Origin of the sequence: Streptomyces sp. NBC_01669, from assembly GCF_026339735.1 — a bacterium.
Lineage (GTDB): Bacteria > Actinomycetota > Actinomycetes > Streptomycetales > Streptomycetaceae > Streptomyces > Streptomyces yanii.
Map to the genome: position 1 here is coordinate 4,534,808 of NZ_JAPEQG010000001.1, position 115,343 is coordinate 4,650,150.

Below are 115,343 nucleotides of genomic sequence, written 5' to 3' on the forward strand. Positions count from 1 at the left end.
CGGCACCCGGAGCCGGACCGTCACCCAGGGCCCGGCCTGTCCCGGCAGCGCCGTGTTCGGCCGCGTCGACCACGCCGTGCCGCCGCTCTCGACGATCTCCGGTTCGATGCCGGTCTCCAGCCGTACCGCGTCCGCAAGACCGCGCAGCGTCCCGCGCCGGCTGTGCCCGGACACCGCGCCCCGTACCGTCGCCCGGCGCTGTTCGAGCGGGCTGTCCTCGTGCGGTTCGACCGCCACCCACTGGGCCAGCCAGGCGAGGAAGTCGTCGGGGGCGCTGCGCGGGTCGAGGTGGGCGGGCAGGTTGTCGATGGTGAGCAGGACCGGCGCGAGTACGTCGTCGAGCGCCGCGAGGAAGCGCTGGAGGAAGTCCTGCTCCAGGTAGACCGCCGGCAGCTGTTCGATCAGCGGGTGCGGGGTGGGGAGGCCGGTCACGGCGGTGCGCATGGGGTCAGCCCTCCCGTACCCGGAGCTGGTGCTCGTAACTGAAGACCAGTGCGTGCCGGTCCAGCGTGATCTTCGTGGTGGCCGTCTCGCCGCGCTGCCCGCTGAACGGGTCGGCGGGGAAGAGCCGTACGTCCTCCACCAGGTCGAGCCCCGGCACCTGCTGGAGGACGGCGAACGCCTCGCCCGACTGGATCGGCCGGCCGAACGGCCAGCCCTGCCCGGAGGGTCCGCCGGTCAGCGGGTTGAAGTACCCGTACAGGGCGGCAAGAGCCTGTTCCCGTACCCGCTCGACGACCGCTCCCCTGCGCGCCTGGACCGAGGCGACGACGGTGACGCCCTGGTAGAAGGGCGGTTCGACGACGAGCCGGGCGCCGATCGGGCGCCGTTCGTCGAGATGGCGGGCGACCAGGGCGAGCGTGTGCGGGGGCGGGATCAGCTCGTTGAACCGGATGCGGCCCTGCTCGTCGCTGCGCCCGGCCGGCACGACGAGCAGCCGTACCCCGCCCGCCTCGGCGCCCGTGTCCTCCCCGGCGGGGATGCAGTGCACCCTGGCGGCGTCCGGTGAGACCTCTCGGGCGAGCAGTTCGTAGTCGTGCGGGACGACGGCCCGGTGAAGGGTGCGCAGGGTCATCGGGCCGCGTACCCGGGCGCTCTCCACGGTCTCGCCGTCGACGCCGCCGAGCGCCGGGTTCCGATTCTCCACGCGGGCCACGTACGGGATGGCGCTGCGCAGCACCCGGAGGGTGGAGCGGGCCACATTGCCGCGCAGTCCGCCGCCGGTGCGGTAGGAGCGGACCCGGACGGTGGCGCCCTTCGGGGGCACGGCCCCGTAGTAGCGGATGCTGCCGTCGCGTTCCCGTACGGCCGGACCGAACTCCACCCGACCGGAGTTGGGGTCCAGGGTGATGTGCCGGTCGTCGGGTCCGGAGTGCGCGAAGTCGTCGACGCGGGCCCAGTCCTGCGTGCCGTCGGAACCGTTCCCCGGGCTCCCGGCCGGGTCCACGACCTCCACCACGAAGTCGCCGGGGACGACCGGCGGACGGGACACGGTGAGAGCCTGCCCCGGCACGCCCTCCGCGGCCCCCAGCACTTCGTCGGTCACGGTCTCGGCGTGCTCGGCCTCGACGGTCGCGCCGATCGTGAAGGCCGTGATCCTGCGGACCACCGGCGGCGCCACATAGGTCGGTTGGTCTGCGGCGGCCTCCACCAGGCGGCAGCGCAGCCAGCCGCCGGTCCGCCGCACCACGACCGCCGGGGCGTGCGTCTTCGGCAGGTGGAGGATCAGCTCACCGGACTTGTTGAAGCCGCCGGTGTCGTCCTTCTCGATCTCGCAGGCCGTCCACGCGTTTCCGTCCCAGGCCTCCCAGACCAGCGGCGGCCGCAGCGGGTCGACACCGACACCCTCGACCTTGCAGTCCAGCCGGAGGACGACGACTCCGGCTGGGACGGCGGCGGACAGCCCGATGTACACGGCGTCCCCGGGCGCGGGGGTCGAATCGAAGCACGGTACGTCGCGGCCGAGCGCGAGCTCCTCGGTACGGTCGACGGCATCCCCGGACGTCGGCCAGGTGGCGAGGTACGCGAACGCGCACGGCACGATGGACAGGTCGCCCACCGTCGTGAAGACGACTGCGTCCTCGGTCTCGGTACGCACGGTGGCGACCTCCGTACCGGCGCGCACGGTCACCGGCTCGGGCCGCGGTGCGGAGAGCCGGAACGTCACATCGGTGCGGGCCGCCGTCGGCGGGTGGAGCCGGACCCCGATGAGGTCGAGAAAGGTCAGATAGCTCTTCTCCGGGACCCGGTTCACCCGGTAGACGAGCTGGTCGACCATGGTCGCGAACGCCTCGATGAGGGTCACCCCGGGGTCCGACACATTGTGGTCGGTCCACTCCGGGCAGCGCTGCTGGACGAGCCGCTTGGCCTCGTCCACCAGGCCCTGGAAGCGGCGGTCGTCCAGATGGGGGCTGGGCAGCGTCACGCGCCGTTCTCCTCCTCGTACCGATCAGGCCGGTCGTGCGGGTCGTCGTGCTGCGGGATCACATAGAACGGGAAGACAAGATTCCGGGGGTCGTTGGCGCCCCGCACCGTGTAACCGATGTCGATGTAGAGCACCCCCTCGTCCGCCTCGTCGAACCGGACGACGACCTCGGTCACCTCGATCCGGGGCTCCCAGCGGTCGAGCGCGAGGCGTACCTCGTACGCGAGCTGGCCCGCCGTTCCCGCGTCGGCCGGCGCGAACACGTAGTCGTTGACGGCACACCCGAACTCCGGCCGCATCGGCCGCTCCCCCGGCGAGGTCGCCAGGATCAGCCGGATCGACTCCTCCAGCTCGTGCTCGCCGCGCACCAGCGCGATGGAACCAGTGGCATCCGTGCGCGGCGGGAACGCCCACCCGGCGCCGATGAACTGCTGACCCATCTCCGCTCAGCCCCCGATCAGCACGGTCGCGCAGCCGGACACGACGGGCGAACCACAGCCGGCCAGGTCCCCGACCCGGGCGGCGGGCTTCCCGCCGATCAGCACGGAGGAGCTGCCCGGTGGCGCGATCGTGGACGGCGGATGGGCGGCCGGGGAGGTACAGGTGTGTGCGGTGCCGACCGTGGCGGCGGGCTTCCCGCCGATGAGAACGGACGCGACACCGGGCGGGCCGACCGTGCCGGGGTGACCGGTGGGGTCACCGACGCGGGCGGCCGCCGCTGCTGTTGCGGACACGTCGACCCACTCCTCTCAATTGATCCTGACCATCGGCGCGTTGATGGAGCACGAGCTGCCGCCCTTGATGTCGGTGCGCTGGGTTCCGTTGACCGCGACCTGGCCGCCCTGGACGTCGACGGTGCCGCCCGTGGCGAGCGTGACCCTGCCGTTGCCGCCGTCGACCGCGACTCCGGAGCGGGACGTCAGCGTGACGCTGTCGCCGGAGAGTTCGAGCGATCCCCGGCCGGCGTCCAGGGATACGCCCTCGGCCGCCTTGATGGAGACCTGCTCCTTCGCCTCGATGGTCACGCTGCCGTCGCTGTCGATCACGATCACGGTGCCCTTGCGGTCCAGATCGATCTTGAGCTTTCCGTCGCCGGTGAGCAGGCGCACGCCCTGCGGGCCGTTGGCGGCGTCGAGCAGCTCCAGCTGGTTCCCGCCCTTGGAGGCGAAGGCGCGGCGGTTGACCGCGCCGCTGGTCGGGTCGACGAGACCGCCGCCGCCCGTCCCGCCCGGATCACCGGTGCCGGAACCTCCGCCCTCGCCTCCGCCGCCGCCCTGCGACGGTCGGTCCTTCCCGTTGTACAGACCGGCCAGCACGTACGGCCGGTCCAGATGCCCGTGCTCGAAGCCCACCAGCACCTCGTCGCCGACCTCCGGGATGAACGCTTCGCCGCCGCTCGTCCCGTTGGACTGCGCGGTCCGCGCCCAGTCGCTCGCGTACTCGTCCGACAACCACGGGAACCGGACCTTCACCCGCCCCGACCCGTCGGGGTCGTGCGTGTCCGTGACCGTCCCGCTGACCAGCCCGTTGCACCGCGAACCAGCGCTGCCGCCCGGCCCCTGCGCACCGGAACCCCCGCCCGTCAGCCCGAACAACGACCGCTCCTGCTGCCCGGAGACCGTGATCCACGTCTCGTAGCCGCGCACGGCGTCGAAGACATGGCGCGACGACGTGACCGTGTACCGCCCCTCGAAGGGCTTGCCCACCGCGTTGAGCGCCACCGCGCTGCCCGCCCTGACCTCCGGGTTCCCGCGGATCACCGCCTCCAGCTCCGCGAAGGACCCGGCGATCCGCTCGGCGAGCGCCTTCGCCGCCCGGTCCACCTGCGCCTGCTCCCCGTACGCCGCGTCCGTGACCACGAACCGCGCCTCGCCGAACGGTGCGGTCACCTCGGCGGCCGTCACCCCGAGTTCCAGCGTCGACGACGTGCCTGCCGGGGCCTTTCCCACCAGCGGCTGCTTGGCCTTGACGTCCCAGCCACGCACCTCGACCTCCGAGACCTGCTCGGCGGACGACACCCCCGCCCGGCAGCGCAGCAGATTGCTGCCCATCTCCAGGACGAGCGGGTTGCGGTCGGCGCGCGCCGAACCGTCGGGCGCACCGCTCGCCTCGGCGGGCCGGGTGATGTGCAGCTCCCCGTCGAGTACGTAGGCCTGCGCCCCGGCCTCCTCCGCCAGGCCCCGGACGAACTCCCAGTCGGTGATGTTGGGCTGGGCGATGTGTTCGAGCACGGGCCCGGCGATGTCGACCTTTCCCGGCTTCAGCCCGGCGCGCTGGGCGACCTGGCCGCAGATGTCGGCGAGCGTCATGTTCTGGTAGCTCGCCACCCTGCGCCCCCGGAACAGCCGGTGCGACTCGTCGAGCCCCCGGACGACGGTGAACGTCCCGGTCTCGTCGAGCTCCACCTCCAGTGCGGTGACCACCCCGTTGAGCAGCGGCTTCGGGGCCGTGTCGCCGCCCGCACGGGCCAGCAGCCGGGCCTCACCGCCGATCTTCAGCCCGGTCTGTTCGAGGAGCACCCGGTCGGGGTCGCGGAAGCGGAGGAAGAAGAGGTCGGGGAGCGTGCGGCTGTCGTCGACGTACCCCTCGACCAGGGTGTTCACGAACTTCGGGGGCAGCGGTGTGCCATCGAACTCCACCACCAGCGCGGTGGCGACGCCCTGCTGCGCCATCAGCCCCGCCCCCGTACCGGATTCTCCGGCTCCGTGAGCCGGCTCAGCTCGTCGAGGGCGGGCAGCAGCAGCTGTGTGCCGGGCGCCAGCCGCATCGGGTCGTCGATCCCGTTCGCCTCGGCGATCACCCGCCACGCGGCCGGGTCCCCGTACTCGCGCTGGGCGAGCGACGGCAGCGAGTCCCCGGCGCCCACCCGGTGCACCCGCCGGGCCGCCAGCGCACCCGAGGTCGGGTTCTGCCCGGGGGTGTCCCCGCTGATCTCCTCCATCGTGACCTGGCAGACCGCCCGGATCGGCACACCGGACGTGGTGAACAGGGTGTATTTCGCCTGCACTTGGCTGACATAACCGGGGAACCCGGTCAGTCCGCCCCAGTGGAAGACCACCCACGGCGGGGATGACCGCTGCTGCTGCCGGGTCTCGTTCGTCGGGACGCAGCACGCGAACAGCTGCTCCACGGCGGTGACGACCCGAGTGTCCTGGGTGTCACTGGCGTCGAAGAACATCTCGACGGTGAGCTTGCTGGGCTGCGACCCCTGGTACTCCGGCGGCCCGGAACTCTTCGCCCCCTTGGCCGGACTCCGCTTCCACGACGCCGCCTTGGTGAGGCTGAGCTCCTTCGGATTGAACTGGAAGTCGATCCGGCCGCACGGACCGCCGGGCGTGAGACCGCCGCCGGTCGGCGGGGTCCGCAGCTCCAGATAGGCGTGCTCCAGCTTGGGCCGGGCCGAGCCCCCTTTCACGGCCGACGACGCACCGGACGTACCGGCGGCACTGAAGGCGATGGGTCCCGCACCGCTCACGTCGGTCAGCCCTCCATCACATAGCCGTGGTGGGCGATCTCGATCGTCTCCATCGCGACCTTGGGCGACTCCGGGGAGAAGGACGGCCCGGTCCACCGCACGGGCACCACCTCCAGCAGCCCCCACTGCGCCACCTTCTGCCCGTCGCCGGTCCGCGCCTCGATGTGGGCGGTCTTGCGGCTGAACCCGGTCGTCATGGTGGCGAACCAGCGGGCCACCTTCTCGGTCTCGCGGGTGAGCGGCCGGGACAGCTTCACGTTGGAGTACTTCAGCCGGGTCGGCAGCTGCCACAGGTGGCCGTTGTTGCCGCCCTCCTCCCGTGTTTCGAGCACCACTTCGCAGCCCAGGCCGTCGCAGGTGTTGAACGACCCGAGCTCGATGTCGTCGATCGTGACGACGAAGCAGACGCTGACGGCGGGGTCGTTGTCCGAGGGGGCGGTGGCCATGGCACGTACCTCTCAATTCCGGGGTGGGGCGGTTCGGTGCCTGGTGTGGATTCAGTGCCTGGTGCGGATGAGGAATCCGGCCCGTTCGCGTTCCAGCCGCAGATCCGCCTTGAGCAGCCGGCTCAGCGGGCCGTACAGGGCGCGTACGAGTTCGTCAGTGACGGGTGGCCCGCCCTGGCCGGTGTGGCCCACGGACCCCGGCACGGGCGATGAGCCGGCACCGGTGCCCTCACCCCCAGGCTCGGTAGCGGGCCCGGCTTCGGATTCCGGATCCGGATCCGGTTCCGGATCGGGCGGCGGGGGCGGCGGCTCGCTGGTCTCGGTCTCGCGCTGGACGACGGGCTGCGAGATGCCGGTCGGCGCAGTACCGAAGACCACACTCCCGTCGGCCATCCGCTGCGCCACGCCGGCGGCCACCGCGACCGAACCGGCCGACGGGATGGCCGGCACGACAGGGTTACGGGAACGAGGCGCCGGAGGCCCGCTTACGGACTGCCTCTGTACGGCGGGGGGTGGTGGAGGGAGCGGTGATGGTGCCGGTACCGGCACCGGGCCCAATGCCTCCCGCAGGGGGACCGCCGTGCGCTGCACCGTTCCCGTTCCCGTTCCGTTTCCGGTTGCTCGCGATGCGGCGGGCACCCAGCGGACCGGCACCACTACGGGGGACACCGCTTCCTCGGGCGAGCGCTGCACGGGGGCGGCGGTGGCTGTGGCGCCCCGGAGTCCGGTCTCCGTCCGCGCCGCCTGGATGGGCAGGGGCCGGTCGGCGAGCAGCGGGGCCACGGGCAGGGACGGCGTGGTCGGTACGTTCGCGGGGGCGGAGGCGGTGCGCTGTACGGGGGCGAGGGCGGTGCGCTGTACGGGCGCGGGGGTGGGCGTCACCGGCTCCGCACTGCTCCCCGCCTGTTCCTGAGGGGCAGCTGTCTCCGGCGGCGAGGCGACCAGCGGGTCGTCCCCGAGAAGCGGCGCGGTGCCCTCCTCCGGCCCACGCTTCACCTCCTCCGGACCCGTACCCTCCGCGCTCCGGGACACCGGAACCGGGTCGCTCCCCGTTCCCGCCGCCGCCGCGGCAGCCTCCCGCTGCGCTGTCGGCGGCAGGCCGGACATCGGCGCACCGAGCCCGGGGACACGCCGGGGCCGTTCGGCAGCCGGACGAGGTACGTCGGTCCGCTGAACAGCCGGCACGACGCCCGGCGCCGAAGCAGGACCATGCGCAGACCCAGGAGTGGACGCAGAGGCAGACACCGTCGCCGTGTCGGTTACGAGGGGCTGCTCGCCGATCAGTTGCCGTACCGGAAGGTCCGCCACCGCAGTTGCTCCCGCAGTGGTCAGGACGGGCCCCTCACCCCCGTAGGACGCCCGCTGCACGGCAACAGGAAGCGATCGCGACAGCGGGCCGGAGCGCGGCGGCATCTCCATCGCCCGCTGCACCGCTGATGGCCCTCCCACCGGGGCCGCACTCGTCGAGGTGATCCCGTGCACAAGGCCGGAGGGCGCCTCCGGGCTGATCAGGTGCCCGAGAGGGATGCCGAGGGCGGTGTCCCGCCGGGTGGTGAGCGCTCCCTGGAAACCACCCGGGTCGATGACGAGATCCTGTCCGGACACCGTCCGCTGCAGGGGTGGAAGTCGGGACGGGTCGAAGCGCTCCCGCTGCACTGCGCCGACGGGAAGACCGGCGTCACCGGCCTCCTCCGCACGACGGCCACGCAGCCAGGACATCAGACCCATGGCTCTCGTCCTCCCCTGCGTTACTGCCCGTTGAGGCGGGCGACCTGCGCGACGAACCTCAGGCGTTCCGGGTGTTCCAGGTCCAGCAGTTCATCGAGTGGCCAGTGGAAGTGATAGGCGAGGTACGCGACTTCCTCGTAGAGCTGGTCGGCCGCGTACGTCACGATTCCCCCAGGCGGCCACCGGCGAGATCCACCGCGAACTCCTCCTGGCAGGACGGACAGGTGACGGCTGCGCGGGTGTGTCCCTCGGCGTTGATCCGCCGGTAGAAGTCCTGCAAAAAAGCCAGGTCGGAGGCGAACAGGTCCTCGATGATGCCCGGGTGGATGTCGTCGAGCGTGCCGATCCGGGTGACGACGCGGGAGATCAGCACGACCGACAGATAGGCGGAGTTCTCGCGCACCCGGTCGTCCCGCAGCGGCACGAGCTCGTCGCGGGCGGTCGCGAGGCGCATGACGCCGGTGCGATGGACGGTGCCGGACTCGTCGACGTACCCGCGCGGCAGCTCGAAGGTGAACTCGGTGCGCAGGGTGTCCCGTTCGGAACGCTCCTCGAAGGCGGGAGCCGGAGCCGACGCCTGGGCCGTACGCCGCATCAGTCGAGTTCCATGCTCTCGTACGTGATCGCGAGCTTCTCCGTCAGAACCGAGGTGTCACCGGCCTTGAGCGTGCCGATTTCAAGGGACTTCGGCCAGGCGTTGATGAGCTTGTAGCGCTTGATGGCGATGCCTTCGTAGTCGTACACGATGACGGCGCCGTTGCGGCGGGCCGCGGTCATGCGGCCGAACCGGGAGTCCTTGATCCACCGTTCGAAGCTGTTGTCCTCGGTGAGACCACGCGTCACGGTGACCTCCCCCGCCTTCGGACGGCCGGGGAGCTTCTTGATGGCATAACGCCCGTCGGCGGTGTTCTGCTTCAGCTCGATGACGTCCTGCTCCATCTTCAGACCACTGACTTCGGTGATCTGCTTGATGACGACGCTGTCGAATTCAAGACCGAAGGAATGCCCGACGGAACTGTCGAGATCGGGAAGTGGCACAGCGAACTCCTCTACCTGTTACAGAACCCCGGAACCACGGAAACTCCGGAACCACGGAACTCTCGGCATCACGGGGCCCTCGGAACCCTCGGAACCTCGGAACCGAGAACGGCGGTCACTCATCGACCTCACCCGATCCGCTGGTCAGCTGGGAGAGCCGGAACACCACGAACTCGGCCGGCCTGACCGGTGCCACACCGATCTCACAGACCACCTGACCTGCCTCGATGGTCTCCGGCGGATTGGTCTCGCGGTCACACTTGACGTAGAACGCCTCGTCCGGCGTCAGCCCGAACAACGCACCCCTGCGCCACTCGTTGACCAGGAACGCCGAGACCGTACGCCGGATACGGGCCCACAGCGCATCGTCGTTCGGTTCGAACACGACCCACTGCGTACCGGCGAGAATCGACTCCTCCAGGTAATTGAAGAGCCGCCGGACATTCAGATAGCGCCAGGCCGGGTCCGACGCCAGAGTCCGCGCACCCCATACCCGGATTCCACGCCCGGGGAAGGAGCGAATGCAGTTCAGCCCGATCGGATTGAGCAGATCGTGCTCGCCCTTCGTCAGCTGCGTCTGCAACGCGACGGCTCCCCGTACGACCTCGTTCGCCGGCGCCTTGTGCACACCACGCGACTCGTCGTTGCGCGCCCAGACCCCGGCGATGTGTCCGCTGGGCGGTACGAGCTGCGCCCGCCCGGACGACGGGTCGGCGATCCGGATCCACGGGTAGTAGAGCGTCGCGTACTTCGAGTCGAAGTTGGCACGGTCGGTGCGCCAGGCCCTGATCTGCTGCGGAGAGAGCCCGGGCGGCGGGTCGAGGATGGCGACTCGGTCGCCCATCAGCTCGCAGTGGCTGATCAGCGCCTGTTGTACGGCGATGACGGACTCCAGGTCCAGCAGCCCGCGTTCGTACGCGCTCATGAGATCGGGAACGGCAACGGTCGTGATCTCCTCGACCGCTTCCAGACCGCCGAAGCCGGTCCGCTGGTCGGGATCGCCGACGTACGCCTCCGAGCCCAGCGCCCCAGGGGCCGAACCCAGAGCGGGTGCGGGCGCGAGCGTGACGGTCTGCGGCTCGGGCCTGGCCGGCGCGGCCCCGCGCCCGGACTCCCGGACCTCGATCAGTTCGGACTTGGCGTTGACGCGGGTGGCGACGTTCTCCTTGCTGCGCTTCGTCGTGACCGCCGGGTAGGTCTCGACGACTTGCCCGTCGCGCCTGACGAGCAGCTGGAACACGTCCTGCGGCGGGTCGTCGCCCTCGACGTCCGTCACCTCGACGGTGATCTCCCCACTCACACCGGGACGCGCCTTGAGTGCGTACGGGCCGAGCCGGGTCTCCGTACCGGCGGGCAGTTGCCCCGGCTCACCGCCGCCACCGATGCTCTCGGGCTCGGCGGCCTCGGTGCCGTCACCGATACGCACCACGTAGCAGATACCGCCGCCGTTGGCGAAGAAGCCGTAGACGGAGGAGGCGAGATAGGTTCCCTCGACGAAGTCACCGAAGCGGCTGACGAACTGGCTCCAGTTCGTGATCAGCGTCGGCTCGTCGAGCGGGCCCTTCTGGGCGAAGCCGACGAAAGCGGCGACCGAGGTGCCCACTCCTTCGATCGGCCGGGAACCGGAATCGACCTCTTCGACGTAGACGCCCGGGGACAGGTACGACGGCATGTAAGTCTCTCCTTGACCTCTCCTCGACCGGGGAACGCGGGCCATTCTCACCACCGGGCCCGTGCAGGGGGAACGGATACTCGGTCGCCCTGCAGTGCACCTGGGACTGCCCGAAGAGGCAACCCACCCGCTCCGCGCGGCCCTGCCGACTCTGCCCCCGCCCCCGCCCCCGCTCGCTGCGTACCTCTCGCCTCCACCCCGCACGCTGGCGAGGCTGGGGAAGCGGTGACCGGGAGGGCGGATGAAGGCGGTTCCGGAGAAGGACCCCGCCCCCGCCACCGGCCGCGCAAGTACCTCCCGGTCGGACAACGTGACACCGGCGGCCGATGTGTCACGTTCACAGGCACCCCCAACGGACCGCCGAGGGATCCAGCGCCTGCAACGCGCGGCGGGCAACGCCGCGGTGTCGCGTCTGGTCGCCCAGCGTTACACCGCCCCGGTGAAACCGTCCCCGGCCCAGGCGGCCGGCTTCCGCAAGGTCAAAGCGGATATAGCGGCGAAGCGGACGAAGGTCGCCGTCCACGCCCCCGCCGCGACCGAGTCCAAGTCCGCGCAGGACGCGGCGGTCGCTCCCCCGGACGACAAGGAAGCCCAGGGCAAGGCGGCGAACGCCGAGAAAATGAACGCCGCGAAGCCGGGCGAGTTCAACAAACAAGCCTTCATCGACGCCGTCAACAAGGCGATCGAGGCGCAGGCGCCGAAGAACCTCGACGACGCCGACAAGTTCTCCAAGTCCGGCAAGGCCGACAAGATCAAGTCCGAGGTGGACGGCAAGGTCACGGACGGCAAGGAGTCGTCGGCCAAGGACATCGAGACCACGACCAAGGCCGCCCCCGACACCTCGGCGGCCAAGGACAAACAGGTCACCCCGATGACCCCGGACCAGCCACCCGCCAACCCGGGCGCCCCCTCCGCGGCGGATGCAATCCCGGCCCAACAGCCCGCCGCGGTCACCAACTTCTCCGAGGGCCCCGCCCAGAACGACAAGGCAATGGCGGACGCCGAGGTCACCGAGGACCAGCTCGCCAAGGGCAATGAACCGGAGTTCAACGAAGCGCTCTCCGCGAAGAAGACAGCGGAAACAGACTCGGCAACGGCCCCCGCCAAGGGCAAGGCGGCCGAAGCCAAGCAACTTTCCTCGGCGAAGACGGCCGCCGCGGCCTCCGGCACCCAGGCGATGAACGCCCTGACCGCGACCCGCGCCGCAGCGGGCAAGGAGGTCGACGGCGGCAAGGGCGACACCAAGTCGAAGGACGAGAAGAAGCGCGCCGAGGTCACGGCAAAACTGCAGAAGGTCTACGACTCCACGAAGAAGGACGTCGAGGAGACCCTGTCCGACCTGGACAAGAAGGTCGACGACAAGTTCACCTCGGGAGAGAAGGCAGCCCGAGACGCGTTCACCGCGGACCACAAGCGCCGCATGAAGGCATACAAGGACAAGCGGTACTCGGGCTGGACGGGCAAGGCCCGCTGGGTCAAGGACAAGTTCGCCGGTCTGCCGCGGGAGGCCGACAACCTCTACCAGGAGGCCCGCAAGCTCTACGTCGCCCAGATGCAGACAGTCATCTCCTCGGTGGCCGACATCATCGGCACGGAGCTCGGCAAGGCGAAGGCACGCATAGCGAAGGGCCGCGCCGAGCTCAAGGCCGAGGTGGACAAACTCCCCGCCGACCTGCGCCAGTTCGGCGCGGACGCGGCCAAGGACTTCGCCGGCAAGTTCGACGACCTGGAAGCCACGGTCAACGAGAAGTCCGAACAGCTCGTCCAGGACCTGGCGACGAAGTACACCGCGGCCCTCAACAAGATCGACGAGGAGATCAAGAAGCTCCAGGAAGCCAACAAGGGTCTGATCGACAAGGCGAAGGACGCGATCGTCGGCGCGATCAAGACGATCAACGAACTGAAGAACCTGCTTCTCGGCATCCTCGCCAAGGCCGCCTCCGCGATCATGAAGATCATCAAGGACCCGATCGGCTTCCTGGGCAACCTGGTCAAGGCGGTGGGCGCAGGCCTCCAACTGTTCGTCACGAACATCGCCGACCACCTGAAGAAGGGCGTCGTCTCCTGGCTCCTGGGCACCGCGGTCAAGGCGGGCCTGGACCTTCCCCAGAAGTTCGACCTCAAGGGCATCATCCAGATCATCGGCTCTCTGCTCGGCCTGACCTGGGCGAACATCCGGGCCCGTGTCACCCGCAAGGGCGTCCCCGACCAGGCCATGAGCGCGGTCGAACAATCCGTCCCCGTCGCCCAGACCCTCGCCCGCGAGGGCCCGGCAGGCGCCGTCAAGGAAATCACCGAGGAGGCCGGCGACCTCAAGGCCACGATCCTGGAGAAACTGACCAGCTACCTGATCCCCACGGTCATCATCGCGGGCATCACCTGGATCATCTCCCTCCTCAACCCCGCCTCCGCCTTCGTCCGCGCGGTCAAGGGAATCATCGACATCGTCACGTTCATCGTGAACCAGGGCGCCCAGATAGTGGAGTTCGTCAACGCGGTCCTGGACGCGGTCATCGCCATCGCCAACGGCGGTTCGGCGGGGGTCCCGAAGATGGTCGAAGCGGCCCTGGCGGCCAGCGTCCCGCTCCTCATCGGCTTCCTGGCCTCACTGCTGGGCATCGGCGGCCTTGCCAACAAGGTCAAGAGCGTTTTCCACGCGGTGGCCCGTCCGGTCAACCGGGCGATCGACAAGATCGTGGGCTTCATCGTCAAGGCGGGCAAGAAGCTCTGGGCCAAACTCAAGGGTGGCACGGGAAAGAGTGGGAAGGACCAGGCCGCGAAGAAATCCGCGGCACTCAAAGCAGCCGATCGATTCTTGTCCACTGGCCCGACAAAAGAGTCGGCAGAAACACGAATTTCTACGATCGGCCGAAATTATCACACGCGCCTACATCTCACCACAGCAAAAGTGGAGGAAACCAAAGAACACGTTTATGTGCAGGCTGAACGCACTCCGGAACGCATAGTTCGCCGATCCGACAGCGCTACCTCCAGCACAGAACTGAAGGAACTCAAGGACGCCTACAGCAAGGTAAAGGTCTCAATTGCTGCCGTAAACGATACACGCAGGACTGCACTTGTCAGAGTCTCACTGTCACAGGATGACGAAAAGAAAAGGGAGGTCACCAATCGACTGAGCAGGCTCGGCTCGGTCATTGACCCAAAGAAGAGTCGAGTAAAGAAATATAACGACGCCTTGGCCGGAAGGGCTTCACAACAAGCGATTGCCGGATTGATAAAGGTATTTAATTCCGCTTCAAAAGACGCAGAAGAACTAGACAAGGAGCTTCATGAGCTAAAATCCAAAGCCGTATTGAAACCGGGTGACCTGGTGATGGCCAAGGGGGCTGACTGGGAAGCATGCAAGGTAACAACCGTTGCCGATGAGTCTTTCACCTGCAATGCCATTGCAGAATATCGCGACCCCAACGTCACCGGCCCGTCGTTGACGATCAGAACCGAAAGCAAACTCTGGCACCCCCTCGAACCAAACAGCTGGCATCGGCACTACATAAACAAGAAGGGGAAAGCATGGGAAGAAATAAGAGGGGCATCACAATGGGATAATTACCGGGACGCACGCCAGGCCCTTAACTACCGGGCAAATCTTTATCATGGAACCAACCCGGGGAACCCCTTCCAGAACCCCAGCAGGAAAGACTGGCATCACATACACGAGAACAGCGCAGGAGGTGCACACTCGGTAAGGAATCTGGCACTTACCGACTCGGATCTCAATCGAAAAACTTTCAATGACTGGTTCGGCAAGGCGATCGATGACCGAACAGGCGGCATCCCCCTTCGAGACTTCTTGAGCGGAATCGACGACCGGAACATACACGAAGAATGGGGCAGGGTATGCATTGAAGTGCACGGCCATATGATTGAGGTACGCAACACCAAATGGGGGCCATTTCAAGAAATAGTAGAAGACCCCGCAAAAAAGGCTGCTGCTGTGGCACAGTTCGTTGCCGCTCTCCGAGCAAGAATGAGATCCCTCTAGTATCGATTGCCTGGTGGACAAATGAGGACACAAGCAGTTCTGCGGTTCAAGTCCCCCCCAACCCTTGTTGAGGTATATGAACTTCTCAACGGACACCGCACCCGCCAAAGGGAGGGGTCTCTGGTTGCGTGGGAGTACCCGACTGAACTGGTACCGGAAGAGATGACGAATCTCTTGCGTTCCCACGGGATCGAATTCGACATTTCCTTCACTCTGCACCCGACTCCCGATGACCGACCAGGTGAGCTGGCAGCCTATCTGAGGCTGGACTACTTTGAAGATCACTACGCAATTGGCGAGGAGCTCTTCCTGGCGCGGCAGAAAGATACTCTCGTCTTCATCGGGAGCGAGGCACTCGTCACGGCTCTCGGCCCCTACACGGCGGATGTCGCATGGGAGGCACTCCGCGACTACAGCGGATTCTACGCTTTGACCGCCACCCCCCGGCTTCCTGACCCCGTAATAATCCCTCGCGCTGTCTGGATGACAGAGGCAAGGGAGGGAAAATGGGCAGTGCAGAGCGACGGCAGAGAGTTTCTGACACAAGCAAACACGGAAATGCTCCAACGCGCAGGCATTGCACAATCCGACTACTGCACCATTGACGGTCAGACGTTTCGATGGGATCGCCCTCCTATTTTCGGAGGAGCCGCCATCGCCCTTCTGTCGAATGAGGAAGTGATCGGAGTGTCTGGGCCTCCGATCTTTCTGGGAAGGACCGACCCGGCGTAACCGTCTCTGATGCCAGGCTCCGCCGAAATGTCCCATGTTTCGAACGGCGGGCGTCGCAGCAGCTTCAGGGCCTCGACCACAGTGGCTCCCACGTGCCCCGCGGATCTCCTCGGGTGGTGTTCCAGGGGGGGTTCGGTGCGGTACTTCGCCGTCAGACGTCGGCCAGCCGCACCGGGAGCGACTTCAGCCCGTTGATGAAGTTCGACACCAAGCGGCGCGGTGGGGCTGCGAGTTGGAGTGGTTCGGGTGGCAGGGAGCGGCAGGCCTCGTCGAACAAGGCGCGCAGTTGGAGCCGGGCGAAGTGGGCGCCCAGGCAGACGTGGGGGCCATCGCCGAAGGAGATGTGGGGGTTCGGGGAGCGGGAGAGGTCCAGGGCGTACGGGTCGGGGAAGACGCGTTCGTCGTGGTTGGCCGAGGCGTGGAAGACGACCACCTTGTCGCCGGTGCGGATCCGTGTGCCCGCCAGTTCCGTGTCCCGGGTGGCGGTGCGCCGAAAGGTCAGGACCGGTGGGTGGCGGCGGAGCAGTTCGTCTACAGCGGTGGCGAGCCCCACCTCGCCGATGCGCAGGCGGCGGTACGCGTCAGGGTGTTGGGCCAGCAGGTGCAGGCCTCCGGGGGCTGCGCTGCGTACCGTGTCGTTCCCTGCCACCACCAGCAGGAAGAAGAACATCTCCAGTTCGGGCTCGGTCAGTTCGGGGTCCGTGGCCAGGGCCGTCATCACGTCGTCGCCCGGGTGCTGCCGCTTGTGTGCCGCCAGTGCGTGCGCGTAGTCGAACATGTCGCGCAGTGCTGCCGGTGATCGTGGGTTGACCGGCTTGCCGTCCGGGCCCAGTACCGCAGTGCCCGCCTCGTCCGGGTCCTGGTAGCCGATGACGCGTTGGGTCCAGTGCAGGAGGAGGCCCCGGTCGCTGTCCGGTACGCCCAGCAGGTCGGTGAGATTGAGCAGCGCGTAATCGTCGGTGACGCGGGCGACGAGGTCGCAGGTGCCGTCGGTGGCCCGCGCCTCGGCGACCGCCTGGGTGAGCAGGGAGCGGGCTCGTTCGCGTACGACCGCGGCGAAACGATCCACGCGCTTGGGGGTGAACGCACGGCTGACGAGCACGCGCAGTCGCCGATGGTGCGGTGGGTCCTGGTTGAGCATCATGCGGCGGATGAACGGCAGGTCGGCGGGGCCCGGGTCGCGGATCTGGGTGGCGCCCAGGTACGAGGAGTACGTCGCGGAGTCCTTCAGTACGTGGACGACGTCCGCATGCCGGGTGACCGCCCAGAAGCCGGGGCCCGCCGGCCAGCCGAGGACCTCCGGCTCCTCCTGCCACGCCACGGGGTGGTGATCGCGCAGGTGGCGGTAGCGGTCGTGGGGGATGCCCTGCGCGTACTGCCTCGGGTCGAAGACGTCCGGTACGGGCGCTTGCTCCGGTGCTTCGGGGGCGGGCCCGCTCATGCCTTCGCCTCGCCGTCCTCCGTATCGGCTCGTAGGAAGTCCTCCACCACACGGATCAGGTCGAGAGGGGCCTCGTCCATCGCGTAGTGGCCGCACGAGGGCAGCTCCACCAGTTCGGCCCGCGTGAACCAGCGCATCCAGGTTGCGCGCTGCAACTCGGCCGACAGTGCCGGGTCCAGCGCGCCCACGACAGCCAGGGCCGGCACGGGCGAACCGTCGATCCGGTCGTGGAAGTCCTCGCCCGCCCAGGAATCCAGCCAGGCCCGGAACGCCTTCGCATCGCTGCGCTCCAGCGAACGCCGCACCATGCGGTCCAGCCAGCCCGCGGGGCGTCGGCCTCCGGTGGTGATGTCGAGGATGATCCGACGGTTCTCCGGGGTGTGCGCCGCAGCGGAGAAGAGTTCCCACTGCTCGGGCGGCAGGGGCAGGCCGGATGCGGGTACCGGCGACACACCGACGATCCTGCGCACCCGGTGCGGGGCGATGGCCAGGGTCCGCTGAGCAATGCAGCCGCCCATCGAGTGGCCGATCAGCGAGAACCGGTCCCAGCCGAGCCGGTCGGCCAGCGCGATCACATCCGCGGCGCCTTCGGCTGTGGTGTACGTACCACTCGTGTCCCTGGCCTCCCCGTACCCTCGCAGATCCACCACCGCGTATTGGAACGAACCGAGGTCGAGATCCGGAAGCACCGGGTCGTAGGCGGAGCGGTCGGCGAACCAGCCGTGCACCGCGATCACCTTGTGCGGGCCGTCGCCGTGCAGTCCATGGGGCAGAAGAGGCAATGAGGTCATGCTGACTCCCGTCACCGTACGGAGCAAGCCGGTCGGCAAACCGGCCCGACCTCGACCACGGTGGCGGTAACTCCCAGCCCGCGCAAGAGCCCACGCAGGGGTCCGCACCAGGGCCCACGAAGAGTGCTGCGTAAGGGCCCACGCCATCGAGCCGGCGGCGTCACGCCAGCAACCCCAGGTACGGCCCGAACTCCGACGCCAGCGTCAGCCGGCCCAGTTTCTGGTACTCGCGCTGAATCGCGTGGATCAGCGTCGGCATCGTCACCGGCTCCCCCGTGTCCGCCGCCAGGTACGCAGCCGTCACCGCGATCGAGCGGATGTTGCCACCCGCCAGCTCGAAGTTCTCGGCGCAGAAAGCCAGGTCCAGGTCCGCTGAGCGCGGGAGTTGGGGGCCCAGGCAGCGTTCCCAGAGGACCAGGCGTTGGTCGGGGTCGGGGACCGGGAAGTCGATGACCAGGTCCAGGCGACGGGTGAAGGCGTCGTCCAGGTTGGCGCGGAGGTTCGTGGCCAGGATGGCCAGGCCGTCGAAGGACTCCATGCGTTGGAGGAGATACGCGCTCTCCACGTTCGCGTAGCGGTCGTGGGCGTCCTTCACATCCGAGCGCTTACCGAAGATCGCGTCAGCCTCGTCGAAGAGGAGGACCCCGTTCACACCCGCTGCTTCGGAGAAGATCCGTTCCAGGTTCTTCTCCGTCTCGCCCACGTATTTGTCGATCACCGTGGCCAGGTCGACCGTGTAGAGGTCCAGGCCCAGGTCTGCGGCGATGACCTCCGCGGACATGGTCTTGCCGGTACCCGAGTCGCCTGCGAAGAGCGCCGATACGCCGCGGCCCCTGCCGCCTCCCGGGCGCATGCCCCACTCCCCCAGGACGCGGTCGCGGTGGCGGGCGCGGGCGGTGAGTTCGCGGAGTTGGGCGTGGGCGTCGGGGGGCAGGACCAGGTCGTTCCAGGTCACCGTGGGTTCGATGCGGCGGGCCAGGCGGTCCAGGCCTGCCGCGTTCTGGGCGCGGGCGCCTTGACGTACGTGGTCGGGGGTGAGGGTTCCGCCGTGCAGCCGGGCCGTCTGGGCAGCGCTGTGGGCTGCTCCGGTGACCTGTTCCGGGGTCAGGAGGAACGGGGAGAGCAGACGGTCCGCGTCGATGGAGGGCGGGATCGCGGCAGCGGCCAGTTGTTTGTACGCGTCGGTCCAGAGGGCGGCGCGGGCCTCCGGTTCTACCCTGAGGGCGTGCAGGAGCAGGGGTGGGACCGTGGACCAGGACGCGTCCCACGGCGCCCTTCCCACCAGGATCGTCGGGACCGGGGTGGCCGTGAGCAGGCGGAGGAGGGCCGGATGCTCCCGGGACACCGCGTCCAACGGGGCGCCGACCAGGCCCGCGTTCGTGAGGCGGGCCTCGCGGACCAGGGACCGTACCGCCTCCGCAGGTGTCGGGTCCTCGGCCAGCCTTGCCAGGTCCAGGCCCAGGACCTGCCGACCCGCGAGGGTGAGCGCGGAGGCGGCGAGCGCGGTGCCCGCACCGCCCTGGTCCTCGCGGAGGTAGGCGAGCCGGACGCCGTCGGACAGGACGGAGGCGAGAGGGGATGGGTCGCCGACTCCTGGTACCGCTCGCCAAGGAGCCAGGAGGTCCGCCAGCCGTGGGTCCGGTGTGTTGTCGCCGAGGAGGTGGGCGGTGACCCGGTCCGGGACGCGGAGAGCGCGGCTCAGGAACGGACGGTCCAGGTCCTCGACCATGAGGAGCCGGCCCTCGCGGAGAGGGGACCGGGCGGACAGTCGGGACCGCGCTGCCGGGTCGGCGGGGGTCAGACCACAGAGGCCCAGGGCCAGGCCGATGGACGGGCGGCGGCGGGTGACGTCGTCGTTGAGGTAGCCGTAGAACGCCTCGAAGCGGTCGTCCAGGTCCGGTACGAGGGCGGTCAGCAGGATCTCGATGTCGAGCGCGGTGAGCTGGAACTCCTTGGTCAGGGACGCCAGTCGGGAATCGGCCGGCGCGGCGTCCCCAGGGGACGGGACGGGAAACGCGCGTGCCGTCTCGTCGTTCAGCAGACGGGCGATGTTCTCGTCCGTCAGGTACAGGCCCCGGAACGCGTCGTCCGGGTTCGGGTCGGTGAGCTGCCGTGCCTCCACCGCGGCGCGGATGCGCTGTTCCACCGCGACCGCCCGGGCGAGGAGATGGCGCAGGTTCGGGTCGCCCGGGGTCGTCATGCGTCTGTTTCCTCCGGTGGGGTGCCATGCGTTTCGGTGATGCGGAGGGACATCGCGCGTCCGCGGTCCGTCATGCCGTTGCCGGAGGACTGCGGTGCCGGGTCCCGGGCCGGGCGGCCGGGACGGCTTCCGTACACCGGGAGTCCCTGGCGGCCCGGCTGCGGCTGTGTCTCGCCCTCGGATCGCGCGGGTACATCTCCGAACCGGGTCTGCAGGCCCTCGTCCTCCACCGGCGGGCCCGCCGGGTAGCTGGGCGAGGCGGTCACCGGGACGCTGATGACCAGATCCAACGACGGTTTCAGCTCGCCGCCGAGCGCGCTCCATACGTCGGCGAAGGAGCGGTCCTCCGGCGGCGGCAGCGCGATCGACATCGGGACCGACGCCCCGATGTCGGCGAGCGAACCGGTGAGTCGGTCCGGCGGGAGCGCCTCGTAGCGGAGGAGGCAGGCCAGGAGCGAGGACAGCAGGCGATGTTCGTCCTCCGGGCGCTTCGTCCACGCCGTGATCAAGTACGACAGCTTGAAGAAGCGGGGCGGGCGGCGGCGCGCGACGATCGTGCCGCGCTCGTCGTACTCGTTGTGCAGACCGCGTTCACGCCGCCGCATGTCCTCGCGGATGTCGTAGAGGTAGAGGTTGACCATGGGGGCGTTGACCTTCGCCGCCCACTCCCTGGTCGGGGCGTCGAAGACCACCGCGATCTGGCCGCCTTCGAGCACCTCCGCCCTGATCAGGGCGCGGAGTACGTCGTCGACCTCGTGGATCACCTGATCACTCCCGTATGAGCGCGAACGTTCCCGTGAGCTCGGATGTTCACGCGCGGCCCGCGAAGTCCGGTGGCTGCAGGTTGCGTTGGACGACGAGAACCGGCTTCTGCAGTCGGTCGATGTCCCTCGTGTCCGCCCGCAGCTTCCGCGGACCGAGCCGGTCCTTGCGCAGAACCGGGACCTGAACCTCGAAGGTGCCGTCGCGGCCCACAGTCACGCCGCCCTGATCCGCGGTGATCCCGATGTTCCACGTGAAACGTACGGTCTGACCAGGTGGGTAGTCCTTGCCGCGCGCCAGGACCACCTGGCCCGGCTTGACGACCGCGGGAGTGACCGTGAGCGACGGTTTCAGGACCCGCAGCCGGTCAGTGTTCTTGTTGTTGGCCGTGCGGCGGTCGGGCAGCGTGCCGCGCACCGTGGCCCGTACGTCACCGGTGATCGCCGCACGGTACGTCGCCGTCTGCGTCACCTCGATACGCCCGCCGGCCGGAATCGTGCACGGTTTCGCCGCGGTGCACCGGGGCAGCGCGGGCAGGCTGCGGTCCTTCGCGGCGGACGGCTTGGGCCAGCTGGAGCCGATGACGACACCCGTCGCCTTGTCGGGGCCCGCATTGGTGACGATGTAGCGGGCGCGGGCCGGACGCCCCGTGTACGTGCGGTCCGGCGTGACGCTGACCTTCATCGCCACGTCGGCCGAGGGCGGCACCGGCGCCTTGAGCACCACGATCTCCGCCGTGTCCGTACCGGTGTTGCCCGCAGAGTCGGTCGCCGAGCAGGTCACCGTCGTGCTGCCCAGCGGGAAGAAGGAGCCGGCGGGCGGGGTGCAGGTCACCGGGATCGGGCCGTCGTGGGCGTCCTCGGCGGTCGCGCTGTAGTCCACCCGGGCGCCGTTCTTGTCCTTGGTCCGCACGGTCAGATCGTCCACGGTGACAACAGGAGCGTCGATGTCGTTCACGTCGATGCCGATCTGTTCCTGGAAGTCCGGATCGGCCGCAGCGGCGGGTCCGAGCGTGTCCGCACCGGGGACCTGGGTGCCCAGCAGGAACTGGACGGTGCAGGTCAGCCGGGTTCCCTGGGGTGCGTCCGCGGAGACGTCGATGTTCTCGGCGAAGTGCGCAGTGTCGCCACTGGTGACCTGCTGGGTGGGCGGGTCGAGGCTGACGGACAGGTGCGGGTCGCAGTTGTCGAGGCGGTAGCCGACGCTGGTGGGCAGGTTGTGGAAGCCCTCGATGATCGCGTCCGACACCTGCTTCCCATTGATGCCTTCCAGCAGGCGGCCGTTGGTGGCGTTGACGATGCGCGTCGCCTGACCGGGCGTGGTGGGTGGGTTCTCCACGTAGTCGGGGTTGTCGGGATTGTGGGCGTCACCGTTGCCGTTCATCCCGTCGCCGATCCTGCTCTCCACGTCCACGCCGATCACCCGGACGTTCTTGTCCTGAAGGGCGAAGATCGTGTCGTCGATGGAGTGGCCGTTGCTGGGCGAGTGGCTGGAGGCGTCGCTGACCACCACGATGACGGGGCTGGCCCCTTCGCGGAACACGGTCTTCCCACCGGCGCCGTTGGCGATCTGCCACAGTCCGTTGATCCAGTCCTCGGACGGACCACGGCTCTGGCCGCCCAGGCCGGTGCCGAGCTTGTCGACGCCCTCCTGCACCTTGGTGTCGTCGTCCGTGAGCTCGGTCAGCACCTGGAATCCGGCGTTCACATCGCCTTCCTGGTCGCCGAAGGTGGCCACGGCGAACCGGGAGTCCGGCTGCTCGGCCCGGATCGCGGCGGTGATATCAGGCAGGTTCTCCCGCACACTCTTGATCGGCTCCGCCATGCTTGCCGTTCCGTCCACCAGCAGGATCACGTCCGGCCTCGGCGGGATGACCGGTGTACGCACCTGCTTGTCCACCCCCGTGGAGCCGCCGGGGTCGACCGCGTCCGTGAACTCGGCGGGCGTCACCCACGGTTCGGGCACCGCTACGGCCGGGGGGCGCGCACCGACGGCCGATCCGGGGGCCATGCCGGTGGCCACGAGGAGGAGAGCCAGAACCGGGATGCGGAGCGCGGTGACTGCGCGGCGGAAGGCCGGGGTCCTGGGCCCGTTCGAGCGGCCCCTCCGTGACCACGGCGCCCGCTCACGTCGCTGGAACCAGCGCACGGAAGTCCTCCCCCGCCCTCGGCCGGCCTACCGATCCGGCATACCGGCCCCACGGTCCCGTACACGCTGCGGGCGCGCAGCGGTGTACGAGTCACATCCTCGGGAAGCCGCAGCTGCCCCTTCGGGCAACGGTCACCGGGCGTACGGCGTGTCGGCTCAGATCAGCCCCTGCCGCATCGCGTACGCCACCGCGTGCGACCGGTTCCGGAGCTGAAGCCGCGTCATGACCGAATGCAGCACGTTCTTGATCGTGCGCTCGGAGTAGGCCAGCTTCGTCGCGATGTCGGCGGTGTCGTATCCCTCCGCCACCAGCCGCAGCACGTCCACCTCGCGGGCGGCGAGTCCGGTGAAGTGCAGACCCCGCGGTCCCAGTACCTGTCCCTGCAGCCGGCCGACTTCCTGAAGGAGGCGTCCCAGCAGATCGGAGGGGAGATGACCTTCGCCGCGCGCCACCGTCCCGATGACGTGCACCAGGTGTTCGGGCGTCGCCTCGGAGCGTCGCACGACCCCGGCCACGCCGCACTCCGCCGCGCTCACCAGCTTCTGTTCGTCGATGTCGGTCGTGACCAATACGGTGCGGGAGGTGCTGGTGCGCTGGATGTTGCGCAGCATCCGTAGCACCTCCTCGTCCACCGCGTCGACGACCACCACGGTGACCTGGGGCGGGAGATCCTCCGCACCCCATTCGGTCATGCTCACTTCGGGGCGGGCACGCAGCTGACTCGCTACGCCCGCCTGCGAGATCGGGTCCTGGGCACGTAAGGCGACGGTGGTGCGCTCCATGGCAAGGCTCCCCCTGGGAAACAGCCGGGTCGCGTCACAGCGGGCGCAACCGTCGCGGCTGCAGTCATGTGCCTCATGCGTCTTGAGGCGGTCAGAAGATTCCCGTGTTTACTGACAAGGAAACTAAAACGCCGTTGGGGGCACTGAATCTGCCCGAAAGTGTTCCTTCGCGGTCGATGTCGTGAAGCGGCGGCGATCCTACGGTGCGCGGTATGAGTCTCACGGCAAGCCTCGACGCGTCGTCCGTCACCGCCGTACCGGGCGAGGGGACGAGCCTTCCCCTGCAGATCCTCAACTCCGGCTCCACCGTGGAGGAGTACCGCTTCGAGGTGGTCGGCGCGTGCGCCGCCTGGACGACCGTGGAACCTCCGGTGCTGTCCCTCTATCCGGGCAGCTCGGAGGCCGTATCGGTCACGTTCGCCCCACCCCGCGACCCGTCCGTGCCCGCGGGTGAGACACACTTCGGGGTACGGGTGGTGCCGACGAGCGAGCAGGGCGACGCCGTGGTGCCCGAGGGCCGGGTGACCGTGCTGCCGTTCGCCGAGGTGACCGCCGAGCTGGTGCCGCGCAGTTCGCACGGTGCCCGGCGCGGCGCGCACCAGCTCGCCGTGGACAACCGGGGCAACGCACCGATCGCCGTCCGCCTCGACGCCCGGTCCGGCACCGAACGTGCTCGGATCTCGTTCACCGAACCTGAGCTGCGGATCGAACCGGGCCACGCCGGGTTCGGCAAGCTGCGGGTCCGGCCTGCCAAACGGCTGTGGCGCGGTACGGCGGTCACGCACCCGTTCCAGGCAGTCGCCACGCCCGCCGTGCCGGAGGGTGAGGAGCCGCTCGAACCGGTCGTCCTGGACGGCTCGTACCAGCAGGAAGCGATCCTGCCCCGCTGGCTGCCCCGGGCGCTCATCCTCGCCGCGGTACTGATCATCGCCCTGGTCGGGCTCTGGTACGGGCTGCTGCGGCCGGCTGTGAAGTCGGCGGCCCGGGAAGCGATCACGCCGGAGGCGGTGGCGTCGGCCGCCGCCGCGGAGAGCAAGTCGCCGAACGGCAAGGAGAGCGGCGGTGCCGCTTCGGGCGGCGGGTCCGGGGAGAACGGTTCCGACGCCGGAGCGTCCGGGCAGCCCAGCGCCTCGCCGAGCCCCTCCCCGTCCGCCGGGGCTGCCGGACCCGCCGAGCCGACGAGTGCCCATGTGCAGGTCAGGGACTCACTGGGCGGCGGCTCGAACACGGGGACCGCGCTCCAGGTGCCGTCCGGGCACACCTTCCGGCTGACCGACATCGTCGTCCAGAACCCGCAGGGCGACGCGGGGACGATCATCGTCTCCTCGGGTCAGGACTCCCCCATCCTCCGCCTCGCGCTGGAGAACTTCCGGGACTCCGACTACCACTTCGTCACCCCGATCCTGGTGCCCGCGGGCGGCAAGGTCACCATGACCGTCGACTGCCGCAAGGTCGGCAAGCCGGTGAACGCCCCTACGCCCTCCCGGTGCGCGGAGTCGCTGCTGCTCGGCGGCACGATGCAGGCCGACGGAAGCTGAACGGCGCCCCGCCGTACGGGTGGCGGCGGAAACGGCAGCAGCAAAGGAAGGGCCCCGCCGGATCGGCGGGGCCCTTCGCGTGCGCGTTCACGCCTGCGGCGCCTCTTCCTCCTCCTCCGCGCCTGCCTCCGCATCACGTTGGACGAAGGAGCCCTGCACGTCCGCCGGCTGCTCGTCCTCGTCCTCCGTCTCCGCACGCTGGACGGCGGGAGCGGACGTGTGTGTGAGGGCAGGCGCGGCCGCGGGGGCCTGGTCGGCGGCCGGGGAGGGAGCCGACAGCACCCGGTCCGCGTTGGCGACGGCCTCCCGTTCGAACCGGTCCGAGGGGTCGCTCACCCGGATCCCGCCCGGCGCCTCCGTGCCCTCCACCGGCCCGTTGCGCTGCTGGATCACGTGGGTCAGCTCATGGGCCAGGGTGGTGCGGCCCTGCGGCGAGGACGGGTCGTACGCGTCCCGCTGGAACACCACGTTGTTGCCGACGGTGTACGCGTGCGCGCCGACGCCCTTCGCCGACTCGTGCGCCGCGGAATCCGTGTGGATGCGTACGTCGGAGAAGTCCGCGCCCATCCGGCCTTCCATGTCGGAGCGGGTCTCGGTGTCGAGAGGGCTGCCACCACCCGACGAGACGACGTGGTGGACCGGGGATCGCACATCCTCCTCGGCGTGCTCCTCGGGTCCGCTCCCGGCCCGCTGCACCATCGCCCCCACGGCGCTGTTCCCCACCGTCCGCTGGAGCACACCCATGCCGGACGCCCCGACCACGTCGGCCCGGCCGGTGGCCCCGGCCCGGTAGAGGTGGGGCGTGCCGGAGGACGCCTCATGGGCGTCCGCCGTCCTCGAGGGGACGAACACCTCGTCGTACTCATGCCGCCCGTGGTCGTCATCGCGATCGTGGTCGTGTTCCCACTCGTACTGCTGCTCGTGTGCGTTCATCCGTCAACTCCCCTGACCGCACCGGTCGAAGACGTCGCTGCTACTGGCCTCGGACCTCCACCTTCACCGCACCGTCCCCGCCCCGTCCAGCCCGCACCCCGCCTGCGAAGGGCAACCGGCGCTGCCTCTTCGGGCACCCTCCCGGTACGTACGGCCCTCCACCTTCTGCGAGGCGCGCCGCGGCAGCCGATGTCACACTCCGACCGCCTGCACAGCTCCAGGAGTGCATGAACGAAAGGAGACACCTGATGTCCGAGCCATCGCGCGCCACGGCCCGCGAGGGTCTCGCGGTCAAGTACCGGCAGGTCAAAGGTGATCCCGCGGCGGTCCTGTTCAGCGACGACGCCCCGTTCGCCGTGATGGTCCTCGACCTGACACCGGATGGCGAGCAGGTACGCGACATCTACAACGTCACCAACCCCGACAAGCTGCCTCACCTCGACTGAGGCACCCGCAGGAAAGGGTCGCCACTCATGCTGTTCGCCTTCCACCTCACCGTCGCTCTCCTCACCGTCGCGCTCACCACCATGTCGGCGGTCCTGGACTTCGTCCGCTACGAACCGGTCCTCGCCAACATGGCGAAGGCCGGTGTGCCGGCTTCCTCCCTGACCATGCTCGGCGTCCTCAAGGCCGCCGGTGCGCTGGAGCTGCTCGTCGGCTTCGCCGTGCCAGTGATCGGCACGTCCGCCGCGATCGGACTCGCTCTGTTCTTCGTCGCCGCCCTCGGGATCCAGCAGGGTGTGTGCGGCGAGCCACTGCCTGCTCCAACGCTCCGGAAAGAACTCCCAGTTGTCGATGTCCACATCTCCGAGCCTGGTATGCGCCACCGACAGTCACCGAAGGGTCTCTCCCTGTGCGGGCCCGGGAAAGCAGGCACCTTCGCGTACTCCATCGGCGGCTCCTGGACTCGCCGTCCCCCGTCACTGTCGCGATGATCGGAGGCATGACACAGAACAAACCGAACGACAAGGGCGGGCCGATCGCCCTGCAGATCGCTCAGCAGCCGGAGGCGGACGAGCTGCTCGGCCGCAGTCCGCTCGCCGCCATGGTCGGCATGCTGCTCGACCAGCAGGTTCCTATGGAGTGGGCGTTCTCCGGCCCGTACACCCTGGCGCAGCGGATGGGCTCCGACGATCTGGACGCCCATGAGATCGCCGTCTACGACCCGGAGGCGTTCACCGAACTCTTCACCGCCAAACCCGCTCTGCACCGCTATCCCGGCTCCATGGCCAAACGGGTGCAGCAACTGTGCCAATACCTGGTCGCGGAGTACGACGGGGACGCGGGTGCCGTCTGGAGCGATGCCGGGACCGGTGCCGAACTGCTGAAACGGCTGAAGGCTCTGCCGGGCTTCGGCGTCCAGAAGGCGCAGATCTTCCTCGCGCTGCTGGGCAAGCAGCTGAATGTCCGGCCGACCGGCTGGCGCGCCGCGGCAGGTCCGTACGGGGAGGCGGGCTCGCACCGGTCGGTCGCCGACATCACCGGCCCCGATTCGCTCGCCCTCGTCCGCACGCACAAGCAGGAAGCGAAGGCGGCCGCGAAGGCAGCCGCGGCGAAGACGAGATGAGGGAGGGAGGGAGGGAGGGCGCACAGCTGTTCACGGACGTCACTGCGGTCGCTGGCTTTCCTGCACAACCGTTCGCACCGGAAGGACTCTTGTGCACGCAACCCGTCGCAGGACCACGGCTGTTGTGGCCGCCACCGTTCTGGCCACGCCCCTCCTCCTGGCCGCCTCCCCGAACCACGGACACCCGTCCGGGCACGACCCCGCGAAGGACGCGGCCAAGCTGTCGCGTCAGCTCGTGAGGGCGTCGTCCGGCAAGGACGCGTACCGCCATCTGCAGCAGTTCCAGGCGATAGCCGACTCCGCCGGCGGACATCGCGCGGCCGGTTCACCGGGCCACGACGCCTCCGCCGCGTACGTCTATCAGCAGCTCCGGCACGCCGGTTACCGGGTCGCGTACGACACCTTCGACTTCGTCTACACGGAGACCCTCGCCGAGAAGCTCTCCGTGGTCTCCCCGACGCCCCGCGACATCACGATCAGGGCGATGACGTACACCACGTCCACGAAGACGGGCGGGATCACGGCCGCGCTCGCCGCAGTGCCCGTCGACGCCGCCACCGGCTGCGAGGCATCCGACTACAACAACGACGACGGCGTCCTCTCCGGCACCCTCGGCAACGTCGCGTCCGGGTGGATCCCCACCGGCGGAGTCACCCAGGCCGACGGTGAACGGCTCGTCGCCGATCTGGCCAAGGTGGACGAGGTGACGGTCTCCTTCGAGATCCGGGAGTTCCAGGAGCCGCGCACCACGCGCAATGTGATCGCCGAGACCCGTGGCGGGAACGCCGCGAGAACCGTCATGCTCGGCGCGCACCTGGACTCGGTCACCGCCGGCCCCGGAATCAACGACAACGGCTCCGGCTCGGCCGGTCTCCTCGAAGTCGCCCTGGAGCTCGCCAAGACCCACCGCACCCCGGCCAACAAGGTCCGTTTCGCCTGGTGGTCGGCGGAGGAGAACGGGCTCAAGGGATCGGAGGCATACGTCGCGAAGCTCGACGCGGCCCAGCAGAAGCAGATCGCGCTCTACCTCAACTTCGACATGATCGCCTCGCCGAACGGCGTCCAGTTCGTCTTCGACGGTGACGACTCGGACGGGGTCGGCTCGGGCCCCGGCCCCGAGGGACCGCCCAACTGGAGCGCGACATAGCGGACTTCCTCGACCGGACGGGCACGCCGCACGAGGGCACGGACTTCACCGGCCGCTCCGACTACGGACCGTTCATCGACGTCGGCATCCCCGCCGGTGGTACGGACACCGGCGCCGAGGTCATCAAGTCGCCCGCCCGGGCGGAGAAGTTCGGCGGTGAGGCGGGGATCGCGTTCGACCCCTGCTACCACTCCGCGTGTGACACGCTGGCCAACATCGACATGGCGTTCTTCGACGCCAATATCGATGTGATCGCGAACGCGGTCGGCACGTACGCGTACGACCTGCGCTCCGACGCACCCGACAGGCTCTAAGGGTTGTCCCGTAGCCCTGCCGGGGGCGGGCACCCGACTGCGGTGCCCGCCCCCTCCCCCTTACCGCCCGCGGCGTGCCGTACCGAACAGTGATCGCGAGATCTCCCGCCCGAGCTGAGTCCCCACCGACCGTGCCAGCGACCGGAACACCCCGCTTCCCACCACCTGCTCCACCAGCGACTCGTCGTCCTTCGCCGCCTTCGGCCGCTTCCCGGCCTTCACCGCCGTATCCACCGCTGCCGCCTCCGCGGCGGCCCGCTGCTCGGCCTCGTGCTCGGCGGTGAGCTTCTCGTACGCCGACTCCCGGTCCACCGCGTGTGCGTAACGCCCGTACAACGAGGACCCCTTCACCGCCGCGTCCAGCTCCGCCTCGGGGAGCGGCCCCATCCGCGACTGCGGCGCCCGCAGTCGGGTCGCGGCGACCGGTGTCGGTGCGCCCTTCTCGCTCAGTACGGTGATGACCGCCTCGCCGGTGCCCAGCCGGGTCAGCAACTCCTCCAGGTCGTAGGGCGAGTTCGGGAACGTCTTCACCGTCGCCCGCAGCGCCTTCGCATCGTCCGGCGTGAACGCCCGCAGCGCGTGCTGCACCCGGTTGCCGAGCTGCCCGAGCACATCCTCCGGTACGTCACGCGGCGTCTGCGTCACAAAGAAGACGCCCACACCCTTGGAGCGGATCAGCCGCACGGTCTGCGTGATCGAGTCCAGGAACGCCTTCGACGCCCCGTTGAAGAGCAGATGGGCCTCGTCGAAGAAGAACACCAGCTTGGGCCGGTCGAGGTCGCCGACCTCCGGCAGATCGTGGAAGAGATCGGCGAGCAACCACATCAGGAATGTCGAGAAGAGCTGCGGCTTGTCCTGAACAGCCGCCAGTTCCAGTACGGAGACCAGCCCCCGCCCGTCCGGCGCCGACCGCAGGAATTCCGCCGTGTCGATCTCCGGCTCGCCGAAGAAGTCGCCCGCGCCCTGCTGCTCGAAGGCGGTGAGCGACCGCAGGATCACCCCTGCCGTGGCCGTGGACAGCCCACCGATCCCCTTCAGTTCGGATTTGCCGGTGTCCGAGACTAGAAACGCGACGACGGCCCGCAGATCCTTCAGATCCACCAGATCCAGGCCCTTGGCGTCCGCGTAGTGGAAGATCAGGCCGAGCGACTGCTCCTGTGTCCGGTTGAGCTGCAGCACCTTGGAGAGCAGGACCGGACCGAAGCCGGTGACCGTCGCCCGCAGCGGAATGCCGGGGCCGATGCCGCCGAGCGCGTAGAACTCGCACGGGAATCCCCTGGCCTCCCACTGCTGCCCGACCTGCCCGGCGCGTTCGGTGACCTTGTCACCCGGTGTGCCGGGGGCGGCGATGCCGGAGACATCGCCCTTGATGTCGGCGAGAAAGACGGGAACGCCGTTCGCCGACAGCTGTTCGGCAATCAGCTGCAGGGTCTTGGTCTTGCCGGTACCGGTGGCACCCGCGACGAGTCCGTGCCGGTTGAGCATCCCCAGCGGGATCCGGATCTGCGCGCCGGGCAGACATGCACCGTCCCAGAACAGCGCACCCAGATCGAGCGCGGCCCCGCCGACGGCGTACCCGTCGGCGATCTCCCGGGCCTGTTGCGGCAGTACACCGGCACCCTCGCCGGCGCCTGCTCCCGTGCCCGCTTCGGTACCCCCGCCCGTGCTGTCGCTGTCACTCATCACGGCCCCTATTCCGAAATGCCTGCATTCATGCCGTTTTGGTCAGCATCGCAGTACCGCTCCATGGCTGCGCCCGGAGGCTCTTGACCGGTAGGCTTTCCGTGTGATCTTCAAGCGCATCGGAAATGGGCGGCCATATCCCGACCACGGCCGGGAAAGCACCCGGCAGTGGGCGGATGTCGCGCCGCGCCCGGTCCGCCTCGACCAGCTGGTGACGACCAAGGGCCAGCTGGACCTCGAAACCCTCCTCGCCGAGGACTCGACGTTCTACGGCGATCTATTCGCCCACGTCGTGAAGTGGCAGGGCGACCTCTACCTGGAGGACGGGCTGCACCGCGCGGTCCGCGCGGCGCTCCAGCAGCGCCAGGTGCTGCACGCCCGCGTCCTCGAACTCGGCTGACAGCCCAGCGGCTCGGTGAGCCGACAGTCCTTGCACGTCGCCGCACCGGGTGCTTTCGGGTGCATTCACACCCGGACGGGTGCCATCCGTTGATCATTTAGTACGTATCTTCACCGGGTCGCACTACGCTGCGCCCATGAGCATGCTCACTCCCCCCGGCATGGGCGGAAAGTACCGCATCACGGGCGACAAGTACCCGCGCATGCGCCGCCCCCGGCACCGCCGCACACTGGTCCTCGCGTCCATTGCCTCCGTGGTGGCCCTAGGGCTGGCCGGTTGGGGCACGATGCAGCTCATCGACGTCTTCACGGGCGGCGACAAGCAGGCCAGCGCCGCGGACCGCAGGGCCGACTGCCCCACGCCCAAGCCGTCCACGCCCGCCAAGGCACTGCCGGCACCGGCGAAGATCACCGTCAACGTCTACAACGCGACGCCGCGCGGCGGACTGGCGAAGGCCGCCGCCGACGAGCTGAAGAAGCGCGGCTTCCGCATCGGCAAGGTGGGCAATGCCTCGGCCGCGTACGACAAGAAGGTCCCCGGGCCCGGGGTACTGCTGGGCGCGCCGACGGCCATGAACGGCACGTTCCCGGTCCTCGGTACGCAGCTGACGGGCGCCACGCCGAAGACCGACGCGCGCAGGACGGCGGACGTCGATCTGATCCTCGGTACGGCGTTCAAGAAGCTGAACACACCGAAGGACGCCGCCGCCGCCCTCGCCGCCCTCAACAAGCCGACCCCGGCGCCCTCCTCCTGCCGCTGAGAGCCTGTCGGGTGACCTTCGATCGGATAGCGGACGCGGTCCGGTGCGTGCGATTCCAAGACGGCGGGATGTCCTCGGATGGGGTCTCCCCTGCTCGAACGAAGCTGAGAGCTCGGGGAAAGGAGCTACGAGGACATTTCGGCAACGCGGGAAGCGTGCGTGCCAGGGCGTGGCCGCCCGATCAGAGGTCACCCGACAGGCTCTGAGGGCTGCCCCGTCGTCACGCGGCGCAGCAGACACCGGTTCGACGACAGGACCTCGGGGCGCAGGGGCCGAAGGCCCTGGTCGGAACCGGGACTCAGTCGACGGTTCCGTACATCCGGTCGCCCGCGTCGCCGAGCCCCGGCACGATGTAGCCGTTCTCGTTCAGCCGCTCGTCGACCGAGGCGGTCACCACGGTCACCGGCGTACCCGCCAGCTCGCGCTCCATCACCTCGACGCCCTCGGGCGCCGCGAGCAGCACGACGGCGGTGACATCGTCCGCACCGCGCTTGATCAGCTCCTGAATCGCCGCGACCAGCGTGCCGCCGGTGGCCAGCATCGGGTCCAGGACGTAGACCTGCCGGCCCGAGAGGTCCTCCGGCATGCGCGTCGCGTACGTGGACGCCTGGAGCGTCTCCTCGTCGCGGATCATGCCCAGGAAGCCCACCTCGGCGGTCGGCAGCAGCCGCACCATGCCGTCGAGCATGCCGAGACCGGCTCGCAGGATCGGCACGACCAGGGGCCGCGGGTGCGACAGCTTGACCCCGGTCGTCGGTGTGACCGGGGTCTCGATGTCGACCTGCTCGGTGCGCACGTCCCGGGTGGCCTCGTACGCGAGCAGGGTGACCAGCTCGTCGGCGAGCCGCCGGAAGGTCGGGGAGTCGGTGCGCTTGTCGCGCAGAGTGGTGAGTTTGTGCGCGACCAGCGGGTGGTCGACGACGTGGATCCGCATGGGTTCAACAGTAACCGGGCTCTCCCGCACCTGTGCGCTGGCATCAACCACACGTTCGGAGGGAAGGTGGGGGGCATACGGACCCAGCCTTGGGGTGATGTGCGGATGGCGGACGGGGAGCGGCAGAAGCGGGACCAGCCGGCCCCGCAGAACGCGTCGGGGACCGAGACCGAAGCGGAGCGCCGCAGACGGCGCGCCCACTTCCTCCGCGAGCTTCATGAGGCGAAGGCGCTGCGCGACCGGGTCCAGCCGCGCCGCGCCCGGGCCGCCCGAATGCGCCAAGCCATGCGGATGCGAACCTTCCGCTGGTAGCGCTCCGAGCAGGCGGGACGGCCCCCTCGGAGCGGTGTCCGCGACAACTGATCCACGACGCAACGGTCGAACTACTCTCGCAAACGCTCGTTTTCTGCCACGATTCCGATGGGCGGGACGCAGGACATCCGGATCACCGGATGCCCTCCCGCCGGACCGACACCCCTATGACCAGTGGGAGAGTCACGGTGTACTTCGCCGCACTGCTCGCGCGCACCGAAGACGGGTGGGAAGCGAGCGACACGGAGCTCGACGATGTGGAGACCCTGTCCGATCTGACGGATCTGGCCCGTGAGGCCTCGGTGGACGAGGACACGGTGCTCGTCTTCATCGAGCAGGAGGACGCCTGGTTCGGCGTCATCCGGGTGGACGGTGAGGAGGACCCCCGTATCTACATCTCGGACGCGTCCGCCGCCGCCCGCTCCTCCTACGGGGAGATCCTGCTCACCGATGAACTGCTCGGCCGCGAACCCGGGGCCGAGGACTCGATTGCCGCCCTCGAAGAGCTCGTCAGCCTCGACGGTACGGAGGACGGCGAGCCGGACCACGCCACCGACAATCAGACCGACCACGACGACAACGACGACGACGGGCTCGACGCCGACGCCGTACCGACGGGTCCGCTCGGAGACACCGGGATCCTGTCCGATCTCGGACTCCCCGAGAAGGAGCTGCTGATGCTGCGCGCGGAGGCCCTGGTGGAGATCGCGGACGCGCTGGGCGCGGCCGAGGTCCTGGAGACCGTCCGTTAGGGTCCGCGGGTGACCGCACCACCGGGCCCGCACGGACCGCACGAACCCCACGACCCGACGAACGATCCCGTACGGGACCCATGGCGGGCGGCCATGCGCCGCGCCCTGGACGAGGCCGCACGCGCGGCGCAGGCCGGTGATGTGCCGGTCGGCGCCGTCGTCCTCGGCCCGGACGGCACCCTGCTCGCCACGGGACACAACGAACGCGAGGCGACCGGCGACCCGACCGCGCACGCCGAGATCCTTGCCGTCCGCCGGGCCGCCGAGGCGCTCGGCGCATGGCGGCTGACCGGCTGCACGCTGGTGGTCACCCTGGAGCCGTGCACCATGTGCGCGGGCGCACTCGTGCAGTCCCGGGTGGCCCGGGTCGTCTACGGGGCACGGGACGAGAAGGCGGGCGCGGCCGGTTCGCTGTGGGACCTCGTACGGGACCGGCGGCTCAACCACCGCCCCGAAGTGATCCACGGAGTTCTGGAGGACGCCTGTTCCGCCCAGTTGACGGCCTTCTTCCGCGACCGCTGACCCGGCGGCGCGCCCAGCCTCCGCCCCGGCTTCCGCACACACGGGAGAATCGGATTTCAACCCGCGGCCTGGATGGTCTAAGCTCTCTCTCGGTAGCGTGTCCGAGCGGCCGAAGGAGCTCGCCTCGAAAGCGAGTGTGGGGAAACTCACCGAGGGTTCAAATCCCTCCGCTACCGCTTCGGAAGACCGCCTCTGATCCTGTGAAAGCAGGTCGGGGGCGGTTTTTCTGTGCCCTTGTGTGCAACACGCCGTGCCACATCCTGCCCGACGAGACGCTCGGCCAGTCGGGCCAGGAGCGCTCCGGGGCAGCGACACAGCGGATGCGGTCTGCGGCCCACGGCCGATCCGTGCGCCCCTGGGGTCGCCTTCCTTGACGATCTCCGTCGCCCTGTCGGGGTTCTCACGGAGGATCGCCGGCGTTCCCGACATCGAACCCCTCCCACCGACACGCCGTCCCGGTCATTCCCTCCGGCCGCGCCCCCGGCGGCCGGACAGAAATCGAGGGCGCCGGCGCAAGACACCTCATGTCGCGGGTGCGAGGTAGGAGTGGAAGACGTTGTCCGGGTCCCACGTGAGCTTGAGTTCCTGCAGGCGGTCCCAGTCGGCGGGGGCGTACGAGCGCCGGGCCCGGGCGGCATCGGCTTCCACGTCTGTTTCGGCGATGTAGTGGCCACCGCGCCCCGACGGGTCCGCCGCGGCCATCGTCTCGCGCAGCCACCCGCTGTTCGCTCCGTCCGCCGCCGGATCGTCCCAGATCGCATAACAGACGAGGTAGGACTCGCCGAGCGCCGAGAAAGCCATGTTCCGCAGCAACGCCGGGTCGGTGGAGACGGGCTGCACCGGCGCGAGCACCAGGGATCTGCCGGAGGGGGCCCGGGCGACGGCGTCGGCGATGCGGGTCATCAGAGTCTCGTAGCTCTCCGCCGACCACAGCGTGTCCGCCGCGTAGCGATGCGCTCGCGGCCACAGCTGACCGGCGCCGTCGTGCAGCGCGGCGAAGGACGTCGGCTCGGGTGGCTGCCGGGAGAGGGCCCGCTCGGCGAACGGGCAGGCATCCAGGGGTTCGAGAGCAGCGAGCGCCTCGTCCCGCGTCGCGGCGAAGGCAGTGGCGCCGACGGTGATCCGCGGCCCCGGCGGGACCGTGGCCGTCGCCTCGCCGGAGGCTGCCATGACGAGAGCCGTCTCGACGTTCGACGGCAGGTCACGCGCGGTCCGGACGGCCCATCCCGTCACGCGCTCGACGTCCGCCGGCGGGAAGGTGAGGCTGGTGGTCGTGATGGCCGCGGGGTGAGAGTGCAGACCGAGCCGGAAGCCGGTGACGACGGCGAAGAAACCCGGCCCCGCGCCGCGGGCGGCCCAGAAGAGGTCGGCGTTCTCGGTTTCGCTGCAGATGACCGTCCGGCCGTCGGCGGTGACAGCCCGGATCTCCAGGACATCGGCGCATGCCGGTCCCCACGCACGGGAGTTCCAGCCGAGTCCACCGCTCAGCAGGAAGCCGCCCACCGCGACGGAGGAGCAGTGCCCCACGGGGAAGGCCAGGTCATGCGGGGTGAGGGCCTCGACGAGGTCCCGCCCGGTGATGGCGGGCCCCACCTCGGCCGTCGCCGACGCCGGGTCGACGCGGCAGTGCCGTAGCCGCGACAGGTCGATCAGCAGGCCCCCGTCGCGGAGTTGGGAGCCGGACCAGTTGTGCCCGCCGGAGCGCGTGGAGACCTGCAGCCCCTGGGCGCGTGCCAAGGCCAGGGCCGGGGGGATGTCCCCTTCGGCGGCGGCCTGCAGGATGACCTCGGGAAAGCGTTCCGGCAGGAGCCCGTTCCACACCGCGTCGGTCCGGGCGCGGTCGTAGCCGGGGTCGCCCCGCCGGATCAGTGTCCCCTCGATGGGGCCTGCGGGCGTCCGTTCAGGCATCACGACCTCCTCGCGTGGCCCGGCTGGAGCCGGCTGGTGGGATCGGTCAGTGGGTGGTCAGGCCGAAGATGATGAGGAACAGTGCATAGCAGAGCACCACTGCCGCGGCACCGGCCAGGTGCACGCGGTAGGTGGTCGCGCGGCTGGGCACCAGCCAGAAGGCGAGTGCCTTGTTCACCAGAGGCATCAGCAGCCAGGTCAGTGCACTGACGCTCAGCATGTTCCCGATGAAGAGGCCGATGTATCCGGGGACGCCGAGCTTGTCCAGCCAGCGCCCCTCGGTCAGGTTCAGCACCATCACCGTGGGATAAAGGGCCAGGAGCACGGTCATGGCCTGCTTCCAGTTGGGCGGTGCGTTGTCCTGCTTGCCCTCGCCGAAGCGGAACCAACCGCTGAACGCCGAGCCGACCTTGCGTACGTCGTAGGAGGCGAAATAGGTGCGGCCCTCCTCCAACAGGGTCTGGCGGACATCGGAGGCGAGCCAGTCGTCGAGGTGCTCGCGGGAGTCGAACCGGAAGACGACGACCCAGTGCTCCTGCACGCCCTCCACGGGCTTGAACAGCTCGGACCCCATGAATCCGGGTGACTTCGCCTGTGCCTTGAAGGCCCTCTCCTGCCAGCGCAGAAAACCCTCTTCCCGCCCTGGCCTCACCTCGTGGGAGACGACGGCTGTGACCATCTCCGGCGCCTGTTCGGCAGGGGCGCCGCCACGAAGAACCTCCTGCGTCGGGGATTCCTCGAAGAATTCCCGCCCTTCGTCGAGCAATTCCCGCCGTCTGCCCGAATCCAGCCAGGCGGTCAAGTAATCCACGCCGGCGAAACGGAAGACCGCCACCCATTCATTCTCGTCGCCGGCTTCGGGCGGGTACACCTCGGCACCCTCGAACCCGTCGAATTCGCGGGCCGCTTCGTTCATCCTGCGCTGGTACTCGTCGGCGCGACCTGCGCACACCTTCTGCGAGGTCACAACGGTGGCGTTCTCGGCCGGCGGCTCACGGCTTGCGCGCAGACTCACGCACAGTAGTTTAGTGGATGCGTCATTTTATGGGCAAATCGGACAGTCGGCTACCCTTCCGCACACTTGTTTCGTCAAGGGCTGTCGATGTCGATCGGAGACGTAGTGATGGAACACAAGGAGCTCATCACCGAGGCGGTCCGACTGGCCACCGAGTCGGTGGAAAAGGGCTGGGGCGGCCCCTTCGGCGCGGTGATCACCCGCAATGGGGACATCATCGCCCGCGGACAGAACCGAGTGCTTCTCACCGGCGACCCCACGGCCCACGCCGAGGTCGAATCGATCCGCAAGGCCGTGCAGTGTCTCAACCCCGAGGCTCCGTCGATCGCCGAAGAGCACCAGAACGAGAGCACTCTGGAATACGTGCCCCGTGCTGACGGGTCACCGGATCCCGTGCCCGAGCGGGCCCGGATGCTCCAGGGCTGCTCGATCTACATCAGCGGCGCTCCCTGCCCGATGTGCATGAGCGCCATCTACTGGTCCCGGATCGATGCGGTGTACTTCAGCTGCGGCCTGGACGACACACGCCGGATCGGCTTCGACGACGTCTACCAGTACGAGGACTTCAAGAAGCCGCTCGACCAGCGAAGGATCAGGATCGAGCAGGTCCATCCCGAAATCGGCGCCCAAGCCTACGACTCGTGGACGAGCAAGCCGGACCGGCACGCGTACTGAGGACGCCAGGGTCGGAGATTCACGCGACGCCGCGACGGTGCACGGTGAAGCGGGGCCGGGAGGACGCTCCTCCCGGCAGAAGTGCTTCGACAGGGCGCTGCGGGTTCAGACTCGGGCGTGCGTGGTGATGTCGGCGGTGAACTCGGCGATGACGGCGGGGGTCACTGTCGGACGGCACTGGCGGAGCGCGGCGAGGTAGTCGTCGGTGTGTGCGCCTGCCTCGGCGACGTCGCGTTCGAAGGCAGCCTGGGCCGCGATCCGGGCCGCGTGCTCGATGTCGGCCGGGGTGAACAGCTCGCTGGCCGCGACGAGCGCGTCCAGGTCGACATCGTCGCGCCGGGCGGAGTGGCGCGACCAGATCGCCGCGCGGGCGGCCGGGTCCGGGGTGCCGATGGGAATCAGGTAGTCGAACCGTCCGGGACGCAGGAAGGCCGGGTCGAGGGAGCGGATGGAGTTGGTGGCGCAGACCAGGAGCCGCTCGTCGCGCTCGCGGAAGCCGGGGATGAGCTTGAGGAGTTCGTTGGTGACGCCATGCATCCCGGGCTCCGGGCGTGCGCCGCGTACAGGAGCGATCTCCTCGACCTCGTCGATGAAGACCAGCACCCGCTCCAGTTCCCCGATCCGGGCGAAGGCCGTGCGCAGAGCGGCGGCGAGATTCCCTTCGTCCGCCAGCCGGGACGGCAGCAGTTCGACGAAGGGCCAGCCGAGGCGGGAGGCAATGGCTCGGGCGAAGGTGGTCTTGCCCGTCCCGGGCGGACCGAACAGCGTGATGGCGCGCGGCGGTATGACCCCGTGCCGGGCGGCACGCTCGGGTTCGGCCAGCGGCAGCACGATGCGACGCTCGATCAGGTTCTTCTCCGCCTCCATGCCGGCGACCTTTCCCCACAGATCACCGGACAGCACCCGGCCACCCAGCTCCTCCAGGAGGTTCGCCGCGGCGCCGATGGCCGATTCGGTCTTCTCGAAGTAGGCGACGGCCGGCCTCCGCGTGTAACCGGCTTTCTGCAGGCCCTCGCCGAGCAGTTCCTCCTCCGGCAGGACGTAGGCGATGCGACGCACCCGGGCCGCGATCAGCCGGCGTTCCAGCTCCATCAGCAGCGCGCTGGCCAGGCCCCGGCCGCGCCAGGTCGGTGAAATGGCGATCCGCATCACCCAGGCCCGGCCCTCGGACACCTGGGCGAGGGCCGCGCCGATGGGCTCGCCGCGGTGGACGGCGACCACCGCGGGCTGGCGGGACGTCAGGGCGCTGATGCACTCGGCCAAAGAGAAGACGGACTCCTGGCCGAGATCCGCGGTCGTGTCGATGAGATGAACGACCGCCGCCAGGTCGTCCTCACGGTAGTCATGGATGAGCCAGTTCACATGCCGCTCCTCGCCTCGGGTGGTTCGGGAGACGCTAGAGCGTCGGCCGGCGGACGGTCGCGCTCCATTGCGGACAACGGAGCAGCCGCAACCGTACGAACAGGAAGCGGTGCGAACGGCGGACTCCGGCTACGCCCGGCAGGCCGGCCAGGAGGTGTGGCCGCCCCTCGGGGATGGCCACATCCTGTTCATCGGTACGGCGCTCACAGGGTGGTCGCGTCCGCCGGCAGCACCCTTCTTCGGCCGGGGCCACACCCACCGAGGCATCGGGCCGGGGGTGTGATCACAAACCCCATCGGAAACCCCCATCGGATACGGCCATTCGTGCGGATAGAATCGCCCGACTGCACAGGGGATCGAAGGGGAGGCAGGGGCTGATGGTGCAAGCGAAGAAGATCGCGCTCTACATGGTTGTCGTCTTCGTGCTGTACACGATCATCACGTCCCCCGCCCGGGCCGCGGATCTTGTCCAGGTAGGGTTCGAAGGCGTTTCGAGTGCCGCACAGGGCGTCGGCGATTTCATGTCCGAGCTCGTGAAGTAGGAGTACCCCATGATCCGCCATCTGGTCCTGTTCAAGCTGAACGACGGCGTGAAGCGTGACGATCCGCGCGTCGTCGCCGGGGCGAAGGCGTTCCAGGAGCTCGGAGGGAAGATCCCGGAGCTGGAGTTCTGGGAGTGCGCCTGGAACATCACCGACCGGCCGATCGCGTACGACTTCGCCATCAACTCCGCGGTCGCCGACGAGGACGCCCTGGGGCGCTACGTCGCACACCCGGCCCATCAGGCAGCCGCCGGACAGTGGCGGGCTTTCGCCACCTGGGTGATTGCCGACTACCCGTTCTGACCTCCGCGGTCCCGGAACCCACGAGCCCCTCGCCATTTCGGTGAGGGGCTTTTCCATGCGTTTAAACCAGCATGACCTCAACACGACACTGTGCGGTGCTTGCACACAGTGGACATGTCTTGTGATGCTATGACCGCTTTTGACGGATGAGTTGACCGAAGTTGACCGCAAAGGGGTGGCCTCACCGTGCCGGCCAGTACAGCGCCTCAAGTGCCTCCCCAGATCGTCCAGAACGACGATGCCCAAACCGCCCAAACAGCCCAGTCCGATCAGTCCACTCAGTCCGATCAGTCCACCCAGTCCGCCTCGGCGACCCGGGCCGCCCCGGCGGCCGAGAGCGTCCAGACCGAGACGCCCGACGGCACGACGCCCGCCAGGACCCGGGGTGCGGACACCAGGGCGCTCACCCAGGTCCTCTTCGGCCAGCTCAAGGAGCTGGAACCGGGGAGTGCGGAGCACGGCAGGGTGCGGGCCGCGCTGATCGAGGCGAACCTCCCCCTCGTGCGGTACGCCGCGGCGCGCTTCCGGAGCCGTAACGAACCCATGGAGGACGTCGTCCAGGTCGGCACCATCGGGCTGATCAACGCCATCGACCGGTTCGACCCCGAACGCGGCGTCCAGTTCCCGACCTTCGCGATGCCCACCGTCGTCGGCGAGATCAAGCGGTACTTCCGGGACAACGTGCGGACCGTCCACGTGCCGCGGCGGCTGCACGAGCTCTGGGTGCAGGTCACCGGCGCCACCGAGGACCTGACGACCGCGCACGGCCGCTCGCCCACCACCGCGGAGATCGCCGAGCGGCTGAAGATCTCCGAGGAGGAGGTGCTGGCCTGCATCGAGGCGGGGCGCTCCTACCACGCAACCTCGCTGGAAGCCGCCCAGGAGGGCGACGGGCTGCCCGGACTGCTCGACCGGCTCGGCTACGAGGACCCCGCTCTCGCCGGGGTCGAGCACCGTGACCTGGTCCGTCATCTGCTCGTCCAGCTGCCCGAGCGCGAGCAGCGCATCCTGCTGCTGCGCTATTACAGCAACCTGACGCAATCACAGATCAGCGCCGAATTGGGCGTTTCCCAGATGCATGTGTCAAGACTGCTGGCCAGAAGCTTCGCGCGACTTCGATCCGCAAACAGGATCGAGGCGTAACCGGATCGGGTAAACCGATCAACGTCCCTCTCAGGCAGCCCGAATGCCGCACACCCCCCGTTAACTGCGCATACGTCACCTGGACTTGTCGACATGTCACTACAGCGTGTTGCCGACATGTGACATTCTGCGTGAACCGCGTTTGCCGCAGCCCCGCCTCCGGTATTCAGGTGGAGGCTGCGTTCCTCCGATGGTCGTGGCTACCGCGACCGTCCGCGACCTCAAGGGGGTGGCATGTCCGCAGAACAGGGCAGCTCGAAGGTGCTCACGCTCACGAAGAGCGCACCCGCACCCGTTGTGCTCACCAGCTCGTCGGAAGCCATCGACACCCGCACTCTGTCCCGCTCCCTGTTCCTGCGGCTCGCCGCCCTGGGTCCCGCACCGGGTCCCGACGGACCGGACAGCCCGGAGCGTGCCTACGTGCGGGACACACTCATCGAGCTCAACCTCCCGCTGGTGCGGTACGCCGCGGCGCGGTTCCGGAGCCGTAACGAACCGATGGAGGACATCGTCCAGGTCGGCACGATCGGCCTGATCAAGGCGATCGACCGGTTCGACTGCGAACGGGGCGTGGAGTTTCCGACGTTCGCGATGCCCACCGTCGTCGGCGAGATCAAGCGCTTCTTCCGCGACACCTCCTGGTCGGTGCGGGTGCCGCGTCGGCTCCAGGAGCTGCGGCTCGCGCTGACGAAGACCAGCGACGAGCTGGCTCAGAAGCTCGACCGTTCGCCGACCGTGCCGGAGCTCGCTGCGGCGCTCGGGGTCTCCGAGGAGGACGTGGTCGACGGCCTGGCCGTCGGCAACGCATACACCGCCTCCTCACTGGACTCGCCCTCCCCGGAGGACGACGGCGGCGAGGGCTCGCTCGCGGACCGGCTCGGCTACGAGGACTCCGCGCTGGAAGGCGTCGAGTACCGCGAATCGCTGAAGCCGCTGCTGGCCAAACTCCCGCCCCGGGAGCGGCAGATCATCATGCTGCGGTTCTTCGCCAACATGACCCAGTCGCAGATCGGCGAGGAGGTCGGCATCTCGCAGATGCACGTCTCACGCCTGCTGACCCGGACCCTCGCCCAGCTCAGGGAGGGGCTCATCGCCGACTGACCCACGCGCAGTCGCGCGAGGGTTCCGAATTGACGGACCGTCAGCCACACTGGCGCGATGCGACGTCAGACATTCGGCTCGACCGGCCGCCGGGGCACCGTGATCGTCGCCTCGGCGGCCGTGCTGTGCCTGGGCGGAGCACTCGCCGCCTGCGGCGCCGGGGCGGGCGAAAAAGACGGCTATGCGGCAGTCGGCGCGGCGGGCACCGGCCCGGAGAAGGCACCCAAGGGCGCGGTCGCGCCTTCGGGCAGGGTGACGCTGATTCCGCTGGACGGGGAGGGCGGCGACGGCGGAGGCGAGGAGCCGAAGCCTGGCTCCTCCGCGGCGAGCGGTGACACCGGCGGTAAGGGGGGCACCGGCAGTGGTGCGGGCGGTGGCGCGGCCGACCGCACGAGCGGCGGTGCGCAGTCCTCCAGCGGATCCGGCGACACCACCGCCGACACCACCGGGGGCGCTGCGGGCTCCAGGGGTGGTACGGGCTCCGCCGGCAGTGCAGGTGGCGGCGGTACCGGTGGCACGGCCTCGGGCGGCGCGGGGGGCGGCTCCGCGACTCCGACCACCCCGTCCGCACCGGGGTCCACCGCACCTGCGGCACCTGCCGTCCTGACCCTGGGCGCACCCGAGCGGGCGGCGGGCGATCACCGCTGGTGCGAGAAGGTGACTGTCGAGTTCCGCAACACCGGCGGCTCACCGGCCCGGTCGGGAACGGTCACCTTCGCCACGCACATCATCGGCGGGCTCGGGATCGACTGGGCGACCGTGGAAACGACCGCGCCACTGCCCGCGCCGATCGACGCGGGAGCGGCGCGGGAGAAGACGTACACCGTCTGCGTGGACGCCTGGCGGGTGCCCCTGGGCATGCATGTCGAGACCCGGGACGTCACCGCCGTCTGGAAGTGACGGATGGGAAGGGCGGGGTCGGGTCAGCCGAGCGCGAGCCAGGCGACCGCGCCGAGGATGACGATCACCGCGACGACGGCGACGATCACTCCGGTCTTCGGTCCGGACGACGCGGCCGGCTGCTGCCGGCGCTGCGGCTCGCCCTCGTCGACGAAGGCGCGGAACATCTGGGTGCTGCCCGCGGGGTCGTAATTGCCCTCGGGGCCCTGGGGGTTGCCATTTACCGGCGGCTGATTACGCATGAATGCATTCCCACTCGATCGGGTGAAGTGCTCGTCGGATACTGCGATATGAAGCCTGTGGAACTGTAGCGTCGTCACGTGGGAGAGGGTCCTGCGGCCAACGCTCGACCCCTCTCGCACCAGGGACTCTGCCCGCCACGGACTGGATCACGCGCGTGACGCGTGCCGCCACCGGGGCGCGAAAGCGGAGAACCAGGTCATCCAAGACCGTTCGGGATGGCCCGCCAGACGCACAGCACCTCGCGCCGGGCGCCAAGGAACGGTTGTGTGCCATGGGTCAGGACCCTAGCGGTCCGACGGCACCTTATGCCCCTACGGGGCGACGGCCGGGCCCCGAGTAACGCTCGGGGCCTACTGCCGTTTCGGGGCCACCGTCCACACCTCCGGTGTGGCACGAGACACACCCGACCCGCCCCGCACACCCTGGGCCTTTGACCTGAACCCGACGCATCCTTTGGCGTTCCTTTACTCCTGCAAGCCGATTTTCGTTTGCCTGCAGCAACCAATCGCTTCTATGGTTGCCCTAAGCAACAAGATGCAGTGACAATCGTCTGGGGGTCCCGTGGCCGCACGGAGTCAGTACGAAGAACTGGCCCGGCAGCTCAGCGCCGTGGGGGCCGTCAAACGCGGACTCGCGCGCATCCTCCCTGCTGAATGTCCTGGCGGATCCGCCGCGGTACTGGCCCTGCTCAGCCAGCACGGCGAAATGCGGATCAGCAGACTGGCCGAGCTGATGGCCGTCGACATGTCGGTTACCAGCCGACATGTCGCCCACGTGGCCGAGCGCGGCTGGATAGAACGGTCTCCGGACCCGGCGGACAAGCGGTCCCGCATCCTGCGGCTGACCCCCGCGGGAAACGCGGTACTCGGCGACCTGAACCGGCGGACCACCGAAATGTTCGCCCACAACCTTCAGGAATGGTCCGACGACGAGGTCGGACAGCTCAACACGTTGTTGGCCCGGCTGCGTGACAGTTTCGCCTGTCGCGGTTCCAGTGGGTGCGCCCCCGGAAGGCACAGCCACGAGTGCCACACGCGGCCCGCCGACAGCGACAACGACTCGCACACCCGTACACCCGTGTAACAGAAGCAAAGCAAAGGAACTCAATGGCTACGACCACACCAACCGGTGTGCGGGGCGGCCACGCCAAGCACGGAGGAAGCTCTTCCTCCGAGGGCGCGCCGATGACACACCGGCAGATCATGGAAGCACTGGCCGGGCTGATGCTCGGCATGTTTGTCGCGATCCTGTCGTCGACCGTCGTCTCCAACGCTCTCCCCGAGATCATCTCGGACCTCGGTGGCGGCCAGTCCGCGTACACCTGGGTCGTCACGGCCTCGCTGCTCGCGATGACCGCCACCACTCCTCTGTGGGGCAAGCTCTCCGACCTGTTCAGCAAGAAGCTGCTGGTCCAGATAGCGCTCGTCATCTACGTCCTGGGCTCGGTCGTCGCGGGTCTGTCGACCAGCAGCGGCATGCTCATCGCCTGCCGTGTCGTCCAGGGCATCGGCGTCGGCGGTCTCTCCGCCCTCGCCCAGATCGTGATGGCCGCAATGATCGCCCCGCGCGAGCGCGGTCGCTACAGCGGATACATCGGTGCGGTGTTCGCCGTCGCCACCGTCGGCGGTCCGCTGCTCGGCGGAGTCATCACCGACACCAGCTGGATGGGCTGGCGCTGGTGCTTCTACGTCGGTGTGCCGTTCGCCGTCATCGCGCTGATCGTGCTCCAGAAGACCCTGAAGCTCCCGGTCGTCAAGCGTGAGGTCAAGGTCGACTGGACCGGCGCGTTCTTCATCAGCGCCGCCGTCTCGCTGCTGCTGCTCTGGGTGACCTTCGCGGGCGACAAGTACGACTGGCTGTCCTGGCAGACCGGCGTGATGCTCGCGGGTTCCCTGATCCTCGCCCTGCTCTTCGTCTACACCGAGTCCCGGGCCAGCGAGCCGATCATCCCGCTGCGCCTCTTCCGTAACCGCACCATCACGCTGGCCTCGCTGGCCTCGCTGTTCGTCGGTATCGCGATGTTCGCGGGCACGGTCTTCTTCAGCCAGTACTTCCAGCTGGCGCGGGGCAAGTCGCCGACGATGTCCGGCGTCATGACGATCCCGATGATCGCGGGTCTGTTCATCTCCTCGACGGTCTCCGGCCAGATCATCACGAAGACCGGCCGCTGGAAGGCCTGGCTGGTCAGCGGTGGCTTCCTGGTCACCGCCGGGCTCGGGCTGCTGGGCACCCTCCGGTACGACACGGAGTACTGGCACATCGCCCTCTTCATGGCCGTGATGGGTCTCGGCATCGGCATGATGATGCAGAACCTGGTGCTCGCCACGCAGAACCAGGTCGCTCCGTCCGACCTCGGCTCGGCCAGCTCCGTCGTCACCTTCTTCCGTTCCCTCGGTGGTGCGATCGGCGTCTCTGCGCTGGGCGCCGTCATGGCGAACCGCGTCACCCACTACGTCAAGGACGGCCTCGCGGACCTCGGTCCGAAGGGCGCGGCCCTGGGCCACGGCGGTACCGGCGGCGGGGGCATCCCCGACCTGGACAAGCTGCCCGCACCGTTCCGTACGGTCGTGGAGAGCGCCTACGGGCACGGCGTCGGCGACGTGTTCCTGTACGCCGCTCCGGCCGCGCTGATCGCCTTCCTCATCACGATCTTCATCAAGGAGGTCGCGCTGAAGACGAACGCGGCGAACGACGCCCCGGTGGCGGCCGATGCTCCCGCCGAGGTTCCCGCCGCGGTGCTCGCCGAGGTCCCGTCCGGTGCTGCCGCGCTGGTCTCCGAGAGCGCGGCCGGGGTCACCTCGGTCGACACGCTCGAAGCTCCGGTGGCAACCGTGCAGGGCACCCCGGTGAGCGGTGTGGTGCGGGGCGCCGAGGGCGCACCCGTCGCCCGGGCCGCGGTCACGCTGATCTCGCTGGGCGGCCGGCAGCTGGGGCGCTCCGTCGCCCAGGCCGACGGCAGCTACCGTCTGGACGCGCCGGGCGCCGGCAGCTACGTCCTGATCGCATCCGCCGACGGCTTCCAGCCGCAGGCGTCCACCGTGGTCGTCGGCGACCAGCAGCTGTCGTACGACATCCTGCTCGCCGGTACGAGTGGCCTGGCCGGGACCGTGCGGGCCGCCGAGAGCGGTGATCCGGTCGACGGCGCCATGGTCATCGTGACCGATGTGCGCGGTGATGTGCTGGCCACCGGCAAGTCCACCGGGACCGGCGAGTTCACCTTCGCCGAGCTGGTGCCCGGTGCGGTGACCGTCGCGGTGAACGCCACCGGCTTCCGCCCGCTGGCGCTGCCGGTGGAGATCGGCGGCCAGGGTGTCACCCGGGTCGACGCCGTACTGCAGTCCGGTGCGCTGGTCCAGGGTGTCGTGCGGGCCGGTTCGGCCCGTCGGCCGCTCCCGGACGCCCGCGTCACGCTCGTCGACGCGGCGGGCAATGTGGTCGCCACCTCGACGACCGGGGAGGACGGGGCGTACGCCTTCGCCGACCTGGACGCGGGCGAGTACTCGGTCATCGCGACCGGCTACCCGCCGGTGGCCGGCGCGCTGACCGTGGCCGGTCGCGGGGTCGACGGCCACGACATCGAGCTCGCCCACCCCGGCGAGTGATCGAGTAACACAGACCCCTGGTGGGCAGCGCTTCGAGCGGAGAGGCTGCCCCCGGTGGAAATGGGCCCCGGTGGTGGGGACGGCAGGCAGGGGACGGCCTGCCGTCCCCGCCCCGGGGCCGACTCATTGAGTCATGGAGCAAGGAGAGAAACGGGATGGGACTTCGCGCACAGGTACGGACGCGGGACGGCTGGGCCGTCCAGCACGCGGTCGTGACGGTGACCGACATGACCGGCACCCAGGTGCTGCGAGCCGCCGCCGACGAGGACGGGGCGGTACGGACCGACGCCCTGCTCCCGGCCGGCGCGTACACGGTGATCGTGACCGCGGTCGGGTACGCCCCCGCCGCGTCGACCGCCCTCGTCACGGCGAGCGGACGGGTCGAGGCCGGCACGGTGGTACTGGCCCGCCAGGGCGGCGTGGAGCTGCCGCCGCCGGGCGCCTGGTCGCTGGACCCGGCGCACTCCTCGGTGGGCGCGGTCGCGCAGCACCTGGGGATCTCCAGCGTGCACGGCCGGTTCACCGAGTTCAGCGGCCGGATCGAGATCGCCGAGGAGGTCCACCGCTCCCGCGTCGACGCCGTGATCAGCGCGGCCAGCATCGACACGGGCAACGGCATGCGGGACAAGCACCTGCGCTCGCCGGACTTCCTCGACGCGGACCGGTTCCCGGAGATCACGTACCGCTCGAACGGGCTCACCCCGGCCGGCCCCGACCGCTGGACCGTGCACGGCCTGCTGACGATGCGCGGCGTCGAGCGTCCGGTCGACCTGGACCTGAGCTACCTCGGCACCGGCCCCGACCCGTGGGGCGGGGTGCGCGCGGCCTTCAGCGCAACGGCAGAGCTGTGCCGCGACGATTTCGCCATGAACTACAACCAGGTGGTGCAGGCGGGCATCTCGGCGATCGGCACGACACTGCGGGTGGAACTGGACATCCAGGCCGTGCAGGGCGAGTCCCTGCCGTCGTAGTCTGCGGACATGGCACCCAACATCGCGACCAACACCGCCGTGGAACTGGATGAGTTGCTGGCGTTCGTACGGCCCCGGCACCGGGCGATCCTGCTGACCACCCGGGCCGACGGCCGCCCCCAGGGATCCCCGCTGACGTGCGGCGTCGACGACTCCGGCCGGATCGTCGTCTCGACCTACCCCGAACGGGCGAAGACCCGGAACGCGAAGCGGGACGAGCGCGTGAGCGTGATCGTCCTGTCGGACGACTGGAACGGGCCGTGGGTGCAGATCGACGGGTCGGCCGAGGTGATCGACGCGCCCGACTCGGTCGAGCCGCTCGTCGAGTACTTCCGGAACATCTCGGGAGAGCACCCGGACTGGGACGAGTACCGGGCGGCGATGGTGAAGCAGGGCAAGTCGATCATCCGGATCACCCCGGAGCGGTGGGGGCCCATTGCTACGGGCGGTTTCCCCGCCCACCTGGCGCCCGGCAGCTGACGGCTGTTCCAGGATGAGTGAGAACGTCCTTCCGGCGCCGGGCCTGCTCGCGCGGGCCCGGCTGCTCGCCGCACCGACCGTCGGCGCCTCCGTCGTCCGCGGCCTGGAACGGGTCACCGGCCGCCCGGTGGAACAGGGTTTCTCCGGCACACCGCCGGAGGAACCCTTCATCTGTGTCGGGGCCGCGCTGCCGGATGCGCTGCGGGGCGGGCCACTGGTGTGGTTCCACAGCGTGAACGCCGGGACGGACACCCTGCTGAGCGCCGGACCATGGCCGTCCGGGGCGCTGCTCACCCGGACGGTGGGCCGCATGGGTGAGCGGATCGCCCAGTACGTACTGGCCTGGGTGCTCGCCGGCTGTCAGTCCGTCCCCGAGTTCGCCGCCCAGCACGCACGGGCCGAGTGGCGCCGTATCCCCTCCGAACTCGCCTCCGGGCAGACCGCCCTGATCTACGGGACCGGTCGCATCGGCTCGGCCGTCGCCGGCCTGCTGCGCGGGTGCGGCATCCGGACCGTGGGCGTGGGGCGCGGGGCAGGTGCGACGCCGGCGGGCTTCGACCGGGTCGTCGGGGCGGACGACGACGCCGAATCGCTCGCGTCCGCGCGCTGGGTGGTCTCCACGCTGCCGCTGACCCCCGCGACGGCCGGCTTCTTCGGGGCGGACCGGTTCGCGGGCATGAGCGGTGCCACGTTCATCAATGTCGGCAGGGGCGCAACTGTGGACATGCGTGCGCTGGAGGCCGGGCTGCGCTCCGGTGCGGTGGGCGGGGCGGTGCTCGACGTGCTGCCCGAGGAACCCGCCGTGCCCGGGGATCGCTGCTGGCAGCTGCCTCGTACGGTGATCACCTCGCACTCCGCAGGCATCACGGCGGACGAGGACGTCGTCACGGACTTCGCCGCGTGCTGGCAGGCGTTGGCGGCGGGGCGGGTGCCGGGGACAGCCGTGGACGTGGGGCGCGGGTACTGAAGGGTGCGGGACACACCCCGGAGGACGCCCCCGGACGTCCCCCGGGGGCGTAACGACACTACCGGTCCCGCATCGCCTCGATCCCCGCGATCAGCAGGTCCAGTGCGAACGTGAAGTCCCGCTCGCGCATCTCCTCGACCGTGTCACCGCCGCGGGCGTCCATCAGGTCCTGCGACGACTCGACGATCCGGCTGAGCTGCGGCTGGGACCGGATCGTGCGCATCGCCTGCTGGAAGAACTCGTCCTGGCTGAGCCCCGCCGCCGCGGAACGCTGCACGATATGGCCCTCGATGGTGCCGAATCCGTACACGAACTGGAAGACCGCGGAGAGAGCGCCCGTCTGCTGGTGCAGCGGCAGCCCGGTCGCCCGGATCACGTCCTGGACGGCGTACGAGAACAGCATCGATTGCGGGCCGATATTGAGGAAATGTCCGGCGAGCGGCGACACCCAGACGTGCCGGACCAGGAGCTCCCGGTAGGTGGTGGCCAGTTCGCGGAGCCGGTCGTGCCAGTGCGCCTCCTCCCGGGGAGGCGCGATCTCGCCGTAGACCGAGTCGAGGGCCAGCTCCAGCAGGTCGTCCTTGGTGTCGACGTACCAGTAGAGGGACATCGCGGTGACGTCCAGCTCGGCGGCGAGCCGGCGCATGGAGAACTTGGCGAGACCCTCGGCGTCCAGCAGCCGGACCGACGCCGCGGTGATCCTGTCGCGGTCGAGGCCGGCCGGCTGGTCCGATTTACGGGTGCGCGACGGTGCCCGCTGATCCAGCCACACACTGGTCCTGGCAGGATTCTTCACTCGGTCGGCCGCGGACACCATGGCGCACTCTCCTCGTCTTGCCGGCGGGACGGACGGGATGACTGAACCGGATCCGTACCCCGTGCGCACGAACCGGATTCGTACAGTCCGGTACGCCCCGACTGATGCTATGCCGCTGCCGCGGCCGAGTCTGCCCGAGCAGATTCTGCCCGCTCCGCCCTGCGCAGGAGTACGGCAGCCAGCAGCCCGCCCGCCAGCACCGCCACCGCCCCGACCAACTGGCTGGTCTCCAGTCCCGAGGCGAAGGCGTCGGTGATCCGCTGCCGCTCGCCGTCGTCGGTCGCCGCGGCGAGCGCCGCGGGAAGCGAGGCGGCCCCGACGGCCGCCGGTACGAGTGCCGCGAACCGCGAATTCAGCACCGCGCCGAGGACCGCGACCCCCAGTCCGTTGCCGAACTCGGCGAGCGTGCCGTTGACCCCCGCGCCCACCCCCGCCTTCTCCGGCGGAATGGCACTCATGATCGCGTTGGCCATGGCCGGCATCGCGAGTGCGATGCCCGCGCCCATGACGACCAGGCCGAGCAGCATGCCGCCGTAGCCGTTGCCACCCAGCAGGGCGATCGCGGCAAGACCTGCGGCCAGCAGGCTCATCCCGGCGGCGATCGTGACGGGCGTGCCCAGCTTGGGCACCAGCCTGGCGCCCAGGCCCGTGAGGTTGAGCGCGACGACGCTCAGCGCCAGCGGTGCCGTGCGCAGACCCGCCTCCAGCGGCTCGTATCCGAGGACGAACTGGAGCTGCTGGGTGAGCAGGAAGAGCGAGCCGCCCATCCCGAAGGCGACCAGGATCGCGCCCGCGACCGCCCCGATGAACTTCTGGTTCCGGAAGAAGTGCATGTCCAGCATCGGGTACGGAATGTGCAGCTCCCACAGCACGAATCCGGTGAGGACACAGACCCCGGTGAACGCGGTCAGCAGCACCTGGCCCGAGGTCCAGCCGTGCTCCGGGCCGGAGATGATCGCGTACACGACGGAGGCCATGCCGATGGTGGACAGCAGCGCGCCGAGCAGGTCGGGGCGCTCGCCGCGCGGGTTCCTGGACTCCGGGACGAGACGGATCACGGCGGCCAGGCCGACGACCGCGACCGGGATGTTGATCAGGAAGATCGCGCCCCACCAGAAGTGGTCGAGCATCACTCCGCCGATCAGAGGTCCCACGGCGAAGCCGAGCGAGCTGACGGTCGACCAGACGCCGATCGCCTTGACCCGTTCGGTGTCGTCGAAGATCTGGACGACGACAGCAAGGGTCGTGGTCATCAGCAGCGCACCGCCGATGCCCATGCCGGCGCGGGCGGCGATCAACTGCACGGACGTCTGGGCCAGTCCGGCCACCAGCGAGCCGATGCCGAACAGGGCGAGCCCCGCGACCAGCATCTTCTTGCGGCCGTAACGGTCTGCGGAACTGCCTGCCGTGAGCAGCAGGCCCGACTGGACCAGCGAATAGGCGTTGATCATCCACTGCACATCGGCGGTGGACGCGTCCAGCTCCCGGGTGAGGGAGGGGATCGCGACGTTGAGGACGGTGTTGTCGAGCAGCACGGTGAGCTGGGCGAGGCAGATGACGCCGAGGATCAGCCAGCGTTGCGGGTGGCTCGGTGACGAGAGGTGGTTCTGCTCGGCGGCGGTCGCCGTCATGCGGGCTCCTTGCGCTCCTGTGGTTCCTATACAGCGTACGAGGGAAGCGTTGTACACCGTAAAGCACCTCCCATACGGTGTACAAGCGACTTTCGCCGGGTACGGTGCTCGACGCTGATCAACAGGGAGCCGACTAGGGCTGGAGTGGCATGTCACTGCGTCGTCGTACGGTGGAAGTCCTGATTGCCGCGGGTCTGTTGGGGGCGGCCGCCGTCCCACCCGCCGGAGCTGCCGGGCAGGGGCATCCGGTGCCTCTGCGCGTCGCCACGTACAACATCCATGCCGGCTCGGGCATGGACAACGTCTTCGATCTGGACCGGCAGGCGGCGGAACTCCGCGCGCTGGACGCCGATGTGATCGGGCTCCAGGAGGTCGACGTCCACTGGGGCACGCGCAGCGAGTGTCGCGGGCGAGCTTGCGGAGCGGCTGGACATGCAGGTGTCGTTCGCCCCGATCTACAGCCTCGACCCGGAGACTCCCGGTGCGTCCCGGCGCGAGTTCGGGGTCGCGGTGCTGTCGAAGTACCGGATCGTGAGCGCCGAGAACCACGAGATCACCCGGCTCTCCACCCAGGTCCCCAACCCCGTGCCGGAGCCCGCGCCCGGCTTCGGTGAGGTGGTCGTACGGGTGAAGGGGATGCCCGTGCATGTGTATGTGACGCACCTCGACTACCGCGGCGACCCGTCCGTGCGGATCGCACAGGTCGCCGACACCCGGCGGGTCATGGCGGAGGACGAGGGGCCGAAGGTGCTGCTCGGCGACTTCAACGCGGAGCCGGGCGCCCCGGAGCTGGCCCCGTTGTGGGAGGACCTGACCGATGCCGAACCGAATGCGCCGACCTTCCCCGCACTGGACCCGGTGAAACGGATCGACTTCGTGGCGGTGTCGAAGGACGGCGTACGGGTACGCGACGCGGCGGTGGCCGAGACACTTGCCTCGGACCACCGCCCGGTTGTCGCCGATCTGCTGCTGCTCCGGCGCTGACGGCCGGTTCGGGTCAGCTCGTGGGCTGGGTCAGGTCGTAGAAGGTCGAACTGCCGACAGTGACCTTCTCGAAGGTGGCCTCGACCCACGAGCTGATCTCGGACGAGGTGCCGGTGTCGCCGCCCATGCCGCCCATCCCGCCCGTGCCGCTCGAAATGAAGTAGTGGATCCTTCCGTCCTCGACGTACTGCTTGAACTGGGCGAGCGTCGGGGACGGGTCACTGCCGTTGAATCCGCCGATCGCCATCACCGGGTCGCCGGTGGCGAGCTGGTAACTCGCGGCGTTCTGCGAGCCGATGGCCGCGGCTGCCCAGGTGTAGGCGTCGGCGTTCTTCTCCAGGAGCTTCTTGGCCCGGGAACTGACGGACGAGCCGTTCAGCAGACCGCCCATGCCGCCTTCGGCCATGCCACCGGGGCCGCCGCCCGGCATGCCGTTCTGCTGATTACCCTGCCCCTGACCCTGGCCCTGGCCCTGTTGGCCACCGCCCGGGAAGCCGCCCTGGCCGCCCGTCGGCGGCCGGCCCATGCCGCCGCCCTGCTGATTGGCCTGGCTGTTCTGACTGTTCCGGCCCGGAGGCTGCATTCCGCCACCTCCGGGACCACCCCGGCCACCGCCCATCATGCCGGCGCCCGACGGGCCGGCCGTGACGATCGAGCCCTGGTGCCCGGTGTTCAGCGTGCTGAGGGTGTACGCCGTCGGACCGGCCAGCGACGCGACGAAACCGATCCCCACCGCGGCGAGCGCCAGCCGGCGCCCGGCCCGGCCCGCGAGCAGCAGGCCCGCCGCGCCCACGAGACCGCCGATGGGGACGGCCCAGCGCAGCCACGGCAGGTAGTCCGGGGTCCGCCCCAGCAGGACGTACGACCAGAGCGCCGTGACAGCGACCGTGGCGCCGAGCACTCCGCTCGCCGCCCACTTGGCCCGCTCCTCCCACAGAACCGTGACGCCCGTCCCGACGAGCGCCGCGATGTAGGGGGCCAGGGCGACCGTGTAGTACTGGTGGAAGATGCCGGCCATGAAGCTGAAGACCACCGCGGTCATCAGCAGCGAGCCGCCCCAGGCGAGGAAGGCCGCGCGGGCGATGTCCGTCCGCTTCGCCCTCCGGGTGAGCCAGATGCCCGCGATGAGCAGGATCAGCGCGGCGGGCAGAAGCCAGGAGATCTGGCTGCCGATCTCGGAGTTGAACATCCGACCGATGCCGGTCTCGCCCCACTGGCCACCGGACTGACCACCGCCGCCTCCTCCGACGCTGCCGGTCTCGTCGCCGCTGATCCGGCCGAGCCCGTTGTAGCCGAAGGTCAGCTCCAGGAAGGAGTTGTTCTGCGAACCGCCGATGTACGGACGGGAGGATGCGGGCCAGAGCTCGACGATCGCCACCCACCAGCCGCCCGCGACGACCATCGCGAGTGCGGAGAGGCCGAGTTGACCGAACCGCTTCCGTACCGTCGTCGGCGCGCACACCGCGTACAGCACGGCCAGCGGCGGCAGGATCAGAAACGCCTGCAGGGTCTTCGACAGGAACGCAAGACCGACCGCGACCCCGGCCCACACCAGCCACTTCGTCCGGCCGTGCTCCAGCGCCCGCAGCACGCAGTAGACCGTCACGGTCATCAGCAGCGCGAGCAGCGCGTCCGGGTTGTTGAAACGGAACATCAGCGCGGCGACGGGCGTGAGCGCGAACACCGCCATCGAGATCAGTCCGGCGGCCGCGCCGAACCGTCGCCGCACCGCCGCGTACAGCACACCGGCCGTCGCCACCCCCATCAGCACCTGCGGAGCGAGAATCGCCCACGAGCTGAGGCCGAAGATCCGTACCGACAGGGCCATCGGCCAGAGCGTGGCCGGAGGCTTGTCGACGGTGATGGCGTTGGCAGCGTCCAGCGAGCCGAAGAAGAACGCCTTCCAGCTCTGGCTGCCGGCCTGAACGGCCGCGGAGTAGAAGGAGTTGGCGTAGCCGGAGGCGCTGAGATTCCACAGGTAGGCCAGTGCGATGGCCAGGAGCAGGGTGAGGAAGGCGGGCCGTACCCAGCGAGGGTCCTCGGGCCTGCCCCGTCGGACGCGCCGCAGGAACGGCTCTTCCGCAGCCGGTGCAGCCGCCGGCGGCGCCGCCGGAAAACGGTCGGTGGGGTGCAGCGTGGTCATCGGACGTTCCCCAGTTCGTGGTGAGTGTCGCCGGCATGGCCGGCTGTGGCAGCCGCGGGGGTGCGGTCCGGGAAGACCCAGGCGCGGAAGAGCAGGAACCGCAGCACGGTCGCCGCGAGGTTGGCCGCGATCAGCACGGCGAGCTCCGTACCGTGCGACGGCGATCCGGACGTCGTGCCCAGCGCCGCGAGCGAACCGCTGGTCAGTGCGAGGCCGATGGCGAAGACGACGAGGCCCTGCGCCTGATGGCGTACCGCGCCGCCACGGCCGCGTACGCCGAAGGTGAGCCTCCGATTGGCTGCCGTATTGGCGACGGCCGACACCAGCAGCGCGCCGCCGTTGGCGATCTGGGGGCCGGTGCCCAGTCGGAAGAGCGAGTACAGGGCGAGATAGAAGAGCGTGGAGAGCGCGCCCACGACGCAGAACCCGACCAACTGGCGGGCCAGGCCGCCCGGCACACCGCTCAGCCCGCGGTCGCGCGGATCGTCCCCGAAGGGGCGGGTGAGACGGTCCAGCGGCAGCGCCCCGACGGCCAGCGCCCGCCCCACCCGCCACACGCCTTTCAGGTCCTCGGTAGCCGTCCGCACGATGTGGACCGTGGAGTCGGGGTCGTCGATCCAGTCGACCGGCACCTCGTGGATGCGCAGCCCGGCGCGCTCGGCGAGGACCAGCAGCTCGGTGTCGAAGAACCAGCCGGTGTCCTCGACCATCGGCAGCAGCCGCTGCGCGACGTCCTGCCGAATGGCTTTGAACCCGCACTGCGCGTCGCTGAACCGCGCGGCCAGCGACGACCGGAGGATGAGGTTGTAGGCCCGCGAGATGAGCTCCCGCTTCGATCCGCGCACGACCCGCGAACTGCGGGCCAGCCGCGACCCGATGGCCAGGTCCGAGTGGCCTGAGATCAGCGGGGCGACGAGCGGGAGCAGCGCGTTGAGATCGGTGGAGAGGTCGACGTCCATGTAGGCGAGGACCGGGGCGTCCGAGTGCGACCAGACGGTGCGCAGCGCCCGCCCACGGCCCTTCTCCTGCAGCCGGTACGAGCGCACCCGCGGGAGTATCTGCGCGAGCCGGGCCGCCACCTCGGGCGTGCGGTCGGTGCTCGCGTTGTCGGCGACGGTGATCCGGAAGGCGTACGGGAAGGTGCGCACCAGATGGTCGTGCAGGCGCAGCACACAGGTTTCGAGGTCCTTCTCCTCGTTGTAGACGGGTACCACCACATCGAGGACGGGGGCACCTGCCGCGTCGACCGCTCCGGCCAGGAGATGCTCCCGGGCCGGCAAGGTGCTCCAGGAAGAGTCGGTTCGCATGTCATCGACAGTCGCCAACTCCGCTGTCACACCGGTGTGACGGGCCTGTGCCTGTGCTGTGAGTCGGTACGGGCCGGCGGAACAGCAGGCCCTACCGCGGGCAGAACCGCAGGCAGCACCGCCGGCAGATGGACGGCGAAGACCGTGCACCCCGGCACCGACCGCACCTCCACCCGGCCGCCGTGCGCGGTGACGACAGCCTGCACGATGGCGAGGCCGAGCCCGGTGGAGCCCGCGCTGCGCGAGCGCGACGCATCGCCGCGCGCGAACCGTTCGAAGACGTGCGGCAGCAGCTGCGCCGGGATTCCCGGCCCGTCGTCCTGCACCTCCAGCGTCACCCACGGATGAGGGGCCCCGGCCCTTACGCGTGCGGTGACGGTGGTGCCTGGCGGGGTGTGCGTACGCGCGTTGGCCAGCAGATTGACCAGTACCTGGTGGATCCTGGTCGGATCGGCGTGCACGGTCGCCGGCTCGTCGGGGAGCTCCAGCCGCCAGTGATGACCCCGCTGCCCGGCTGCGCGGGCATCGCTCACCGCGTCGACGACGATCGGGGACAGATCGGTGCTCTCGTACGAGAGCGGGCGCCCGGCATCGAGGCGGGCGAGGAGCAGCAGGTCCTCCACCATGCCCGTCATCCGCTCCGCCTCGGACTCGATCCGCCCCAGCGCGTGCCGGGTGTCGGGACCGGTCTCCTCGCGTCCGCGCCGGGTCAGTTCGGCGTAGCCGCGGATCGAGGCCAGCGGCGTCCGCAGCTCATGGCTGGCGTCCGCGACGAACTGCCGTACCCGCATCTCGCTCTCCTGGCGCACCGCGAGCGCCGAACCGACATGCCCCAGCATCCGGTTGAGCGCCGCTCCCACCTGTCCGACCTCGGTCCGCGGATCCGCCTCGGCGTCCGGGACCCGCTCCAGGGGCGCCACCTCGCCACTGTGCAGCCGGAGTTCGGAGACCCGGGTGGCGGTCGCGGCGACCCGACGCAGCGGCCGCAGCGCGACCCCGACCATGGCGGCCCCGGCGATCCCGGCGGCGATCAGCCCGGCCCCGGTGACACAGACCTCGACGAGGATCAGGGTGGTGAGGGCGCCGCGCACCTCGGCGGCGGGGATGCCGACGAGGACGGTCGTCGTCCGGTCCGCTCCCATGACCGCCTCCACGCGGTACGAGCCGAGTCCGGGCAGATCGACGCTCCGCGCCGCGTCCCCGACCTCGATGTCCGCCGCCTCCAGGGCCTTCTCCTCCGCACGCTTCAGCGGCCTCTCACCGGCCGCGGTGGTCTGCTCGAGGGCGGCGGAGCTGTCCTGGACCAGGCTCGACACGGTGATCGAGCCGTCCACGGACACCGCACCCAGCGTGCCGAAAGGCTGTCCGCGGGCATCGATGAACGCCAGCGGATCGTCGTCCGGGCCGTCGGCGGGCATCGGCTGGCCGGCCGCGCCATCCGCGCCGCCGCCCGGCGGCGGCTTCGAGGCCCGCATGGCGATGGAGTGCAGCTGGCCGTCGAGCTTGTCGTACATATAGCTGTGGAAGGCGATGGTGGTGACCGAGCCGATCACCGCGGCCACCACGGCGATGAGCGTCACCGCGGACACCACCAGCCGGGTCCGCAGCGTCCACGGCCGCCGTCCCCTCCGGTCTCCCCGCCGCCGCGCCCGACCGCTCACCGGGCTGTTCACCGGGCTATTCACCGGGCTTGATGAGATATCCGGCCCCGCGCCGGGTGTGGATCATCGGCGTCCGTCCGGCGTCGATCTTCTTGCGCAGATACGAGATGTACAGCTCGACGACGTTCGCCTGCCCGCCGAAGTCGTAGTTCCACACGCGGTCGAGGATCTGCGCCTTGCTCAGCACCCTTCGCGGATTGCGCATCAGGAAGCGCAGCAGCTCGAACTCGGTCGCGGTGAGGTGGATGGACGTCGTCCCCCGGCTCACCTCGTGGCTGTCCTCGTCGAGCACCAGGTCACCGACGACGAGCGTCGACTCGCTCCGTACCGTCGCCGTCCCGGACCGCCGGATCAGCCCGCGCAGCCGCGCCACGACCTCCTCCAGGCTGAACGGCTTCGTCACATAGTCGTCGCCGCCCGCCGTGAGCCCGGCGATCCGGTCCTCCACCGAGTCGCGCGCGGTCAGGAACAGCACGGGGACTTCGGAGAGGTCCCGGCGCAGCTTGCCGAGCACCGAGAGCCCGTCGGTGTCGGGCAGCATCACATCGAGGATCACCGCGTCGGGCCGGAAATCACGCGCCATGCGGACGGCACTCGCACCGTCCCCGGCGCTGCGCACCTCCCAGCCCTCGTAGCGCAGGGCCATGGACAGCAGCTCGGCGAGCGGCGCCTCGTCGTCCACGACCAGCACGCGGACGGGATTGCGGTCCGGCCTGAGCAGTTCGGTACGCCCCTGGGGCGTGGTCGTCGTCATGCCTCAACCCTGTGAGACGCCTCTGAGAGGGTCCTTTCCCGATCCTGTGAATTCCCTGAGAAACCAGGAAGCGCGGGCTCAGCGCCGGTCGAACAGCGCGTGCGCGTTCCCGTGGCAGACCGCCCGCAGCCAGTCGTCCCCCAACTCCAGCCGCTCCAGGGCATGCAGCTGGTGCACGTACGGGTACGGAATGTTCGGGAAGTCCGTCCCCAGCAGGATCCGGTCCCCGAGATCGGCGAGCCGTCCGCGCTCCGCCGCCGGAAACGGCGTGAGGTCTTCCGAGAAGTCCGTGAACGCCATCGTCGTATCGAGCCGCACCTCCGGGTACGCCTCCGCCAGCGCCAGGAACTCCACGTACTCGGGCATCCCCATGTGTGCCACCACCAGCCGCAGCCGCGGATGCCGGGCGAGCAGCCGGCCGATCGGCTCGGGGCCGGTGTACTTGCCGGGTGCGGGACCGGACCCGCAGTGCATCACCACCGGAACCCCGGCGTCGGCGAGAAGCCCCCACACGGGCTCCAGCAGCGGATCGTTGGCGTCGTACGCCCCGACCTGGAGGTGCGACTTGAAGATGCGCGCCCCCGCCTCGACCGCCTCGCGGACGTAACGCTCCACGCCCTCCTCGGGGAAGAGGGTCGCCGTGTGCAGACAGTCGGGCACCCGCCGCGCGAAGTCGGCCGCCCAGCCGTTCAGCCAGGCCGCCATCCCCGCCTTGTGCGGGTAGAGCATCGAGGTGAACCATCGCACCCCGAAGGACCGGAGCAGCGCGAGCCGTTCGTCCTCGTCGTGCCGGTAGGTGATCGGCCATTCCATGCCGGTCAGCGGTCCGGCGGAGTCGAAGTACGCCCACACCTTGCGGAGCACCTGCTCCGGCATGAAGTGGGTATGGACGTCGATCAGCCCCGGCAGCCCGAGGCGCTCCCAGAACCGCACCACGTCATTGCTCTCGCCACTCATCGCGCACTCCTCACCCGGCCCGCCCGGAGTACCGACGATCTCAGAACAGCCCGTCCTGCACGCCGCCGCCCCCGATGTCGACCACCGGCACGGTCACCCCCGACCGCGCATCGGCCCCCACCAGCTCCCACCCGGTCATCAGCCGGGTGTCCAGCACGACCACCCCGTCCTCGGTCGCCAGATGCAGATCGGGCCCGGCGGCCGCGACCAGCCGCCCACCGACCACCCCGCCGTCCACCAGCTCGGTCACCGCCCGCCCCACCTCGACCGGTCCGTCCAGTCCGAACACCCCTGTGTGGTCGACGGGGTCGAACGGCAGCCGCTCCAGCGACTGCGGCCATCCTGCCCCCCTCTCCAGCGCCGCCGCCCGCCCGTACAGCTCCTCGACCTCCGCGACCCGCTCGGCGGCACCCGGCAGCACGGCCCGCACGGCGCGCTTGCGTGCGTACGGGATCCGGTCCGGCACGCCCAGCGCCGCACGGAGCAGCTCCTCGGTCCGCCGCGCCGCCATCAACGGGCCGCGCCCCAGCCAGCTGAAGACCACGGCCCCCTGCTCCCGCAGCCGCGCCGCACCCCGCTCCTCCGCGGTGATGCCGACCTTCACCATCCCGGGCCCGAACCAGGCGAGATAGACGCGGTACGTCCGGGGGTCGTCGGCGATCGTGTCGGCGGCCACCGAATGCGCCCGGTCCAGCCGCGCGCATTCCGGGCACCGCGCCCCCGTACTCCGCCCGGACACCACGGCGCCCAGCGGACACACGTTCCCTCGCGCCCCCACACAGTGCCGCTCACCGCCGGCGCGGAACCCGAGCTCCTTCCCGTACGCAAGGACACTCACCCGCGTCGAACCGGCCCCGCCCACCGCCCGGCCCTTCGCCCCGTCCTTCTGCCACCCCAGGACCGGCCCTTCTGGGGGCCATCGCAACCCGGTGCAGTGCCAGCTCATGCGTGCGATCGTAACGAGGCTCCGCGGCGGAGCGGGGATCCCGATCAACCGGCCGCGCGGGGAAGGGCGATCGGCGCACGCGGGGCCCCGGGAGACACGGGCAACGCGATCCACTGCGTCCGGGAAGCCGAACAGCACCGGTCGAGTGGCGCGAGGACGCAGCCCAAGGTCCGTGCGCACCCGCCAGGGATTACGGAACAGCCCTTAGGATCCGGGCCATGGCTCTGACCGTGAACGACATGGACCGGTTCGAGGCCTCCATGCCCCGCCTGGAGGCCATCGCCTACCGCCTCCTCGGCTCCGCGAGCGATGCCGAGGACGCCGTGCAGGACACGTTCCTGCGCTGGCAGGCCGCCGACATCGACCGCATCGAGGTCCCCGAGGCCTGGCTGACGAAGGTCCTCACCAACCTGTGCCTCAACCAGCTCACCTCGGCCCGCGCCCGGCGCGAGACCTATGTGGGCCAATGGCTGCCCGAGCCGCTGCTCGCCGGGGACCCGATGCTCGGCCCGGCCGACACCGCCGAGCAGCGCGAATCCGTCTCGTACGCGGTCCTCGCCCTCATGGAGCGCCTCTCCCCCAACGAGCGGGTGGTGTACGTGCTGCGGGAGGCCTTCGACTACCCGCACCGGCAGATCGCGGAGATCCTCGACATCACCGAGGCCGCCAGCCAGCAGATCTTCCACCGCGCCAAGAAGCACGTCGCGGACGGCAGGGCCCGCACCGAGATCGACGAGGACGCCGCCCGGCGGATCGTCGAGGAGTTCCTCGCGGCCGCCACCAGCGGCCGGACCGAGCCGCTCGTGCGGCTGCTCACCGAAGACGCCATCTCGATCGGCGACGGCGGCGGGAAGGTCCCGGCCCGCGCCAAGGCGTTCGAGGGCGCCCTCGCGGTCGCCACATTCATTCGGGGCCTGTTCAAGCCCGGCAAGGCCAAGCGCGCCATCGTCGGCGGCTCCCCCGAGATCTACGCCACGACCGCCAACGGCGCCCCCGCCCTCGTGGCTGTCTTCGACGGCCGGGTCATCGGCGTCATGTGCCTGGAGGTCACCGCCGAGGGCATCTCCGCGTTCCGCAACCAGGTCAACCCCGACAAGCTCGAACGCGCGACCCAGCGGTGGGCGGCCGCCGACCACGGGGAACCCCTGCTCACCGCCTTCTGACCGCGATGTGAGGTGCTTCACATCGCGTTCTTGTCAGGAAACCGCGGGCTGCCCGGTTCAGGTGGCGAACCCGCGCGAGACAGGAGCAGGGAAATGCAGCACCGAATCATCGTCCTCGGAGCCGGATACACCGGAGCCATCGCTGCCGGTCGCCTCGCCAAGCGGCTGCGCCGCGAGGACGTCGCCATCACCCTCGTCAACGCCGAGCCCGACTTCGTCGAGCGCGTCCGGATGCACCAGCTGGCGGTCGGCCAGAACCTCAAGCCCCGGCCCTTCAGCGAGATGTTCGCGGGCACCGGTGTCGAACTGAGGCTCGCGAAGGTCACCCGTGTCGACGTCGGCCGCAAGACTGTCGCCGTCATCGACGCGAACGGCGCCGAGGAGCTCGCGTACGACAGCCTCGTGTACGCCCTCGGCAGCGGCTGGAACACCCAAGGCGTCCCCGGCACCGCCGAGCACGCCCACGAGATCACCGGCCGCCCCGGAGCGCTCCGGCTGCGCAAGCGCCTGGCCGGCCTGGACGCCGGACAGCCCGTAGTCGTCGTCGGCGGCGGCCTCACCGGCCTGGAGGCCGCGACCGAGATCGCCGAGGCCCGCCCGGACCTCGATATCGCCCTCGCCGCCCGCGGCGGGCTCGGCGACTGGCTCGCGCCCAAAGGCCGCCGGCACCTGCGGAAGGTCTTCGACAAGCTCGGCATCACCGTGCACGAGCACACCGCCGTCACCGGCGTGGAGGCCGACCGCGTCACCACCGCCGACGGCACGTCCGTCCCGGCCGCGGTCACCGTGTGGACCACCGGCTTCGCGATCCACCCGATCGCGAAGGCCACCGCTCTGGAGGTCACCGGCACAGGCCAGATCGTGGTCGACGGGACCATGCGCTCGGTCTCGCACCCGGACGTGTACGCCATCGGCGACGCGGCCATGGCCATGGGCCCGGGCGACAAGCCGCTGCGGATGTCGTGCGCCTCGGGCACCCCCACCGCGTGGCAGGCCGCCGACGCCATCGCGGCACGCCTGACCGGCGGGAAGCTCCCGAACGCGCCGCTCCGCTACTTCAACCAGTGCATCTCACTGGGCCGCAGGGAAGGCGTGATCCAGTACGTCACCGCCGATGACCGCGCCGTCCGGGCGGCCCTGACCGGACGGCTCGCCGCCGTCTACAAGGAGCTGGTCTGCAAAGGCGCGGCCTGGGGCGTCGCCAACCCGACGCTCGGGATGCCGACCCGGCGCCGCCGTGTCGTGCAGGAGCGGGCCCGGACGGGCTCGGCCGTCAAGACGTCGGCCTGACCCGCGGCCGTGCTTCTGCGGGCCTTGGACGACAACTCGGGCCCCGGCCCGGACAGGTGGGTGAAGCCGCGCAGGTCGGCCGCCACAGCCACGGGGCTCAGGCACGGCGAAGGGTCACTGCGGATTCCGGCTCGCCGAGTCGAACTGGGCGCTCGCCCTGGCCTCCTGGCCTCAGCTCCACAGCCCGTCAAACACTGCCGTCAACGCAAAGGCCGGAGGCCCTCAGGATTTCTCCTGAGGGCCTCCGGCCTGCTGTGCACTCGGCAGGATTCGAACCTGCAACCTTCTGATCCGTAGTCAGATGCTCTATCCGTTAAGCTACGAGTGCTTGGCGTTCCGGGCTTTTCTGCCTGGTCGGCGTTGCGGGAACAACATTACATGACCTGCGCCGTCACGCGAAATCCATTACCCAAACCGCCTCTGACCTGCGGAAACTCCATGTTGGGTCATGTCTGCACGCGCCTTCGCGAACGCGCTCCGCACCCGGATACGACTGAAGCCCCGGCCAGTGGCACGGGGCTTCAGTGATCAAGCGGAGGCGGAGGGATTTGAACCCTCGATGGGCTTTAAGACCCAAACCGCATTAGCAGTGCGGCGCCATAGACCGGACTAGGCGACGCCTCCAGCACACCCCGCGCGAACGCGAGTGGTGCGTGCAGATGATGACACAGCTGAGCACTGCCTCACCAATCGACGCCTACGGTACTAGGCCGTCGGCCGCCAGGGCAAAGTCTTCGGGTTGCGCAACGCCGGAGCATGCGGAGCGTTAGTGATGACGGGGTACCGCCTCTCCGTCTTCCACACGTCCACAGGAGCCCGCATGCTGCGCCGCCTCACCCTCACCGCTGTCACATCCTTCGCCGTGCTGTCCGCCGCCGCACCGGCCGCGACCGCTGCCACCGGCCACCTTCCGCTGCCCCTCCCGCTGCCGGTACCGGCGCTCCAAAGCGACGACGCCCGCACGACCGAGCTGACGGTCACGGTCCTGGATTCCGGAGACCGCGCCGCCGACGGCGTGTACGAACTGAAGTGCTTCCCCGCCGGCGGCAGCCACCCGGTGGCGCAGCACGCGTGCGACCGGCTCGCGGAGCTGGGGGAGCCCGCGGATGACGGCAAGGACCCCTTCCGTCCGGTACCCACCGGCGCCATGTGCACCCAGCAGTTCGGCGGATCGGCCACGGCCCGGGTCACCGGAACCTGGCACGGGCAGCGTGTCGATGCCGCCTTCGACCGGACCGACGGATGCGAGATCGCACGCTGGAACAACCTGCGGCCGGTGCTCCCGAATGTCCGGTGACCCGACGTGGTCGGGGCCGTCACGGGACACGTCAGGGGCAGGGGTCGTACACGGTATGCACAGAACCTTGGTGAGAGCTCCCCCTCATCCGCCTCCGGATGCCCCTCCCCTGCCTTTAGACTCCTCCAGTGACAGCCTGCGGCCCGAGGGGCAAGATGGGGCCCGCTGTCGGCAAGGTGCGGTAACCAGGGAGGAAGCGTCGTCGTGAGCAGCAGGCCATCCCGAGGCGCTGCTCGCCTCGCAGCCATACTCGACGCCCTCCCTGACGGGCTCCTGCTCGTCAATTGCAACGGCACGGTCGTCAACGCCAACACCATCGCCCTCGAAATGTTCGAGACGCCGGGCACCGCGCTCGTCGGTCGCGGGCTCCTCGATCTGCTTCCGGAGTTCGACTCCAAGCTGATCCCGGGGTCGATGCGCAGGCCCGAGGCAGCGGACGAGCGGGGCCGGACGAAGCCGACGCGGATGATCGCGCGGCGGACCGACGGCAACGAGTACCCGGTCGAGGTCACCAGCGCCAGCCTGGAGGACGGGCAGGCCGCGTACAACGACTTCCAGTCCACCTACAACGGCAGCTACACGGGCGACGAGCTGCTGATGCTCGTCGTACGGGATCTGTCGGGCACCGTCGACACCGAGGCCGAGCTGGCCCGTTCGCAGCGGCAGACCGAGATGATCCTGCGTGCCGCGGCCGAGGGGGTCGTCGGCACGGACACCGACGGCCGGGTCGTCCTGGTCAACCCCGCCGCCGCGCAGATCCTCGGCTTCCGTGCCAGCGACCTGGGCGGCCAGGAGCTGCATCCGCTGATCCTGCACTCGCGTGCGGAGGGCGAGCCGTTCCCGTACGAGGAGTCGCCGCTCGCCGACACGCTCAAGTCCGGCCGCAAGCACCGGGTGCGCGGGCAGGTGCTGTGGTCCAAGAGCGGCGCGCAGGTGCCGGTCGATCTGACGACCGCGCCCGTCCGGGACGGGGACCAGCTGGTCGGTGCGGTGATGACGTTCACCGACCGCCGGCCGTACGAGGAACTCACCAACGAGCACACGGCGCAGCTGACCGAACTGACCGAGAGCCACACCGCCGAGGTCACCCGGCTGACCGAGCAGCACACCGCCGAGGTCACCGGGCTGACCGAACGGCATGCCGCCGAGCTGGCCGACCGGACCGAGCGGTCCGCGGCCGAGTCGGAGGAGCTGAGCGAGCGGCTCGCACAACTGACCGCCCGGCACGCACAGCTGACCGCCGTCCTCGGCGAGTCGCTGCGCGGGCCGCTGGAGGAGCTGCGCGGCGAGCTCTCGACGCTCGCCGCCGACCCGGCGGGCCAACTGTGGCCCGAGGCCAACCAGATCCTGCACCACCTGGCCGCCGGCTACGCCCGGATGACGACGCTCGTCGACAACGTGCTCGGCTACCAGCGTCTCGACAGCGGGGCGGAGGAGCTGGTCAAACAGAAGGTGCTGCTCGACTCGGTCGTGACGGCCGGTATCGACGGTGCCGTGGAACTGATCGGTCCGGGGCGCGCGCAGTTCGCGGTGCACGCGCCGCCGATCGAGGCCGAGGTGGACGCGGGGCGGCTGGTGACGGCGCTCGCCCACCTGGTCGCGGACGTCGCCGGGATCGACTCGACCGGCAAGGCGCGGGTGGTGCCGGGCGTCGGCTACGTCGACTCGACAGTGGTCGTGGCGGCGGCGCAGCGCGGTGAGGTCGTACGGATCGAGGTGCGCGGACCGTTCGCCGGGGGCGACCCGGTGCACGAGCCGATCGTGCGCGGGATCGTACGGGCGCACGGCGGCGTGCTGCAGACGCACGAGATGCCGGGGATGAGCGGCAGCGCGTACGTCCTCGAAGTGCCGCTGGGCGCGGGTGCGGGGACCGTACTGCCGCCTCGGACGCCTCCCGTTCCGGCTGCGCCCGAGGAGACCGGGCAGCAGCAGGGGACGCCGGGCGGCGGACGGCGCAGGGCGCGACGCGCGTCGACGGACGCCTTCCTGGAGAGCCCGGTGGGCGGCGGGACGGCCGCTGCGGGGGCCGAGTCCGGTGACACCGCTGCGGCGGAGCCGACGGGACGGCGCAGGGCGCGTCGTGAAGCGGCGGTGCAGGACAAGCAGGGCGGACAGCAGACTCAGCAGCCGTCCGCCCAGCAGCCCCAGCAGTCGCCCCACGAGCTCATCCCGGCCCAGCAGAGCGAGGGATCCGGTCGCAGGCGGGGACGGCCCAGCCCGGCCGAGACGGGCACAGGTCAGCCCGTGGAGCAGCCGGGGCAGGCGTTGGCGCTGCCCGCGGCCGCGGCGCCGTCCGAGGGGGCGGTGGTGACGGCGGCCGAGGGCGCTCAGGGCGTGGGCGGCCGTCCGCAGCGCGGGCAGACAGTGCCGCCGCAGGGCGTACCCGCCGAGGCGCCGGTGCCGGTGCCCGCGGGCGGTGGACGGGCGCGCCAGGGCAACGAGAACCAGCTGGCCCTCCCGGCCCTCGCGTCTGCCCCGGGGCCGGACCGGACCGCGTCCCGGTCCGGCCGACAGCAGAGCCCAGAGGGTCAGCAGACCGAGCAGACTCAGCATCAAGCACAGCAGCAGCCGACCGGGCGACGGGCCCGCCGGGCGCTGGCCGCCGCGCAGGACCGAGCCGCCGCGGCCGAACCGGTGGGGCCGCGTACCGCGTTCGCCCTCCCGCCCGCCGATGCCGACCGGATCCCGCCCACGGCCGGTGAGGCGGACGCCTCGCTGCCCGGACGCCACGACGCCGTGGGAACGCCGCAGGACAACCACCACACGCCGCCGCAGGAACACCCCGCACCGACCGGGCGCCGCCGTGCCCGTCACGCCCCGGACACGCCCCAGCAGCAGCCCGGACAGCCGGAACCCGCGCAGATGCCCATGCAGCCCGGCGGCCTGCCGGAGAACGGCACCTCGGGACAGGGCCTGGCCGCCCTGAACGCCCCCGGGGACCTGTCCCGGCCCGGAACGGGGCACGCCACCGGCACCACGGCCATCACCGCTCCCGTCGGCACGGCGGAGAGCCGTCCGGACGCCATCGCGCCCGAGCCCGCTCCCGTGGCCGAGCCCGCGCCGGACCCGCGGCGACAGCCGCTGCCCGCCGAGGCACCGATGCCCGCGTCGGCGCCGGTGTCCGACGCCGCACCCGTCTCCACCGACTCGACGCAGGGGCGCGCGTTCAGCGTGCGGACCCTCGGGCAGGGCGTGCCGTTCGCCCAGCACCTCGCGCACCAGCAGAACCACACGCTCGGCGGTGCCGGGCGTCGGCGCAAGCTCGCCGCGCCGCCCGAGGACGAGCGCGCCGCGGAGCCCGCCCTGCCCCAGCCGGCCACCGCACCGGCCGCCGCCCCCCAGCCCGGCAACGCGCCCACCACCAGCGCCTCCGGGCAGCTGCTCTCACCCCCGGCCGTCGAGGGGCGCGCGTACGCCATAGGGGCACCCGACGAGGGCGCCGAGGGGCCGGAGCCGCTGGACGGCCCGGGCGGCGCGGTCGAGGTCGCCAACCGTCCGTCACCGCAGCCGGTCGACGACGAGCTTCCCCCGGAACCGCTGGACAACCCGCGCCGGCTGCTCGTCTGGCCCGCGCCCGACGTCTCCACCCAGCAGGCGCTGAGCGACCGCGGCTACCGGCCCGTGATCGTGCACTCCCGTGAGGAGGTGGACGCCCAGATCGCGGCGTTCCCCGCCGCCCTCTTCGTGGACCCGCTGACCGGGCCGATCACGCGTACGGCGCTGCAGTCGCTGCGCCAGGCGGCCGTGGCGGCCGAGGTTCCGGTACTGGTGACGGCCGGTCTGGGACAGGCATCGCGGGAAGCGGCGTACGGTGCCGACCCCGCGGTGCTCCTCAAGGCGCTCGCACCCCGCGACAGCGAGCAGCACCCGCCGCGGGTGCTGCTGATCGAGGAGCACGAGGAAATCGCGGTGGCGCTGACGGCGACGCTGGAACGCCGCGGCATGCAGGTCGCGTGCGCCGCGACCGACAGCGAAGCGGTCTCCCTCGCCACCCGGATGCGGCCGAATCTGGTGGTGATGGACTTGATGCAGGTACGCCGCCGCCGAGCCGGGATCGTCGACTGGCTGCGCGCGAACGGCCAGCTCAACCGGACCCCGCTGGTCGTCTACACCTCGGCCGACATCAACCGGACGGAGCTGCCGAGGCTCAGCTCCGGCGAGACCGTGCTCTTCCTGGCGGAACGCTCGACGAGCGAAGATGTCCAGTCCCGCATCGTCGACCTGCTGGCGAAGATCGGCACGAACTGAGGCAGTCGTCGTCGCGACGACGGACGAGGGCGGTACGGGACTTCCCGTACCGCCCTCGCCGTCAGCGCACCGCTCAGAGCTGCGTGATGTCCAGCTCGCCCGCCGCGTACTGCTTGCGGATCACCTTCTTGTCGAACTTGCCGACGCTGGTCTTCGGCACCGCCGGAATGATCGACCAGCGCTCCGGCAGCTGCCACTTGGCTATGCCGGACTCGGCGAGGAACGCCTTCAGCGCCTCGTATTCCGCGGTCGCGCCGTCCTTGAGCACGACGGTCGCCAGCGGACGCTCCCCCCACTTCTCGTCCGGGACCGCGACGACGGCGGCCTCGGCCACATCCGGGTGCGCCATCAGGGCATTTTCCAGCTCGACGCTGGAAATCCACTCGCCGCCGGACTTGATGACGTCCTTGGCGCGGTCGGTGAGGGTGAGGAAGCCGTCCTCGCTGATGACGCCGACGTCACCGGTCTTCAGCCAGCCGTCCTCGCTGAACTTGTCCTCGGGGCGCAGCGCCTCGCCGTCCGCGCCGCCGTAGTAGGCGCCGGCGATCCAGGGGCCGCGGACCTCCAGCTCACCGGCCGACTCGCCGTCCCAGGGCAGATGCTCGCCGCCGGGGCCGACCAGTCGCGCCTCGACTCCGGCCGGGAATCGTCCCTGGGTGATGCGGTACGGCCACTCCTGCTCCGCGGTCAGCCCTGCGGGCGGGTTGGCCATCGTGCCGAGCGGCGACGTCTCGGTCATGCCCCAGGCGTGGCAGAGACGGACGCCCAGCTTGTCGTACGCCTCCATGAGGGAGGGCGGACAGGCGGCGCCGCCGATGGTGACGCGGGCCATCGAGGTCAGATCGCGCGGGTTGGCGGTGACCTCGGCGAGCAGACCCTGCCAGATGGTCGGAACGGCGGCGGCGTGACTCGGCTTCTCGCGCTCGATCATGTCCGCGAGCGGGGCGGGCTGCAGGAACCGGTCCGGCATCAGCATGTTGACGCCGGACATGAACGTCGCGTGCGGCAGGCCCCACGCGTTGACGTGGAACTGGGGGACGACCACCAGCGTGGTGTCCTTGTCGGTCAGCCCCATCGACTCCGACATGTTGACCTGCATGGAGTGCAGGTAGACGGAGCGGTGGGAGTAGACGACGCCCTTGGGGTCGCCCGTGGTGCCGGAGGTGTAGCACATGGCGGCGGCCTGGCGTTCGTCCAGCTCCGGCCAGTCGTAGCCGGTCGGACGGCCGGTGATCAGCTCCTCGTAGTCGTGCACCCGCGGCGCGGCACCGTCGAGCACGGAACGGTCACCGGGCCCGGCGACGACCACATGCTCGATCGACGGCAGGTGCGGGAGAAGCGGCGCGAGGAGCGGCAGCAGCGAACCGTTGACAATGACGACCTTGTCGTCCGCGTGCTTGACGATCCAGATCAGCTGCTCGGCGGGGAGCCGCAGGTTGAGCGTGTGGAGCACGGCACCCATGGAGGGGATCGCCAGGTACGCCTCGACATGCTCGGCGTTGTTCCACATGAGGGTCGCGACCCTCTGGTCGCCGACGACACCGAGCTCGTCGCGCAGGGCGTGGGCGAGCTGCGTGGCACGGCGTCCCACCTCGGCGAAGCTTCGCCGCTGCGGCTCGGGCTCGCCGGTCCAGGTCGTGACCTGCGACTTCCCGTGGATCGTCATCCCATGCGTCAGGATGCGGGTGACAGTCAGCGGTACGTCCTGCATGGTGCTCAGCACGGCGTCCTCCCGGTGGGCGCTACGCGGCAGTAAGGTTCCGCTGATTCTGCGCACATACCAAGCGGTATGTCACTACTCCCGGGCAAACGAATCGGTGCCTGTCGACTTCTTCTGCACACATCGGCGGAGCGCCCGTGGCACGAAATCCCGGCATTGAGGTCCGGAATCCGCCGGTGACCTCAACGTCTTCCATGCACTCGTCAACTTCGACGGCCTGGTCGCCGTCGACCGGCGTCACAAACGCACGAACTCACGGACTGCCCGGATCGCAGGCTCACGCGGGCTCACCGGCTTGCGCGCGCTCAGAGGAACTCACCCGGGCTCACAGACCGGCGGTCTCGCGCGCTTGAGCCGGGTCGCAGGCGGGCGGGGCTCGCGGGGTCAGCGTATGGGGGTCAGCTCCGGGTCTTCGCGCAGCTTGCCGAGTGCCCGTGACACCGCGCTCTTGACCGTGCCGATGGACACCCCGAGCACCTCGGCCGTCTGCGCCTCGCTGAGGTCCTCGTAGTAGCGCAGGACGACCATCGCCCGCTGCCGGTCCGGGAGCTTCAGCACGGCTCGCCACATCGCATCGTGCAACGACTGCTGCTCGGCAGGATCGGGCGCCGGGGCCGTCTCCTGCTCGGGCAGCTCGTCGCAGGCGAATTCGTCCACTTTCCGCTTGCGCCACTGCGAGGTGCGGGTGTTCACCAGGGCCCGGCGGACATAGCCGTCGAGCGCCCGGTGATCCTCGATCCGTTCCCACGCGACGTACGTCTTGGTGAGCGCGGTCTGCAGCAGATCCTCGGCATCGCTCGGATTCGCGGTCAGCGAGCGCGCGGTACGCAGCAGCACGGGCCCCCGCGCCCGCACGAACGACGAGAACGACGGGTAGGGAGCGTAGGGCGCCCGCCCCGCATACGAACCGTGCGATCCCGGTGAACCATGCGACGCATGCTGCGTGTGCGACGCCGGCGAAATGAGCGGCGCGTGTCCGGTGGCGGCGGTGGCTCCCCTGAAGGCGCCCGTGCAGACTGGCGTGGTCATAGGTCCACGCTAGGAGCGGGTGCTACCCGGGGGATCGGCCCCAGGTCCCGAAGCCACGTCCGCCTCAGGTTGTAGGGGTAGGGCCGGCCCCACCTCCTGGAGGAGTAGAGCTCGTCATCAGGACTCAGGGTCGCCACCTGAGACAGCCGCCTGAGACAACGGGCCCGCTCCTGCCCCGCGGTCAATCGCCGGTGCCCAGAATCAGTCCGGAGGTAGGCACCCCCGTGCCCGCTGTCACCAGGGCTCTGGCCGCCCCGGATATCTGATTCACCGATGTGCCCCGGATCTGCCGGACCGCCTCCGCGATGCCGTTCATCCCGTGCAGATACGCCTCCCCCAGCTGACCTCCATGCGTGTTCAGGGGCAGCGCGGCGTCCGCCACGAAGTCGGCGGCCTCGCCCGGCCCGCAGAAGCCGAACTCCTCCAGCTGCATCAGCACGAAGGGGGTGAAGTGGTCGTAGAGAATGCCCACATCGATGTCGGAAGGGGTGAGTCCGGAGGTACGCCAGAGCTGCCTGGCGACGACGTCCATCTCCGGTAGCCCGGTCAGCCCGTCACGGTAGAAGCTGGTCATCTGCTCCTGCGCCCGCCCTGCGCCCTGTGCGGCGGCAACGATCACCGCAGGCGGCTGCGGAAGGTCCCTGGCCCCCTCGGCGCTGGTCACGACGATCGCTTGTCCGCCGTCGGTCTCCTGGCAGCAGTCGAGCAGCCGCAGCGGTTCGACGATCCAGCGCGACGCGGCGTGGTCGGCGAGGGTGATCGGCTTCTCGTAGAAGTACGCCGCCGGGTTGCGCGCCGCATGGCGCCGGTCGGTGACCGCGACATGACCGAAGGCCTCCGGGGTCAGGCTGTAGGTGTGCAGATAACGCTGGGCGGCCATGGCCACCCAGGATGCGGGAGTGAGGAGCCCGAAGGGGAGGTTCCAGCCGAGCGCCGTCCCCTCAGCGGTGGGTTCCCGGTGCTGCACCCCGGATCCGAAGCGCCGCCCCGAACGTTCGTTGAAGGCGCGGTAGCAGACCACGACATCGGCAACCCCGCTCGCCACGGCGAGCGCCGCCTGCTGCACGGTCGCGCAGGCCGCACCGCCGCCGTAGTGGACGCGGGAGAAGAACGACAGCTCTCCGATGCCGGCCGCCTGGGCGACCGTGATCTCGGGGCTGGTGTCCATGGTGAAGGTGACCAGACCGTCGACATCGGCAGGGGTCAGCCCGGCGTCGTCGAGGGCGGTTCGCACCGCCTCGACGGCCAGCTTGAGTTCACTGCGCCCGGAATCCTTCGAGAACTCGGTCGCCCCGATCCCGACGATTGCCGCCCGGCCGCCGAGCAAATCGGCCCTGCGCACGCTCATGCCGATCCCTCCGGGACGCTGACGGTCACCGTGCCGGTGACATGCCTACCGAGACCGTTGGCGCCGACGACCGTCACCTCGGCCGTCCCGGCGTCATCGAGGGCCGTGATGGTGCCGCTCAACACCATGGTGTCTCCGGGGTAGTTGGGCGCTCCCAGCCTGATGGCGACCTTGCGGAGCACCGCAGACGGCCCGAAGTGGTCGGTGACGTACCGCCCCACCAGGCCATTGGTCGTCAGGATGTTCATGAAGATGTCCGGGGAACCCTTCTGCTGCGCGAGCCCCGCGTCATGGTGCACGTCCTGGTAGTCGCGGGAGGCGACGGCGCCCGCGACGATCAGGGTGCGGGTCACCGCGATCTCCAGCGGTGCCAGCTCCTCACCGACCTTCATTGCGATCCCTCCTTCACCAGCAACTCACCCAGTTCCTCGAGCACTTCACTGCCACATCCCAGATAGGAGTCGAGCTGACGGCCCCAGAGGAAGTGACGGTGGACGGGGTGGTCGAGATCGGCGCCCGTACCGCCGTGCAGATGCTGTCCGGCGTGTACGACTCTCCTGCCGGCCTCCGAGGCCCACCAGGCCGCAGTCAGCGCCTGGGCGCCGTAGGCCAGACCCTGGTCGTGGCGCCATGCCGCCTCGTACGCCGTGACCCTTATCGCCTCGGTGTCCATATGGGCGTCGGCTGCGCGCAGCAGCACCCCCTGGTTGGTGGAGAGCGGGCGCCCGAACTGCTCCCGGGTGGTGGTGTGGGCGACCGCTCGGGCCAGCGACCCGGCGCACACCCCGGCCTGCAATCCCGCGAACGCCGTCCGGCTCGCGGCCAGCACCGCCCCGTACATCCCTGCTCCCGCTGCCTCTCCTGTCCCCGCTTCCGGTTCCCGACCTGTTCCCGCTTCTGCTTCTGGGTCCGGGCTCGGCTCGGGGCTCAGCTCCGGCCCCGGCCCGCCGAGCCGCTCGCCGGGAGCCCGGTCCAGGACGAGCCGCGCCGCCGACCACGGCGCCGTCGTCTCCACCGGCAGGACCGCCACGCCCGGATCGGCGGTCCGCACGACCCACAGCACCCGGTCCGCATCCGCCACGAGCACCAGGGTCGCGTCCCGCAGCCAGGGCACACAGGGCACGACGCCGCTCAGCCGCCCTTCCCCGTCGGTCCGTAGACCGGAGCGTGCCGGAAAGGCCCCGGTGGCCACGGCCGTGCCGTCCCTCAGGGGTGGCAGCAGTCGCTCCCGCTGTTCGCCCGTACCGTGGTCGGCGACGGCGAGCAGCCCGTACACACAGCTCGCGGCGAACGGCACCTGCGCGGTCGTCCTGCCCTGTTCCTCCAACAGCAGGACCAGGCCCAGCAGCCCGATCTCCTCGACGGCGGACATGAGCCCGGCTGCGCACAGCTCCTTCCACAGCTCGGCATCCGTCCCCGACCCTGCGGCGGCCAGTCGCTCGTGCGTGGCCAGGTCACCGAAGATCTGCGCGGCGAGCCCCTGTGCCGCGCCCTGCTCCTCCGTGGGCGTGAAGTCCATGTCAGCCCTCGCTCCCACGAAAGACCGGAAGCTCCAACTCATGGTCCGTACGCAGGAATTCCAGCTTCACCGACATCCCAGTCCGCACCTTGTCGCAGGGCACACCGACCACGTTGCTGACCATCCGCACGCCCTCCGCCAGCTCGATCAGCGCCACCGCGTACGGCCCGGCTTCGTCGGAGGCGCTGAAGGCGGGGAAGGGCGGGTGATGCATCACGACGTGACTGAAGACCGTGCCCTCGCCGCTCGCCTCGACCGTGTCCCACTCCTGGCAGCCGCACGCATTGCATCCCGGGAGCCAGGGAAAACGCAGGGTCTCGCACTCCCGGCACCGCTGGATGAGAAGTCTGTGCTCGGCGACGCCCTGCCAGAAACCGGCGTTGTCCCGGTTGATCACCGGTCTCGGCCGCAGACTCCGGCCGCCCTGCCTCAGCCCTCGTCCTACACCTACACCCCGCTGCCCCCCTTTACCCCCTGCGGGCGCATACTTCAGGATCCGGAAGCGATGCGTCCCGGCCGGTTCACCGGCCGCTCGGACGTCCATCCGCGTCGTGATGAAATAGCCCGTCCCCAGCTTGGTCGTCTTCCGCTCCGACACCGCCTCGATCACCGCATCGAAAGTGATCCGGTCCCCGGGCCGCAGCGGACGCAGGTACTCCTGCTCACAGTCGGTCGCGACCACCGAGGTGTATCCGGCACCGTCGAGCAGGCCGAACAGCTCGTCGTACGCCCCGGACCGGTCGGTGTGCCCCGACAGACCGCCCATCGTCCACGCCTGCAGCATCGTCGGCGGCGCAATCGCCCCCGGCCCCCCGTACGCGGGATTCCCGTCCCCCATCGCCTCGCACCAATGCCTGATCATCGGCTCGTTGACCAGGTCCTTGCCGACGCCGGCCGTGGCCGACGCGCGCCCTTCGTACGCCTTGAGCCTCCCGTACAACTGGTCCGCTGTGTCCGTCACCGCTTCCCCCTCTTCATGCCGAGCCGCATCGTCGCGACGATCTCCCGCTGCACCTCGCTCACCCCGCCCCCGAAGGTGTTGATCTGCGCCGCCCTGTTCATCCGCTCCAGCTCCCCGTCCCCGAAGGAGCCGGGCGATCCGCCCCTGACCATCCCGGCCTCGCCCGTGATTTCCTGGCACATTCGATACACCTCGACGGCCGATTCGGTTCCCATGAATTTCACGCCGCTCGCGTCCCCGGGGGCCACCGAGCCCGCCCCGACGTCCCCCACCAGACGCCAGTTGAGCAGGCGGGTTGCCGCCAGTCGGGCATACGCCTCGGCCAGCCGGGACCGCACCCACGGCTCGTCAACCGGACGCCACCCCGTCACCGGATCGGGGGTTCGGGCGAAGGCAAGCGCAGCCTCGTAGAAATCCTCGGCCTGCATCCCGATCGCCGCGAGCGCCACCCGCTCGTGGTTCAGCTGGTTGGTGATCAGGCCCCAGCCACCGTTCTCCTCGCCGACCAGGTTCGTGGCGGGCACCCGAATCCCGTCGTAATAGGTGGCCGTCGTGGTCAGTCCGCCCACGGTCTCGATCGGAGTCCAGGCAAAGCCCGGCGCGTCCGTCGGAACCAGGACGATCGAGATGCCCTTGTGCTTGGGCGCGTCCGGATCCGTACGGCAGGCGAGCCAGATCCAGTCCGCGTTCTGCGCATTGCTGGTGAAGATCTTCTGCCCGTCGATCACCCAGTCGTCGCCGTCCCGCGCCGCCCTCGTCCGCAGCGCGGCCAGGTCCGTGCCGGCCTCGGGTTCGCTGTAGCCGATCGCGAAAACGAGGTCCCCGCTCAGGATCCGCGGGAGGAAATACTCCTTCTGCGCCTCGGTCCCGTACCTCATCAGCGTCGGGCCGACGGTGTTGAGCGTGACCATGGACACGGGTGCGCCCGCCCGGTACGCCTCGTCGAAGAAGACGAACTGCTCGTCGGGTCCGCGGCCCTGCCCTCCGTACTCGACGGGCCAGCCGAGCCCGAGCATCCCGTCGGCACCGATGCGCCGCAACAGCCGACGCTGCTCGACCAGGCCGTCGGGCGCCGCCGGCGGCCTGGACTTCCCGTCCGCCCCAGGAGTTCCGTCCGCCCCGGCGGCTCCGTCGGCCCGGTCGGTCGAATCCGTCCCGGAGATCACATCGCGGAAATACGTGCGGAGTTCGGCGCGCAGCTGCTGCTGACGCTCCGTCGGGGCGAGGTGCACGGCGGCGGCCTCCCGGACACGGGGTACGGAATCAGGATTTCTGACTGTCCGTCAGATCACTGATCGCTGTCAAGGTCGGCGGCGACCGAACACTCCCGCCCGCACCCTCCGGAACGCGAACAGCCTGCGCAAGGAAACCGAAGCGTCCTTGCACAGGCTGCCGTTCACCCCGTCGCACACCGGCCCCCCGACCGGCCTGCGGCGGCCCCCGGCTCACCAGAGATTGGTGAAGTTCACCGCGACACTCCTGGTGGACTGATCGATCACGGTGAAGGCCGAGCCGTTCACCTGCGCCGAGTTGCTCCGGTTCGACGCCCCGGAGCCGGTGGCCTGCTGCTGCGACGTGGACGAATTACCGAAGTTGTCCCCACCGACTCCGCTGCCGCTGATCGTCGCAACACCCGCGTTCGATCCATCGTTCGCGAACGAGCCGTTGTCGGCCTGGGCCACGCCGCTGAAGAGCACGGCGGCGAGAGGCAGTGCGGCAACAGCGGCGAGGGCGCGAGCGGTACGGATGCTTGCCATGTCAATTCCTCCAGGAACCGGAAGTGCAGCTTGTTCCAAGGCGGTTGGCCGACAGCCTCGGTTTTGGTCACGACGTCGCGAGACCAAAGTTGCCCACCGAATCCCCGACGAACCACTCATGATCCACGATTCCCCCGCAAGCATGAGGAACACCCGATAAACCTCCCGCACGCTCTCAAAGCCCCGGCTCACACCCCCACGCCTGGATCCGCACCACGCGATCCCGCGCGCCCCCGGAGGAAAAGCGTTCCGGCGCATTTTCCGCCAATCCGCCCCATCACCCCCGAGCGCTCCGAGCCCACTCATCGACACGCCGCCCCCACCCCATCCCCCTTCCTTTTCTCGAACACCTGTACGAAAATGAAGTATGGCCATCACCGACCGGCAGACCGCCACCCTGGCCCTCGCCCACGCACTCTCCGCTGCCGAGCACGGACTCCCCGTCATCCCGCTGTCCGCCACCAAGCTCCCCGCCCTGCGCTCCCCCCACCGCGGCGACGACCGGCCGGTCGGCTGCCGGGGAGCCTGCGGCCTTCCCGGACACGGGGTCCACGACGCCACCACAAACCCCGCCGCCGTACGAACCCTGTTCGCCGCCGCTCCGTGGGCCACCGGATACGGCATCGCCTGCGGCCGGGCCCCGCACCACCTCATCGGCATCGACCTCGACATCGATGGCTCTGGCCGCAGCGACTCCGCGGCAGCCCTCCAGCAGTTGGCCCTGCACCATCTGTTCACCATCCCGCCGACCGTCACGGTCATCACACCGAGCGGCGGACGCCACATCTGGCTCACCGGTCCGCCCGGGGTGCCGGTACCGAACTCCGCCAGCCGCCTCGCCCCCGGCATCGACATCCGCGGCGCCGGCGGCTACCTGGTCGGCCCCGGCTCGGTCACCACCGGCGGCACCTACCGACTCGCCCCTGGCGCCGCCGATCTCTCCCCGGCCCCCTGCCCCCGCGCACTCCTGCGGCTGCTCACACCTCCCGCGCGCCCTCACCACCCCTCACCACGCCCCCACCACGGCCGGGGCCTGGTCCAGTTCGTCCTCGCGGCACGCGAAGGACAGCGCAACACCCGCCTCTTCTGGGCGGCTTGCCGTGCGTACGAACACGGCTTCGGCGACGCCCTCGCGGATGCCCTCATTAGGGCCGCCGTCCATACCGGCCTCACCGAACACGAAGCCCGCGCCACCATCGCCTCGGCCGCCCGCCTCACCTCCGGCCGCCCCGCCGGCCCGGAGGACAGCCCCGACCGGTCGCCTTGACCGGACGCGCCGGGCAGGCACACAGAAGGGGCGCCCGCTCGGACGAAGAACGGTGATGATCGGCCGGCATGCCCCATCATCCGGATCAGCAGATCTGATCGCAGCGGAGATCGCACAGCAACTCGGTGACGCGACCGGGGAACAGGCCCTTCACCACCGGGTGCCTTGCGTACGGGTTGGGCCGGAGAGCCACAGGGAGGGGCCGTCGCTCTCGCGGCAGCGCAGTCGTCCTCCGACCACGTTGGCCGGTCGGGCGCCGATTCCTCACTCCTGGGTCAGGATGCAGAGCGAATGGCCATCGTCTGGGTCACCGACGTACGCCCAGAGCCTCAATTTTTTGCCGTCGCGCAGGGCTCGGTAAGCAGAGCTCACGTCATCCGCTTCGAACGAGACCGTGACACTGCTCTGCCCCTTCCGGTCCTCGCCGGCCCACGTGCCTGATCCCGACCGGGGTTCGTTCTTCGGCCCGTAGGCATCGATGTCGTAATCGCCGCAGATATCAGCAGAGGTAAACGTGCCGTCCGGCTTCAGCTCCAATGTGCCGCCACGCGCATCGGTCCACATCGTCGCTGTTCGGGATCGCGGCAGCTCGGTCGGCTCACCATCAGGGACCGGCGGCGGGAACAGCCTGCCGCAGCCGACGAGGGCAAAGGCCACGGGAACGAGAGCCAGCACTGCCCGGCAGGAACGCAACACACGCCACCCCAACGCTTGCGACAGATCACGAGCGCAACTGCCGTACGGCTGGTGCGGCGGGATCGTAGTCCAGCGAGAGCGGTGCCCCCGTGCCGCTTGTGTGCCCGACCGGACGGGAAGCAAAGGGAACTGACGGGCAGCGCCCATCGGAACGGCCCCTGAGCGAAGTACCTGCTCAGGGGCCGTTCAGTTGCGCGGTGGGTGTGGGATTTGAACCCACGGTGACATCGCTGCCACGACGGTTTTCAAGACCGTTCCCTTAGGCCGCTCGGGCAACCCACCTTCGCCCCGCCTTGCCCTGCTGCGGAGCGGGCTACAGCCTACCGGCTGGGTGCTTCCGGTGTGACTGGCCGGTCTCATGAGTGGCCACACCCGGCCAGTTGATCACGCGTCCACCGTCACCAGGGCACCGCCGCCCCCGTCGCATGCCCCCAGCAACCGGGTGCGCCGCGGTGGTGCACGTAATCCCGCTCACTCGTACACGAAACCCGTCGTCCTGCCGTCGACCGTGTCACCGGTCCTTGGGCGCCACAAGTACGGCGACGTCTTCGGGCGTTGTGGCTCACTGCGGCAGAGAGCCACAACGCCGGTGTCGGGGGGCGGATGGTCACGGACCGGACTCCCGCCAACCCGAAATCAGCATCACAGGTGCCGAGTCGGCCGTCCTGGTCGACCACGGTGAATGCACTCATCACGCTCATGGAAGCACCGCGCAGCAACGGACGCATGCAGCGGCATCCGCAGCATCAACACGAGCTGAACGACTGCCGCGCCCCGCGGACGAGTGACCGCAACCGCCTCGGCCCTGCACCGTGGGACGCACGAGGGGGCTGCCGAATCGCTCGGCAGCCCCTCACCTGCACCTTTCCTGGCTGTGGGCAGCCGGTCCGGTCAGCTGTCGCCCTTGCGCTGTCCCAGGGTGACTTCGGCGGTCGACACCTTGCCGTCTCGCTTGTACGTCAGCGTCACCTTGTCGCCCGGCTTGTGGGTCCAGATCTCGCCGATCAGGGTCGGGCCGCTGTCGATCACCGAGTCGTTGAACTTCGTGATGACATCGCCCCCCTTGAGGCCGGCCTTGGCCGCCGGGCCGTCCGGCGAGACGGCCGGGGTGCCGCCCGAGCCCTGGTCCGAGATGACGGCTCCGCCGGTCCTCTCGTCCATCGAGACCGTGGCACCGATCACCGGGTAGACCGGCTGACCGGTCTTGATCAGCTGTTGGGCGACGTTCTTCGCCTGGTTGATCGGGATCGCGAAGCCGAGGCCGATGGATCCCGCCTGCGACTGGGCGCTGCTGCCGGTGGACTGGATCGCCGAGTTGATGCCGATGACCGCACCGCGCGCATCGAGCAGAGGGCCGCCGGAGTTGCCCGGGTTGATCGAGGCGTCGGTCTGCAGTGCGCTCATGTACGAGTTGCTGCCGCCGGAACCGTCGCCGGAGGCCACCGGGCGAGACTTGGCGCTGATGATGCCCGTCGTGACCGTGTTGGACAGACCGAACGGCGCACCGATCGCGATCGTCGAATCACCGACCGCAACCTGGTCCGAGTTTCCGAGGGCGAGCGGTGCAAGACCCGACGGTGCGTTCTTCAGCTTCAGCACCGCGACGTCGTAACCCTGCGCGCGGCCGACCACCTCGGCGTCGTACTTCTTGCCGTTGGAGAACGTCGCCGTGAGCTGGCCACTGTTCGCCGCGGAGGCCACCACGTGGTTGTTCGTGAGGATGTGGCCTTCCTTGTCGTACACGAATCCGGTGCCCGTGCCGCCCTCGCCGTCGCCGCTCTGCGCGTTGATGGTGACCACACTCGGCAGCGCCGCGGCCGCGACGCCCGCGACCGTCCCGGGATCGCGCTTGAGGACCTGCGGGTTGGATGCCGAGACCGTGGTCGAACCGGAGGAGTTGTTGTCGTTCCGGTCCGCCGCCCAGTAGCCGAAGGCGCCGCCGATCCCGCCCGCCACGAGTGCCGCCGCTGCCACCGCCGCCACCAGGCCGCCACCTCGCCGCTTTCGCGGGGCTTCGGGCGTCTGCAGCTGGCCGGGGGCGCCCCACACGGGGCCGCCGTCACCACCCGCACCTTGGGCGTACGCGGGAACAGCGGGCGGGGGCGGCGGCCAGGCACCCGCGGGCTGGGACTGCGGCGGCTGCGGCGGCGGCCAGTCATTCGCGCGCTGCGACTCCTGAGACGGCTGCTCCGGCTGCTGGAATTGCTGCGTTGCCGTCGCTTCCGACGATTCCGGGCTCGCGGGCGCCGGCGGGGACGCAGGCGTGCCCTCAGGAGCAGCGGCCGGCACGGGAGGTGCGGACGGAACGGACGGAACGGCCTGAGCCGCAGTGCCCTCGTTGCCCTCGTTCTCTGTGCTCACAGCTCTTTACTCCTCGGTTCCTCATCAGTTTCGGCAAGAGATCCGCTGTGCACGTGTCTGGAGCCAGCTTTTCCCATGACCCGTCAGGCCACTGTAAGCAGGACCTGTGCGTCCGCACACCAATCTTTATATCCGGCAAAACGGTCCCTCGTTGCCAGGTGCACGCGCCCGTCGCCCCACGGTGACACGATGACGCCGTGACCCACGCACGACAGCACACCCCGTACCACCCCATCCAGGTCATCGCACACCGCGGAGCGTCCGACGACGCACCCGAGCACACCCTGGCCGCATACCGGAAGGCGATCGAGGACGGCGCCGACGCCCTGGAGTGCGATGTACGTCTCACCGCCGACGGCCACCTCGTCTGCGTCCACGACCGCCGGGTGAACCGCACGTCCAACGGGCGGGGTGCCGTCTCCGCCCTGGAGCTCTCCGCGCTCGCCGCACTCGACTTCGGCTCCTGGAAGGACCGCGAGGAGTCTCCGGACTGGGACCCGGTGCCGGGCGAGCTCACCTCCGTACTCACTCTGGAGCGACTGCTCGAACTGGTCGTCGAGACGCGAGCCGCCGGGCGACCCCTGCAACTGGCCATCGAAACCAAGCACCCCACGCGCTGGGCCGGTCAGGTGGAAGAACGGCTGCTGCACCTCCTGAAGCGGTACGAGCTCGACACGCCACCGGCAGACGGCCCCTCGCCGGTACGGATCATGAGTTTCTCGGCGCGCTCCCTGCACCGCATCCAGGCCGCCTCACCCACCCTGCCCACCGTCTATCTGATGCAGTTCGTCTCGCCGCGGCTGCGCGACGGGCGGCTGCCCGCCGGCGCCCGGATCGCCGGTCCGGGTCTGCGGATCGTACGCAGTAACCCCGGCTACATCGAGCGTCTGCACCGCGCGGGCCACCGCGTGCACGTCTGGACGGTCAATGAACCGGAGGACGTCGAGCTCTGCGCCCGCCTGGGCGTCGAGGCAATCATCACAAATCGCCCAAAACAGGTCCTGTCGCAACTGGGTCACCTTTAACATCAGTTACAGGGAGTACACCGGCGCATTCGATCTGTATTCGATCGTTACGAGTGCGTCACTCGCAGACCATTGGCCGGTTTCCGGCCCAGTCCAGGAGGGCATTCACTCCGTGGCGTGGGGCAAAGGAGGTCTCGGGGGTGGCGTTGGTGGTGGCACAGGAAGTGCCCACGTCGTCGAGCATGGCCGTACCCCATGGCCCTGCGGGCGTGGGCCAGGCGCGGCACCGGATGCGCGAGCAATTGCGCAGCTACGGGGTGTCGGATTCGGTCGTCGACGATGCTGTATTGATCCTTTCCGAACTTCTCAGCAATGCCTGTCGACACGGCAGGCCGCTGGGGCGACACACAGATGTGGGTGACGGTGACGTCCGCGCCGCGTGGCGCGTCGACAGAACAGGCGGACTGACCGTCGAAGTGACCGACGGAGGCGGTCCCACCAGACCGATTCCGGCCACTCCTTCCGTGACGGCGCGCGGCGGACGCGGGCTCAACATCATCAGTGCGCTCGCCGAAGAGTGGGGCGTACGCGACGACTCGTCCGGCGAGGTCACCGTGTGGGTGGTGGTCAGCGAGGGCCATGGGACCGGGAACGGACACGTGCCGGGGCTCGACGGGCTGGACTTCGCCGACGCCTTCGACGACGTGGGCTGACGCCGACACACCGGTTGCGCGCCGCCCGGACACAGGGCAGAGGCGCCACCCGGCGGACAGACCCTCGTACGGACCGGCGGGCGGACCGCGCAGTAATGGCACGCGTGTCGACCGGCGCCCTGGCCGGTGTCCCGGCCGACCTTCCGGCATATGTACACGCAGGCGCCCGGGCGTCTGTGCCCCGTACCCGACACGGGCCGCTAGGCTCGCGGCCCAGACCGCACTGTCGCAATCGGGAGAAAGCCCACCATGGCCAAGAAGCGCCCTCAGACCAAGGCCGGGAAGCAGCAACTCAAGGACGCCGAGATCCCGGTGGTCGGGGCTCGTGAGCCCTGCCCGTGCGGTTCGGGCCGCCGCTACAAGGCGTGTCACGGCCGCGCCGCCGCCCAGGCCGTGACCGAGCTGGTCCACCGTCCCTTCGAGGGCCTGGCGGGGGAGTGCGACTGGGTCGCCCTGCGCGAGCTGGTGCCCGCCGCCACGGTCGAGTTGACACTCAAGGGCGGGCTGCCCGAGGGTGTGCCGTCCGTGACGCTCGCGACCGTGCTGCCGATGGCCTGGCCGGCACTGCGCCGCGACGACGGTTCCGTCCTTGTCGCCCTGCAGAACGACACCTCCTCCGGCGACCTCAGCCGAGACCTCGCGGACACCCTGCAGCGTGCACTGGCCGCCGAGCCCGGCTCGCCCGTCGCCGCCCGCCGCGTACCGGCCGACGGTCCGCGCCTGCAGGACCTGCTCGACCCGGAAGCGGCGTTCGAGCCGGTCGTCCACTCCGGCTTCGAGTTCTGGGTGCCGGACGCGGAGAACGCCACGCCCGAGGTGTCCGCGTCCCTGGAACGCGCGAACGAAGCGGCGATCCCGACCGTTCTGCTCTCCGGGGTGGACGCCGCGTACTGGTGCGAGACCCCGGAGAAGAACCACCTGCGCTGGGTCATGCCGCACCCCGAGGAGCAGCTGCTCGACGCACTCGCCCGGCTGCACGCCGCCGGCACCTCCTCGCTCGGCGAAGGGACCCGGCTGGTCGGCTCCTTCCGCGCGCACGGGCTGATGGTTCCGGTCTGGGACCTGCCGAGCGCGATGGGGGCGAAGGAGTGCGAGAAGCCCGCAGCCGAGCTCGCGGAACGGCTGACGAGGGCGCTCGCCTCGGACGCCCCGCTCACCGCCGAGGAGCGCCGGGCCCGTGGCGGGCTCACCAACCGCCAGGTGACGCTCAGCTGACCGTGCGGACGTGACGACACCTGCGGGCCACCCGGTGACCCGCGTCACACTTGTCGTACCTGCAGGTAAATCGCTGTCCGAATATGCGAGATCGAATTTGCGAACGGCAGATCTCTTGTTACGGTTCTAGAAGCCCGGTCGCTGGTGCATCCCCCGTCGCCAGCGATCGGGCATTCTCATGCCCGGACCCGGCGCGCGGCGCGGCTCACGGAGCGGACGGCGCCCGGCGCGCAGCAGCCGCGGAGCGGCGTCAACCCGCCGCAGGAGACGCCGGATCGGAACCGGCCCTCAGCAGGAGCGGAGCCTCCGCCACCGCCCCCTCTCCCGCGTACTCGGCCACTGCCGTGTACGCGTCGGGGCCTCCGCGCGACGAGCGGCGAGGCGTTTCACAGACCCCCGGCTCCTCCTGTGCGTCCACTGTGCAGCGCACCTCGACGGTCCGGCCGCCCGGCCCCATCAGGGTGAGCACGGACCGGAGTTCGCCACCCGTCGTATTGCGGTAGGAGCTGCGCGCCCAGGTGTCCCGACCGTCGGTCATGACGCAGGTCTGCGCCTCGACCCCCTCGGGGGAAATCAGCCCGGGGCCGCAGCGGGCTGCGGTCCGCGGGGTGGAACCGACAGCGCCGGGGTCGTTGGGACCGGTGGCAACGCCGAATCCGGCAACCTCACCGACCTCACCAGCCTCACGGGGGCGGCCGGTATCGGACAGAAGTCCGACACCGGAACTCCTCTCCGAAGATCCCCTTGAGGCAGTACCCAAAGCACCCTCCGAACCTTTTTCGGAAGGTGCGTCAGAAAGCCCGTCGACATCAGACTTTGCATGGGCAGACTTTGCATGGCCGGGCACGGAATCGGGGCTTTCCGTGGGTTCGGCGGAAGCGACGAGCGGGAGCACGACGGCGGACACCACCACACCCGCCATAACGATCATGCGGAAATTCATGGTGATCCCACCTGCCGGCCGACGGGAATTCCTGACGCTGCGCCGAAGGTATCGGCGTCATGGGGGTCCCCGGGTGGAGCACGCCCGCGGACCGCAGAACCCGGACCGGCTCACACCCGAACGAGTGAGCCGGTCCGCCCCGGGCCGTCCACCGAACTGCTCGTACGCCGGACCCGACAGCCGCGCCTGTCAGTAAGCGAGCCGACTGCCGCCGTCGGGAGCGCTGGTGCTCGCTTCGACCAGCGCGTCCAGGACGGCTTCGACGTCCGGCAGCCAGGGCGTCGCCGAACCGGGCAGCGGAGCCCGCTCCCAGCGCACCTGTCCCGCACCCACCCCCGACGGGGGAAGGACGAGATAGCCGCCCTCGCCGTGGAAGCGCAGCGAACTGGGCACCCAGTCCTTGGCATGCAACAGCTCACCAAGTCGTTCGAGGGTGTACGGGGCGACCAGCAGCGACCACCGCGTCGGCGTCGCCACCACCGGGCCCAGCCGCATGCCCATACGGTCGAGCTCGGCCAGCGCCCGGGCACCGGCCACGGCCGGCAGGCTCAGCGCGCACGGGGCACGGCCACCGGTGGCCAGCACGATCGGCGCGGTCGGGCGGTTGTTCCACCACCAGCGCACCATGCGCTCGTCGGTGGTCGCCGCGAGGAGACCGGGATCGAAGGGGTGTGCGCCGGGTACGGCGCACTCGGGATCGGGGCAGGCACAGCCACGGCCACGGTCACCGCGGCCACCGACTGCGTCCAGTCCCACTCCGGGGAGCACGGGCCACTGCCATGCAGTGGCGCAGGTCAGGGCCGCGTCGAGCTGAGCGGGCCTTGCCTTGCGCCGGAGCCGGAGCCTGCGTCGCCTTCCGAGGATCTCGCGCATGAGCGCTCGTTCCTTTCCGTTGAACGCCGAGGGCCACATCACACCACGTGCGCGTCACATCACGTGTGCGTTACTTCACCGTGCGTACATGCTCTCTATGTCTGCGGTACGGGGTCACCCGTCGATACCGAGCGTGAGCCGATCGTGCTGAGCCAGGTCCAGCCAAAAGCATGGCGAGGGGCAGCGCGCATCGCGCCTGCCGTTCCATGGTGCACAACCCCGCCACTCGGGGGTGGGGCGCGGTCGTCGTAGTGAGGACGCCCGGGCTCTCTGCCAGGTTCCGGGGCGACCGGAACTGCCCCTGGTTCCTCACCGATTACGTACCCCCGCAGGCCCGGAATGACGCTCCCGCCGGGACTTCACCCCGCGGGAACCCCCCTGTCGAGCCAGACCCAGTCGACCGCAATTAGCCGCCATAGGGTGCATTTTTTGGCCAACTTGGTGGCCCCATGGACACCACAAATGCCGTAGGGACAATGCTGGACATCGGCTCACTTGTGCGTGTACATGTGGATGCACTGATAGCGGCGCAGAATGACATGGGGGTTTGCGATGCTATTCGACGAAACGCACTGGTCGGAAAGCCGGTTGCCATGAGCGCCCCTCACCTGCCGAAAGTGGCTGGAATCGATCCCATGGTTCCTGTTTCAGCGCACACTGCCGGGCCCTTGGCCAATGTGGCCGCCGCACCGGGAGCCTTCATCCAGGACCGTCTGGCCGGCTGGGTGTCCGACCTCACGACGCTCCATGAACTCACCGAGCGACTGGCCAGAACCAGCACCCTCGACGACGCACTGCACGAACTGCTGGATGCCGGCGCGGCTCTCGTCGGCGCCCGCCGCGGACTGATCGTGTTCGAACCCTCCGACCGTCGCGGCCCGGTCTCCACCATCGGTCTCGGCCTCGCTCATGCCGAGCTCGGGCACATCGAGACGGTGCCGCGCAGCGCCACCTCGTACGGACGGATCCTGGAGGGTCTTCCGGCCACCGAAACCCCGCTGACCAGCCCTGACCTCCTCGGCGACGCAAGCGTGGACCCCCGCCACCGCGAGGTCGCCGCCCGGCTCGGATACGCCGCCAGCTACGCCCTGCCGATCACCACCGACGCGACCGGACGACTCGGCGCAGCTGTCTGGCTGTACGACGAGCCCGCCGAGCCGCTGGAGCGTCAACGTCATCTCGTCGGCCTGTACGCCGGGTACGCGAGTGAGCATCTGGCCCGGTTGCTGGAGCTGGAACGGGCCAGGGCCGACGTCGCCACCATCACGGAGGAGCTGTTGCCCAGCCGACTGCCCCGGGTCACCGGCGTACAACTGGCCGCCCGCCATCGCCCGGCACCCCGCGGCGGCGGTGACTGGTACGACGCGCTGGCGCTGCCGGAGGGCGCACTCGGTCTCGCCGTCGGTTCGGTGGGCGGTTCCGGGCCGAGCGCCCTGGCCGCCATGGGACGGCTGCGGGCGGGCCTGCGGGCGTACGCGGTGATGGAGGGCGAGGATCCGGTCGCCGTCCTGTCCGATCTGGAACTGCTGCTGCGGCTGACCGAACCCGCCAGGTCCGCGACCGCGCTCTTCGCCTACTGCGAACCCGCCCGCCACAAGATCCTGCTGGCCGGCGCAGGACACACCCCGCCGCTGGTGATCGGCGACCGGCGCACGGAATTCGTCGAGACCTCGTTGTCCGCGCCGCTGGGCATGCTTGCCTGCTGGGAAGCGCCGAGCGTGGAAATCGCCCCGGCGCCCGGCGAGACCGTGCTGCTCTACACCGACGGACTGTTGCGCCGTACCGGCGACTCGATGGACCGGGCGTTCGCACGGCTCCACTCGGCAGCCGCGAGCCTGCCGAGGGCGCTGCGCCACGACGCCGGGTTCGTCGCCGATCACGTCCTGCGGACCGTCCTTCCGGACGGGCTCGACCAGGCCGACGGCATGGAGGACGTCGTGATCCTCGCCGCACGCTTCGACTGAACCGATTTCCGGCTGAGTGAGGTCTTCCGGCTTCCGTGTGTAAGAGGTCTTACGGCTCAGGGCCCCCTTCCGTACGCCCGTACGATGGATGAGATCCAGTGTCGTATCAAGGAGAGTCAAGCCGTGTCTGAGGAGCTCATCCCGGAGAACCCGGAGAACCCGGAGACCGAAGAAGCCGAGACGGTCAAGCAGCGGAAGAACGGCCTGTACCCGGGCGTATCCGATGAGCTCGCCGCCGGAATGAAGTCGGGTTGGGCCGACACCGAGCTGCACGGCCTCGAGCCGATCGCGCAGGCCGGTCACACCGCCGACCGCCGCGCCGCACTGTCCGCCCGCTTCCCCGGCGAGCGTCTGGTCATTCCCGCGGGCAAGCTGAAGACCCGCGCCAACGACACCGAGTACGCCTTCCGCGCGTCCACCGAGTACGCGTACCTCACCGGCAACCAGACGCAGGACGGTGTGCTCGTCCTGGAGCCGAAGGGCGAAGGCCACGAGGCGACGATCTACCTGCTGCCCCGCTCCAACCGGGAGAACGGCGAGTTCTGGCTCGACGGCCAGGGCGAGCTGTGGGTCGGCCGCCGCCACTCCCTCACCGAGGCGGAGCACCTGCTGGGCATCCCGGCGAAGGATGTGCGCGAGCTCCCGGCCGCGCTGGCCGAGGCCACCGGCCCGGTCCGCAACCTCCGCGGCCACGACGCGGGCATCGACGCCGCGCTCACCGACAAGGTCACCGCGGAGCGCGATGAGGAACTGAAGATCTACCTTTCCGAGGCGCGACTGATCAAGGACGCCTTCGAGACGGCAGAGCTGCAGAAGGCCTGCGACGCCACGGCGCGCGGCTTCGAGGACGTCGTGAAGGTCCTCGACAAGGCCGAGGCCACCAGCGAGCGCTACATCGAGGGAACGTTCTTCCTGCGCGCCCGCGTCGAGGGCAACGACATCGGCTACGGCTCGATCTGCGCGGCCGGCCCGCACGCCACCACCCTGCACTGGGTGCGCAACGACGGCCCCGTGCGCTCCGGCGAGCTGCTGCTCCTCGACGCCGGTGTCGAGACGAACGACCTCTACACCGCCGACGTGACCCGGACCCTTCCCATCAACGGCACGTTCACGCCGCTGCAGCGGAAGATCTACGACGCGGTGTACGAGGCCCAGGAGGCGGGCATCGCCGCCGTCAAGCCGGGCGCGGCCTTCCGCGACTTCCACGACGCCGCGCAGCGCGTACTCGCCGAGAAGCTCGTCGCCTGGGGCCTGCTGGGCGACCTTTCCGTGGAGAAGGTCCTGGAGCTGGGTCTCCAGCGCCGCTGGACCCTGCACGGCACGGGCCACATGCTCGGCATGGACGTCCACGACTGCGCCACCGCGCGCACGGACACGTACGTCAACGGAACGCTGGAGGCCGGCATGTGCCTCACCGTCGAACCGGGCCTGTACTTCCAGGCCGACGACCTCACCGTGCCGGAGGAGTACCGCGGCATCGGCGTCCGGATCGAGGACGACATCCTCGTCACCGAGGACGGCAACCGGAACCTCTCCGACAAGCTGCCGCGCCAGGCCGACGAGATCGAGGCCTGGATGGCCCAGCTCAAGGGCTGACCACCGGGAACCCGCACCCGAGCGCCGGAGGGCGCCCTGCTCAGGACACCATGAGCAGGGCGCCCTCCCGCCATTTCAGAACCTTGTCGAAGCTCACCACCGCGCCACGACCCGGGCGGTTGCCGAAGTGAACATGGTCGGCGAGCTGCTCGATCAGACAGAGACCCCGGCCGTCCTCGGCGCCGACGGGCGGCAGGAACTGCTGCTGATGTTGATCCGACTGCGGCTGATCAGCAGTCCGAAGCGCGCACCGCGTCGGGAAACCGGGCCCCGAGTCGGCGACTTCGATACGGCATTTCTCGCCGTCCAGATACGCCGTGACCCGGTACTGCCCGGAAGCCGAACCGGACTGCTCGTCCCAGGCGTCCCACGTGTCCCATGGGGCCCCGGGGGCGCCGACGTCGCCGGCGTCTCTCCGGTCCCCGCCGTGCTCGACGGCATTCGCACATGCTTCGCTGAGCGCGACCGACAGATCGAAGGAGATGTCCGGATCCACGCCGGCGGTCTCCATGGTGCCGAGCAGGAAACGACGGGCGAGCGGAACGCTCGCAGCTTCGCGCCGCAAATGGAGTGACCACCAGATGCTCATGCTCCAGCCTCCTGGCTGCGGCTCGACATACCGATACGTATTGCCGCACCGGGCGGTTCGTAAGCACAGACCTGATGTGAAACAGCTCATTCGGCGGATACCCGCACTTGGTGCACCCGTGTATGCCAGGCCCGACAGCAGGAACGCCGCGCACTCAATCGGGCAGAAGGCGACCTTCCGGACCTGCCGTACCGATTCCCGGGACGCAGTGCGATGATGGCTCGGCCATGTCTACGCCTGTCGCACGCGCCGGAGCCGGTCTGCGGCTCCTGAGGGCCGCGGTGTTCACCGCGGTCTGTGTCGCGTTGTCCGCGGCAGGGCACGCACTGGCCTCCTGCGCGAGCGTCCCCTGGTGGACGCTGCTCGCAGGCTTCCTCGGAGTCTTCGCGCTGGTGGTGACGCTCGCCGGACGCGAGCGTTCCCTGCCGTCCATCGCCGCCGCCCTGGCCGGTGGACAGCTCGCCCTGCACACCGTGTTCGGGCTGGGCACGCACAGCACGTCCGGTACACCGACGCCGGCCGCGACGGGCGACGGCTCCCTGATCCGGTTCGCCGCAAGCCTGGTGTGCGGCGCCGGACCGGCGCAGCTGAACGCCGCCGAAGCCCACCGCATCGTCAACGACGCGGGCATCGATCCGGCGACGGTGACAGGCATGGACCATCAGTCGATGGCCGCCGCCGGAACCGACCCGACCACCCTCGCCGGGCTGCTCACGGGTCTGCTGCCCAGCCTGCCCATGGTGCTCGGCCATCTGCTGGCCGCGCTCGCCACGGGCTGGCTGCTGCGGCGCGGCGAGATCGCCCTGTTCAAGCTGACCAGGCTTTCCGCGCACGGCGCCCAGCAGCTCGCGGCCGAGGCCCGGTTGCGCGCGCTGCGGGCCGCGCTCGTTCTCGTACGAACGCTGCGGGCCGGTCTCCCGGTTGAGGCGGCGACCGGGCCGCGCACCCCCCGTACGGCAGCCGACGCACCGGCTCCGGTCACCGGCGATCCACTGCAGCACCAGGTGATCAGGCGCGGGCCTCCGTCCGTATTCACCCTCGCAGCCTGACGCGACACCCTCCGCTCGTAGCACGCACGAACCGTTCTGCGGTCATCACCCGGCCCACGCCCGGTGGCGCCCGCCCGGCACCGTGCGCGCACGCCGCACGTGAGGAAGAGGTGTCGCGACGCCGTCGCGCACCTGTGCGGCGGACCACCTTTCCTTCGTGCTTCTGTGGAGTGATTCCTGCCATGAACCTTTCCCGCATCGCCGTGGTCGGCGGCGTCGCCGCGTCCACCGTGCTGATCCTCGCCGGTACCGCCTCCGCGCATGTCAGCGTGCAACCGCAGGGCGAGGCAGCCAAGGGCGGCTACGCCACGATCAACTTCAAGGTCCCCAACGAGCGGGACGACGCCTCGACGACCAAGCTCGAGGTCAACTTCCCGACCGACCATCCGCTGGCCTCCGTGATGCCGCAGCCGGTGCCCGGCTGGAAGATCGACGTCACCAGGAGCAAGTTGGCGAAGCCGCTGGACATGCACGGCCAGAAGATCAACGAGGCCGTCTCCAAGGTCACCTGGACCGCCGAGGGCAGCAAGAACGACCTCGGCATCCGCCCGGGCGAATTCCAGCAGTTCCCGCTCTCCGTCGGCCAGCTCCCCGAGGACGCCGACCAGCTGGTCTTCAAGGCCATCCAGACGTACGACAACAAGGATGTCGTCCGCTGGATCGAGGAGCAGAAGGACGGCGCCGAGGAGCCCGAGAGCCCGGCGCCGGTCCTCAAGCTGACCGCCGCGACCACCGACGAGCACGGCAGCACCGCCGACGACAAGAGCGGTGCGGCGACCGCCGCCGAGGCGAAGGACAAGAACACGGAGGCTGCTTCCGCCTCGTCCTCCAGTGACACCACCGCTCGTGTCCTCGGGGTGGTCGGCATCGTCATCGGCATCGCGGGGGTGGCCTTCGGCGTCCTCGCAGGCCGCCGCCGCACCGCCTGAGACCCCCGGCCCCCTCTTTCGGATCAGGCCGCTCTCCGGACCGGACCGCAGACGCGCGGTCCCGGTCACAGGGGCTCGGTCTGATCCGGAAGAGGGCCCGGAGACCCACCGTTTTCACCGACCCACCAGGAATCAGCGATCCATGCGTAAGAAGACTGTGCTGGTTGCGGCGTTCGTCGCCGCGGCCGCACTCACCCTGTCGGCCTGCGGCAGCAGCGACGACAGTGCCGGGAAACCCATCGCCGATGTCTCCGCCGAGGCGAAGACCAAGGCCGCGACGGTGCTCGACCAGCCGTTCACCAAGCCGAATCTCGTCCTGACCGACACCCATGGCAAGAAGTACGACCTGCGTGAGCAGACCAAGGGCAGGCCGACGCTCATCTACTTCGGCTACACCAACTGCCCCGATGTCTGCCCGCTGATCATGAGCAACATCGCCATCGCCAAGAAGTCCCTGCCCGAGGCCGACCAGGACAAGCTCCGGGTCGTCTTCGTCACCACCGACCCCGAGCGGGACACCCCGCCCTCGCTGGGCAGCTGGCTCAAGGCCCAGGACGCCTCCTTCATCGGCCTCACCGGCGACTTCCCGACCATCCAGGCGGGCGCACGCCAGATCGGCATCGGCATCGACCCGCCGAAGAAGGAGAAGGACGGCACGGTCGTCTCGATGCACGGCTCGCAGGTCATCGCGTTCTCCCCGAAGACCGACAAGGGGTACGTGCTGTACAGCGAGGACACCTCGCCCGACGACTACACCAAGGACCTCCCCAAGATCATCAAGGGGGAGAATCCGTGAACCGCCGCACCACCCTCGCCGGCGCCCTCGCCCTCACCACCGGGCTGGCGCTCGCGGGATGCTCGGCCTCGGACAGCAGGCCCGAGCTGAAGGTGACCGGCGCGTTCATGCCGCAGCCCGTCAGCGACATGGCGGCGGGCTTCCTCGTCGTGCGGAACAGCGGCGGCAGCTCCGACCGGCTCACGTCGGTCACCAGCCCGCTCTCGGATCACGTCACGATCCACGAGACGAAGAACCAGACGATGCGCATGGTGACATCCTTCGAGGTGCCCGCCGACGGCGAGCTGGATCTGGAGCGCGGCGGGAGCCACATCATGTTCACCGCGCTCAAGGAGCGGCCCAAGCAGGGCGAGACGGTGACCGTGGAGCTGCACTTCGAGAAGGCCGATCCCATCACGGTCGACCTTCCCGTGAAGGAGACCACCTACAACCCGAAGAAACAGTGAGGGACTGACACACCATGACAGCCACCGCCCCGCACTTCGGGCCGTCCCCGTCCGTGCCCCCGATGCGCCGGCCACTCTCCGTGGCCGCGCTCCTCGCCGCGCTCGTCACCATGGTGGCGGGCCTGCTGCTGGGCGGCGCGGCACCCGCGTCCGCACATGCCGCGCTCACCGGGAGCGATCCGCAGGACGGGGCGGTGGTCGCCACCGCACCCAAGGAGATCACGCTCACCTTCTCCGAGCAGGTCGCCATGGGCGACGGTTCCATCCGGGTCCTGGACCCCGGCGGCAAGCGCGCCGACACCGGTGCGGCTCCGCGTGACCTGCAGAGCGGCTCCACCGTGAAGTACGGCGTCACGCTCCACTCCGGGCTGCCCGACGGTACGTACACCGTGGCCTGGCAGGCAGTCTCCGCGGACAGTCACCCGGTCTCCGGTGCCTTCACCTTCTCCATCGGGGCCCCCTCGGAGACCACCGTCGCCCTCCCGTCGGACGAGGCCGGCGGTGGCCTGGTCGGCGCGCTCTACGGCATCGCGCGGTACGCCGCGTACGCCGGGTTCATCGTGCTGGCCGGTGGCGCGGCCTTCGTCCTGGCCTGCTGGCAGCGCGGGGCGGGCGCGCGCCCGCTGCAGCGGCTGGTCGTGCGCAGCTGGTTGACCCTCACCGCGGCCACCCTGGCCATGCTGTTGCTGCGGAGCCCGTACACCGGCTCCGGGAAGCTCGCGGACGCCTTCGACCTGGACGGCCTGAAGGCCGTGCTCGACACCAAGCCCGGGGCCGCGTTGGTCTCACGGCTGCTGCTGCTCGGAGCCGCCGCGCTCTTCATCGCCGTCCTGTTCGGGGCGTACGCGAAGCGCGAGGACGAGCGGGAGAAGAAGGACCTCACGTTCGGACTGGCCATCGGCGGCGCGGTCATCGCCGCCGGGATCGCCGGGACGTGGGCGCTCGCCGAGCACGCCTCGACCGGGATCCAGCCCGGCATCGCCATGCCGGTCGACGTGCTGCATCTGCTCGCCGTCGCCGCCTGGCTGGGCGGACTCGCGGCGCTCCTGGTCGCGCTGTACCGGACGCCGGACATCGGAGCCACGGCGGTACGGCGCTTCTCCCGTATCGCGTTCGGCAGCGTGCTCGTGCTCACCGCGACCGGGCTCTACCAGTCCTGGCGCCAGGTGGGCTCCTGGTCCGCGCTCACGGGCACGGGGTACGGGCAGTTGCTGCTCGTGAAGGTGGGACTCGTCGCCGTACTGGTCGGGGTCGCATGGATCTCGCGGCGATGGACGGCTCGGCTGGCCGAGGTCCCGACCGAGGCCGGGACCGCAGTGGACCCCCAGATGGACGCGGATGCCTCCGCCGAGGTGGAGAGCGAACCCGCGGACGAGTCCGAGGACCCGTCACGGGCCGCCCAGCTCGCCCGGCAGAAAGCCGCTGTGGCCACCGCCACGAAGAAGCGGATCCGCGATGCCGACCCCGAGCGGTCCGGACTCCGCCGCTCCGTGCTGGCGGAAGTGGGCGTCGCGGTGGCGCTGTTGGCAGTGACGACCGTACTGACCTCGACCGAACCGGGACGCACCGAGGAGGAAGCGGCCCGCGCCTCGACCGGCGCATCCGCGCCCGCGACCGAAGGACCCGTCACGCTGAGCCTGCCGTTCGACACCGGAGGCCGGAACGGCAAGGGCACGGTCCGGATGGAAATCGACCCCGGCCGCACCGGGGCCAACGGGCTCCACCTCTGGATCGACGGACCCGACGGACAGCCCATGGACGTCCCCGAGGTGAAACTCGCCTTCACCCTGAAGTCCAAGGACATCGGGCCACTGCCCGTCCTCCCCGACCGGCTCACCGAGGGGCACTGGACGGCGAGCGGCATCCAGATCCCGATGGCGGGCGACTGGAAGGTCGCGGTGACGGTCCGTACGTCGGACATCGATCAGACCACCATCGGCAAGAACATGAAGATCGGCTGAGCGGGATCGTGAGCACAGACAGCAAGAAGAGCGGAAACAACGGGGAGAGCTCCACCGGCGAGATCTCCCGGCGGCGGTTGCTCGGCAGCGTGGGTGCGGCCGGTGCGACCGGACTGGTGCTGGGCTCGACGGGTGGTGCGATCGGGTATGCCACGGCACGCCCCGACGAGCCGACAGTACTGACGACGGTCGGCTCGACCGAGGAAATGTTTCACGGGAAACATCAACCGGGGATCACCACTCCGCTTCAAGCACGTGGCCATCTCATCGCCTTCGACCTGGCACCCGGCACCGGGCGGAAGGAAGCCGCCGCCCTGATGCGCCGCTGGTCGGCCGTGGCCCAGCGCCTGATGGCCGGCGAACCCACCAGTGGGGGCAGCGCGGACGGCACGACACACGACACCGGGATCGCGCTGGACGCCGGACCGTCCTCGCTGACCGTCACCTTCGGCTTCGGGCGCACCTTCTTCGAGCGCACGGGCCTGGTGGCTCATCGGCCGCCGGGGCTGGACCCACTGCCGCCGTTCTCCTCCGACCGGCTCGACTCCAAGCGCTCGGACGGGGACCTCTGGGTGCAGATCGGTGCCGACGATGCTCTCGTCGCCTTCCACGCACTGCGCGCCATCCAGAAGGAGGCCGCCACGACGGCCGGGGTCCGCTGGCAGATGAACGGTTTCAACCGCACCCCCGGCGCCACGGCCGCGCCGGCAACCGCCCGCAATCTGATGGGACAGATCGACGGCACCGGGAACCCGAAACCCTCGGAGAGCGACTTCGACCGGCGCATCTTCGTACCGTCTCAGCCGAAGACGGGCGACGAGGCGAAGTACGCCTGGCTGGCCGGTGGCTCCTACGCGGTCGTACGGCGGATCCGGATGCTGCTCGACGACTGGGAGAAACTCCCGGTGGCGCAGCAGGAGCGGGTCATAGGGCGGCGCAAGTCGGATGGCGCGCCGCTGAGCGGTGGCACCGAGACCACCCCGATGGACCTCGACAAGGCAGGCCCCGACGGCAAGCTGCTGATCCCGGACAACGCCCACGCCCGGATCTCCTCCCCCGAGCGGAACAGTGGGGCCGCGATGCTGCGGCGCCCCTTCTCGTACCACGACGGCACCGCGGCCGACGGCACTCCCGACGCCGGGCTGCTGTTCATCTGCTGGCAGGCGGATCCGCTGAAGGGATTCGTGCCGGTGCAGCGCAAACTCGACCGGGGCGATGCGCTGTCGCCGTTCGTCCGGCACGAGGCGAGCGGCCTCTTCGCAGTGCCGGGCGGTGCGGCGAAAGGGGAATACGTGGGGCAGCGGCTCCTGGAGTCCTGAGCGGGCAAGGCGCATTAGGGTGACGGTATGTCCGCCACGCGCTACGCCTATCTCGGTCCCGAAGGCACCTTCACCGAGGTCGCCCTCCGTACGCTCCCGGAAGCCGCCACTCGTGAGCTTGTCCCGATGCTCTCCGTACCGGCGGCTCTGGACGCGGTACGGAGCGGGGCTGCAGCGGCAGCCCTCGTACCGATCGAGAACTCCGTCGAGGGCGGCATCACCGCGACCCTCGACGAGCTGACGACCGGCGAACCGCTGATGATCTACCGCGAGGTGCTGCTCTCCATCACCTTTGCGCTGCTCGTGCGGCCCGGCACCAAGCTGTCCGACGTCAAGACGGTCACCGCGCACCCGGCCGCACAGCCGCAGGTACGCAACTGGATGGCGGCCCATCTGCCGGAGGCCGTGTGGGAGTCGGCCGCGTCCAACGCGGACGGTGCGCGCCTGGTGCAGGAGGGGCGGTACGACGCCGCCTTCGCCGGCGAGTTCGCGGCGGCCACCTACGGTCTCGAACCCCTGGTGACGGAGATCCACGACGCGGAGAACGCGCAGACGCGCTTCGTGCTGGTGGGGCGCCCTGCCCGGCCCGCGGCGCCGACCGGCGCGGACAAGACGTCGGTGGTCATCTGGCTGGGCGACGACCACCCCGGCGCACTGCTTGAACTCCTCCAGGAATTCATGGTGCGCGGGGTGAACCTGATGCTGATCCAGTCGCGGCCGACCGGGGCGGGCATCGGGAACTACTGCTTCGCGGTCGACGCCGAGGGCCACATCGCGGACCGTCGCGTGGGGGAGGCGCTGATGGGGTTGAAGCGGATTTGCCCGAAGGTGCGGTTCCTCGGTTCGTATCCGCGTGCGGGGGTGGCGCCGGAGGACGTGCGACCGCTGCGCGACGGGACGTCGGACAGGGAGTTCACGGACGCCTCGGACTGGCTGGCCCGGGTCCAGGACGGCCGCGCCTGACCGGGAACCGGACGATCGGGCTGATGGCCTTGCGTGACGGCCGGGGCTGACGACCTGGCACGACGCCTGGGCCCATAGCGGCGTTGGCGTCCCTGGCACCGCCGCGTGCGCACATCGCCGGTATTACCTGCCGATTTTCACAATCCACAAGAGTTATCCACAGGGCTGGTTCTCGGTCTGGGGACAAGTCGACACCACAACATGACATGGTCGACAAATCGCTCTACTCGCCCAGATCCGTCCACAGAGCCACAGGCTGCCCGTGTCACCTCAATTCCATTGATCAACTCCTTAGGGCGAGGAATTCCCACCCGAATGAGTGTGTGAAGTGAGTTTGAACGGGGAATCCATGCCCCCTCATGCGGCTTTCGGAATGATCTCTTCCTGCGTCCACAGACCTCCCCCACAGCCTGTGGATAACCCTGCTGGACCCCCCACCCCTGTGGACAAGCGCCCCAACTCCCCTCGTGCGCATGGCTGATGCGTCAAGGGCGAAAGCCCTTTCTGCCCCATTTAGGGGAATAGGAGCCCCCTATTGACGGCCGGGATCGATCACGGGCGACGATTTTCCTCCCTTTTACCAATTCCGGCAATTCGGGCAAAGTGACACGCTTGGCAATATCGGTTCGAGCTACGGAAGCGCACACCGGTAGCCTGGAGGGGTGATTGACCTTCGCCTGCTCCGTGAGGACCCCGACCGTGTTCGCGCCTCCCAGCGCGCCCGTGGAGAGGACGTCGCGCTCGTCGACGCCCTTCTCTCCGCCGACGAGCGGCGCAGGTCGTCCGGTGTCCGCTTCGACGAACTCCGTTCCGAGCAGAAATCGCTCGGAAAGCTCATCCCCAAGGCTTCTCCCGAGGAGCGCACCGAGCTGCTCAAGAGGGCCGAGCAGCTGAAGGCCGACGTCAAGGCTGCCGACGCGGCGCAGGACGAGGCCGACGCGGAGGCCAAGAGCCTGCTGCTGCAGCTCGGCAACATCGTCCACGAGGACGTTCCGGTCGGCGGCGAGGAGGACTTCGTCGTCCTGGAGACGCACGGCACCATCCGCGACTTCGGTGCCGAGGGCTTCGAACCCAAGGACCACCTGGAACTCGGCGAGGCGCTCGGCGCGATCGACATGGAGCGCGGCGCCAAGGTGTCCGGCTCACGTTTCTACTATCTGACCGGTGTCGGCGCACTGCTGGAGCTCGCTCTCGTCAACGCCGCGATCGCGCAGGCCACCGAGGCCGGGTTCGTCCCCATGCTGACCCCCGCCCTGGTCCGGCCGCGCGCCATGGAGGGCACCGGCTTCCTCGGCCAGGCTGCGGAGAACGTGTACCACCTGGAGAAGGACGACTACTACCTGGTCGGCACCTCCGAGGTCCCGCTCGCCGCGTACCACATGGACGAGATCATCGACGCGGACAAGCTGCCGCTCCGCTACGCGGGCTTCTCGCCGTGCTTCCGCCGCGAGGCCGGTACGTACGGCAAGGACACGCGAGGCATCTTCCGCGTCCACCAGTTCGACAAGGTCGAGATGTTCTCGTACGTCGACCCGGCGGACGCCGAGGCGGAGCACCGGCGTCTCCTGGACTGGGAGAAGCAGTGGCTGACCGGTCTCGAGCTGCCGTTCCAGGTGATCGACGTGGCCACCGGCGACCTGGGGGCCTCGGCCTCCCGGAAGTTCGACTGCGAGGCGTGGATCCCGACCCAGGGCAAGTACCGCGAGCTGACGTCCGCATCGAACTGCGACGGTTTCCAGGCGCGCCGCCTCTCCGTCCGGATGCGTGACACCCGCGACGGCAAGAAGGTCCTCCAGCCGCTCGCCACGCTGAACGGCACGCTCTGCGCCGTACCTCGCACGATCGTGGCGATCCTGGAGAACCACCAGCTGGCCGACGGTTCGGTACGGGTGCCCGAGGTGCTCCGTCCGTACCTGGGCGGGCGCGAGGTCCTGGAACCGGTCGCCAGGTGACCTTTCCGTACAAGCTCGTTGCCACCGACCTCGACGGGACGCTGCTGCGTAACGACGACACGGTCTCCGAGCGCACCCGCGCGGCACTGGCCGCCGCCACCGCGGCCGGCGCCGCGCACATCATCGTCACCGGACGGGCTGTTCCGTGGACCCGGCACATCCTGGACGACCTGGGCTACCAGGGCATCGCGGTCTGCGGCCAGGGCGCGCAGGTCTACCACGCGGGCGAGCACAAGCTGCTGACGTCGCTGACGCTGGACCGCCAGCTCGCCGGCCTCGCCCTCTCCAAGATCGAGGCGGAGGTCGGGCCGCTGGCGCTGGCGGCGAGCCGCGACGGGCTCGACGGTGAGGTGCTGGTCGGTCCCGGCTACCGCGTACAGGAAGGGCCCCTGCCTGCCGTCTTCGTGAAGGACCCGATCGAGATGTGGTCCGCGCCGCTGAACAAGGTCTACATCCAGCACCCGGAACTCGACGACGACGCGCTGGCGGACGCAGCGCGTGGGGCCGTCGGCAACCTGGTGAACGTGGTCATGGCAGGCCCGGGCGTGGTGGAGATCCTGCCGTTGGGGCTGAGCAAGGCGACCGGGCTCTCGCTGGCGGCGCGCCGGCTGGGTGTGAAGGCGGCGGACACGCTCGCCTTCGGTGACATGCCGAATGACATCCCGATGTTCGCGTGGGCGCAGCACGGGGTAGCGATGGCCAACGCGCATGACGACCTGAAGGCCGTCGCGCACGAGATCACCGCCTCGAACGAGGACGACGGCATCGCTGTGGTGCTGGAGCAGCTGCTCTAGGCAGCTCCGCGGTCCGCGCGAACACGGAGTATCACGGGCCGGGTGCAGGCATGCGCTCGGCCCGTGAGCTTGTACGGCCTCGGCACGGGGTTGTCCGTGCCGATATCTGTGCGGAGGATGCGCGGATCGAACGCGCGCGGGGTCAACAGCCCCGACCACGGCTTAGCAAGCCGCTGCCTTACCACTCGGCCAATCCTCCGGGTGGGCGGCCGCGCGATGCGCGCAAAAAAGCCGCCCCGGGCGTCCTGCTGGGAGCGGCTCAGCGGAGTGAAGTGATGGTTACTCCGGCGCCTGCTCCGGGCCGCCCTGGTGGGAACTCGACGGACTCGTGCTCTCGGTCATCGTCGCGCTCCTCTCCCGGTCCTGTGGCGTGCCTTGCTCATTCCTCAACCACTGTGCCTGGCGCCGTCCTTGTCCGCCACCCATTATTCGAGCGGCGACGACCGACGGGGAGTGCTCACTGTCCGCCCCCGGCCCTCGCACGCCTGGCCGTGGATACTTCGAAGTAACGAGCCACATCCTCTGTGCGGACGTGAATTCCATCAGGGAGCATGACAAGGCTCTTGACCTTGTCGAGGACGTCGACATGCCCCATCTGCTCGACGCGCAGCGCACGCGTCCCCGGGCTTCAGGGGCGGAGGACGCTCACGGTTGCCACTCACCCAATGACCGACCCGGCCCGCACCGTCTCGCCGGAGCCGGAGTCGGCAATACTCAATTTCACGAACGCTAAGACGCCACGGATTCTCATTGCCTCCACGCCCCCTGAACAACGAACCGATAACCGTACAGTCACGCGTACGACTGTCCGGTCATGCGTCAACCCCCGCCCGAGGGGCAGGGGTTGACGGACAAAAGGGGCAGCAGAGCCCTTGGCTCACTCCTCGCCGGCGAGCTTCAGCGTGCGCAGCTTCTGGCCCGCGTACCAAGTGGCGAGCACCGTGACAGCCGCCAGCAGAACCGTCGCGAGCGGCAGCCCGACCTCTGAGGTGATCGCGCCCTCCCCGCCGACCTTTTCGGCAAGCGCGAGCGACCACTGCTGCACGCTGAGCGTGCGCGCCCCGGGCACGAAGCTGCCGAAGAGCGCCTCCCACACCAGCGCGTAGACCAGGCCGAAGACCACCGCATGCCTGCTGACCGTGCCGAGCAGCAGAAACAGCGCGCTGTACGCGATGGAGGCGACCAGCGCCGCGATCGTGTAGGCCACCGCGATCTGCTGGCCGTTGCCATTGAGGATCATGCCCGCGACGAATGTCGGCAGGGCGGAGAAGACCATGGTCACCGCGATCGCCACGATCAGCTTGGTGAAGATGATCGTCGGCCGTTTCACCGGCTTGGCCAGCAGATAGACGATCGATCCGTCGTCGATCTCGGGGCCGATGGCCCCCGTACCGGCGATCACACCGATCAGCGGCACCATCGTGGCGATGGCGAAACCGCCCAGCACATTGGCGGCGACCTGGTCATCGGCCCCGGCGAACGCCCGTACCGCGACGGCGATGACGATCAGCAGCGCGGGCAGGACGAAGAGGATCGCAGCCCTGCGCCGGCCGAGCAGGGCCCGGTAGGTGAGCCGGGCGACTGTGGGGTTGTACATGACGCTTCACAGCTCCTTTCAGGCCGCTACTCAGGCCGCTACGAGATAGGAAAAGACCGATTCGAGGGACTCGTCGGACGGCGAGACGGTCAGCAGACGGATGCCGTGTTCACGCGCGACCTTCGGCAGCAGCGTGGTGAACCGTCCGAAGTCGACCGCCTGGATACGCAGCGCCTGCTCGCTCAGGTCGACTTCGATCCCGGCCGTCGACGGGTCGGCGATGAGCGCGGCGGCGAGGGCGCGATCGTCGCTGGACCGCACGAGATAGCGGTGCGGACGGTCCGTCATCAGGCGGCGGATCTTCCGGAAGTCACCGGACGCGGCATGCCGTCCGGCCACGATCACCTCGATGTGCGAGGCGAGTTGCTCGACCTCTTCGAGGATGTGGGAGGAGAACAGGACCGTACGGCCCTCGGCGCCCATCCGCCGCAGCAGCTCCATCAGCTGCATCCGCTGGCGGGGGTCCATCCCGTTGAACGGCTCGTCGAGGAGCAGCACGGACGGCTCGTGGACCAGCGCGGACGCCATCTTCACGCGCTGCCGCATGCCCTTGCTGTACGTGGCGATCTTGCGATCCTGCGCGTACTCCATCTCCACCGTGGCCAGCGCCTTCTGCGCGGCAGCCTCGTCGAGTCCCTGCAGTTCCGCGTTGGCGAGGACGAATTCGCGACCGGTGAGGAAGTCGTACATCGCCTCCCGCTCCGGGACGATGCCGATCTGCCGGTACACGTCCTCGTTGCGCCAGATCAGCGCGCCGTCGAGGGTGACCTTGCCGGTCGACGGTGCGAGGAACCCGGCCATCATGTTGATCAGCGTGGACTTCCCCGCACCGTTGGGGCCGAGCAGTCCGGTCACGCCGGGTCCCACGGTCATGCTCACGTCGTTGACGGCGACCACATTGCCGAACCAGCGCGAGGTGTGGTCGATCTCGATGGTGGTCACAGCCCGACCCTCCGGTAGCGGCGCATCAGTACGGCGTACGAGCCGGCGACGAGCGCGAGAACAACGATCAGATACACCACACCTGCCCCGGCGCCCGGTCCTTCCCCTCCAGGGAAGTGGGAAGTGGCACCGAGGAACGCGCTCTGGACGCCGCCGATCAGCGTGAGGGGGGAGAAGAGCCCCAGCCACTGCACGGCGCCCGCCGAACCCGTCTCCCAGGCGATGGCCTGGACCGTGGAGACCGCTCCGAACGAGATGGTCAGGACGGCGATCACCGCGGCGACGCCGAAACCGCGGCGCGGAGTCAGTGCGGCCATGACCAGGCCGAGTCCGGCGAAGAGCAGGGAGAGCAGCGCCACCGACACCAGCCCCTGTCCGAACCACGTGGTCTGGTCGGCGAAGTCGAACTTCGCCAGCAGGGCGCCCACGTACATCACCAGCAGTGGTGTCACGGTGAGGATGAACAGGGCGGATGCCATGGCTGCGTACTTGGCGACGACGTAGTCGACCCGCTCGATGGGGCGCGAGAAGTAGAGGGGCACGCTCTTGAAGCGGAGATCCCGGGAGACGGACTGCGGTGCCTGCGAGGCGATGAAGAGGCCGATGACGGCCTGCAGATAGATCGCGAAGTCCGTGTACTTGATCGCGAGCTTGCTCGCGTTGGGCGTGGCCATCGCGACGGCCACGATGATGAGCGCGACCAGGCACATCACGCCGAAGAGCAGCATCGGCAGCACCTTGGACTTGGCGGAACGGCCCAGTCCGAAGGAGCCCCGCAGCGACTGCGAGTAGAGGGAACGGCGGGCATAGCCGCGGCCCAGGCGCGGGCCGTCGTAGGCGCGGTACCCGATGTTGTGGATCCGGGTGTTGTCGATCCCGGTCACGGCCCCGGTCTCAGTGCTCATCGCGACCGCTCCCCTTCTGCTGTGCGGCTCCGGTCAGGACCGTCTCCGCGGTCTCTGCGGTGCCTTCGGTACGGAAGACCTCGGCGATGTGGTGGCGCCGCTGTTCCATCCGTACGAGACCGAGTCCGAGCCCGGCGACGCTGTCGCGGACGACGTCGTACGTCTCCTCACCGGTGGCCTCGATCAGCAGGATGTGACCGGCGCCGGGCAGACCGTCCGCCTCGAGTCCGTCGCGGCCCAGAAGACTGACACCGGCTGCCGTGAGCGCCCGGCGCAGTGCGTCCGTGCCGTCGGGGTGGGCGTCACTGTCGGTGACCTCGACCGCGAGGGTCGTGGTGGTCTGGGTGAAGTCGCTGGTGGAGCTGGAGCGCAGCAGCGCGCCGCCGTCGATGACGACGACATGGTCGCAGGTGCGCTCCAGTTCTCCCAGAAGGTGGGAGGTCACCAGGACCGAGATGCCGAAGTCGGTGTGGACGCGGCGGATCAGGCCGAGCATCTCGTCGCGGCCGACCGGGTCCAGGCCGTTGGTCGGCTCGTCGAGGAGGACCAGCTGCGGATCGTGGACCAGCGCCTGGGCCAGCTTCACGCGCTGCTTCATGCCGGTCGAGTAGCCACCGATGGGGCGGTAGCGCTCCTCGTACAGCCCGACGTGGCGCAGCGTGTCGGCGGTGCGCTCACGCGCTGCCGTCGGCGGCAGTCCGGACATCCGCGCCATGTGGACGACGAACTCGGTGGCCGAGACGTCCGGCGGCAAGCAGTCGTGCTCGGGCATGTAGCCGACCCGTTCCCGGATGGCCGCGCCACTGGTGGCGACGTCCAGCCCGAGCACCGCGGCCCGGCCCTCGGTGGCGGGGGACAGACCCAGCAGGATCTTGATCAGTGTGGACTTGCCGGCTCCATTGGCGCCCACCAGGCCGGTTACACCGGGCCCGATGTCCAGGGAGAGCCGGTCAAGCGCGGTCACCCGGGGGAACCGCTTGCTCAGGCTTTCGGTCGCGATCACAGTCACGTCTTCAACGGTAGTGGCGCGGGCCACACCGGTCGTCAGACCAGGCGGTTGGATCGGCGTCAACCTCCAGTCGTACGGCCCCGTAGGGGGACCGCACGAAGGAGGACGACGAAGGTAAGGGTGGTGGCCGGGAGCAGGGCCGACCGGAGTGCTCGGAGAGTTGTCCACAGGTCTCTGCGCACCCCTTGACGCAGCCGCTGGACATTGTCACATTCATCAGTGTCACGTTACGAGCACGTACCGCACACGGCATGGGACGGACGGTGGCATGGCCTCACCGGTGAAGGACGGACTGCCCCAGGAGCTCCAGGGGTTCAGAGAAGTGCAACGCCTCGCGTACGCCTGCGCGGAGGCGGTCGCCGCACGGCTCGAACCGGGGGTGACGGAGCGCGAGGCGGCCCGGATGCAGCGGGAGTGGCTGCGCGAGCGAGGGGTCCGTGACTGGTTCCATCTCCCGTTCGCCTGGTTCGGGGACCGCACGGCGTTCGCCGGTTTCAAGGTGCCGCTGCAGTTCTTCCCGACCAACCGGAAGCTGGAGCCCGGGATGCCGTTCATCCTCGACATGGCTCCGGTGCACAAGGGGTTCACGGCGGACATCGGATATTCCGGCTGTCTCGGGCTCAACCCGTTGCACGACAAGCTCCTTACCGATCTCGAGGTCCACCGCGCACTCATCCTGGACGAGGTGCGCGAGCGGCGTTCGCTGCGCGAGATCTATGAGGACGTCGAGCGCCTGATGATCAGGCAGGGGTACGCCAACAGGCACCGCGCCTATCCCTTCGGCGTCATCGCCCACAAGGTCGACCGCGTCGCTCAGCGCCGCTGGTCACCGCGGCTGTTCGGGTTCGGTACGCAGTCGCTCAAGGGACTCGTCAGCGATGCGGTGCACGGGCACCGGGACGGCTGGTCTCCGCTGTGGAGTCCGTACCGCTTCTCCGACCACCCGCCGCAGCCGGGGCTGTGGGCGGTCGAACCCCATCTCGGATTCCGGGGTACGGGCGCGAAGTTCGAGGAGATCCTGGTCGTCACCGATTCCAAGGACCCCGAGCAGAGCGCCTTCTGGCTGGACGACGATCTGCCGCATGTGCGGCGCTGGGCCGAGGAGAGGGTGGCGGCGTGAGTCTGCAGGATGTTCCGGGGTTTCGCGAACGCCGGGTGCGTACGGGCGGGATCGAACTGTGCGTCGCCGAACTGGGCGACGAGACGCGCCCGACGGTCGTGCTGGTGCACGGCTATCCGGACAGCAAGGAAGTCTGGACGCAGGTCGCGGTGCAGTTGGCCGAGCAGTGGCACGTCGTCCTGTACGACGTACGCGGCCACGGCCGGTCGACGGCTCCGGAGCCGCTGCGCGGCGGGTTCACCCTGGAGAAGCTCACCGACGACTTCCTCGCCGTCGTCGATGCGGTGAGCCCGGACCGGCCGGTGCACCTGGTCGGGCACGACTGGGGTTCGGTCCAGTCGTGGGAGTTCGTGACGGTCATGCGCACCGAGGGCCGGATCGCCTCCTTCACATCGATGTCGGGTCCCTCCCTGGACCACTTCGGCCACTGGATCAAACAGCGGATGACGCGGCCCACCCCGCGCCGGGTCGGCCAGTTGCTCGGCCAGGGAGCCAAGTCCTGGTACGTGTACATGCTGCACACGCCGGTGCTGCCGGAGCTCGCCTGGCGCGGTCCGCTCGGCAAGCAGTGGCCGCGGATACTCCAGCGGATGGAGAAGGTGCCCGCGGGCGACTACCCGACGCCGTCCCTGCCGAACGACGCCGCGCACGGCGCCTGGCTCTACCGCGACAACGTCCGCGCCCGGCTGCGCAGACCGCGTGCCGACGCGTACGCGCACGTGCCGGTCCAGCTGATCACGCCGACGGGTGACATCTTCCTTTCGGAGAAGCTGTACGACCAACTGGAGGTGTGGGTACCGCACTTGGTACGGCGCTCCCTGCCGGCCAAGCACTGGGTGCCGCGCACCCGCCCGGACCAGCTTGCCTCCTGGATCAGCGAGTTCGTCGCCGCCAACGAGTCGGCGCTGGAAGACGGACGGCCGGTCCCGGACACCGCACCGACCGGGGCGTACGCCGACCGGTTCGGCGGTCAGCTGGTCCTGGTGACGGGCGCGGCGGGCGGTATCGGGCGGGCCACCGCGTTCGCGTTCGCGGAGGCGGGCGCCCGGGTGGTGGCCGTGGACCGCGACGCGGAAGGTGCGGCCAGAACGGCGGAGATGGCCCGCCTGATCGGCTCTCCCGCCGCCTGGGGCGAGGCGGTGGACGTCAGCGACGAGCAGGCGATGGAGAAGCTCGCCGCGAAAGTCGCCGCCGAGTACGGCATCGTCGACGTCCTGGTCAACAACGCCGGGATCGGGCTGTCCGGCTCCTTCCTGGAGACCACGAGCGAGGACTGGAAGAACGTCCTGGACGTCAATCTGTGGGGCGTCATCCACGGTTGCCGGATCTTCGGCGGGCAGATGGCCGAGCGTGGCCAGGGCGGCCATATCGTCAACACCGCCTCCGCCGCCGCGTATCAACCGTCCCGGGCGCTGCCCGCGTACAGCACCTCCAAGGCGGCCGTGCTGATGCTCAGCGAGTGCCTGCGGGCCGAACTGGCCGAGCGGTCGATCGGGGTCAGCGCCATCTGCCCCGGCATCGTCAACACCAACATCACGGCGACCACGCACTTCGCGGGGGCCGATGCCGATGAGGAGTCGCGGCTGCGGAAGCGGACCAGCCGGCTGTACGGGCTCCGCAACTATCCGCCGGAGAAGGTCGCCGATGCGATCCTCGAGGCCGTGGCGCACAACCGGGCCGTGGTGCCGGTGACACCGGAGGCACGGGCCTCCCGCTTCCTGTCCCGGCTCAGTCCCGGCGCGCTGCGCGGGATCGCCCGGCTGAAGCCGCCGCTGTGAGCGGGGTCGGGCCGTCCGCGGTAACGACGCGTTCCGCTGCCGAGTACCGGATCGAGGACCTGGCGCATGCGAGCGGTGCCACGGTCCGCACGATCCGGGCCTATCAGGACCGGGGTCTGCTGCCGACGCCGGAGCGGCGCGGCCGGGCCAATGTGTACCGGGACACACATCTCGCCCGGCTCCGGCAGATCGCCGACCTGCTGGACCGCGGTTACACGCTGGCCAGTATCAAGGAACTGCTGGAGGCGTGGGACGCGGGACGCGGGCTGGGCGGAGTGCTCGGGCTCGTCGCCGAGGTGCACGGCCCGTGGACGGACGAGCAGGCCGACCGGATCACCCGGGACGAGCTGCATGCGAAGTTCGGCGGCGTGCAGGACGACCAGGCGGTGGCCGAGGCGGTCGAGCTCGGCGTACTGGAGCGCATCCCGGGCCGGGACGACGAGTTTCTGGTCCCGAGCCCACAAGAGCTCTCGGTAGCATTCGAGTTGCATGCCGCAGGGGTACCGCTCACCGCAATCTCCGGCCATCTGCGGGAACTTCGCGGTCAGGTCGAGCACATCGCCTCCCGCTTCCTGGAGTTCACCACCGAGCATGTGTTCGCTCGCTACCTCGGTCATCGTCCACCGACGGACGCGGACGCGGCCGAGGCCGCCTCGCTGGTCCGTCGGCTCCGCCCGCTCGCCCAGCAGACAGTGGACGCGGAACTGGCCCGGGCCATGCGGACGTTCGCCACACGTCATCTGCAGCACCATCTCGGCGCGGACACACCGCTCATCCCGGGACCCTCGACGAGCGAGCCGCGTTCCGTGCCACTGCCGCCGGAAACAATGCAGGCCGTACAGCGTCTGGTTGGTCCGCAGAACGTCGCCGCCTTTGTCGCCGCCGCCACTGAACGTGAGGTACACGCAAGAACATTGGACGCACTTGCCACATCACACCATGAATCAAGGCGAATTGGCCAAAACGGTTGATTGCGGCGCCACTTGTCCACAGAATCGCCAATTCGCCTGTGGATAACCACAGTTGCTTGTGGATCAAACCTGTGGACGAAAATCGTTGGTGCGAATCGTGAGCAAATTCCGGTGCGCCGACGAGATCGCCACAGGCACTCTGTCCGGATGGATGAGAGACGTACCGTCAAGGTGTCCAAGTACCTCGCAAAGCATCTGCGGCACCAGCCCGAGCGGATCGGGATCCGTCTCGACCCGAACGGCTGGGTGACGATCGACGAGCTCCTCCGGGCGGCGGCCAGGCACGGCTTCCCCATCACCCGTGCCGAGCTCGACCATGTCGTGGCCGCCAATGACAAACAGCGCTACGCGATCGAAGGCGACCGCATTCGGGCGAGCCAGGGCCACACCGTCCCGGTGGACCTCGGTCTGCCTCCGTCCGAGCCGCCCGCGTACCTCTACCACGGCACCGTGGGCCGCGCCCTCGACGCGATCCGCACCGAGGGGCTCCGCCCCATGAATCGGCTCCACGTCCACCTCTCGGCCGACCGTGAGACGGCTACCCGCGTCGGCGCCCGACGCGGCAGGCCCGTGATCCTCTCGGTGGACGCGGGCGCGATGCACCGCGCCGGCCACCTCTTCTACGTCAGCGCGAACGGGGTCTGGCTCACCGACTCCGTGCCACCGGAGTTCCTCCGCTTTCCCGGCTGAACCCGACCCACCCGCCTCCCCGGCCGTCGTCTGCCCGTCCCGCCTGCCCTCCCGGCGGTCCCGGATCCGCGTCGGCTCCCCGTCCCGACCGCACAAGGCCTTCGTCGAACTGATTGCCCCCGGCCATCACGGTTCAGGTGTTCCCGGACGACGACGCGAAGATCACCGTCGAGGACATCGAGTTCCCCGACATTCGGCGCGACTGCGTACCCGGCCTCCTGCAGGCGGTCCACACCGGCATGGCCCATGTGAAGGGCACGATCTTCCCGCCCGGCTGGTGGCGGATCGTGCCGCCCGGGCGACGAGACGTACAAGGAGCTCGTCCCGCGCTGCACACGGTCGCCGCGGCTCGGCCGCAGCGTCTGCTGACGCGTCTCTGCTCCGCAGCCCTCCCGCCGTATGGTCGTATGTATGCGTCTGAGCACTGTAATTCTGCCGATTCACCGCTGGAGCGAGGGCCGGAAGGTCTGGCAGCGAGCCGAGGAACTGGGATTCCACGCCGCGTACACGTATGACCATCTGGCCTGGCGGAGCTTCCGCGACGGACCGTGGTTCGGCGCGGTGCCGACCCTGACCGCCGCGGCGGCCGCCACCGAGCGGCTGCGCCTGGGCACCCTCGTCACCTCCCCCAACTTCCGGCACCCGGTCACCCTGGCCAAGGACCTCATCACGCTGGACGACGTCTCCGACGGACGGATCACCCTCGGTATTGGCGCGGGCGGCAACGGTTTCGATGCCACCACGCTGCGCAGGAGCGACGAGGAACCATGGACGCCGCGCGAGCGGGCCGACCACTTCGCCGAGTTCGTACCGCTCCTCGACCAGCTGCTGCGGGAGCCGTCCGTCACCTATGAGGGCGATTTGTACGCGGCGAACGAGGCCCGGAACGTACCCGGCTGTGTGCAGCTGCCCCGGCTGCCGTTCGCGGTGGCCGCGACCGGTCCGCGCGGGCTGAAGCTCGCCGCGCAGTACGGTCAGGCCTGGGTCACCACCGGCGACCCCAAGCTGTTCGAGACGGGTACCCCGGAGCAGTCCGTGGCAGCCATTCGCGGGCAGGTCAGCAAGCTCGGCACGGCCTGCGAGGCCATCGGCCGGGATGTCGCCGAGCTGGACAAGATCCTGCTCACCGGCTTCACCCCGGACCGCCCTCTGGAGTCCTTCGACGCGTTCGTGGACTTCGCGGGCACCCATTTCGAGCTGGGCTTCACGGAGATCGTCATCCACTGGCCGATCGCGGACTCCGACTTCGCGGCGGACGAGAAGGTCTTCGAACGGATCGCCACCGAAGGGCTGGCCCAGCTCGGCTGACCCGCACCACCGGTCGCCCCTCTCACCACCCCTGGCATATGCATCAGACATGTTCTCCTGGTCAGGGGCGCACATCCTCATATGCGCGCCCCTCCGCACACCCGTGCACCCCCGTACGGGAGAATGACCGGGTGACCTCAGCTATCGACTCGCCTCTGCCTGCCGCTCCCCGGCTGATCGCCACCGACCTGGACGGCACCCTGCTGCGCGACGACAAAACCGTCTCGGACCGCACGGTCGCGGCGCTGGCCGCGGCCGAGGAGGCCGGGATCGAGGTCTTCTTCGTCACCGGCCGCCCGGCCCGCTGGATGGACGTCGTCAGCGACCACGTCCACGGCCACGGCCTGGCGATCTGCGCGAATGGCGCCGCGATCGCCGACCTGCACGCGGGCGGCAGGCTGCTCAAGGTCCGCCCGCTGGAACGCGCCGCCGCCCTCGAAGTCGTCCACGCCCTGCGCGCGGCCGCTCCGGGCACCTCGTTCGCTGTCGAGCTGGCCACCGGCATCCACTACGAACCGGCCTACCCGCCATTCCATCTCGACCCGGGCGCCACCGTCGCCACTGCCGAGAAGCTCCTCCACGAAGAGACGCCGGGCGCCGGAGCCCCTGTACTGAAGCTCCTCGCACACCACGCCGAGCTGGCCCCGGACGACTTCCTCGCCATCGCGCACACGGCAGCCGGTGACCGGGCGTCCCTCACCCGCTCCAGCCCGACAGCTCTGCTGGAGGTCAGCGGTCTCGGCGTCTCCAAGGCCAGCACCCTCGCGCTGTGCTGCGCCGAGCGCGGCATCTCGCCCGCCGAGGTCGTCGCCTTCGGGGACATGCCGAACGACGTGGAGATGCTGAGCTGGGCGGGCACCTCGTACGCGATGGGCAACGCCCACCCGGCCGCGGTGGCCGCCGCCTCCGGGCGGACCGTCACCAACGAGGAGGACGGCGTCGCGATCGTCATCGAGCGGCTCGTGGCCGAGCGCCGGAAGTACCGCAGCCAGAGCTGAAGGGCCCAGGCCCGAACGCCGACGAAGACCTCAGAGCGGTGCCTCCCACACCACGGTCGTGCCGCACCCGTCCTCGCCGAGGCCCGGCCCGAACCAGCTCGACCCGCCCAGCGACTCCGCCCTGCGCGCCAGGTTCCGCAGCCCGCTGCGCCGCCCGCCCTCCGGAATGCCCACCCCGTCGTCGGCGACCGACAGCCGCACCGCGTCGCGTCCGTCGGGCAGTGTGACGGTCACGTCGACGACCACGTCGATCAAGGACGCCCCGGCATGCCGGAAGGCGTTGGAGAGCGCCTCCCGCAGCGCCGCGATCAGGTTCTTTCCGGCCAGCTCGCCGACCAGCGAGTCGACCGGGCCGAGGAAGCGGTGCGACGGCTTGAAGCCCAGCGGGACGGCCGCCATGTTGATCTCGCGCAGGACGCGGGTCCGTAGCCCGGACGGCGCCTCAACCGGTTCCTGTTGCAACGCGAAGATCGCGGTGCGGATCTCCTGGATCGTCACGTCCAGTTCGTCCACGGCCCGCCCCACTCCGGTCTGCACCTCGGGTACGACCGACCCGCGCTGGGCGCTCTCCAGCATCATCCCGGTGGCGAACAGCCGCTGGATGACCAGGTCGTGCAGGTCGCGGGCGATTCGGTCGCGGTCCTCGTAGACCGCGAGCCGCTCCCGGTCCCGCTGTGCCTCGGCCATCATCAGCGCGAGTGCGGCCTGCGAGGCGAACTGTGTGGCCAGCGTCCGCTCGGTCTCGGAGAAGGGCCGGTCGCCCCGGGCGCGCGGGGTGGCGAGCGCGCCGAGCACCCGCCCACCGCTGTGCAGCGGCAGCAGCATGCTGGGGCCGAACTGGTGGGCCAGCCTGCTGATCATGCGGGAGTCGGTGGCCGAGTCGTCCATGAAGACCGCCTCGCCGGCCAGCAGCTTCGCCACCACCGGGCTCTCCGGACCGATGATCATCCCGAGCGAGGCGGACGGGCTGTCGGCGGAGACGGCGACGATCTCCAGACCGCCCTCCTCGGTCGGCAGAAGCACGATCCCGGCAGCGGAGGCGGCGAGATGGCGGGCCTGTTCGGCGACGACGGCAAGCGCGTCGTCCGCGTCCCCGCCGGAGAGCAGCGCGGTGGTCACGGCCACCGATCCGTCGATCCACCGCTCGCGCTGGCGCGCCGCCTCGTAGAGCCGGGCGTTGCCGATGGCGATCCCCGCTTCCGTGGCGAGCACCCGCACCATGTGCAGGTCGTAGTCGTTGAACTCGCCCCCGCCCTCCTTCTCGGCCAGATAGAGATTGCCGAAGATTTCTCCCTGTACGCGGATGGGGACCCCGAGAAAGGTCCGCATCGGTGGATGGCCGGCGGGGAAACCGGCGAACCTCGGATCGGCTGTCAGATCTGCGAGCCGCACCGGTGCCGGGTCGTGAATGAGTGCGCCGAGCAGTCCCCTCTGACCGTCGGGCCGGTGCCCGATCTCGGCTTCCACCGCCTCCGACACCCCGTACGTGAGGAAGTCGGAGAGTCCCTTGCCCTTGGTGTCGACGACGCCGATGGCGGCGTAGCGGGCATGGGCGAGTTCGGCAGCGGTCTCGCAGATCCGGTCGAGGGTGGAGTGCAGTTCGAGTCCGGTGCCGACGGAGCGCATGGCTTCCAGCAGCTGCGGGACGCGGGCGGTGAGCTCGGTGGACAGACCCTGCAGGCTGCGGGTCGCCTGCGTCGCGGCTTCGAGTGAGTCCTTCGGGTCCGGCTCTGGCATACCCAGAGCCTAGTTAGTCCCATTTGGGGAGGAAAGTCGGCCGATGGCCCGGCAAACCGCTCCGACCCCTGCCCGACGGGCCCGCCCGGGTGCTCCTACGCCCGCCCTGCGGGAGCCGGGATCTGTACGGTCTCCTGTTCGCGCTCCAGCATCCGGCTCAACGGCCCCTCCACCGTCGCGAGATCGGTGTACGGACCGCGCTGCACGATTCTGCCCGCGTCCATCACGACGACCTCGTCGACCGCCTCGAGCCCCGCCAGCCGATGGGTGATCAGAACCGTTGTGCGGCCCCGGGTGGCGGTCAGCAGATCCGCCGTCAGGGCGTCCGCCGTCGCCAGGTCGAGATGTTCGGCGGGCTCGTCCAGGACGAGCACGGGGAAGTCGGCGAGGAGCGCCCGGGCGAGCGCGAGCCGCTGGCGCTGGCCGCCGGAGAGGCGGGCTCCGTGCTCGCCGACGAGCGTGTCGAGCCCATCGGGCAGCGCCAGCACCCAGTCGAGCAGCCGTGCCTGCGCGAGGGCGGCCCGCAGTTCGTCGTCCGTCGCGCCGGTACGGGCCAGCCGCAGGTTCTCCCGGATGGAGCTGTCGAAGACATGGGCGTCCTGGGCACACAGCCCGACGAACCGCCGGACAGTGTCGCCGTCCAGTGCAGAGGCCTCCACACCACCGATCCGGTACGTCCCCGACCGCGCGTCCAGGAAGCGGAGCAGGACCTGCGCGAGGGTGGTCTTCCCTGAGCCCGAAGGGCCGACGACGGCGATGCGCCGGCCGGCGGTCAGCGTCAGGTCGACGGAGTTCAGGGCGTCCCGCGACGCTCCTGCGTACCGGGCTGCCAACCCGCATACTTCCAGCGGGAAGGGAGAGGCGGGTGGATCGGCCGGGGCGGCGGGTTCGAGCACCGGTACCGGGGCGTCCAGCACCTCGTACACCCGCTCCGCACTCCGCTTGACCCGCTGCCGGTACTGCACGGCGAGCGGCAGGCCGGTCACGGCCTCGAACGCGGCGAGCGGAGTGAGCACCACCACCGCGAGCTCCACTCCCGCCAGCCGTCCGTCGAGGACCGCCGGCACGGAGACGAGTGCGGCAGCGACGACCGTCAGACCGCAGATCACGGCGGAGAGCCCGCCCCCGAGCGCGGTGGCCGTTGCCGCCCGGGCCGCGATCCGGGTCAGGACGCCGTCGGCTTCGCGGGTCCGCGCCGAACGCGCGGGCAGGGCACCCGCAACGGTCAGTTCGGCCGTCCCGCCGAGCAGATCGGTGATCCGGGTGGCCAGATCGGCTCGCGCGGGCGCCAGTTGACGTTCCGCGCGGCGGGCGCAGGCACCGGTCACCAGCGGCACCCCGACGCCGGCCAGCAGCAGCCCGACAGCGAGCACGAGGCCTGCCTGGGGCAGCAGCCAGCCGGTGAACCCGGCGGCCGCCATCCCCACGACCGCCGCGGTCCCGGCGGGCAGCAGCCACCGCAGCCAGTAGTCCTGCAGCGCGTCCACATCGGCGACGAGCCGGGACAGCAGGTCTCCGCGCCGGGTCCGGGCCAGCCCGGCCGGCGCGATGCGTTCCAGTCCGCGGTACACGGCGACGCGCAGCTCGGCGAGCATCTTGAGCACCGCGTCGTGCGAGACGAGACGCTCGGCGTAGCGGAAGACGGCG

At 69.7% G+C, this 115,343-nt stretch carries 99 protein-coding genes, 5 tRNA genes and 3 pseudogenes (2 of these 107 running past the window's edge); 51 read left to right on the forward strand and 56 right to left on the reverse strand.

Features of this window, described 5'->3' with window-relative positions; genetic code table 11:
* From OG972_RS20285 to OG972_RS20340, 12 genes are all read right to left on the reverse strand, one after another.
* On the reverse strand, positions 1-444 hold the 5' portion of the coding sequence (locus tag OG972_RS20285; protein ID WP_266983470.1) for a phage tail protein. 135 nt of this gene lie to the left of the window's left edge; 444 of the gene's 579 nt are visible here — the first part of the coding sequence; its start codon is at positions 442-444; its stop codon lies beyond the left edge, outside the window.
* Positions 445-448: 4 nt separating this feature from the next.
* A complete protein-coding gene (locus tag OG972_RS20290) occupies positions 449-2,425 on the reverse strand; it encodes a putative baseplate assembly protein (RefSeq protein WP_266983471.1) in 1,977 nt (658 codons plus the stop codon).
* Entirely contained in the window at positions 2,422-2,865 is a 444-nt protein-coding gene (locus OG972_RS20295; protein WP_266983473.1) for a GPW/gp25 family protein, read from the reverse strand. Before OG972_RS20295 ends, OG972_RS20290 begins: the two co-directional genes overlap by 4 nt.
* Before the next feature lie 6 nt (positions 2,866-2,871).
* Complete coding sequence (locus tag OG972_RS20300; protein ID WP_266983475.1) at positions 2,872-3,159, reverse strand: PAAR domain-containing protein; 288 nt, start codon at positions 3,157-3,159, stop codon at positions 2,872-2,874.
* 15 nt (positions 3,160-3,174) lie between these two features.
* Positions 3,175-5,097, reverse strand: a complete 1,923-nt coding sequence (locus tag OG972_RS20305; RefSeq protein ID WP_266983476.1) for a VgrG-related protein — start codon at positions 5,095-5,097, stop codon at positions 3,175-3,177.
* Positions 5,097-5,900: a LysM peptidoglycan-binding domain-containing protein gene (locus OG972_RS20310; RefSeq protein ID WP_266983477.1), complete on the reverse strand. Its 804-nt coding sequence runs from the start codon at positions 5,898-5,900 to the stop codon at positions 5,097-5,099. Before OG972_RS20310 ends, OG972_RS20305 begins: the two co-directional genes overlap by 1 nt.
* A gap of 5 nt (positions 5,901-5,905) precedes the next feature.
* A complete protein-coding gene (locus OG972_RS20315; RefSeq protein ID WP_266983478.1) occupies positions 5,906-6,346 on the reverse strand; it encodes a phage tail protein in 441 nt (146 codons plus the stop codon).
* A 51-nt stretch (positions 6,347-6,397) separates the two neighbouring features.
* Entirely contained in the window at positions 6,398-8,074 is a 1,677-nt protein-coding gene (locus OG972_RS20320; protein WP_266983480.1) for a hypothetical protein, read from the reverse strand.
* 20 nt (positions 8,075-8,094) lie between these two features.
* Complete coding sequence (locus tag OG972_RS20325; protein ID WP_266983482.1) at positions 8,095-8,238, reverse strand: DUF6760 family protein; 144 nt, start codon at positions 8,236-8,238, stop codon at positions 8,095-8,097.
* A complete protein-coding gene (locus OG972_RS20330) occupies positions 8,235-8,669 on the reverse strand; it encodes a hypothetical protein (protein ID WP_266983484.1) in 435 nt (144 codons plus the stop codon). The genes OG972_RS20325 and OG972_RS20330 overlap by 4 nt, the downstream gene beginning before the upstream one ends.
* Complete coding sequence (locus OG972_RS20335) at positions 8,669-9,112, reverse strand: phage tail protein (protein WP_266983485.1); 444 nt, start codon at positions 9,110-9,112, stop codon at positions 8,669-8,671. Before OG972_RS20335 ends, OG972_RS20330 begins: the two co-directional genes overlap by 1 nt.
* 115 nt (positions 9,113-9,227) lie before the next feature.
* A complete protein-coding gene (locus OG972_RS20340) occupies positions 9,228-10,784 on the reverse strand; it encodes a phage tail sheath subtilisin-like domain-containing protein (protein WP_266983486.1) in 1,557 nt (518 codons plus the stop codon).
* Positions 10,785-11,025: 241 nt separating this feature from the next.
* Between OG972_RS20340 and OG972_RS20345 the strand changes: the two genes are divergently transcribed.
* A complete protein-coding gene (locus tag OG972_RS20345; RefSeq protein WP_266983488.1) occupies positions 11,026-14,787 on the forward strand; it encodes a hypothetical protein in 3,762 nt (1,253 codons plus the stop codon).
* Positions 14,788-14,808: 21 nt separating this feature from the next.
* Positions 14,809-15,519: a hypothetical protein gene (locus tag OG972_RS20350; RefSeq protein WP_266983490.1), complete on the forward strand. Its 711-nt coding sequence runs from the start codon at positions 14,809-14,811 to the stop codon at positions 15,517-15,519.
* A gap of 151 nt (positions 15,520-15,670) precedes the next feature.
* On the opposite strand, the gene OG972_RS20355 is transcribed toward OG972_RS20350, so the two are convergent.
* The 6 genes from OG972_RS20355 to OG972_RS20380 form a co-directional block, all read right to left on the reverse strand.
* On the reverse strand, positions 15,671-16,960 hold the full coding sequence (locus OG972_RS20355) for a cytochrome P450 (RefSeq protein WP_266983492.1): 1,290 nt from the start codon (positions 16,958-16,960) through the stop codon (positions 15,671-15,673).
* Positions 16,957-17,751, reverse strand: coding sequence for an alpha/beta fold hydrolase (locus OG972_RS20360; protein ID WP_266983494.1), 795 nt, complete (start codon positions 17,749-17,751; stop codon positions 16,957-16,959). The genes OG972_RS20355 and OG972_RS20360 overlap by 4 nt, the downstream gene beginning before the upstream one ends.
* Positions 17,752-17,911: 160 nt before the next feature.
* Positions 17,912-19,951 carry an ATP-binding protein gene (locus OG972_RS20365; RefSeq protein ID WP_266983496.1) on the reverse strand — a complete coding sequence of 680 codons (2,040 nt, stop codon included), beginning with the start codon at positions 19,949-19,951 and terminating at the stop codon, positions 17,912-17,914.
* The gene (locus OG972_RS20370; RefSeq protein ID WP_266983498.1) at positions 19,948-20,715 is read right to left on the reverse strand and encodes a DUF4255 domain-containing protein; all 768 of its coding nucleotides are present in this window, start codon (positions 20,713-20,715) and stop codon (positions 19,948-19,950) included. Before OG972_RS20370 ends, OG972_RS20365 begins: the two co-directional genes overlap by 4 nt.
* A gap of 46 nt (positions 20,716-20,761) precedes the next feature.
* Complete coding sequence (locus OG972_RS20375; RefSeq protein ID WP_266983500.1) at positions 20,762-22,861, reverse strand: VWA domain-containing protein; 2,100 nt, start codon at positions 22,859-22,861, stop codon at positions 20,762-20,764.
* 156 nt (positions 22,862-23,017) lie between these two features.
* On the reverse strand, positions 23,018-23,644 hold the full coding sequence (locus tag OG972_RS20380) for a response regulator transcription factor (RefSeq protein ID WP_266983502.1): 627 nt from the start codon (positions 23,642-23,644) through the stop codon (positions 23,018-23,020).
* Positions 23,645-23,856: 212 nt separating this feature from the next.
* On the opposite strand from OG972_RS20380, the gene OG972_RS20385 reads away from it, so the two are divergent.
* Positions 23,857-25,182, forward strand: a complete 1,326-nt coding sequence (locus tag OG972_RS20385; RefSeq protein WP_266983504.1) for a hypothetical protein — start codon at positions 23,857-23,859, stop codon at positions 25,180-25,182.
* An 87-nt stretch (positions 25,183-25,269) separates the two neighbouring features.
* On the opposite strand, the gene OG972_RS20390 is transcribed toward OG972_RS20385, so the two are convergent.
* A complete protein-coding gene (locus OG972_RS20390; protein ID WP_266983506.1) occupies positions 25,270-26,115 on the reverse strand; it encodes a DUF4157 domain-containing protein in 846 nt (281 codons plus the stop codon).
* 248 nt (positions 26,116-26,363) lie between these two features.
* Between OG972_RS20390 and OG972_RS20395 the strand changes: the two genes are divergently transcribed.
* The 4 genes and pseudogenes from OG972_RS20395 to OG972_RS20410 form a co-directional block, all read left to right on the forward strand.
* Entirely contained in the window at positions 26,364-26,561 is a 198-nt protein-coding gene (locus tag OG972_RS20395; RefSeq protein WP_323135878.1) for a hypothetical protein, read from the forward strand.
* Between the two features lie 27 nt (positions 26,562-26,588).
* Positions 26,589-27,050 carry a DoxX family protein gene (locus OG972_RS20400; protein ID WP_266983508.1) on the forward strand — a complete coding sequence of 154 codons (462 nt, stop codon included), beginning with the start codon at positions 26,589-26,591 and terminating at the stop codon, positions 27,048-27,050.
* Positions 27,051-27,058: 8 nt separating this feature from the next.
* Entirely contained in the window at positions 27,059-27,682 is a 624-nt protein-coding gene (locus tag OG972_RS20405; protein WP_266983510.1) for an HhH-GPD-type base excision DNA repair protein, read from the forward strand.
* A 124-nt stretch (positions 27,683-27,806) separates the two neighbouring features.
* Positions 27,807-29,122, forward strand: a pseudogene (locus OG972_RS20410) (M28 family metallopeptidase); the annotation flags it as partial.
* A gap of 81 nt (positions 29,123-29,203) precedes the next feature.
* On the opposite strand, the gene OG972_RS20415 reads toward OG972_RS20410, so the two are convergent.
* Positions 29,204-30,826 carry a helicase HerA-like domain-containing protein gene (locus OG972_RS20415; protein ID WP_266983512.1) on the reverse strand — a complete coding sequence of 541 codons (1,623 nt, stop codon included), beginning with the start codon at positions 30,824-30,826 and terminating at the stop codon, positions 29,204-29,206.
* A gap of 103 nt (positions 30,827-30,929) precedes the next feature.
* On the opposite strand from OG972_RS20415, the gene OG972_RS20420 reads away from it, so the two are divergent.
* Together OG972_RS20420 and OG972_RS20425 are read left to right on the forward strand one after the other, a co-directional pair.
* Positions 30,930-31,226, forward strand: coding sequence for a type II toxin-antitoxin system VapB family antitoxin (locus OG972_RS20420; RefSeq protein WP_003955420.1), 297 nt, complete (start codon positions 30,930-30,932; stop codon positions 31,224-31,226).
* A 160-nt stretch (positions 31,227-31,386) separates the two neighbouring features.
* Positions 31,387-31,986 carry a LytR C-terminal domain-containing protein gene (locus OG972_RS20425; RefSeq protein ID WP_266990600.1) on the forward strand — a complete coding sequence of 200 codons (600 nt, stop codon included), beginning with the start codon at positions 31,387-31,389 and terminating at the stop codon, positions 31,984-31,986.
* Positions 31,987-32,284: 298 nt separating this feature from the next.
* Here OG972_RS20425 and upp read toward each other — a convergent pair whose 3' ends face one another.
* Complete coding sequence (upp, locus tag OG972_RS20430; RefSeq protein ID WP_037695091.1) at positions 32,285-32,920, reverse strand: uracil phosphoribosyltransferase; 636 nt, start codon at positions 32,918-32,920, stop codon at positions 32,285-32,287.
* Positions 32,921-33,025: 105 nt separating this feature from the next.
* Here upp and OG972_RS20435 point away from each other — a divergent pair, with 105 nt between their 5' ends.
* The 4 genes from OG972_RS20435 to OG972_RS20450 all read left to right on the forward strand — a co-directional run bounded on the left by OG972_RS20435 (position 33,026) and on the right by OG972_RS20450 (position 34,682).
* Positions 33,026-33,232, forward strand: coding sequence for a hypothetical protein (locus OG972_RS20435; RefSeq protein ID WP_266983515.1), 207 nt, complete (start codon positions 33,026-33,028; stop codon positions 33,230-33,232).
* A 188-nt stretch (positions 33,233-33,420) separates the two neighbouring features.
* Positions 33,421-33,984, forward strand: a complete 564-nt coding sequence (locus OG972_RS20440; RefSeq protein ID WP_266990602.1) for a hypothetical protein — start codon at positions 33,421-33,423, stop codon at positions 33,982-33,984.
* Between the two features lie 93 nt (positions 33,985-34,077).
* Entirely contained in the window at positions 34,078-34,506 is a 429-nt protein-coding gene (gene tadA / locus OG972_RS20445; protein ID WP_266990604.1) for a tRNA adenosine(34) deaminase TadA, read from the forward strand.
* A 91-nt stretch (positions 34,507-34,597) separates the two neighbouring features.
* Positions 34,598-34,682, forward strand: a tRNA-Ser gene (locus OG972_RS20450).
* A gap of 346 nt (positions 34,683-35,028) precedes the next feature.
* Here OG972_RS20450 and OG972_RS20455 read toward each other — a convergent pair.
* Complete coding sequence (locus OG972_RS20455; protein ID WP_266983517.1) at positions 35,029-36,414, reverse strand: FAD-binding oxidoreductase; 1,386 nt, start codon at positions 36,412-36,414, stop codon at positions 35,029-35,031.
* 46 nt (positions 36,415-36,460) lie between these two features.
* On the reverse strand, positions 36,461-37,429 hold the full coding sequence (locus OG972_RS20460; RefSeq protein WP_266983519.1) for an antibiotic biosynthesis monooxygenase: 969 nt from the start codon (positions 37,427-37,429) through the stop codon (positions 36,461-36,463).
* A 108-nt stretch (positions 37,430-37,537) separates the two neighbouring features.
* Between OG972_RS20460 and OG972_RS20465 the strand changes: the two genes are divergently transcribed.
* Positions 37,538-38,104: a nucleoside deaminase gene (locus OG972_RS20465; RefSeq protein WP_266983521.1), complete on the forward strand. Its 567-nt coding sequence runs from the start codon at positions 37,538-37,540 to the stop codon at positions 38,102-38,104.
* Between the two features lie 105 nt (positions 38,105-38,209).
* Here the strand turns inward: OG972_RS20465 and OG972_RS20470 are convergent, their stop codons facing one another.
* The gene (locus OG972_RS20470; RefSeq protein WP_266983523.1) at positions 38,210-39,466 is read right to left on the reverse strand and encodes an ATP-binding protein; all 1,257 of its coding nucleotides are present in this window, start codon (positions 39,464-39,466) and stop codon (positions 38,210-38,212) included.
* 377 nt (positions 39,467-39,843) lie between these two features.
* On the opposite strand from OG972_RS20470, the gene OG972_RS20475 reads away from it, so the two are divergent.
* The 5 genes from OG972_RS20475 (at position 39,844) to OG972_RS20495 (ending at position 43,455) form a co-directional block, all read left to right on the forward strand.
* On the forward strand, positions 39,844-40,008 hold the full coding sequence (locus OG972_RS20475) for a hypothetical protein (RefSeq protein ID WP_176902190.1): 165 nt from the start codon (positions 39,844-39,846) through the stop codon (positions 40,006-40,008).
* A gap of 9 nt (positions 40,009-40,017) precedes the next feature.
* Positions 40,018-40,311, forward strand: coding sequence for a Dabb family protein (locus tag OG972_RS20480; protein WP_266983527.1), 294 nt, complete (start codon positions 40,018-40,020; stop codon positions 40,309-40,311).
* A 186-nt stretch (positions 40,312-40,497) separates the two neighbouring features.
* Positions 40,498-41,454 (forward strand): RNA polymerase sigma factor SigF, encoded by a 957-nt coding sequence (locus tag OG972_RS20485; RefSeq protein WP_266983529.1) that lies wholly within the window; start codon positions 40,498-40,500, stop codon positions 41,452-41,454.
* Between the two features lie 234 nt (positions 41,455-41,688).
* On the forward strand, positions 41,689-42,555 hold the full coding sequence (locus tag OG972_RS20490) for an RNA polymerase sigma factor SigF (protein WP_037695075.1): 867 nt from the start codon (positions 41,689-41,691) through the stop codon (positions 42,553-42,555).
* 57 nt (positions 42,556-42,612) lie between these two features.
* Positions 42,613-43,455, forward strand: a complete 843-nt coding sequence (locus OG972_RS20495; protein WP_266983532.1) for a hypothetical protein — start codon at positions 42,613-42,615, stop codon at positions 43,453-43,455.
* Positions 43,456-43,478: 23 nt separating this feature from the next.
* Here the strand turns inward: OG972_RS20495 and OG972_RS20500 are convergent, their stop codons facing one another.
* Positions 43,479-43,697 carry a hypothetical protein gene (locus tag OG972_RS20500; RefSeq protein WP_266983534.1) on the reverse strand — a complete coding sequence of 73 codons (219 nt, stop codon included), beginning with the start codon at positions 43,695-43,697 and terminating at the stop codon, positions 43,479-43,481.
* A gap of 562 nt (positions 43,698-44,259) precedes the next feature.
* On the opposite strand from OG972_RS20500, the gene OG972_RS20505 reads away from it, so the two are divergent.
* The 5 genes from OG972_RS20505 (at position 44,260) to OG972_RS20525 (ending at position 49,718) form a co-directional block, all read left to right on the forward strand.
* Positions 44,260-44,781, forward strand: coding sequence for a MarR family winged helix-turn-helix transcriptional regulator (locus OG972_RS20505; protein ID WP_266983536.1), 522 nt, complete (start codon positions 44,260-44,262; stop codon positions 44,779-44,781).
* 23 nt (positions 44,782-44,804) lie between these two features.
* Positions 44,805-47,300, forward strand: coding sequence for an MFS transporter (locus tag OG972_RS20510; RefSeq protein ID WP_266983538.1), 2,496 nt, complete (start codon positions 44,805-44,807; stop codon positions 47,298-47,300).
* 155 nt (positions 47,301-47,455) lie between these two features.
* Positions 47,456-48,271, forward strand: coding sequence for a YceI family protein (locus OG972_RS20515; RefSeq protein ID WP_266983540.1), 816 nt, complete (start codon positions 47,456-47,458; stop codon positions 48,269-48,271).
* Between the two features lie 9 nt (positions 48,272-48,280).
* Positions 48,281-48,751 carry a PPOX class F420-dependent oxidoreductase gene (locus tag OG972_RS20520; protein ID WP_266983542.1) on the forward strand — a complete coding sequence of 157 codons (471 nt, stop codon included), beginning with the start codon at positions 48,281-48,283 and terminating at the stop codon, positions 48,749-48,751.
* Positions 48,752-48,764: 13 nt separating this feature from the next.
* Positions 48,765-49,718 carry an NAD(P)-dependent oxidoreductase gene (locus OG972_RS20525; protein WP_266983543.1) on the forward strand — a complete coding sequence of 318 codons (954 nt, stop codon included), beginning with the start codon at positions 48,765-48,767 and terminating at the stop codon, positions 49,716-49,718.
* A 58-nt stretch (positions 49,719-49,776) separates the two neighbouring features.
* Here OG972_RS20525 and OG972_RS20530 read toward each other — a convergent pair whose 3' ends face one another.
* Positions 49,777-50,535, reverse strand: a complete 759-nt coding sequence (locus OG972_RS20530) for a TetR/AcrR family transcriptional regulator (RefSeq protein ID WP_266983545.1) — start codon at positions 50,533-50,535, stop codon at positions 49,777-49,779.
* Between the two features lie 107 nt (positions 50,536-50,642).
* Positions 50,643-52,166: an MFS transporter gene (locus OG972_RS20535; RefSeq protein ID WP_266983547.1), complete on the reverse strand. Its 1,524-nt coding sequence runs from the start codon at positions 52,164-52,166 to the stop codon at positions 50,643-50,645.
* Between the two features lie 149 nt (positions 52,167-52,315).
* Between OG972_RS20535 and OG972_RS20540 the strand changes: the two are divergent.
* A pseudogene (locus OG972_RS20540) lies at positions 52,316-53,150 on the forward strand (endonuclease/exonuclease/phosphatase family protein).
* Between the two features lie 13 nt (positions 53,151-53,163).
* Here the strand turns inward: OG972_RS20540 and OG972_RS20545 are convergent.
* From OG972_RS20545 to OG972_RS20570, 6 genes are all read right to left on the reverse strand, one after another.
* Positions 53,164-55,293 (reverse strand): glycosyltransferase family 39 protein, encoded by a 2,130-nt coding sequence (locus OG972_RS20545; RefSeq protein ID WP_266983549.1) that lies wholly within the window; start codon positions 55,291-55,293, stop codon positions 53,164-53,166.
* The gene (locus OG972_RS20550) at positions 55,290-56,600 is read right to left on the reverse strand and encodes a bifunctional glycosyltransferase family 2/GtrA family protein (protein ID WP_266983551.1); all 1,311 of its coding nucleotides are present in this window, start codon (positions 56,598-56,600) and stop codon (positions 55,290-55,292) included. Before OG972_RS20550 ends, OG972_RS20545 begins: the two co-directional genes overlap by 4 nt.
* A gap of 26 nt (positions 56,601-56,626) precedes the next feature.
* Positions 56,627-58,180: a HAMP domain-containing sensor histidine kinase gene (locus OG972_RS20555; RefSeq protein ID WP_323135879.1), complete on the reverse strand. Its 1,554-nt coding sequence runs from the start codon at positions 58,178-58,180 to the stop codon at positions 56,627-56,629.
* 97 nt (positions 58,181-58,277) lie between these two features.
* Positions 58,278-59,015 (reverse strand): response regulator transcription factor, encoded by a 738-nt coding sequence (locus OG972_RS20560; protein WP_266983553.1) that lies wholly within the window; start codon positions 59,013-59,015, stop codon positions 58,278-58,280.
* A gap of 78 nt (positions 59,016-59,093) precedes the next feature.
* Positions 59,094-59,972 carry an amidohydrolase family protein gene (locus tag OG972_RS20565; protein WP_266983554.1) on the reverse strand — a complete coding sequence of 293 codons (879 nt, stop codon included), beginning with the start codon at positions 59,970-59,972 and terminating at the stop codon, positions 59,094-59,096.
* Positions 59,973-60,012: 40 nt separating this feature from the next.
* The gene (locus tag OG972_RS20570; RefSeq protein ID WP_266983555.1) at positions 60,013-60,918 is read right to left on the reverse strand and encodes a DUF2797 domain-containing protein; all 906 of its coding nucleotides are present in this window, start codon (positions 60,916-60,918) and stop codon (positions 60,013-60,015) included.
* 218 nt (positions 60,919-61,136) lie between these two features.
* Between OG972_RS20570 and sigJ the strand changes: the two genes are divergently transcribed.
* Together sigJ and OG972_RS20580 are read left to right on the forward strand one after the other, a co-directional pair.
* Positions 61,137-62,081: an RNA polymerase sigma factor SigJ gene (gene sigJ, locus OG972_RS20575; protein ID WP_266983557.1), complete on the forward strand. Its 945-nt coding sequence runs from the start codon at positions 61,137-61,139 to the stop codon at positions 62,079-62,081.
* Positions 62,082-62,174: 93 nt separating this feature from the next.
* A complete protein-coding gene (locus tag OG972_RS20580) occupies positions 62,175-63,371 on the forward strand; it encodes an NAD(P)/FAD-dependent oxidoreductase (protein ID WP_266983559.1) in 1,197 nt (398 codons plus the stop codon).
* Between the two features lie 255 nt (positions 63,372-63,626).
* Here OG972_RS20580 and OG972_RS20585 read toward each other — a convergent pair.
* Together OG972_RS20585 and OG972_RS20590 are read right to left on the reverse strand one after the other, a co-directional pair.
* Positions 63,627-63,699: transfer RNA gene (locus OG972_RS20585), tRNA-Arg, on the reverse strand.
* A gap of 205 nt (positions 63,700-63,904) precedes the next feature.
* Positions 63,905-63,995, reverse strand: a tRNA-Ser gene (locus OG972_RS20590).
* A gap of 196 nt (positions 63,996-64,191) precedes the next feature.
* Here OG972_RS20590 and OG972_RS20595 point away from each other — a divergent pair.
* On the forward strand, positions 64,192-64,668 hold the full coding sequence (locus OG972_RS20595) for an SSI family serine proteinase inhibitor (protein WP_266990608.1): 477 nt from the start codon (positions 64,192-64,194) through the stop codon (positions 64,666-64,668).
* A 204-nt stretch (positions 64,669-64,872) separates the two neighbouring features.
* Positions 64,873-68,916 carry a PAS domain-containing protein gene (locus tag OG972_RS20600; RefSeq protein WP_266983560.1) on the forward strand — a complete coding sequence of 1,348 codons (4,044 nt, stop codon included), beginning with the start codon at positions 64,873-64,875 and terminating at the stop codon, positions 68,914-68,916.
* A gap of 73 nt (positions 68,917-68,989) precedes the next feature.
* Here the strand turns inward: OG972_RS20600 and OG972_RS20605 are convergent, their stop codons facing one another.
* The 8 genes from OG972_RS20605 to OG972_RS20640 form a co-directional block, all read right to left on the reverse strand.
* The gene (locus OG972_RS20605; protein ID WP_266983562.1) at positions 68,990-70,639 is read right to left on the reverse strand and encodes a long-chain fatty acid--CoA ligase; all 1,650 of its coding nucleotides are present in this window, start codon (positions 70,637-70,639) and stop codon (positions 68,990-68,992) included.
* A 381-nt stretch (positions 70,640-71,020) separates the two neighbouring features.
* Positions 71,021-71,665 (reverse strand): SigE family RNA polymerase sigma factor, encoded by a 645-nt coding sequence (locus OG972_RS20610; RefSeq protein ID WP_266983564.1) that lies wholly within the window; start codon positions 71,663-71,665, stop codon positions 71,021-71,023.
* Between the two features lie 181 nt (positions 71,666-71,846).
* Positions 71,847-73,013, reverse strand: a complete 1,167-nt coding sequence (locus OG972_RS20615; RefSeq protein WP_266983566.1) for a lipid-transfer protein — start codon at positions 73,011-73,013, stop codon at positions 71,847-71,849.
* Complete coding sequence (locus OG972_RS20620; RefSeq protein WP_266983568.1) at positions 73,010-73,405, reverse strand: MaoC family dehydratase; 396 nt, start codon at positions 73,403-73,405, stop codon at positions 73,010-73,012. Before OG972_RS20620 ends, OG972_RS20615 begins: the two co-directional genes overlap by 4 nt.
* On the reverse strand, positions 73,402-74,532 hold the full coding sequence (locus tag OG972_RS20625; RefSeq protein ID WP_266983570.1) for an acyl-CoA dehydrogenase family protein: 1,131 nt from the start codon (positions 74,530-74,532) through the stop codon (positions 73,402-73,404). The genes OG972_RS20620 and OG972_RS20625 overlap by 4 nt, the downstream gene beginning before the upstream one ends.
* A 1-nt stretch (position 74,533) precedes the next feature.
* Positions 74,534-75,493: a bifunctional MaoC family dehydratase N-terminal/OB-fold nucleic acid binding domain-containing protein gene (locus OG972_RS20630; protein ID WP_266983572.1), complete on the reverse strand. Its 960-nt coding sequence runs from the start codon at positions 75,491-75,493 to the stop codon at positions 74,534-74,536.
* Positions 75,490-76,725, reverse strand: a complete 1,236-nt coding sequence (locus tag OG972_RS20635; protein ID WP_266983574.1) for an acyl-CoA dehydrogenase family protein — start codon at positions 76,723-76,725, stop codon at positions 75,490-75,492. The genes OG972_RS20630 and OG972_RS20635 overlap by 4 nt, the downstream gene beginning before the upstream one ends.
* Positions 76,726-76,938: 213 nt before the next feature.
* Entirely contained in the window at positions 76,939-77,250 is a 312-nt protein-coding gene (locus OG972_RS20640; RefSeq protein ID WP_266983576.1) for a hypothetical protein, read from the reverse strand.
* A 367-nt stretch (positions 77,251-77,617) separates the two neighbouring features.
* Between OG972_RS20640 and OG972_RS20645 the strand changes: the two genes are divergently transcribed.
* Positions 77,618-78,517 (forward strand): bifunctional DNA primase/polymerase, encoded by a 900-nt coding sequence (locus tag OG972_RS20645; protein ID WP_266983578.1) that lies wholly within the window; start codon positions 77,618-77,620, stop codon positions 78,515-78,517.
* A gap of 264 nt (positions 78,518-78,781) precedes the next feature.
* Here the strand turns inward: OG972_RS20645 and OG972_RS20650 are convergent, their stop codons facing one another.
* The 3 genes from OG972_RS20650 to OG972_RS20660 form a co-directional block, all read right to left on the reverse strand.
* Positions 78,782-79,174, reverse strand: coding sequence for a hypothetical protein (locus OG972_RS20650; protein WP_266983580.1), 393 nt, complete (start codon positions 79,172-79,174; stop codon positions 78,782-78,784).
* 234 nt (positions 79,175-79,408) lie between these two features.
* A tRNA-Ser gene (locus tag OG972_RS20655) sits at positions 79,409-79,495 on the reverse strand.
* A 609-nt stretch (positions 79,496-80,104) separates the two neighbouring features.
* Complete coding sequence (locus OG972_RS20660) at positions 80,105-81,574, reverse strand: S1C family serine protease (RefSeq protein WP_266983582.1); 1,470 nt, start codon at positions 81,572-81,574, stop codon at positions 80,105-80,107.
* Positions 81,575-81,771: 197 nt separating this feature from the next.
* Between OG972_RS20660 and OG972_RS20665 the strand changes: the two genes are divergently transcribed.
* From OG972_RS20665 to OG972_RS20675, 3 genes are all read left to right on the forward strand, one after another.
* A complete protein-coding gene (locus OG972_RS20665) occupies positions 81,772-82,599 on the forward strand; it encodes a glycerophosphodiester phosphodiesterase (protein WP_266983584.1) in 828 nt (275 codons plus the stop codon).
* Between the two features lie 53 nt (positions 82,600-82,652).
* Positions 82,653-83,252: an ATP-binding protein gene (locus OG972_RS20670; RefSeq protein WP_266983586.1), complete on the forward strand. Its 600-nt coding sequence runs from the start codon at positions 82,653-82,655 to the stop codon at positions 83,250-83,252.
* A gap of 249 nt (positions 83,253-83,501) precedes the next feature.
* Positions 83,502-84,467, forward strand: a complete 966-nt coding sequence (locus tag OG972_RS20675) for a DUF5926 family protein (protein ID WP_266983588.1) — start codon at positions 83,502-83,504, stop codon at positions 84,465-84,467.
* A 250-nt stretch (positions 84,468-84,717) separates the two neighbouring features.
* Here the strand turns inward: OG972_RS20675 and OG972_RS20680 are convergent, their stop codons facing one another.
* Positions 84,718-85,005: a hypothetical protein gene (locus tag OG972_RS20680; protein ID WP_266983590.1), complete on the reverse strand. Its 288-nt coding sequence runs from the start codon at positions 85,003-85,005 to the stop codon at positions 84,718-84,720.
* Positions 85,006-85,302: 297 nt separating this feature from the next.
* Between OG972_RS20680 and OG972_RS49600 the strand changes: the two are divergent.
* Positions 85,303-85,677: pseudogene (locus tag OG972_RS49600) on the forward strand (hypothetical protein); the annotation flags it as partial.
* On the opposite strand, the gene OG972_RS20685 reads toward OG972_RS49600, so the two are convergent.
* Positions 85,600-86,283, reverse strand: a complete 684-nt coding sequence (locus OG972_RS20685) for a bifunctional DNA primase/polymerase (protein WP_266983592.1) — start codon at positions 86,281-86,283, stop codon at positions 85,600-85,602. The pseudogene OG972_RS49600 and the gene OG972_RS20685 overlap by 78 nt on opposite strands.
* 476 nt (positions 86,284-86,759) lie before the next feature.
* Between OG972_RS20685 and OG972_RS20690 the strand changes: the two genes are divergently transcribed.
* Together OG972_RS20690 and OG972_RS20695 are read left to right on the forward strand one after the other, a co-directional pair.
* A complete protein-coding gene (locus OG972_RS20690; RefSeq protein ID WP_266990610.1) occupies positions 86,760-88,247 on the forward strand; it encodes a PP2C family protein-serine/threonine phosphatase in 1,488 nt (495 codons plus the stop codon).
* A 123-nt stretch (positions 88,248-88,370) separates the two neighbouring features.
* Positions 88,371-89,843 (forward strand): aminopeptidase P family protein, encoded by a 1,473-nt coding sequence (locus tag OG972_RS20695; protein WP_266983594.1) that lies wholly within the window; start codon positions 88,371-88,373, stop codon positions 89,841-89,843.
* A 40-nt stretch (positions 89,844-89,883) separates the two neighbouring features.
* On the opposite strand, the gene OG972_RS20700 is transcribed toward OG972_RS20695, so the two are convergent.
* Positions 89,884-90,432, reverse strand: coding sequence for an ATP-binding protein (locus tag OG972_RS20700; protein ID WP_266983595.1), 549 nt, complete (start codon positions 90,430-90,432; stop codon positions 89,884-89,886).
* A 227-nt stretch (positions 90,433-90,659) separates the two neighbouring features.
* On the opposite strand from OG972_RS20700, the gene OG972_RS20705 reads away from it, so the two are divergent.
* The 9 genes from OG972_RS20705 (at position 90,660) to OG972_RS20745 (ending at position 100,641) form a co-directional block, all read left to right on the forward strand.
* Positions 90,660-91,481 (forward strand): hypothetical protein, encoded by an 822-nt coding sequence (locus tag OG972_RS20705; RefSeq protein WP_266983596.1) that lies wholly within the window; start codon positions 90,660-90,662, stop codon positions 91,479-91,481.
* Between the two features lie 182 nt (positions 91,482-91,663).
* Positions 91,664-92,410 (forward strand): YcnI family protein, encoded by a 747-nt coding sequence (locus tag OG972_RS20710; RefSeq protein ID WP_266983598.1) that lies wholly within the window; start codon positions 91,664-91,666, stop codon positions 92,408-92,410.
* Positions 92,411-92,552: 142 nt separating this feature from the next.
* Positions 92,553-93,206 carry an SCO family protein gene (locus OG972_RS20715; RefSeq protein ID WP_266983600.1) on the forward strand — a complete coding sequence of 218 codons (654 nt, stop codon included), beginning with the start codon at positions 92,553-92,555 and terminating at the stop codon, positions 93,204-93,206.
* A complete protein-coding gene (locus OG972_RS20720) occupies positions 93,203-93,652 on the forward strand; it encodes a copper chaperone PCu(A)C (RefSeq protein ID WP_266983602.1) in 450 nt (149 codons plus the stop codon). The genes OG972_RS20715 and OG972_RS20720 overlap by 4 nt, the downstream gene beginning before the upstream one ends.
* A gap of 14 nt (positions 93,653-93,666) precedes the next feature.
* A complete protein-coding gene (locus OG972_RS20725) occupies positions 93,667-95,613 on the forward strand; it encodes a copper resistance protein CopC (protein WP_266983604.1) in 1,947 nt (648 codons plus the stop codon).
* A gap of 8 nt (positions 95,614-95,621) precedes the next feature.
* A complete protein-coding gene (gene efeB, locus OG972_RS20730) occupies positions 95,622-96,932 on the forward strand; it encodes an iron uptake transporter deferrochelatase/peroxidase subunit (protein WP_266983606.1) in 1,311 nt (436 codons plus the stop codon).
* A 27-nt stretch (positions 96,933-96,959) separates the two neighbouring features.
* Positions 96,960-97,895, forward strand: coding sequence for a prephenate dehydratase (pheA, locus tag OG972_RS20735; RefSeq protein ID WP_266983608.1), 936 nt, complete (start codon positions 96,960-96,962; stop codon positions 97,893-97,895).
* 662 nt (positions 97,896-98,557) lie between these two features.
* Positions 98,558-99,847: a serine--tRNA ligase gene (gene serS / locus OG972_RS20740; protein ID WP_266983610.1), complete on the forward strand. Its 1,290-nt coding sequence runs from the start codon at positions 98,558-98,560 to the stop codon at positions 99,845-99,847.
* Entirely contained in the window at positions 99,844-100,641 is a 798-nt protein-coding gene (locus OG972_RS20745) for an HAD family hydrolase (protein WP_266983612.1), read from the forward strand. Before serS ends, OG972_RS20745 begins: the two co-directional genes overlap by 4 nt.
* Before the next feature lie 111 nt (positions 100,642-100,752).
* On the opposite strand, the gene OG972_RS20750 is transcribed toward OG972_RS20745, so the two are convergent.
* The 5 genes from OG972_RS20750 to OG972_RS20770 all read right to left on the reverse strand — a co-directional run bounded on the left by OG972_RS20750 (position 100,753) and on the right by OG972_RS20770 (position 105,088).
* Positions 100,753-100,840: transfer RNA gene (locus OG972_RS20750), tRNA-Ser, on the reverse strand.
* 678 nt (positions 100,841-101,518) lie between these two features.
* Positions 101,519-102,238 (reverse strand): ABC transporter permease, encoded by a 720-nt coding sequence (locus OG972_RS20755; protein WP_266983614.1) that lies wholly within the window; start codon positions 102,236-102,238, stop codon positions 101,519-101,521.
* Between the two features lie 30 nt (positions 102,239-102,268).
* Positions 102,269-103,180, reverse strand: a complete 912-nt coding sequence (locus OG972_RS20760; protein WP_266983616.1) for an ABC transporter ATP-binding protein — start codon at positions 103,178-103,180, stop codon at positions 102,269-102,271.
* Positions 103,177-104,085 (reverse strand): ABC transporter permease, encoded by a 909-nt coding sequence (locus OG972_RS20765; RefSeq protein WP_266983618.1) that lies wholly within the window; start codon positions 104,083-104,085, stop codon positions 103,177-103,179. Before OG972_RS20765 ends, OG972_RS20760 begins: the two co-directional genes overlap by 4 nt.
* Positions 104,075-105,088 carry an ABC transporter ATP-binding protein gene (locus tag OG972_RS20770; RefSeq protein WP_266990612.1) on the reverse strand — a complete coding sequence of 338 codons (1,014 nt, stop codon included), beginning with the start codon at positions 105,086-105,088 and terminating at the stop codon, positions 104,075-104,077. Before OG972_RS20770 ends, OG972_RS20765 begins: the two co-directional genes overlap by 11 nt.
* 274 nt (positions 105,089-105,362) lie before the next feature.
* Between OG972_RS20770 and OG972_RS20775 the strand changes: the two genes are divergently transcribed.
* The 6 genes from OG972_RS20775 to OG972_RS20805 all read left to right on the forward strand — a co-directional run bounded on the left by OG972_RS20775 (position 105,363) and on the right by OG972_RS20805 (position 111,959).
* Positions 105,363-106,214 carry a M24 family metallopeptidase gene (locus OG972_RS20775; RefSeq protein WP_266983620.1) on the forward strand — a complete coding sequence of 284 codons (852 nt, stop codon included), beginning with the start codon at positions 105,363-105,365 and terminating at the stop codon, positions 106,212-106,214.
* The gene (locus tag OG972_RS20780) at positions 106,211-107,992 is read left to right on the forward strand and encodes an SDR family oxidoreductase (protein ID WP_266983622.1); all 1,782 of its coding nucleotides are present in this window, start codon (positions 106,211-106,213) and stop codon (positions 107,990-107,992) included. Before OG972_RS20775 ends, OG972_RS20780 begins: the two co-directional genes overlap by 4 nt.
* Positions 107,989-108,963, forward strand: coding sequence for a MerR family transcriptional regulator (locus OG972_RS20785; protein WP_266983624.1), 975 nt, complete (start codon positions 107,989-107,991; stop codon positions 108,961-108,963). Before OG972_RS20780 ends, OG972_RS20785 begins: the two co-directional genes overlap by 4 nt.
* Positions 108,964-109,110: 147 nt before the next feature.
* On the forward strand, positions 109,111-109,653 hold the full coding sequence (locus OG972_RS20790; RefSeq protein ID WP_266983626.1) for an RNA 2'-phosphotransferase: 543 nt from the start codon (positions 109,111-109,113) through the stop codon (positions 109,651-109,653).
* A gap of 411 nt (positions 109,654-110,064) precedes the next feature.
* Positions 110,065-110,961: an LLM class flavin-dependent oxidoreductase gene (locus tag OG972_RS20800; RefSeq protein WP_266983628.1), complete on the forward strand. Its 897-nt coding sequence runs from the start codon at positions 110,065-110,067 to the stop codon at positions 110,959-110,961.
* A gap of 131 nt (positions 110,962-111,092) precedes the next feature.
* Positions 111,093-111,959, forward strand: coding sequence for a Cof-type HAD-IIB family hydrolase (locus OG972_RS20805; protein WP_266983630.1), 867 nt, complete (start codon positions 111,093-111,095; stop codon positions 111,957-111,959).
* Positions 111,960-111,989: 30 nt separating this feature from the next.
* Here OG972_RS20805 and OG972_RS20810 read toward each other — a convergent pair whose 3' ends face one another.
* A complete protein-coding gene (locus OG972_RS20810; RefSeq protein ID WP_266983632.1) occupies positions 111,990-113,696 on the reverse strand; it encodes a GAF domain-containing sensor histidine kinase in 1,707 nt (568 codons plus the stop codon).
* Positions 113,697-113,791: 95 nt separating this feature from the next.
* On the reverse strand, positions 113,792-115,343 hold the 3' end of the coding sequence (cydD, locus tag OG972_RS20815; protein ID WP_266983634.1) for a thiol reductant ABC exporter subunit CydD. 1,961 nt of this gene lie beyond the right edge of the window; the window shows 1,552 of its 3,513 coding nt (coding positions 1,962-3,513); its start codon lies off the right edge, out of view — the gene reads right to left on this strand; its stop codon occupies positions 113,792-113,794.

What these genes read in the sequence shown, in the direction of transcription:
- OG972_RS20710 (WP_266983598.1), top strand. Translation starts at nt 91,664, where the DNA reads ATGAACCTTTCCCGCATCGCCGTGGTCGGCGGCGTCGCCGCGTCCACC.
- OG972_RS20700 (WP_266983595.1), bottom strand. Translation starts at nt 90,432, where the DNA reads ATGAGCATCTGGTGGTCACTCCATTTGCGGCGCGAAGCTGCGAGCGTT.
- OG972_RS20675 (WP_266983588.1), top strand. Translation starts at nt 83,502, where the DNA reads ATGGCCAAGAAGCGCCCTCAGACCAAGGCCGGGAAGCAGCAACTCAAG.
- OG972_RS20570 (WP_266983555.1), bottom strand. Translation starts at nt 60,918, where the DNA reads ATGAGCTGGCACTGCACCGGGTTGCGATGGCCCCCAGAAGGGCCGGTC.
- OG972_RS20690 (WP_266990610.1), top strand. Translation starts at nt 86,760, where the DNA reads ATGCTGGACATCGGCTCACTTGTGCGTGTACATGTGGATGCACTGATA.
- OG972_RS20765 (WP_266983618.1), bottom strand. Translation starts at nt 104,085, where the DNA reads ATGAGCACTGAGACCGGGGCCGTGACCGGGATCGACAACACCCGGATC.
- OG972_RS20525 (WP_266983543.1), top strand. Translation starts at nt 48,765, where the DNA reads ATGAGTGAGAACGTCCTTCCGGCGCCGGGCCTGCTCGCGCGGGCCCGG.
- OG972_RS20355 (WP_266983492.1), bottom strand. Translation starts at nt 16,960, where the DNA reads ATGAGCGGGCCCGCCCCCGAAGCACCGGAGCAAGCGCCCGTACCGGAC.
- OG972_RS20715 (WP_266983600.1), top strand. Translation starts at nt 92,553, where the DNA reads ATGCGTAAGAAGACTGTGCTGGTTGCGGCGTTCGTCGCCGCGGCCGCA.
- OG972_RS20500 (WP_266983534.1), bottom strand. Translation starts at nt 43,697, where the DNA reads ATGCGTAATCAGCCGCCGGTAAATGGCAACCCCCAGGGCCCCGAGGGC.
- OG972_RS20495 (WP_266983532.1), top strand. Translation starts at nt 42,613, where the DNA reads ATGCGACGTCAGACATTCGGCTCGACCGGCCGCCGGGGCACCGTGATC.
- OG972_RS20535 (WP_266983547.1), bottom strand. Translation starts at nt 52,166, where the DNA reads ATGACGGCGACCGCCGCCGAGCAGAACCACCTCTCGTCACCGAGCCAC.
- OG972_RS20620 (WP_266983568.1), bottom strand. Translation starts at nt 73,405, where the DNA reads ATGAAGGTCGGTGAGGAGCTGGCACCGCTGGAGATCGCGGTGACCCGC.
- OG972_RS20640 (WP_266983576.1), bottom strand. Translation starts at nt 77,250, where the DNA reads ATGGCAAGCATCCGTACCGCTCGCGCCCTCGCCGCTGTTGCCGCACTG.
- OG972_RS20530 (WP_266983545.1), bottom strand. Translation starts at nt 50,535, where the DNA reads ATGGTGTCCGCGGCCGACCGAGTGAAGAATCCTGCCAGGACCAGTGTG.
- OG972_RS20550 (WP_266983551.1), bottom strand. Translation starts at nt 56,600, where the DNA reads ATGCGAACCGACTCTTCCTGGAGCACCTTGCCGGCCCGGGAGCATCTC.
- OG972_RS20685 (WP_266983592.1), bottom strand. Translation starts at nt 86,283, where the DNA reads ATGCGCGAGATCCTCGGAAGGCGACGCAGGCTCCGGCTCCGGCGCAAG.
- OG972_RS20345 (WP_266983488.1), top strand. Translation starts at nt 11,026, where the DNA reads ATGAAGGCGGTTCCGGAGAAGGACCCCGCCCCCGCCACCGGCCGCGCA.
- pheA (WP_266983608.1), top strand. Translation starts at nt 96,960, where the DNA reads ATGTCCGCCACGCGCTACGCCTATCTCGGTCCCGAAGGCACCTTCACC.
- OG972_RS20595 (WP_266990608.1), top strand. Translation starts at nt 64,192, where the DNA reads ATGCTGCGCCGCCTCACCCTCACCGCTGTCACATCCTTCGCCGTGCTG.
- OG972_RS20475 (WP_176902190.1), top strand. Translation starts at nt 39,844, where the DNA reads ATGGTGCAAGCGAAGAAGATCGCGCTCTACATGGTTGTCGTCTTCGTG.
- OG972_RS20305 (WP_266983476.1), bottom strand. Translation starts at nt 5,097, where the DNA reads ATGGCGCAGCAGGGCGTCGCCACCGCGCTGGTGGTGGAGTTCGATGGC.
- OG972_RS20330 (WP_266983484.1), bottom strand. Translation starts at nt 8,669, where the DNA reads ATGCGGCGTACGGCCCAGGCGTCGGCTCCGGCTCCCGCCTTCGAGGAG.
- OG972_RS20385 (WP_266983504.1), top strand. Translation starts at nt 23,857, where the DNA reads ATGAGTCTCACGGCAAGCCTCGACGCGTCGTCCGTCACCGCCGTACCG.
- OG972_RS20350 (WP_266983490.1), top strand. Translation starts at nt 14,809, where the DNA reads ATGAGGACACAAGCAGTTCTGCGGTTCAAGTCCCCCCCAACCCTTGTT.
- OG972_RS20425 (WP_266990600.1), top strand. Translation starts at nt 31,387, where the DNA reads ATGGGCGGAAAGTACCGCATCACGGGCGACAAGTACCCGCGCATGCGC.
- OG972_RS20615 (WP_266983566.1), bottom strand. Translation starts at nt 73,013, where the DNA reads ATGAGCGTGCGCAGGGCCGATTTGCTCGGCGGCCGGGCGGCAATCGTC.
- tadA (WP_266990604.1), top strand. Translation starts at nt 34,078, where the DNA reads ATGCGCCGCGCCCTGGACGAGGCCGCACGCGCGGCGCAGGCCGGTGAT.
- OG972_RS20395 (WP_323135878.1), top strand. Translation starts at nt 26,364, where the DNA reads ATGTCCGAGCCATCGCGCGCCACGGCCCGCGAGGGTCTCGCGGTCAAG.
- OG972_RS20320 (WP_266983480.1), bottom strand. Translation starts at nt 8,074, where the DNA reads ATGGGTCTGATGTCCTGGCTGCGTGGCCGTCGTGCGGAGGAGGCCGGT.
- OG972_RS20775 (WP_266983620.1), top strand. Translation starts at nt 105,363, where the DNA reads ATGGCCTCACCGGTGAAGGACGGACTGCCCCAGGAGCTCCAGGGGTTC.
- OG972_RS20400 (WP_266983508.1), top strand. Translation starts at nt 26,589, where the DNA reads ATGCTGTTCGCCTTCCACCTCACCGTCGCTCTCCTCACCGTCGCGCTC.
- OG972_RS20625 (WP_266983570.1), bottom strand. Translation starts at nt 74,532, where the DNA reads ATGGACTTCACGCCCACGGAGGAGCAGGGCGCGGCACAGGGGCTCGCC.
- OG972_RS20340 (WP_266983486.1), bottom strand. Translation starts at nt 10,784, where the DNA reads ATGCCGTCGTACCTGTCCCCGGGCGTCTACGTCGAAGAGGTCGATTCC.
- OG972_RS20390 (WP_266983506.1), bottom strand. Translation starts at nt 26,115, where the DNA reads ATGAACGCACACGAGCAGCAGTACGAGTGGGAACACGACCACGATCGC.
- OG972_RS20790 (WP_266983626.1), top strand. Translation starts at nt 109,111, where the DNA reads ATGGATGAGAGACGTACCGTCAAGGTGTCCAAGTACCTCGCAAAGCAT.
- OG972_RS20520 (WP_266983542.1), top strand. Translation starts at nt 48,281, where the DNA reads ATGGCACCCAACATCGCGACCAACACCGCCGTGGAACTGGATGAGTTG.
- OG972_RS20645 (WP_266983578.1), top strand. Translation starts at nt 77,618, where the DNA reads ATGGCCATCACCGACCGGCAGACCGCCACCCTGGCCCTCGCCCACGCA.
- upp (WP_037695091.1), bottom strand. Translation starts at nt 32,920, where the DNA reads ATGCGGATCCACGTCGTCGACCACCCGCTGGTCGCGCACAAACTCACC.
- OG972_RS20515 (WP_266983540.1), top strand. Translation starts at nt 47,456, where the DNA reads ATGGGACTTCGCGCACAGGTACGGACGCGGGACGGCTGGGCCGTCCAG.
- OG972_RS20755 (WP_266983614.1), bottom strand. Translation starts at nt 102,238, where the DNA reads ATGTACAACCCCACAGTCGCCCGGCTCACCTACCGGGCCCTGCTCGGC.
- OG972_RS20580 (WP_266983559.1), top strand. Translation starts at nt 62,175, where the DNA reads ATGCAGCACCGAATCATCGTCCTCGGAGCCGGATACACCGGAGCCATC.
- OG972_RS20560 (WP_266983553.1), bottom strand. Translation starts at nt 59,015, where the DNA reads ATGACGACGACCACGCCCCAGGGGCGTACCGAACTGCTCAGGCCGGAC.
- OG972_RS20810 (WP_266983632.1), bottom strand. Translation starts at nt 113,696, where the DNA reads ATGCCAGAGCCGGACCCGAAGGACTCACTCGAAGCCGCGACGCAGGCG.
- OG972_RS20380 (WP_266983502.1), bottom strand. Translation starts at nt 23,644, where the DNA reads ATGGAGCGCACCACCGTCGCCTTACGTGCCCAGGACCCGATCTCGCAG.
- OG972_RS20360 (WP_266983494.1), bottom strand. Translation starts at nt 17,751, where the DNA reads ATGACCTCATTGCCTCTTCTGCCCCATGGACTGCACGGCGACGGCCCG.
- sigJ (WP_266983557.1), top strand. Translation starts at nt 61,137, where the DNA reads ATGGCTCTGACCGTGAACGACATGGACCGGTTCGAGGCCTCCATGCCC.
- OG972_RS20725 (WP_266983604.1), top strand. Translation starts at nt 93,667, where the DNA reads ATGACAGCCACCGCCCCGCACTTCGGGCCGTCCCCGTCCGTGCCCCCG.
- OG972_RS20510 (WP_266983538.1), top strand. Translation starts at nt 44,805, where the DNA reads ATGGCTACGACCACACCAACCGGTGTGCGGGGCGGCCACGCCAAGCAC.
- OG972_RS20295 (WP_266983473.1), bottom strand. Translation starts at nt 2,865, where the DNA reads ATGGGTCAGCAGTTCATCGGCGCCGGGTGGGCGTTCCCGCCGCGCACG.
- OG972_RS20365 (WP_266983496.1), bottom strand. Translation starts at nt 19,951, where the DNA reads ATGACGACCCCGGGCGACCCGAACCTGCGCCATCTCCTCGCCCGGGCG.
- OG972_RS20405 (WP_266983510.1), top strand. Translation starts at nt 27,059, where the DNA reads ATGACACAGAACAAACCGAACGACAAGGGCGGGCCGATCGCCCTGCAG.
- OG972_RS20800 (WP_266983628.1), top strand. Translation starts at nt 110,065, where the DNA reads ATGCGTCTGAGCACTGTAATTCTGCCGATTCACCGCTGGAGCGAGGGC.
- OG972_RS20315 (WP_266983478.1), bottom strand. Translation starts at nt 6,346, where the DNA reads ATGGCCACCGCCCCCTCGGACAACGACCCCGCCGTCAGCGTCTGCTTC.
- OG972_RS20680 (WP_266983590.1), bottom strand. Translation starts at nt 85,005, where the DNA reads ATGACCGACGGTCGGGACACCTGGGCGCGCAGCTCCTACCGCAATACG.
- OG972_RS20465 (WP_266983521.1), top strand. Translation starts at nt 37,538, where the DNA reads ATGGAACACAAGGAGCTCATCACCGAGGCGGTCCGACTGGCCACCGAG.
- OG972_RS20455 (WP_266983517.1), bottom strand. Translation starts at nt 36,414, where the DNA reads ATGCCTGAACGGACGCCCGCAGGCCCCATCGAGGGGACACTGATCCGG.
- OG972_RS20610 (WP_266983564.1), bottom strand. Translation starts at nt 71,665, where the DNA reads ATGACCACGCCAGTCTGCACGGGCGCCTTCAGGGGAGCCACCGCCGCC.
- OG972_RS20545 (WP_266983549.1), bottom strand. Translation starts at nt 55,293, where the DNA reads ATGACCACGCTGCACCCCACCGACCGTTTTCCGGCGGCGCCGCCGGCG.
- OG972_RS20415 (WP_266983512.1), bottom strand. Translation starts at nt 30,826, where the DNA reads ATGAGTGACAGCGACAGCACGGGCGGGGGTACCGAAGCGGGCACGGGA.
- OG972_RS20435 (WP_266983515.1), top strand. Translation starts at nt 33,026, where the DNA reads ATGGCGGACGGGGAGCGGCAGAAGCGGGACCAGCCGGCCCCGCAGAAC.
- OG972_RS20565 (WP_266983554.1), bottom strand. Translation starts at nt 59,972, where the DNA reads ATGAGTGGCGAGAGCAATGACGTGGTGCGGTTCTGGGAGCGCCTCGGG.
- OG972_RS20480 (WP_266983527.1), top strand. Translation starts at nt 40,018, where the DNA reads ATGATCCGCCATCTGGTCCTGTTCAAGCTGAACGACGGCGTGAAGCGT.
- OG972_RS20705 (WP_266983596.1), top strand. Translation starts at nt 90,660, where the DNA reads ATGTCTACGCCTGTCGCACGCGCCGGAGCCGGTCTGCGGCTCCTGAGG.
- OG972_RS20490 (WP_037695075.1), top strand. Translation starts at nt 41,689, where the DNA reads ATGTCCGCAGAACAGGGCAGCTCGAAGGTGCTCACGCTCACGAAGAGC.